General features: G+C 40.0%; 91 protein-coding genes, 1 other RNA gene and 1 riboswitch. Of the genes, 44 read left to right on the top strand and 48 right to left on the bottom strand.

Annotation, left to right across the window (positions count from 1 at the left end; translation table 11 throughout):
- The 10 genes from AAGC65_RS00580 to AAGC65_RS00535 all read left to right on the top strand — a co-directional run.
- A partial coding sequence (locus AAGC65_RS00580) for a polysaccharide biosynthesis tyrosine autokinase (protein WP_343110451.1) occupies positions 1-1,844 on the top strand: 1,844 nt, incomplete at its 5' end.
- Positions 1,837-3,183: a flippase gene (locus AAGC65_RS00575; RefSeq protein WP_343110450.1), complete on the top strand. Its 1,347-nt coding sequence runs from the start codon at positions 1,837-1,839 to the stop codon at positions 3,181-3,183. The genes AAGC65_RS00580 and AAGC65_RS00575, both read left to right, overlap by 8 nt.
- On the top strand, positions 3,180-3,371 hold the full coding sequence (locus tag AAGC65_RS00570; RefSeq protein WP_343110449.1) for a hypothetical protein: 192 nt from the start codon (positions 3,180-3,182) through the stop codon (positions 3,369-3,371). Before AAGC65_RS00575 ends, AAGC65_RS00570 begins: the two co-directional genes overlap by 4 nt.
- 10 nt (positions 3,372-3,381) lie before the next feature.
- Entirely contained in the window at positions 3,382-4,290 is a 909-nt protein-coding gene (locus AAGC65_RS00565; protein WP_343110448.1) for a nucleotide-diphospho-sugar transferase, read from the top strand.
- A 10-nt stretch (positions 4,291-4,300) separates the two neighbouring features.
- Positions 4,301-5,728, top strand: coding sequence for a hypothetical protein (locus AAGC65_RS00560; RefSeq protein WP_343110447.1), 1,428 nt, complete (start codon positions 4,301-4,303; stop codon positions 5,726-5,728).
- Positions 5,712-6,581: an FkbM family methyltransferase gene (locus AAGC65_RS00555; RefSeq protein ID WP_343110446.1), complete on the top strand. Its 870-nt coding sequence runs from the start codon at positions 5,712-5,714 to the stop codon at positions 6,579-6,581. Before AAGC65_RS00560 ends, AAGC65_RS00555 begins: the two co-directional genes overlap by 17 nt.
- 12 nt (positions 6,582-6,593) lie before the next feature.
- Positions 6,594-7,694, top strand: coding sequence for a glycosyltransferase family 1 protein (locus tag AAGC65_RS00550; protein ID WP_343110445.1), 1,101 nt, complete (start codon positions 6,594-6,596; stop codon positions 7,692-7,694).
- Positions 7,691-8,431, top strand: a complete 741-nt coding sequence (locus AAGC65_RS00545; RefSeq protein WP_343110444.1) for an FkbM family methyltransferase — start codon at positions 7,691-7,693, stop codon at positions 8,429-8,431. Before AAGC65_RS00550 ends, AAGC65_RS00545 begins: the two co-directional genes overlap by 4 nt.
- Positions 8,428-9,624 (top strand): glycosyltransferase family 4 protein, encoded by a 1,197-nt coding sequence (locus tag AAGC65_RS00540; RefSeq protein ID WP_343110443.1) that lies wholly within the window; start codon positions 8,428-8,430, stop codon positions 9,622-9,624. Before AAGC65_RS00545 ends, AAGC65_RS00540 begins: the two co-directional genes overlap by 4 nt.
- A gap of 44 nt (positions 9,625-9,668) precedes the next feature.
- Positions 9,669-11,072, top strand: coding sequence for an undecaprenyl-phosphate glucose phosphotransferase (locus tag AAGC65_RS00535; protein ID WP_343110442.1), 1,404 nt, complete (start codon positions 9,669-9,671; stop codon positions 11,070-11,072).
- On the opposite strand, the gene AAGC65_RS00530 is transcribed toward AAGC65_RS00535, so the two are convergent.
- From AAGC65_RS00530 to AAGC65_RS00510, 5 genes are all read right to left on the bottom strand, one after another.
- On the bottom strand, positions 11,069-11,878 hold the full coding sequence (locus AAGC65_RS00530) for an FkbM family methyltransferase (RefSeq protein ID WP_343110441.1): 810 nt from the start codon (positions 11,876-11,878) through the stop codon (positions 11,069-11,071). The genes AAGC65_RS00535 and AAGC65_RS00530 overlap by 4 nt on opposite strands.
- 159 nt (positions 11,879-12,037) lie before the next feature.
- Positions 12,038-13,054 (bottom strand): hypothetical protein, encoded by a 1,017-nt coding sequence (locus AAGC65_RS00525; RefSeq protein ID WP_343110440.1) that lies wholly within the window; start codon positions 13,052-13,054, stop codon positions 12,038-12,040.
- Between the two features lie 107 nt (positions 13,055-13,161).
- Positions 13,162-14,106, bottom strand: coding sequence for a glycoside hydrolase family 43 protein (locus tag AAGC65_RS00520; RefSeq protein ID WP_343110439.1), 945 nt, complete (start codon positions 14,104-14,106; stop codon positions 13,162-13,164).
- A gap of 36 nt (positions 14,107-14,142) precedes the next feature.
- Positions 14,143-14,394 carry a hypothetical protein gene (locus AAGC65_RS00515; RefSeq protein ID WP_343110438.1) on the bottom strand — a complete coding sequence of 84 codons (252 nt, stop codon included), beginning with the start codon at positions 14,392-14,394 and terminating at the stop codon, positions 14,143-14,145.
- Between the two features lie 79 nt (positions 14,395-14,473).
- Complete coding sequence (locus AAGC65_RS00510; RefSeq protein ID WP_343110437.1) at positions 14,474-16,894, bottom strand: mechanosensitive ion channel domain-containing protein; 2,421 nt, start codon at positions 16,892-16,894, stop codon at positions 14,474-14,476.
- 278 nt (positions 16,895-17,172) lie between these two features.
- Between AAGC65_RS00510 and AAGC65_RS00505 the strand changes: the two genes are divergently transcribed.
- The gene (locus AAGC65_RS00505) at positions 17,173-18,231 is read left to right on the top strand and encodes an alpha/beta hydrolase-fold protein (RefSeq protein ID WP_343110436.1); all 1,059 of its coding nucleotides are present in this window, start codon (positions 17,173-17,175) and stop codon (positions 18,229-18,231) included.
- 24 nt (positions 18,232-18,255) lie between these two features.
- Here AAGC65_RS00505 and AAGC65_RS00500 read toward each other — a convergent pair whose 3' ends face one another.
- From AAGC65_RS00500 to cobU, 7 genes are all read right to left on the bottom strand, one after another.
- Positions 18,256-19,161: a ribose-phosphate diphosphokinase gene (locus AAGC65_RS00500; protein ID WP_343110435.1), complete on the bottom strand. Its 906-nt coding sequence runs from the start codon at positions 19,159-19,161 to the stop codon at positions 18,256-18,258.
- 60 nt (positions 19,162-19,221) lie between these two features.
- Positions 19,222-20,643, bottom strand: a complete 1,422-nt coding sequence (locus AAGC65_RS00495) for a nicotinate phosphoribosyltransferase (RefSeq protein WP_343110434.1) — start codon at positions 20,641-20,643, stop codon at positions 19,222-19,224.
- 153 nt (positions 20,644-20,796) lie between these two features.
- Complete coding sequence (locus AAGC65_RS00490) at positions 20,797-21,639, bottom strand: hypothetical protein (protein ID WP_343110433.1); 843 nt, start codon at positions 21,637-21,639, stop codon at positions 20,797-20,799.
- A gap of 118 nt (positions 21,640-21,757) precedes the next feature.
- Positions 21,758-21,959: riboswitch (cobalamin riboswitch) on the bottom strand.
- An 81-nt stretch (positions 21,960-22,040) separates the two neighbouring features.
- Positions 22,041-22,574 (bottom strand): alpha-ribazole phosphatase family protein, encoded by a 534-nt coding sequence (cobC, locus tag AAGC65_RS00485; protein WP_343110432.1) that lies wholly within the window; start codon positions 22,572-22,574, stop codon positions 22,041-22,043.
- Positions 22,559-23,350, bottom strand: coding sequence for an adenosylcobinamide-GDP ribazoletransferase (locus AAGC65_RS00480; RefSeq protein WP_343110431.1), 792 nt, complete (start codon positions 23,348-23,350; stop codon positions 22,559-22,561). The genes cobC and AAGC65_RS00480 overlap by 16 nt, the downstream gene beginning before the upstream one ends.
- Positions 23,350-25,026 carry a nicotinate-nucleotide--dimethylbenzimidazole phosphoribosyltransferase gene (cobT, locus tag AAGC65_RS00475; protein ID WP_343110430.1) on the bottom strand — a complete coding sequence of 559 codons (1,677 nt, stop codon included), beginning with the start codon at positions 25,024-25,026 and terminating at the stop codon, positions 23,350-23,352. Before cobT ends, AAGC65_RS00480 begins: the two co-directional genes overlap by 1 nt.
- A gap of 4 nt (positions 25,027-25,030) precedes the next feature.
- A complete protein-coding gene (cobU, locus tag AAGC65_RS00470; protein WP_343110429.1) occupies positions 25,031-25,540 on the bottom strand; it encodes a bifunctional adenosylcobinamide kinase/adenosylcobinamide-phosphate guanylyltransferase in 510 nt (169 codons plus the stop codon).
- A gap of 280 nt (positions 25,541-25,820) precedes the next feature.
- Between cobU and AAGC65_RS00465 the strand changes: the two genes are divergently transcribed.
- The 8 genes from AAGC65_RS00465 to AAGC65_RS00430 are packed head-to-tail and all read left to right on the top strand — an operon-like array spanning position 25,821 to position 34,037.
- A complete protein-coding gene (locus AAGC65_RS00465) occupies positions 25,821-26,417 on the top strand; it encodes a cob(I)yrinic acid a,c-diamide adenosyltransferase (RefSeq protein ID WP_343110428.1) in 597 nt (198 codons plus the stop codon).
- Positions 26,410-27,105: a precorrin-2 C(20)-methyltransferase gene (gene cobI, locus AAGC65_RS00460; protein ID WP_343110427.1), complete on the top strand. Its 696-nt coding sequence runs from the start codon at positions 26,410-26,412 to the stop codon at positions 27,103-27,105. Before AAGC65_RS00465 ends, cobI begins: the two co-directional genes overlap by 8 nt.
- Positions 27,102-28,460 (top strand): precorrin-3B C(17)-methyltransferase, encoded by a 1,359-nt coding sequence (gene cobJ / locus AAGC65_RS00455; RefSeq protein ID WP_343110426.1) that lies wholly within the window; start codon positions 27,102-27,104, stop codon positions 28,458-28,460. The genes cobI and cobJ overlap by 4 nt, the downstream gene beginning before the upstream one ends.
- Before the next feature lie 8 nt (positions 28,461-28,468).
- Positions 28,469-29,653, top strand: a complete 1,185-nt coding sequence (gene cbiE, locus AAGC65_RS00450; RefSeq protein ID WP_343110425.1) for a precorrin-6y C5,15-methyltransferase (decarboxylating) subunit CbiE — start codon at positions 28,469-28,471, stop codon at positions 29,651-29,653.
- A 1-nt stretch (position 29,654) separates the two neighbouring features.
- Entirely contained in the window at positions 29,655-31,508 is a 1,854-nt protein-coding gene (gene cobM / locus AAGC65_RS00445) for a precorrin-4 C(11)-methyltransferase (protein WP_343110424.1), read from the top strand.
- Positions 31,505-32,236, top strand: a complete 732-nt coding sequence (locus tag AAGC65_RS00440; protein ID WP_343110423.1) for a precorrin-6A/cobalt-precorrin-6A reductase — start codon at positions 31,505-31,507, stop codon at positions 32,234-32,236. Before cobM ends, AAGC65_RS00440 begins: the two co-directional genes overlap by 4 nt.
- A complete protein-coding gene (locus AAGC65_RS00435; RefSeq protein WP_343110422.1) occupies positions 32,236-33,327 on the top strand; it encodes a cobalt-precorrin-5B (C(1))-methyltransferase in 1,092 nt (363 codons plus the stop codon). The genes AAGC65_RS00440 and AAGC65_RS00435 overlap by 1 nt, the downstream gene beginning before the upstream one ends.
- Entirely contained in the window at positions 33,327-34,037 is a 711-nt protein-coding gene (locus AAGC65_RS00430; protein WP_343110421.1) for a hypothetical protein, read from the top strand. Before AAGC65_RS00435 ends, AAGC65_RS00430 begins: the two co-directional genes overlap by 1 nt.
- On the opposite strand, the gene AAGC65_RS00425 is transcribed toward AAGC65_RS00430, so the two are convergent.
- The 10 genes from AAGC65_RS00425 to AAGC65_RS00380 all read right to left on the bottom strand — a co-directional run bounded on the left by AAGC65_RS00425 (position 34,034) and on the right by AAGC65_RS00380 (position 47,937).
- Complete coding sequence (locus AAGC65_RS00425; RefSeq protein ID WP_343110420.1) at positions 34,034-34,972, bottom strand: sirohydrochlorin chelatase; 939 nt, start codon at positions 34,970-34,972, stop codon at positions 34,034-34,036. The genes AAGC65_RS00430 and AAGC65_RS00425 overlap by 4 nt on opposite strands.
- Before the next feature lie 46 nt (positions 34,973-35,018).
- Positions 35,019-36,977 (bottom strand): magnesium chelatase subunit D family protein, encoded by a 1,959-nt coding sequence (locus AAGC65_RS00420; protein ID WP_343110419.1) that lies wholly within the window; start codon positions 36,975-36,977, stop codon positions 35,019-35,021.
- A 47-nt stretch (positions 36,978-37,024) separates the two neighbouring features.
- Positions 37,025-41,296 (bottom strand): cobaltochelatase subunit CobN, encoded by a 4,272-nt coding sequence (gene cobN / locus AAGC65_RS00415; protein WP_343110418.1) that lies wholly within the window; start codon positions 41,294-41,296, stop codon positions 37,025-37,027.
- Between the two features lie 106 nt (positions 41,297-41,402).
- Positions 41,403-42,722: a cobyrinate a,c-diamide synthase gene (locus tag AAGC65_RS00410; RefSeq protein ID WP_343110417.1), complete on the bottom strand. Its 1,320-nt coding sequence runs from the start codon at positions 42,720-42,722 to the stop codon at positions 41,403-41,405.
- Entirely contained in the window at positions 42,712-43,266 is a 555-nt protein-coding gene (locus AAGC65_RS00405; RefSeq protein WP_343110416.1) for an AAA family ATPase, read from the bottom strand. Before AAGC65_RS00405 ends, AAGC65_RS00410 begins: the two co-directional genes overlap by 11 nt.
- Entirely contained in the window at positions 43,259-44,203 is a 945-nt protein-coding gene (cbiB, locus tag AAGC65_RS00400; RefSeq protein ID WP_343110415.1) for an adenosylcobinamide-phosphate synthase CbiB, read from the bottom strand. Before cbiB ends, AAGC65_RS00405 begins: the two co-directional genes overlap by 8 nt.
- Positions 44,182-45,201 carry an aminotransferase class I/II-fold pyridoxal phosphate-dependent enzyme gene (locus AAGC65_RS00395; protein WP_343110414.1) on the bottom strand — a complete coding sequence of 340 codons (1,020 nt, stop codon included), beginning with the start codon at positions 45,199-45,201 and terminating at the stop codon, positions 44,182-44,184. The genes cbiB and AAGC65_RS00395 overlap by 22 nt, the downstream gene beginning before the upstream one ends.
- A 4-nt stretch (positions 45,202-45,205) precedes the next feature.
- The gene (locus AAGC65_RS00390) at positions 45,206-46,702 is read right to left on the bottom strand and encodes a cobyric acid synthase (RefSeq protein WP_343110413.1); all 1,497 of its coding nucleotides are present in this window, start codon (positions 46,700-46,702) and stop codon (positions 45,206-45,208) included.
- Positions 46,699-47,427: a uroporphyrinogen-III C-methyltransferase gene (gene cobA, locus AAGC65_RS00385; protein WP_343110412.1), complete on the bottom strand. Its 729-nt coding sequence runs from the start codon at positions 47,425-47,427 to the stop codon at positions 46,699-46,701. Before cobA ends, AAGC65_RS00390 begins: the two co-directional genes overlap by 4 nt.
- Before the next feature lie 246 nt (positions 47,428-47,673).
- Positions 47,674-47,937 carry a hypothetical protein gene (locus tag AAGC65_RS00380; RefSeq protein ID WP_343110411.1) on the bottom strand — a complete coding sequence of 88 codons (264 nt, stop codon included), beginning with the start codon at positions 47,935-47,937 and terminating at the stop codon, positions 47,674-47,676.
- A 248-nt stretch (positions 47,938-48,185) separates the two neighbouring features.
- Between AAGC65_RS00380 and AAGC65_RS00375 the strand changes: the two genes are divergently transcribed.
- The 10 genes from AAGC65_RS00375 (at position 48,186) to xth (ending at position 55,703) form a co-directional block, all read left to right on the top strand.
- Positions 48,186-48,671 carry a hypothetical protein gene (locus AAGC65_RS00375; protein ID WP_343110410.1) on the top strand — a complete coding sequence of 162 codons (486 nt, stop codon included), beginning with the start codon at positions 48,186-48,188 and terminating at the stop codon, positions 48,669-48,671.
- 15 nt (positions 48,672-48,686) lie between these two features.
- Entirely contained in the window at positions 48,687-49,352 is a 666-nt protein-coding gene (locus AAGC65_RS00370; protein ID WP_343110409.1) for a hypothetical protein, read from the top strand.
- Complete coding sequence (locus tag AAGC65_RS00365) at positions 49,333-50,130, top strand: ATP-binding protein (RefSeq protein ID WP_343110408.1); 798 nt, start codon at positions 49,333-49,335, stop codon at positions 50,128-50,130. Before AAGC65_RS00370 ends, AAGC65_RS00365 begins: the two co-directional genes overlap by 20 nt.
- Before the next feature lie 212 nt (positions 50,131-50,342).
- Positions 50,343-50,990, top strand: a complete 648-nt coding sequence (locus AAGC65_RS00360) for a response regulator transcription factor (RefSeq protein ID WP_343110407.1) — start codon at positions 50,343-50,345, stop codon at positions 50,988-50,990.
- Positions 50,991-51,166: 176 nt separating this feature from the next.
- Positions 51,167-51,346 carry a hypothetical protein gene (locus AAGC65_RS00355; protein WP_343110406.1) on the top strand — a complete coding sequence of 60 codons (180 nt, stop codon included), beginning with the start codon at positions 51,167-51,169 and terminating at the stop codon, positions 51,344-51,346.
- A 329-nt stretch (positions 51,347-51,675) separates the two neighbouring features.
- Positions 51,676-52,254 (top strand): Crp/Fnr family transcriptional regulator, encoded by a 579-nt coding sequence (locus AAGC65_RS00350; protein ID WP_343110405.1) that lies wholly within the window; start codon positions 51,676-51,678, stop codon positions 52,252-52,254.
- 94 nt (positions 52,255-52,348) lie between these two features.
- Positions 52,349-52,885, top strand: a complete 537-nt coding sequence (locus AAGC65_RS00345) for a YceI family protein (RefSeq protein ID WP_343110404.1) — start codon at positions 52,349-52,351, stop codon at positions 52,883-52,885.
- Positions 52,886-52,907: 22 nt separating this feature from the next.
- Entirely contained in the window at positions 52,908-53,654 is a 747-nt protein-coding gene (locus AAGC65_RS00340) for an SDR family oxidoreductase (RefSeq protein ID WP_343110403.1), read from the top strand.
- Between the two features lie 98 nt (positions 53,655-53,752).
- Positions 53,753-54,826, top strand: coding sequence for a nitronate monooxygenase (locus tag AAGC65_RS00335; protein WP_343110402.1), 1,074 nt, complete (start codon positions 53,753-53,755; stop codon positions 54,824-54,826).
- 103 nt (positions 54,827-54,929) lie between these two features.
- A complete protein-coding gene (gene xth / locus AAGC65_RS00330; RefSeq protein WP_343110401.1) occupies positions 54,930-55,703 on the top strand; it encodes an exodeoxyribonuclease III in 774 nt (257 codons plus the stop codon).
- 93 nt (positions 55,704-55,796) lie between these two features.
- Here xth and msrB read toward each other — a convergent pair whose 3' ends face one another.
- From msrB to AAGC65_RS00315, 3 genes are all read right to left on the bottom strand, one after another.
- Positions 55,797-56,315, bottom strand: coding sequence for a peptide-methionine (R)-S-oxide reductase MsrB (gene msrB / locus AAGC65_RS00325; protein WP_343110400.1), 519 nt, complete (start codon positions 56,313-56,315; stop codon positions 55,797-55,799).
- The gene (gene msrA / locus AAGC65_RS00320; RefSeq protein WP_343110399.1) at positions 56,312-56,947 is read right to left on the bottom strand and encodes a peptide-methionine (S)-S-oxide reductase MsrA; all 636 of its coding nucleotides are present in this window, start codon (positions 56,945-56,947) and stop codon (positions 56,312-56,314) included. The genes msrB and msrA overlap by 4 nt, the downstream gene beginning before the upstream one ends.
- Before the next feature lie 158 nt (positions 56,948-57,105).
- Positions 57,106-58,308 carry a proline dehydrogenase family protein gene (locus AAGC65_RS00315; RefSeq protein ID WP_343110398.1) on the bottom strand — a complete coding sequence of 401 codons (1,203 nt, stop codon included), beginning with the start codon at positions 58,306-58,308 and terminating at the stop codon, positions 57,106-57,108.
- 58 nt (positions 58,309-58,366) lie between these two features.
- On the opposite strand from AAGC65_RS00315, the gene AAGC65_RS00310 reads away from it, so the two are divergent.
- The 8 genes from AAGC65_RS00310 to AAGC65_RS00275 all read left to right on the top strand — a co-directional run bounded on the left by AAGC65_RS00310 (position 58,367) and on the right by AAGC65_RS00275 (position 66,694).
- Entirely contained in the window at positions 58,367-58,573 is a 207-nt protein-coding gene (locus AAGC65_RS00310; RefSeq protein WP_343110397.1) for an RNA-binding S4 domain-containing protein, read from the top strand.
- 4 nt (positions 58,574-58,577) lie between these two features.
- Entirely contained in the window at positions 58,578-59,636 is a 1,059-nt protein-coding gene (gene aroB / locus AAGC65_RS00305; protein WP_343110396.1) for a 3-dehydroquinate synthase, read from the top strand.
- Position 59,637: 1 nt separating this feature from the next.
- Positions 59,638-60,537, top strand: a complete 900-nt coding sequence (locus AAGC65_RS00300; protein ID WP_343110395.1) for a sterol desaturase family protein — start codon at positions 59,638-59,640, stop codon at positions 60,535-60,537.
- A gap of 235 nt (positions 60,538-60,772) precedes the next feature.
- Positions 60,773-61,675, top strand: coding sequence for a prephenate dehydratase (locus tag AAGC65_RS00295; protein WP_343110394.1), 903 nt, complete (start codon positions 60,773-60,775; stop codon positions 61,673-61,675).
- 84 nt (positions 61,676-61,759) lie between these two features.
- Positions 61,760-62,887, top strand: a complete 1,128-nt coding sequence (locus tag AAGC65_RS00290; protein WP_343110393.1) for a chorismate mutase — start codon at positions 61,760-61,762, stop codon at positions 62,885-62,887.
- Positions 62,888-62,894: 7 nt separating this feature from the next.
- Complete coding sequence (aroA, locus tag AAGC65_RS00285) at positions 62,895-64,202, top strand: 3-phosphoshikimate 1-carboxyvinyltransferase (protein WP_343110392.1); 1,308 nt, start codon at positions 62,895-62,897, stop codon at positions 64,200-64,202.
- Between the two features lie 60 nt (positions 64,203-64,262).
- Positions 64,263-65,357 carry a chorismate synthase gene (aroC, locus tag AAGC65_RS00280; protein ID WP_343110391.1) on the top strand — a complete coding sequence of 365 codons (1,095 nt, stop codon included), beginning with the start codon at positions 64,263-64,265 and terminating at the stop codon, positions 65,355-65,357.
- 95 nt (positions 65,358-65,452) lie between these two features.
- On the top strand, positions 65,453-66,694 hold the full coding sequence (locus AAGC65_RS00275; protein WP_343110390.1) for an MFS transporter: 1,242 nt from the start codon (positions 65,453-65,455) through the stop codon (positions 66,692-66,694).
- Here the strand turns inward: AAGC65_RS00275 and AAGC65_RS00270 are convergent.
- A complete protein-coding gene (locus tag AAGC65_RS00270) occupies positions 66,691-67,212 on the bottom strand; it encodes a DinB family protein (protein WP_343110389.1) in 522 nt (173 codons plus the stop codon). The genes AAGC65_RS00275 and AAGC65_RS00270 overlap by 4 nt on opposite strands.
- 249 nt (positions 67,213-67,461) lie before the next feature.
- Between AAGC65_RS00270 and AAGC65_RS00265 the strand changes: the two genes are divergently transcribed.
- Positions 67,462-69,003 carry a L,D-transpeptidase family protein gene (locus AAGC65_RS00265; protein WP_343110388.1) on the top strand — a complete coding sequence of 514 codons (1,542 nt, stop codon included), beginning with the start codon at positions 67,462-67,464 and terminating at the stop codon, positions 69,001-69,003.
- Positions 69,004-69,056: 53 nt separating this feature from the next.
- Here AAGC65_RS00265 and AAGC65_RS00260 read toward each other — a convergent pair whose 3' ends face one another.
- The 3 genes from AAGC65_RS00260 to AAGC65_RS00250 form a co-directional block, all read right to left on the bottom strand.
- A complete protein-coding gene (locus tag AAGC65_RS00260) occupies positions 69,057-69,842 on the bottom strand; it encodes a murein L,D-transpeptidase catalytic domain family protein (protein ID WP_343110387.1) in 786 nt (261 codons plus the stop codon).
- A gap of 212 nt (positions 69,843-70,054) precedes the next feature.
- Positions 70,055-70,636 (bottom strand): nitroreductase, encoded by a 582-nt coding sequence (locus tag AAGC65_RS00255; RefSeq protein ID WP_343110386.1) that lies wholly within the window; start codon positions 70,634-70,636, stop codon positions 70,055-70,057.
- Between the two features lie 79 nt (positions 70,637-70,715).
- A complete protein-coding gene (locus AAGC65_RS00250) occupies positions 70,716-73,148 on the bottom strand; it encodes a thiamine pyrophosphate-dependent enzyme (protein ID WP_343110385.1) in 2,433 nt (810 codons plus the stop codon).
- Positions 73,149-73,282: 134 nt separating this feature from the next.
- On the opposite strand from AAGC65_RS00250, the gene AAGC65_RS00245 reads away from it, so the two are divergent.
- The 3 genes from AAGC65_RS00245 (at position 73,283) to ssrA (ending at position 75,523) form a co-directional block, all read left to right on the top strand.
- Positions 73,283-73,681 (top strand): DUF1573 domain-containing protein, encoded by a 399-nt coding sequence (locus tag AAGC65_RS00245; protein ID WP_290322319.1) that lies wholly within the window; start codon positions 73,283-73,285, stop codon positions 73,679-73,681.
- Positions 73,682-73,823: 142 nt separating this feature from the next.
- The gene (locus tag AAGC65_RS00240; protein WP_343110384.1) at positions 73,824-75,050 is read left to right on the top strand and encodes a pyridoxal phosphate-dependent aminotransferase; all 1,227 of its coding nucleotides are present in this window, start codon (positions 73,824-73,826) and stop codon (positions 75,048-75,050) included.
- A 105-nt stretch (positions 75,051-75,155) separates the two neighbouring features.
- Positions 75,156-75,523, top strand: a transfer-messenger RNA (tmRNA) gene (ssrA, locus tag AAGC65_RS00235).
- A gap of 274 nt (positions 75,524-75,797) precedes the next feature.
- On the opposite strand, the gene AAGC65_RS00230 is transcribed toward ssrA, so the two are convergent.
- The 12 genes from AAGC65_RS00230 to AAGC65_RS00180 form a co-directional block, all read right to left on the bottom strand.
- Positions 75,798-77,162 (bottom strand): sigma-54 dependent transcriptional regulator, encoded by a 1,365-nt coding sequence (locus AAGC65_RS00230; RefSeq protein WP_343110383.1) that lies wholly within the window; start codon positions 77,160-77,162, stop codon positions 75,798-75,800.
- A 3-nt stretch (positions 77,163-77,165) separates the two neighbouring features.
- On the bottom strand, positions 77,166-78,836 hold the full coding sequence (locus AAGC65_RS00225) for an ATP-binding protein (RefSeq protein WP_343110382.1): 1,671 nt from the start codon (positions 78,834-78,836) through the stop codon (positions 77,166-77,168).
- 26 nt (positions 78,837-78,862) lie between these two features.
- A complete protein-coding gene (locus AAGC65_RS00220; RefSeq protein ID WP_343110381.1) occupies positions 78,863-79,990 on the bottom strand; it encodes a sensor protein KdpD in 1,128 nt (375 codons plus the stop codon).
- 78 nt (positions 79,991-80,068) lie between these two features.
- The gene (locus AAGC65_RS00215; protein WP_343110380.1) at positions 80,069-81,145 is read right to left on the bottom strand and encodes a porin; all 1,077 of its coding nucleotides are present in this window, start codon (positions 81,143-81,145) and stop codon (positions 80,069-80,071) included.
- A 9-nt stretch (positions 81,146-81,154) separates the two neighbouring features.
- The gene (locus AAGC65_RS00210; RefSeq protein WP_343110379.1) at positions 81,155-81,724 is read right to left on the bottom strand and encodes a K(+)-transporting ATPase subunit C; all 570 of its coding nucleotides are present in this window, start codon (positions 81,722-81,724) and stop codon (positions 81,155-81,157) included.
- A 112-nt stretch (positions 81,725-81,836) separates the two neighbouring features.
- Positions 81,837-83,864 (bottom strand): potassium-transporting ATPase subunit KdpB, encoded by a 2,028-nt coding sequence (kdpB, locus tag AAGC65_RS00205; protein ID WP_343110378.1) that lies wholly within the window; start codon positions 83,862-83,864, stop codon positions 81,837-81,839.
- 1 nt (position 83,865) lies between these two features.
- On the bottom strand, positions 83,866-85,581 hold the full coding sequence (kdpA, locus tag AAGC65_RS00200; RefSeq protein WP_343110377.1) for a potassium-transporting ATPase subunit KdpA: 1,716 nt from the start codon (positions 85,579-85,581) through the stop codon (positions 83,866-83,868).
- Between the two features lie 6 nt (positions 85,582-85,587).
- Positions 85,588-85,665 carry a K(+)-transporting ATPase subunit F gene (kdpF, locus tag AAGC65_RS26150; protein WP_407940649.1) on the bottom strand — a complete coding sequence of 26 codons (78 nt, stop codon included), beginning with the start codon at positions 85,663-85,665 and terminating at the stop codon, positions 85,588-85,590.
- A 686-nt stretch (positions 85,666-86,351) separates the two neighbouring features.
- A complete protein-coding gene (locus tag AAGC65_RS00195; protein ID WP_343110452.1) occupies positions 86,352-86,549 on the bottom strand; it encodes a LytTR family DNA-binding domain-containing protein in 198 nt (65 codons plus the stop codon).
- A 99-nt stretch (positions 86,550-86,648) separates the two neighbouring features.
- Positions 86,649-86,819, bottom strand: a complete 171-nt coding sequence (locus AAGC65_RS00190) for a hypothetical protein (protein WP_343110376.1) — start codon at positions 86,817-86,819, stop codon at positions 86,649-86,651.
- Positions 86,820-86,919: 100 nt separating this feature from the next.
- The gene (locus AAGC65_RS00185; protein ID WP_343110375.1) at positions 86,920-87,906 is read right to left on the bottom strand and encodes a glycerophosphodiester phosphodiesterase family protein; all 987 of its coding nucleotides are present in this window, start codon (positions 87,904-87,906) and stop codon (positions 86,920-86,922) included.
- Between the two features lie 291 nt (positions 87,907-88,197).
- Positions 88,198-89,328, bottom strand: coding sequence for a clostripain-related cysteine peptidase (locus tag AAGC65_RS00180; RefSeq protein WP_343110374.1), 1,131 nt, complete (start codon positions 89,326-89,328; stop codon positions 88,198-88,200).
- Positions 89,329-89,777: 449 nt separating this feature from the next.
- Here AAGC65_RS00180 and AAGC65_RS00175 point away from each other — a divergent pair, with 449 nt between their 5' ends.
- Positions 89,778-91,424: a fimbrillin family protein gene (locus AAGC65_RS00175; RefSeq protein ID WP_343110373.1), complete on the top strand. Its 1,647-nt coding sequence runs from the start codon at positions 89,778-89,780 to the stop codon at positions 91,422-91,424.
- A 20-nt stretch (positions 91,425-91,444) separates the two neighbouring features.
- On the top strand, positions 91,445-92,884 hold the full coding sequence (locus tag AAGC65_RS00170) for a fimbrillin family protein (RefSeq protein WP_343110372.1): 1,440 nt from the start codon (positions 91,445-91,447) through the stop codon (positions 92,882-92,884).
- 77 nt (positions 92,885-92,961) lie between these two features.
- Here AAGC65_RS00170 and AAGC65_RS00165 read toward each other — a convergent pair whose 3' ends face one another.
- The 4 genes from AAGC65_RS00165 to AAGC65_RS00150 all read right to left on the bottom strand — a co-directional run bounded on the left by AAGC65_RS00165 (position 92,962) and on the right by AAGC65_RS00150 (position 98,651).
- Positions 92,962-94,482, bottom strand: a complete 1,521-nt coding sequence (locus AAGC65_RS00165) for a glycosyl hydrolase family 28 protein (protein WP_343110371.1) — start codon at positions 94,480-94,482, stop codon at positions 92,962-92,964.
- 187 nt (positions 94,483-94,669) lie between these two features.
- A complete protein-coding gene (locus AAGC65_RS00160; protein ID WP_343110370.1) occupies positions 94,670-96,067 on the bottom strand; it encodes an FAD-binding oxidoreductase in 1,398 nt (465 codons plus the stop codon).
- Positions 96,068-96,261: 194 nt separating this feature from the next.
- Positions 96,262-97,350, bottom strand: a complete 1,089-nt coding sequence (locus AAGC65_RS00155; protein WP_343110369.1) for a nickel-binding protein — start codon at positions 97,348-97,350, stop codon at positions 96,262-96,264.
- 353 nt (positions 97,351-97,703) lie between these two features.
- Positions 97,704-98,651, bottom strand: a complete 948-nt coding sequence (locus AAGC65_RS00150) for a DMT family transporter (RefSeq protein ID WP_343110368.1) — start codon at positions 98,649-98,651, stop codon at positions 97,704-97,706.
- Between the two features lie 51 nt (positions 98,652-98,702).
- Between AAGC65_RS00150 and AAGC65_RS00145 the strand changes: the two genes are divergently transcribed.
- Complete coding sequence (locus AAGC65_RS00145; RefSeq protein WP_343110367.1) at positions 98,703-100,127, top strand: PLP-dependent aminotransferase family protein; 1,425 nt, start codon at positions 98,703-98,705, stop codon at positions 100,125-100,127.
- A gap of 101 nt (positions 100,128-100,228) precedes the next feature.
- Here AAGC65_RS00145 and AAGC65_RS00140 read toward each other — a convergent pair whose 3' ends face one another.
- From AAGC65_RS00140 to AAGC65_RS00130, 3 genes are all read right to left on the bottom strand, one after another.
- Positions 100,229-100,684: a cupin domain-containing protein gene (locus tag AAGC65_RS00140; RefSeq protein ID WP_343110366.1), complete on the bottom strand. Its 456-nt coding sequence runs from the start codon at positions 100,682-100,684 to the stop codon at positions 100,229-100,231.
- Positions 100,685-100,711: 27 nt separating this feature from the next.
- A complete protein-coding gene (locus tag AAGC65_RS00135) occupies positions 100,712-102,058 on the bottom strand; it encodes a Gfo/Idh/MocA family oxidoreductase (protein ID WP_343110365.1) in 1,347 nt (448 codons plus the stop codon).
- Positions 102,059-102,135: 77 nt separating this feature from the next.
- Positions 102,136-102,840 carry a DUF1080 domain-containing protein gene (locus tag AAGC65_RS00130; RefSeq protein ID WP_343110364.1) on the bottom strand — a complete coding sequence of 235 codons (705 nt, stop codon included), beginning with the start codon at positions 102,838-102,840 and terminating at the stop codon, positions 102,136-102,138.
- Between the last annotated feature and the right edge of the window lie 99 nt (positions 102,841-102,939).

Below are 102,939 nucleotides of genomic sequence, written 5' to 3'. Positions count from 1 at the left end.
AGCCTGGTGAGCCATTCACAGTGGCGAAAGATAAGTTTGTGATCAACTACTCGCCATTGGTTACCACCGATCCGGCAAGTACCTTCAGGATACAGGTAGACTCGGTTGCGGAGTGCGCTTACGACAAAATAGAAGAAATGGACGCCTCACTCGTAAACCGCGATGCCACTGTAATACTCGTCAGCTACAACGACCCTGTGCCTGAAAGAACCGCCAATTTCCTTAATGCATTGCTTGACGCCTATAACGAATATACCCTTGACGACAAGAACAGGACCGCCTTCAAAACAATTCATTTCCTGGGAGTGAGGATCGATTCGTTAAAAGAAGAACTCGGATTACTGGAAAAACAGGAAGAAAATTTCAAGATCCAAAGAGGAATCACAGATATTGATGCCAGTTCAAAACTGGCATTGGATCAGGTAAAGGAAGCAGATATCAAGCTCAGCGAAGCTAACCTGCAACTTTCGGTTTTTGACCAGGTGGAAAACTATATTAACAATCCCTCCAGCGATTACCCCTTTGCACCCGTGATCGGCAATATTGATCAGACACTGACCTCTATGATTAACCGATATGAGGAAGCACTCAAAGAAAAAAAACGATTGTCGCTCTCCCTCAAACCTACCAGTGAGATCCTGAAAAACGTGGAGTCGCAGATCACTGATGCCCGAAAAACCATCAGCGACTATATCGCAGGGTACAAACGGAACGCCGGTGTGGTACAAAAAGAATCACAGCGTAAAGTAAACCAAATACAAGGTAAAATAGCCAATATACCCACCTACGCAAAAGAATATATCAACATCAAAAGGCAACAGGGGGTGAAAGAAGACCTCTATCTATACCTATTAAAAAAGAAGGAAGAGGCATCAGTTGCTTATGCCAGCAATGTGGTAGACAATAAAGTGATAGCCCCTGCTTTTGTACCCGACAAACCTGTCTCTCCCAAACAATCCATTGTATTCATTGCCTTTATTGCTGTCGGCCTGGTACTCACCAGCGCTTATATCTATTTTAAATATTTTTTAAACTCCAGCATACTCAGTAAAAAAGAGATAGAACAGGTATTAGATCTCCCTGTGATAGCCGAAGTCTACCAGCAGGAAGAAGGAGCACACGATATGTCGCTCAAGAACAGATCAGTACTTATGGAACAGGTATTCAACCTACGTACAAACTTAAAATTTCTGCTTACAGAAGTTACTGGTACACCCATTATCATGTTCACTTCCAGTATTTCGGGCGAAGGAAAAACATTCTTGTCGGCCCATCTCGGTAATTCCTTAACGGTTAGTAATAAAAAAGTGGTACTACTTGAGCTCGACCTCAGGAAGCCAAAGCTTTCTAAGTTCTTCGGGCTTGATCATAACATTGGCGTCACTAATTATATCCTCGGCAATAAAACCATAGAAGAGATCATTAAAAAAGTACCAGGTACGGATGAGCTTTACCTCGTTTCCTCAGGGGCTATTCCTCCCAATCCTATAGAGCTGATTGAAGGAGAACGCATGGCTGAACTACTAAACCGGCTGAAAGGCATGTTCGACTACGTAATTATTGATATGACGCCTATCGGTATTGTATCCGATGCTAAAAGTATTTCAAATCACGTGGATTGCACCCTGTTCGTAGTAAGGTACAATTTCACGCTTAAATCTAAATTGATATCTGTGTCGGAAAGCATTAGAAAAGGGGTCTTTAGAAAAATGGGTGTCATCTTCAACGGCATAGAACAGAATACCTTTTACCCATATTACGATTATTATTCATACACAGAAGATAAGCAGCATAAGCATACATGGTTATCATTGGTTAAAAAAATAAAACAGCGTTTTGTATAAACTATTTGAAAATAGCGGTTGGCTCCTGATTGATAAGCTCAGTAAACTTTTCCCGGGCCTCATCATTTTGGCACTTATTGGTCGCCATCTGGGGCCCGAAGAATTCGGGATCTGGAACTATGCACTGGCACTCACCACTATTATAGGCAGTGTGGCCATACTTGGCATGGATAAGCTCGCCGTGAAAGAGATAATCAATAATGAGCAAAGACAGGGAATTACGGTGTCAACTATTATTGTAATGAGAATCAGTGCGGCCATAATCTGTATGACCATCAGTATAGGTATTGTGTTGTTTACCAGGAAACACCAGCAACTTTATTTATACTGTACCATTTTTTCTGCGCTGATTATTATCATGCAATCCTTTGATGTATTAGATTATTTCTACCAGGCAAAAAACAATGTAAAAAGAGTAATTATCCCTAAGGTAGCTGTATTCATTGCTTTCTGTATGGTAAAGCTTATCATCATATTTCTTGGGGGTTCTTTGATGGCATTTCTATGGGCATCGGCTGCGGAATTGTTGGTAACCTATATGGTAATCATAGTGATATTCGGCTATCATAATGCCGCGGATCTCACCCTGCGCATAGACTGGCTACTGGCCAAATCACTGTTGGCTCAGAGCTGGCCACTGATGCTCTCAAACTTGGTTGTAGTGCTGTTCATGAAGATAGATCTGATAATATTGGATGTGCTTTCAAACGCCGCCGAACTGGGTAAATACGTGGGCGCCGCCCGGATCTCCGAATTATGGTATGCTATTCCCATGGTAATATCTGTAGCCATACTGCCGGGCCTCATCCAAAAGAAAAAGATCAGCCACAATGCTTATTTGCTAACCCTTGAAAAATGGCTCCGGTTATCGTTTTGGTTAAGCGCAGGTATTGCTTTACTGGTTACATTGACTGCACACCTGATTATTCCGTTCCTATATGGCGAAGCCTATATGACTGCTTCCTGGATGCTTATGATTCATGTATGGGCGGGTATTCCTGTTTTCCTAAACATTGTTTTAGTGCAGTACCTCTTCGTGGAAGGAGAATACAAGATTTACCTGTATGGCAACCTGTGCGGCCTCATAGTTAATATAGGTATTAATCTCTTACTGATACCATCCTATGGCGGTATTGGTGCAGCCATTGCTACGGTAGTTGCTTACGCTTCTGTATATGGCATGTTACTCCTGCTCGACAAAAGCGGCCAGGGATATCTGCTCACAAGCAAGATATTTCACCCCGCATTGGTCATTTCAGATATAAAACAGGTGTATAACAATCTGAAGGTATTTACCGGCAAGTTATTCACTATTAACCAAAAACATTACATCAAATGAGCAGCATTAAAAGCATCATATTAAAATCAGTAACCACTTTATTTCCCCAATTTAATTACAATATGGGTGCTTACTGCCCCGAGGGTAAAGGTTTCATTTTAATACACCGTTTTAAAAATATTAATCAGGAAATAGGTTATTCAGCAACAAGCCAGCACACCTATTCAACATTCAATAATGGGTTTTAAATACTAAATAATGTTACACACGCCGATCTTATTACTGGTATTTAACCGCCCCGAACAGGCATTGCTGGTACTCAGGCAAATCAAGCTACAACAGCCTGAACGCCTGTTTATTGCTGCCGATGGCCCCCGCCACAACCGGGCTGGCGAAGCTGCGCTATGTGAGGCTACCAGAACGGCTCTGTTAAATGACATTGACTGGCCCTGTAAAGTAGAAACACTATTCAGGCCCCATAACCTGGGCTGCGGCAAAGCGGTAAGTGCTGCTATCGACTGGTTTTTCAGGCATGTAGAAGAAGGTATTATATTGGAAGATGACTGTGTGCCAGATCCTTCCTTCTTCTCTTTCTGTACAGTCATGCTGGCAAAATACCGGTTGAATCAGAACATTATGCATATTAACGGGAGTAATTACCAGTCGGGCATGCTGCGGGGAAATGCTTCCTACTATTTTTCCCACTACGCACATGTATGGGGATGGGCAACCTGGCGGCGCGCCTGGCAGTATTACGATTTTACACTTTACCGGTACCAGCACGTTTCCAGGCAGGGCCTTAACAACTTCCTGCAATTAGAACTGCAATCCATATATAAGGCCCAGACAGATACCTGGGATATCCAGTGGTTTATGAGCGTGTGGTTCAATAAAGGATGGGTTATCACACCCAATATCAGCCTTATTAAAAACATCGGTTATGGTAAACAAGCTACCCATACCCGTTCTGTTCCCCGGTGGTTTAACAAAATACAATACGGCAAAATAGAAGATATCAGGCACCCCGATGTGGATAATATTGATGAAGAAGCAGACAGATATACCATCAACACATTGTATAGCCCTGGCGGCTTGTCTACCGGGATCAAAAAAACAGTAAAAAATAATACGCTACTGTACAACCTGTACAAACGCATCTCCAGATAAGCAAATGAATATGGAAACCGGATACAGTATTCTTCAAAGCAGTAATTTATTCGTGGAATGTTTCAGGGAGAGCATGCCCCTGGTTATTGCCATGATACTGCTGTACCAGTACTATAACAAGCGGATCTCTATTATAGATACGCTGCTCTATGCCTTTGCATCCGAAGCCTATACTATGCTCGTCATCGGGCCTACTTTTAATGCTACGTTTTTTATTGGCATTTTCATCTTCCTTGAACAGGCACATCAATTATTTACCGGCAGGCAATATATCCGGAAAGAATATTTCTTTCTACTCATATTACCTCTGCTATCGAACATTGTGGTATTCCTGATCACACAATTTTACAAAGATCCTTTCAGTTATCCTGGTGGTAAGTTATTCCCCTTTTATACAAAGCCTATTTATTTTTACTTGAAAACTTACCTGCCTTTATTTGCTATTGGCGCTAAAATAGTGCAGGAAAGGGAACAACTTTCATTTGAAAAATTCTCCCGCAGCATAAAAAAAATCGCAATTATATCCTGCATTATAGCCATTATCCAAATTGCCGTACAGCTCATTTTCCATAATGTGGAGCTTAGTGAGTTTCTGGGCCTACAAAGCCGTTACCTGCAACAGGAGATCAATGGCCCGCTGGGGCTGCGGGTGCAGGCATTGTTTTCGGAGCCTAAAATATTCAGCGCCTTTCTTTCCTTAGCTATTCCCTTGTTTATTAAAGACCGGAACTACATGGCGGCTACAGTAATGTCTGTTGTGGGCATCCTCACATCATCGCAAACCTTCTGGATCAATATCCTGGCCGCTGGGCTTTTGTTTCTGTGCCTTCCTAAACTGTTGCCAGTAAGATTGAAAATAATCAGTACCCTGGGCATGATCGTTGGTGTTTTCCTCGCTATCTCGGCATCTAAGGAATACTTCCTGAAACAGTATATGGCTAACCGCAACCAGCCCATATACCGGCTGCTGCTGGAAAGATCACTTTACCGGTATGATAACGAAGTATGGCGTAAGAGTAATGTTATTCTAGGAATCCCGCTACAGCGGGATATGGAACTACCAATAGTAGATTTTCTACGGAATGAGCCTTATCTTGTTATATCAGGATATGGGGCTGGAAACAGCACTTTTATTCCTCCAAGCTATTTTTTTGGGCAGGCCAACTATCAAAACAAATTAGCGGGTATTGGCGGTCAAAACCTCAATATGCGCTGGTTCTTTATCCTGGCAGAATTTGGCGCTGTTTCCCTGGTTTTCTTTTTTTTGATACTTACCAGAACTGGGCAAGGAGCTTCTCCATTCCAGCGCAGTTATCTGGCGTATGTTGCTGTTTGCTTCTTTTTTAGTCAGATTGATCTTTTCCTGATCATAGTGGCATTACTCTGCGCATATAATAATGAATCTGTAAACGAAAATGGACATGAACAAAATACGTAGTATTCTCTGGGGCATTCAATTCCGGATGTCTCTATTGTATCACTACCTTTTCAATAAAAAGGTAAGGAAAAGAACGTCATGGAACGAAATGATGTACCACCTTTTTTCACCACGCATGTATGACGTAGCCAATGAAAAAGCCACCCTTGTAAATAAAGACGAAAAATACAGCTATTACCAGATAAAAGGTCATGAAGATATATTCATTTATCCGCTGTCTGCACCGTTTTACAGCTTTGCGATGATCATGACTGAATCAAGACCTGAACACTGGCATTATTACGAGATTCCTCAAACAGATATCTCCCCCGGTGATGTAGTGGTTGACTGCGGCAGTGCTGAAGGCTTTTTTGCTTTCAGGCACCAGTATACGGCTAGCCGCATTTTTGTATTAGAGCCTTTGCCACTGTTCATAGATTCACTACAGGAACTTTTCCAAAACAAAAACAAAGTGGTGATCCTACCTGTCGCGGCAGGCGATAGTTGTCATAAGGCATATATCAATATTACATCCGATAATACCGTGCTTAACGGTACAATCGGAGAACATAACCACAATGGAGAAGCTATTGAAGTGGATGTGGTAACTATAGACAGTCTTTTCGCTGAAAAAGGAATCAAGATAGATTATTTAAAAGCTGATATAGAAGGATTTGAAGAAAACATGATTAGGGGAGCACTTAAAACCATTAAGGATAGCAAACCCAAAATAGCTATCACTACCTATCACCCCGGACAGGATTATGAAAAACTAATAGCCTTGATAAAGAGCGTGGTGCCAGAATATAACCACCTCATAAAGGGAATCCATTATATATCCGGCAACCCGGTAATGTTACATATGTGGATCTAAAACGATATAACTATGCAAGTATATTTAGACAATATTGTATTCTCCATTCAAAAAGCCGGCGGCGTATCGGCTTACTGGTACGAGTTGTTGTCAGGTATGTGCAATCGCGGCATATCAGTAGGCTTTTTAAATGCACAACCCGAATCAGAGAATATCTTTGAAAAGAAGATAGACTACAACCGTTTTGATTGTATACAGGAGAGCTGGATCCCTCATAAATATCTCCGGTATTTACCTCTGCGTTATCCGCTCCCTAAGGCTTCTGTTTTTCACGGAGGGTATCTGCGCGTGTCAACTCAAAAAGATATCCTGAACATCCTTACAGTGCACGACTTTGCACATGAACGGAAGCTGGCCTCAAAATTCCCCCGGGGATTGGCAAACACATTGCAAAAAGCATATGGTATTAAACGAGCCGATGGCATTATATGCATATCAGACAGTACCAGAAAAGAGTTGCTTCACTTTTTCCCTGATATTAACCCTGCCAAAGTTAGGGTGATTCATCATGGTATAGGAAACTTTTATCCAATCAGTAAACAACAAGAGGTCAGCTGTTCGCTGGACATTGACCTCCAGAAAAAATTCATCCTGTATGTAGGCGCACGCAGAAACTATAAGAATTTTTTTATGGCCGTAAAAACGATGGAATTGCTTCCTCCTGCTTACCACCTGGTTGTGGTAGGAGGCGAGCTCTGGACCAAAGAAGAAATGAATACGATGGAAGAAACAATACCCGGACGCTATCATGTTTTCCCAACAATAAGCGAAGCCGATCTGAATATATTATATAATTATGCTTTTTGTCTCCTTTATACTTCAGCGTATGAAGGCTTCGGACTCCCACCGGGAGAAGCCATGAAAGCCGGTTGTCCGGTTGTAACCACCGGTACGACATCTATGCCAGAAGTAGTGGGCAAAGCCGGTCTGGTGACCGAAAGACCTGACCCTTTGTTATTTGCAGAAAAGATCAACTTGCTGGAAAATGAAACATTTAAACAAAAGTTAATTGATCATGGCCTTCAACAGGCAAAAAAGTTTACATGGGACAAAAGTGTGCGCGAAACAATTAGTTTTTATCAAGATTGCTGGAATCTCAAATTCACAATATGAGTATTATTTTTAAAATAGCAGATGCAGTAAAAGTATTTCGGGCCTCGGGCAGAGGCTTAAAGCCCTTGCTGGAAAAGGGTGCTTCCGTAGCTTCCAGCCGGATATTGTACAACTGCAAACATTACATTCCGGCATTGGGTACTATTATAGATGCAGGTGCCAATCGTGGTCAGTTTGCAGTGGCTGCCACTTATTTTTATCCGGGTGTGCATATTCATTCATTTGAACCCCTTCCTGAAGTATTTCCCATTTTACAACGTAATACAAGCAAATTAAATAGCATTAGCACTTACAATATTGCTTTGGGAAACGTTAATGGAATGCTCGAATTTTACAGTAACGCTTACTCCCATGCCAGCTCTGCTTTGCCCATATCTGAGTTACAAAAAAGCATGCTCCCGAAGACAAGTACCTCCCAACGGATAGAAATACCGGTAAAACGACTGGACGACCTGTGCGATAACTTGCTTCTTATGCCGCCAATATTATTAAAAATGGATGTACAAGGATTTGAAAAGGAAGTACTGAAAGGCGCGGTTAAAACTTTGCAAAAAATTGATTATCTGCTATTTGAAACCTCTTTTGTTCAGATGTATGATGGCGAACCATTGTTTGATGAAATGCATCATTTTGTAAAAGAACTGGGATTTGAATTGATTGGCCCTGTAGGTTTCCTGCAATCAGAAAAATTGCAAATTCTGCAAATGGACCTTCTATATAGGAGAAGAAAAGAATGAAAATTGTAGTTAATGATCACTCCGGCCACGCTTTTACTTTACAGCTAAGCAAACAATTTGTACAAAGTGGGCATGAAGTATTGTACGCTTATTCGGTTTCCTTCCAGTCACCCAAGGGGAACTTTCAAGACCTTTCTGTTTCGGATACCAGTTTAACCGTGCTGCCTATTACCGTCAAAGGTAAATTCGAAAAATATTCCATTTTAAAAAGAAGGAAACAGGAAATTGAGTACGCAACGCAGCTCATCGCCAAACTGGAAACATTCCAACCCGATATAGTTTTAAGTAGTACAACACCGTTGTTTGTACAGCAACATTTACAAAAATACTGCATCAGAAAAGGAATCAAATTTGTATTCTGGTGCCAGGATATTTATACAATCGCCATCAGGCAGATCGCGCGCCAAAGGCTCGGGCTTATCGGCTTTCCACTTTGGTGTTACTTCAAAAAACTGGAATCAGACCTGCTTAGAAAAAGCTCACATATTATTAGTATAACGCCGGGTTTTAATGACCTGTTTAAAAAATGGAAAGTGCCCCTGGGACAAGTAACCTGCATCCCAAACTGGGCGCCACTCCCGGAAATAACCCCTGTAAGCAAAAATAATGATTGGGCTAAACGGTATCAAGTAGCTGATAAAACCTGTATTGTTTATTCTGGCACACTTGGGTTAAAGCACAACCCATCCATTCTCTCTGCTGCTGCCCAATATTTTCGCGAACATCAGGAAGTGATTTTTATTGTTATCTCCGAAGGTTTAGGGGCAGACTTTCTGCAAAAAGAAAAAGAGAAACACCAACTCGTCAATCTCATGCTACTTCCCTTTCAGGAATTTGGAGATATGAGTCAGGTACTTGGCACAGCAGATATACTGCTGGCCATACTTGAGAATGATGCAAGCGCCTATTCAGTACCTTCAAAGGTACTTGCTTACCTGTGTGCTGAAAAACCCATAGTGCTTGCAATGCCACCTGATAACCTTAGCGCTTCTATCGTGAAGGATAACAATGCGGGTTATTGCATTGCACCTGATAATCCGAAAGACTTTTTCCGGCAAATTGAGAACCTGATAACCGACCCAGTCAAGCGAACAGAAATGGGTCATAATGGCCGCGTTTATGCTGAAAAAAATTTCGACATAGTTCATATAGAAAAAAAATTCATGCAAGTATTTAATACGATCATGAACTGATACCAAAGCTATTTTATTCATAATCCTCTTTAACCAATCACAAGATGAAACCACGTAACCATATTAATTTCTTAATAAGACTCTTGATTGATTATTTGGTATTGATATTGGCTTTTCTCCGTACACGTCAATATATTGCTGGTTTAGGAGATGTATTCCTTTCACTCTTTAACCTGTCCCTGCTTGGCATAAGCATTGCCGCGTGGACTGTTATCGGGATGTCTGTTCAGTTGTACGAAGAATTTAGAACAAGATCATTTTCTTACGAGTTCATAGCCATTCTGAAAACCACACTACTTCACACCTGTTTCCTGACCTTTCTGTTTTTCTATTGCTTTAAGTACTATCCATATGCCAGAACATTTACGTTATTATATGCTTCCTTAACATTTACATGTATAACGGTAGCCAAGTTTTTTGTAAAACAATCACTGCTTCGGTTAAGATCAAACGGTTATAATATAAAAAACATACTAATAGTAGGTACAGGCGATACTGGCATGAAATTCTATAACACTATTTTATCCAATGACCACTTTGGATATCGATGTGTAGGATTTGTGGACGAACAAACCAATCCATATCTCAACGGACAATACCTGGGAAAAATATCAGATCTGTCCAGGGTTCTCGAAAATCATGAAATAGATGATGTTATTGTAGCATTGTCAGAAACGCAGCACAGAGAAATGGAAAAAATCATTATCTCGAGTGAAAAAGAAGCCAAACGAGTAAGGATCATAGCAGATTACCACCGCTTTTGTACCTCTACGGCCAGTATGAATTTATTTGGCTCATTTCCACTTTTAACAATCCGTACCTCTCCGCTGGATGATCCGGCTAAACAACGTTTTAAACGCATCTTCGAACTTTGTGTTACCAGCGTACTTTTCATTACTGTATTCTGGTGGTTATTTCCCATAATTGCCCTGCTGGTCAAACTATCTTCACCAGGACCTATCTTTTTCATACAGGAACGACAAGGTTTAAATAACAAAAAAATAAACTGCTACAAATTCCGCTCTATGACAAGTAATAGCAATACCGTAGATGCAGAAGGGCGCTATGTTCAGGCTACGCTGAACGATTCCCGGGTTACCCCGATAGGACGGTTTCTCCGTAAAACTAATCTCGACGAGCTGCCCCAATTTTTCAATGTTTTAAGAGGAGATATGGCGTTAGTAGGCCCACGCCCCCATCCTATTCCTTTACACCAGGAATCAAAAAACACGATACAAAATTATATGCTGAGGCATGTAGTAAAACCCGGAATCACAGGTTGGGCGCAGGTGAATGGCTACAGGGGTGAAACCAAAGTATCCGGCCAAATGCAGAAACGTGTTGACTTTGATTTGTGGTACATTGAAAACTATAGTTTCTGGCTTGATTGCCAGATCATTTTTCAGACACTGATGAATATGATCAAGGGTGATAAAAACGCTTATTAGCTATTGGATTGCTTCATTGCAACAATATTCTGAAAAGCAAATATTTCATAGTTTGTACTATTATAAGGCCCCAGTGCTTTTAGGCCATCAGGTAACATCCGATAAAAATTGTAACCGGGTAGTATATCAACAATATCCTTTAAAAACGTTCTGGAGATGATATTCATTTCATTGAACTCCATCTGTATTACTTCCGCTATGCCGGCTGCGATGGTTTTACTCGCTCCTTTCAACACGCTCAGTTCATGACCTTCCGTATCGATCTTTAACAAAGCGATTTTTGAAATGTTATGATCTGCTACAAAATCATCGATAGTGGTAAGCGCAATAGCTACTTCTTCGGCTTTTCCTTCATGAAGATGTTCTATTACCCCTTTGTACATACTGGCATGCTCTGATCCACCATCACCCTGATAATCATAAATGGCAGCCATACTACTCTCTTCCCCTGCTCCCTCTGGCACTGCTGTAAAATGGTATGCCACTGCTGCTTCGTGCAGTTTTTGGAATGCAGCCGGGTGCGGTTCAAAAGCAAAAATTGGCAGGGCAATCGCATTCTTTCTTAGCATCACTGAATAGTTCCCTATATTTGCGCCAACGTCCATGATCACTCCTGAATCAAGCTTTCTGCTGGCTTTCAAAAATTTAATAAATGCTTTTTCTCCGGATACAGTGTCGTTCTCATAATTTCTAACACCTAATCCAACCATACTTAACTTATAAAAACAAAGATTCAAGGGATAAAAAATACGCCGGGCAAATAAAAGCACATACACTCTTTTAACAGACTTTTCAAGGGTATTCATATTTAAAGGTTTAGTTATTATCAGACTATAACTGCTCTACCATATTTTACTAATATACTGATATTTTAATAGTAAGAAGCTAATTATTTGTCCTTTTCAATACAGTATAATAATTTAACCTTATAAATAGCTCTTTCAAAGTATAATCATAAAACTTGCTTAATGGTGCAGCAATATCACATGTTCTACACGCGATTTTTCATCACCTGAGCCGGACAATTGCATAATCTTTCCATTTTTCCAGATAACCGCATTGTCGGCATTATCATTACCGCCCGCATAAATGTCATTACCGTCTATAACAATGCTTGATGCAACAGAAAACATACCATTGTCGTGAAAAATGATTTGTCCGTTTTTCCATATCGTTGCACCATTGTTACTGCCAGCCACATACACATCATTTCCCGAAACGGCTATAGCCTTCACCACCGCTTGTCCGTTGGCTTCAAGTTGTATCTTAATACCATTTTTCCAGTAAACGCCATTAAAAGTATTGTTGGTTATTGCCCCACCACACATATATACATCATTACCACTAATAGCTATCGCTGTTGCTTCAGAAGAAGAAATTGTATCTTGTACTTTCACCAAAACCCCGTCCTTTATATAACCCGCTACCTGCGTATTTGCAGTTGTCTTGACATCAACCAACAAATATGAATTATTGCTATTAAAAATAATATCTACATAATTTTGAACAGTTGGGATTGTGGGTAACACAACGGGAATATCGTTCTTCCATACTACCGGATATCTGTCATTATTTATGTCATCAGCTATAGTTCCGTAGCCCAGCATATAAATGTCATCCCCTTTAAATGAAATACTGATTATAGTACTTGCTATAAACCCCTTTGAAACATCTTTTAGTATGCCATTTTTCCAATAGGCAGCATGTGCCATACCGTTAGTACCCTTGAATGAGCCTACTGTATAAATGTCTGTACCCTTCAGTGCCATGTTGCGCGTTAAATCATCTACGGTGTTTGGTGCCTGCAAAGTCATCAATTGCCCATTTTTCCAGTAAACAGGTTTTATAGCATCTGGTGGGTTACCAATACTTCCTAAGGCATAAATGTCAAATGTTGGTTGAGACGGTGTTTCATCTTTCTTTTTACAGGCTGATAAAAAGACAGCAGATAGCATAAAACATAGCGCAATATTTTTGATCATTTGCATAAATAATAGATATAGAGGTACACATTGTGAAAAGACACAAAAACGCGTTACTCTAAAACTATTTTACACTACCTGCGCTAATTTCTTGATAAAACACAAATTCATGGCAAATTAATCGCTTCCAGATAACGAAATGTATTGGCCCGAACGGAAATAACCGCAGGGGACTGTTTAGATATAGACAGACCGATTACAGCAGTTTTACGTTTCCCTACCACACTGTTGGAGCTATGGGTATGGAATACATAGTATAATGCCCCGTCTCCTTGTAAAAACAAATCACCGTGCCCGCTTCCATTTTGCCCAGTATTATTTCTGCTGAGTATTGGGTTACCCGCATATTTAGTCCAGGGCCCTGCGGGGCTTGATGAAATCGCATAACCAACCGCATAATCAGGGTTTCTGAAATCATTAGCCGAATAAAATAAATAATATAGATTCCCTATTATGGTTACTGTAGGCCCTTCTGATACAGACCATTGGGAGTTCGCTGTATTTTCCCATCCTTGTTCAGCATGGATGCACTCGTTCAGAGTTGCCTCGTCAATATCACTCAAGTTGTCATTCAGCCTTACCACATATATACGATTACCCCGGTCAAGGCGTACATGATAAAGGTATAATTTGCCATCAGCGTCTTTGAAAATAAAGGGATCAATCTGTTTACCCTGCTCAGAGATCGGATGATGAACGCTTTGAGTAAAAGGTCCAAGGGGGCTGTCGCTACTGGCTATCGCGATGTGCTCATCGGCGGTATAAGCCATGTAGTACTTTTGGCCATACTTAAATACTTGCGGAGCCCAAAAACCTTTACTTCCATAGCTATCCCCTTTTAACAAAGCATGCCTTTGTTGCCGTTTCCAGGTTTTCAAATCTTTTGAGGTATAAACTTCAAAACCATCAGGACTACCTGTGCCATACAGATAATAGGTATGATTCTCAAAGAATATTGTTGGATCGGCCAGTTGTAAAGTATCTCTTTGGGTTTGTGCAAAAAGAGTGCTCATCGTCCCCAGGAAAGCTAAAATGATCAACAGTTTTTTCATTGCGATGTTTTGCAGGTAAGTTTTGACCGGTAGGATTTATTTTTGGTTCATAAACCCTATAGATCGGCTCTCCTGCTGTTTTACCGCCAAGCCTTGAACAAAGAGTTGTCCCTCCTCTATTTTAAACTGCAAACTGTGTTCATCAGGTTTAAAACCATCAACTTTTAAAATATCCTTTATTTTTTCAATGAGCTCCTTACGATCAAATACCGGGCTAACCTTTATTTGATCATTAACAGGTTCAAGCACTATACCTTCTGCTTTATAAGAGAATAATTTAGATTCCATATGATAAATATAATGATTAAACCTTTTTTAAAAACTTAGATATGTTCAATATCCAATTGAGTCGATAATGCTATATCATTTATGGTTCAAGCTGTATCCCCTCGGCACTCAGGTTTTTATGTAATAATAACAATATCTCGCTTTTAGCTTCCTCTGATTTGGATACATCTGTGCTCCAGAAGAAAGCCTTCATATCAAAGCCATCGTCCTTAACCCTGGTGAACAAGAGCTGTGGTTCACGGCCCTGATAAACATATTTTGAAATAACAATTGTATTTTTAATCATCGAAGACACAACTTCCATATCGTTATTACCGCTTACAGACAAATTCATTTCAACGCGACGCTGACTATTGGTAAGCGTCCAATTCACAATTTTTTGAGAAAGGACATCCCCGTTAGGTATAATTACCTCCGCCCCTTCCTGAGTAAGTAAGGTACTTGACCGTAAGCCTATTTCTCTTACCCGCCCTGTTTGATCCCCTATCTGCACAACATCACCAATTTGCAGAGGCCTGTCAAATATCAGCACAATGCCTGATACAAAGTTATTTACGATATTCTGTAAGCCCAAACCAATACCAACACCCAAAGCACCTATAACAATTGTTATTTTATCAACCGGTACACCTGATGCTGCTACGGCCAATAAGTAACCTAAACAAAGCAGAACCAGTTTAGTCACTAAGAGTCTGGATCGCTGCCCCTTATCGCTGATCTCTTCTTCAACATCACTATCTCCAAAGAAATAGCCTACATAACGCTGTAATAAATGCGCTACCCAAATAATGAAGAAGAAAAGCACAACACCCCCCAAGGTAAAAGAAGCATTGCCAATATTACGAGGCGTTTTCAGAAAATCGCTAAGAATATTCAGCAATGAATTATAAACGTTAAGATTGGTGGTGAAAACAATAAGCCACAAAACAATCACCAGGAAAAGAATTAAGCGACGGAAACTTTTCAGTACATGCTGATACTCAAAATTACTTACGAACCCTCTTTTAACCCTAATAGCTACCATTTGCAGTACAATTGTTTCAATACATATCTGGCTGAATACTGCCAGGCCAATGGCTTGCATAAATGAAAATATCGCTGCATTACCCAATATCTGCCCTAATGAAAAACGACCAAATATGTTAAACAACACTGCCAGTACATTCATCACGTTATGCAGGATAATTACGAAATGCAAAAAACCTTTTAAATGTAGATTGTGCCGCATTTTTGACAGGAAAAGCAGGCCAAAAACAAAAGACAGGATATTAAGCAATATCAGGAATAACCGCTGCCCGAATCCTGGAGCAGTAAGGTGGTGCATAAAGGAAAAACACAAATAAAGTACCACCATAACTATCCAATATACAAACAGTTCCCTCGGCCACTTTTTCCAGCAGATGATAGTAAGAATGATCATTAGCACAAATTGTACCGATTCGATGTAAGTAGATGGTGCGTACAAGTCAAACAAAGGCGCCATAGAAAACATGACCACAAATGCCGAAATGATATAACCCGATGGCAGATAAGTAAAACCAAGCCCGTTGATCTTGTCAATTGCTTTCCTCTGTTTTAAAATACGGATGTTTCGGTAAGTCCATATTAAAAACAGCACACCTATCAGCAACAGAAAAAGGCGCTTATTACCACTATCTTTAAAATAATAACGCAGGGCTTTCTGCTCGCCCTGATAAACTTTTCGGAACGATGAGCGGTTGTTAGCCTCATTCTGTATAGTCGTATCTTTCTCCCAAAGATAATTGTATTCCTTACCAAAAATGCGGATGGCCGATGTAGTGAGTAACGCGTTCACCTTATCTAAAAGTTGTACTGTGGTAATGGTACTGGATGAGGTATGTGTTTGCAGACGGTTGATGATGGCAGCGCTCTTTCTTAATTTTCCGGTACTGGCACGCCAGGTTTCGCGCATGTCTTTAAGCTGAACAGTGAATTGCTTACGCAATACAGAATCGCGCAGCAGTTGTCTCAATACAGTGTCTTTCATCAGCTTTCGCATGCTGCCTTTCAGCCCTGTTAATGTTTTATCTGTACTATCCAGAAGCTTACGGTGATCTTGCAGGTCGCCTTGTATATTTTGCAGAAGGGTTCTGAAAACCTGCAAATTGCGAAGGTTTAACGCACCACTATTATGAAGAATATTATCTTTTAATACAATCAATACAGAATCAGCATCCTGCAACTTGGTTCTTACATTATGAATATCAAGTCCCAGTTCGCTTTTGTTATCAATATTATTCAGTACCATGTAGGTATTTTCAATCTCTAATTGATAATCGCTGCTGGTGAGCTTAGCCGAATCAGCAAACAGGGATGCCATAGTACCTTTTCTCTTCTGCTTTAAGGAATCTTGTTGATGTTTAGAGGTTTCAGCAACTACTGTTTTAGTTTTTGGATCGGAAGCCTTTTGGGCAAATGTGGCCAGGCTTGATAATAAAAATAAATAAATTAAACCCTGGTGTAGCCAGCTGTTTTTCATAAAGGTTAGTTTTTGCGCTACAAATATGGTGATATTACCAAAAACCTGTACAGGTAAATATAACAGGTAACAGCTATTTTGCTATCGTTTGCTTTTTTGTTGTTGGCAAAATAAGTATATAATCTCCGGTCACAAACAAATTACCCTCACGAATTTTGATGCCGCAATGATAAGCTTTAAATTTAAAACCAAACCTAAGAGTCATTTCCATTACATTAAAATAAATGAAGCTAAGTAAAAAAGTACATCACAACTTTGTGTTCGGTATCTTGTGCTACATGCTATGTGGCATAAATCCCGCCGTTGCCCAAATACCAACAAGAGATCCGCATACACCTGGCTATGTAAAAGCCACTGAATTACCAGATGGTGCCAATCCTTCGCCGGATTCCAATGGAAATTTTATTATTGGCCCAACACACCATGATGCTCCGGAATCCGTGGTTCAGGCCGACATACCGCAAGGGAAAATATATCACTTCACTATGAACTCCAAAGACAGCAAAATTTATCCTGGTATTGCCAGAGAACCAAATACATTTGGTTCTCCAGATCCTGCAAACCCTGCTAAATTAATTGTCACAACAAGTCATCCGGCTCCTTACAACCGTCAGGTTGCGGTATATGTTCCAGAACAGTATGTTCCGGGTACTGCCGCACCTTTCATAATTGGTGCCGATGGGCCTGACAATTTGCTCTTCGTGGTTTTGGACAACCTGATTGCTAAAGGAAAAGTGCCTCCGATGATAGCCATCTCTATCGGTAACGGCAGTGGTGATGCGCAGGGCAGCCAGCGCGGCCTGGAATATGATACTATGAGCGGTCTATACGCAGAATTTGTTGAAAAAGAAGTTCTGCCGCTGGTAGAAAGTAAGTACCAGGTGAAACTGACTAAAAATCCAGACGGTCGCGCTACTATGGGTGGCAGCTCTGGCGGGTCATGTGCCCTGGTTATGGCTTGGTATCATCCCGAATTATATCACCGTGTACTCACCTATTCCGGCACTTATATTAACCAGCAATGGCCCTACAACCCTGAATCACCTCAGGGTGCCTGGGGATTTCATGGACACCTGATCCCGGAGAGTCCACTAAAGCCGTTGCGAATATGGATGGAGGTGGGTGACCAGGATTTATTTAATCCCAATATTATGCGTGATGGTATGCATGATTGGGTACTTGCAAATGAAAACATGGCAAAAGCGCTCTCCGTTAAAGGCTATCCATACCAATTTGTTTTTGCGCGCAACGCGCGTCACGTGGATGGTAACGTCAGAAAACAAACATTACCAGAAGCATTGGAGTGGCTTTGGAAAGATTATCACCTTGAGCATTAAATAATCGGATAGTGCCATATAAATTTATAACACCTCACAAATTAAAGCCGCTAAACTTCTAACCTCCACAAAATCGTTATTGATATATTGTGTATTTACATGTGAATCGGTGCAGATTAGTTTTTTAATAAGACCCGAATCTTTTAGTTTGTTGATGCCATCGTTTACAAATAAACCGTGTGTGGTGATCACATAGATATCACGCGCACCTGCATTTTTGTACGTTTTGGCCGCATTAATAATGCTACCGCCCGAACGGATCATGTCATCATAAATAATAACGGTTTTACCCTCTACATCAGCGTTAATTGCGCTTACCTCAGTATGGTCGCCCTTTAAACGGCGTTTTAAGATGAATGCTGCATTTACGCCTAAATCATTTGCCAATGATTCTACCCATTTGGCTCTGCCGGCATCGGTACTGGCCATTACAAAATTATCGCCGCCGTATTCAAATGCTGCTCTCATTACAATATCCTTGCAGTACACATGAACCGGGTACAAATCATGTTCAAAATAATACTGTATGCCTTCGGAATGCAGATCGAACAGTAACACTTTATTCCCGCGGTTTGATTTTGGAATAGCCGATAACAAGCGGGCCCGGGTTTTTGCGGTAACAATTTCGCCACTCAGTACGGCACGTTCCATAGTTGAATAGCCAAAATATGGAATAACCAACGTTAATGAATTAACACCATAACTTACTAATGATGATGCCAGATCATATAACTCCAGTGTAGCTCCGTCACTTACCGTACCACCTATTAATATTACGTCTCTGTTTTCTATAGGTGATATAATACGCTGGTAACGTTCGCCATCAGTAAAATGGCTTACTTCCAACTCACCTTTTTCAAAATCTCCGCAAGCCAGCACTTTTTCGGCCAGGTATTCATAGTCTTTTATAGCGAATAATACTTTTTTCATTATGTTTATTACTAACGAGTTTCGATATCTACGAAACAATTATGCAAACTATCCTCCAATTCAGGCTTTGAAATTAGCATTTGCTCTCACCTCTTCAAAGCTTATTGTTTTAACCAATTTACCATTCTCAAATACCGTGTGCAATTCATCAGTTAATTCCGGATGTTCATGCTGATTTACAGTTTTAAAAACTTCATTTATTTTAACCAGCTTTAAACGGCCAGCCTTACTCTTTTTAAAGCTTGAAGTAATATTACCTTCAGCGTCCATTTCAGTAGGGCTTTTTGCTACATCTACTTCCTGACCGTTAATAACGGCGCTGCTACACTTTAAAGCGAACTGTTGTGTGTCACGATCAATTTTTTGCAGTAAGGCTCCCCCCATCCCAAAAGCCAGGTTTTCGGCGCTGATACTATTTGTTTTTAAAGCATTATATATCTTAATGATCTCATCATAGTTTACACCGTCTCCCTGTATAACCCTTATTTGTGGTGGCAATACTTTGTAACCCTTACTGTTGATAGTAAAACTGAATGATTCAAACAAAATTTCAAATATTTTAAGCAGCGTCATGATTGGATCGCCGCTATCCGGCCTTATAACCAGTGTACCATCCCGATTCAGAATTTCATCGCGTAACTCTTCGCCCCAGTATTCTTTACAGGCTTTAAAAATGTTAAAACTATCAGATACGCAAGCAATAGTACCTCTTGGAAAACTGCGCAGTACATGTTTAAAAATTTCCAATTCACCTTCCCGGCCCAGTAAGGTGCATATACTGTGTTCTGTTGCTGGGATACTCAAACCGTAAACTTTAACAGCATTGTAATATTGAATAGCCATACCACTACCTGCCAGATTATCACTGCCTCTAAAGCTAATTAAATGAGCCGCACCGCCAATTTGGGCACTTTCCACACTGCTTACTCCCCGAAATCCGAAGTCATTCAGAACAAAATCAATCCCCGCCTCAGCTCCTGGAGTTGCAGTTTCGTCATAAAATCTGCTAATCACCTTCCTAATCTGGTTACTTAGAGTGGCTACCGTACTTGGATACCAAACTTGCATCAGGAGCGTTTCTAAAAAGTTGGTGAGCCAGTAACACTCAGGGTCGGTGTTTTCGATGGTCATTAACACGTTTCCGATAGGCACAGCGGTGCCTTCGGCAACAGCTTTTATTTTTACAGGTAAATATCCGTTGTATTTATCCAGTATATATTGAAACTTAGATTTATCAAATACATCATCCCGGCCAAATACTTGCTGTAGAAACCCTTCTGCCTCATCCAGGTCTTGTTGGGTAAACGTAGGCCCCTCAAGATACTCCTTCAAAAAATATTGCAGCCCAAAGAAAATGGTTTCATCGAATACACCTCCCCGGCTTTCCAAATAACTATAAATTTGAGTGGTACCGGGATAGTAAAATTTATGGTGAGCGTATTTGTAGGCATCAGCCAATAAAATCAAATTTTCGCGTTTCATTTATCAATTTTTAAGCTATTCATATTCATTACTTTGAACAATTAGAGATGCTCAAAACAATGTTTTCGTCGGCTGTATAAAACCGGCTTTAAATATCAAAAAAATACAACATAAAACTGCCTATGCTTTTAATTAGCTGCGATCTTAATCAAGTTATGATCTTATTTCCGATTCGACATTTATATTTTCCTCAATAACTACTTCTTTACTTTTCCGTTTATAACGGATATACAGATCCAGATAAAGTGAGATAATTATGGTGATAAAACCTAACCCGACGATATTATCCTGTAGTGGGCTAAGCTCTAATCGTGGATTAAAATAACTGGCTACCTTATAAATTGGTAAAACAAAGCACATGATGGTAATAAGTACATTTAGTTTAAACCGATGTGTTTGGATCTTCTTCTGGTCAAAAGTTTTTAAAAGCTTATTTAATAAAAAGGAATCGCAGGTACCTGTCATGATCAATCCAATAGCAAAAACCAACCCACCCAATACCGCATACATGACCTGGCTTGAAGCAGAAACCGCATATCCGAAAGCCGCTATTTGAGAAGAGGTATCAAAAATAAACCCGAAGATGATACCCGTTAATATAACTGTAAACGGATTAAGATGCGTATTGAAGTATTTAGGCAACAACCTTTTGCGGAAGCTTGGCGTAACCTGTTTTTTCTGTGTTAGGGAAATAACGTTTGAAATCCCAATCATCAGTAACATACTTAAAGGTAGCCATTCAACAATAATATCAAGCCAGCCGGGCATTTTGAAACTATTTTTTAAAATACTTAAGGACAGGGCTATAACAATAACCATTGCGCCATGCCCAAGCGCAAACAATGAGCCTACCCACCGCGACCAAACACTTTTCTTTTCATGTAGCCTGTAAGTGTACCCATCAATTATGGTGATGTGGTCAGGATCAAGTCCATGCCTTAGTCCGAGTACCAATAAGATGATAAAACCAGATAAATTTTGTTGTAACAAAGCCATTTGCAATAATTATTTAATCTATTTAATTAATAATAAAGCCAAATGAAACAGAAGTGTACATCAAGATGAAGCAGTTGCTTATACAACCACTGCGTCCTTAAGCCTTTCTCCCGAAAGCAATTTGGATATGTTTTTTGGCAGGTCTTCTGACTTGTTCTGCTTTAACGCCTTCCCATCCGTGTAATACAGACAGTGGCCAAGAGTTATTAAAGCATTTTCATGAACTTACAGCAGCGGGAACTGTTCCGGATTTACACAGGATTCCCTTTTAATTTCATCTGCACCGATGTGCAGCAAAAACCAAATAACGAAGCAAAGCTAAATAAATTAATTCACGGAGAGATTAAAAATGGCATTACAAATCACGAGATTAAAAATTTAATTCTGCCTTAACAGTTACATTAAATTCCGGATGAAATATTTAAGTTAATAACCTCACCATATTGAACATTAATATCAAAAAGTGATTGAAGTGGTGTAGAATTAACAGCAGATAATATAAGCCGGATTACTCCTGCGTGCGTTATAATTGCAATTCGCTGATGAGGGTATTGTAATAACTCCTTCCAAAAACCCATAACTCTTTCATTCATCTGATTTAGGGACTCTCCTCCAGGCGGTGAAGTATTAACAAAATCGCTCATCCACTTTTCACTTTCCAAGCGGTCAATCGTATCCCAGGTTTTACCTTCCCATGAGCCAAAATCAAGTTCCATCAAACGCCCATCCTCCAGATATGAATCTGTTATTTCGCGTGCAAGTAAACTGCATCGGGATGATGGACTGGAAATAAAAATATCAATGTGATCTGGTAGTTTGTCAATAACCAGTCTTTTGTCTGTGTCAAAGCTTTCTGCCAGTCCAACATCGGTTCGCCCATAAATAAATCCTTTAAAAACATCCGGTGCAGTATGCCTGATCAAAAAAACTTCCATACGGCTATGATTGATAGGTAGGATATAATTTCGGCCACCTGTTGTACGGCACCAAGACAATCACCGGTATAACCACCTATTTTAAGTTTAAAGTATTCTCCCATAATCACTTTTTGTATATAAAGCGGAATGACTATTAACATCAACAAGGGTTTATGACCTATGATAACTAATGCTGTTAAAGGAATAATGGCAAATAATAAAGCAATCCAAAAGTTGTAAATATCAGTAGCTTCGGTAACAGGTTTCGCCTTGCTGCCTTCTTCTTTACCGGCATATGAATATGAATAAATTAAGCTGATAGCTGTTAGCCGACTAACAGTATGAGGTACAATAAAAATTAGTAATAAAGACCAAATATCACCTGTAAAAACATTTGATAACTGTTGAAGGGATAAGAACTTAAGGGCTATCATTACAATAATACCTATAGTACCATAAGTACCAAGGCGGCTATCTTTCATAATCTCCAAAATGCGATCTTTTGTCCAGCCACCGCCAAAACCATCACACACATCTGCAAAGCCATCTTCGTGAAGCGCACCTGTGAGTAAAATGGCTGCTGTTATAGATAAAACAAGAGCTATTGCAGCCCCCCATATATAATTTGTAAGGTAAAACACACCAAAAGAAAAAGCGCCGACAAGCCAACCAATTAATGTAATATAACGGCTGGATGCATGTAAGAAACCAGGATTATAGGATAACAAAGCAGGAACGGGTATGCGGGTATAATAAGAAACAGCGGTAAAAAATATTTGCAGTTCCTTTTTCATTATATCTTGTTACTTACTTCAGCACTTTCAAAACTGGCCATATCATTCAAAAAATTAACGGCGCTCTTAATCAGTGGAAAAGCTACAGCACAACCACTCCCCTCACCTAACCGCATTTGCAAATGTAACAAGGCTTCGGTATTGAGCCATTGCAATAAAAGCTTATGTCCTTTTTCGCCAGATTCGTGGCAAAACACTGCGTTTTGCTTCACTGAAGGATTAATTAAAAAAGCACAAAGAAAAGCCACAGTAACAATAAAACCATCAACAAGAATGAGCATGTTTTTATTCTTAGCTTCCAGTATAGCCCCGGTAATCTGCATGATCTCAAACCCACCAAAATGAGCCATATAGCTTAGCTGATCGACTTGTCCGTTATAATTAGATACTGCCTGCTGTAAAACTTCGATTTTATGTTTTAACTTTTCGTTTTCAACACCAGTGCCTTTACCAATGCAATCAATTAATGGGATATTGCACAGCACACTCATCAATACAGAAGCACTTGATGTGTTACCAATACCCATTTCGCCAAAGCCGATGGTGTTGCAACCTGTTTGATGAATCAGGCTTACCACCTCCGCCCCTTTTTCAAAACATAGTTGCAGCTCATCCCTACGCATCGCAGAATCATTAATAAATGATGCCGTGCCCTTCGCTATTTTATGGTTGATGATGTTTTGATTAGATGGAAAATCATAATTAACACCGGCATCAATTATTTTTAATTCGATGTTATGCTGCTTACAAAACACATTGATTGCTGCACCGCCATCTAAAAAATTATTGACCATTTGGCGCGTAACCTCTGTAGGGTAATTACTAACCCCATGCTGCGCAATGCCATGATCAGCGGCAAAAACCACGATATGAGGCTTAACAATTTCTGGTGTAAGAGTTTCAAATATCTCGCCTACTTTTCTGGCCAAACTTTCCAATAACCCTAACGAGCCTACAGGCTTTGTTTTTTCATCAATACGTTTTTGCAGTATAGTAGAGAGATTGTACGTTGTGAACTTTGAGTCAACAACATCATTCTTAATAGGTGTATGTGAATTTATAGACGATATTTGACTAACATGAGGTTTGGCCGACTTGTTTTTCCAGCCTAACTGTTGCAACATGGGTTGTTGATCATAGTCGGTGGCTGGTTTGCCAACGCAAAAATATCCCAATGGTTCAATCTCTTCAGGCAGGTTCAATAGTTTTTTAAACCTATGATAATTTAAGATAGATACCCAGCCCATCGAATAACCTTGCTCGGTTAACGAAAGCCAGATGTTTTGTACGGCGCACACCGCGCTGAATTTGATGGTATCATTACTGGCAATAGTGCCTATGGTAAAGTTATTAAGAACAGACCGGTCATAGCAAACCAGTAAACCAACAGGTGCATCCACAATACCTTCAAGCTTTAATGTGGCATATAAACTTTTTTGCGGTTGTGATTCAATCAGTTCGAAGGCTTTGTTATTGTATTCCTCAAAAATATCTTTTATAGCTCTTTTTACACTTTCATCGCGGATGATATAATATCGTGTAGCATCTGTTAAACCAACGGAAGGAGCCATATGCCCGGCGGCAAGGGCTTTTTCAATAACCTCATCCGAAACAGCATCGGGTTTAAAGTGCCTCGTATCCCTCCTTGATCTTAATAACTCTTCTAAATTCAACATCACATTATTGCTTTTTAAGATACAACGGAAGCCCAGACACCATAAAGATGGCTTCATCGGCCTTACCTGCAACATATTGGTTAGCCATACCCTGTAAATCTGTGAACCTTCGCCCTAATGCTGTTTCGGCATGTAAACCCATTCCCAATTCGTTTGATACTATAATAAATGTTCCCGAAAGAGCAGATAAATTATCTATTTCGTTTTTAAATATATTGAGCGCTTTGTTAATGTCCGATTCATCGTCCATGAAAATATTGGTGAGCCAAAGCGTAACACAATCAATTACCACAGCTTGATTTTGAATAGGCAGCAGGTGTAGGTTCTGATAGGTTTCGTAAGTTGTCCATTGCTCACCTCTATCATCTCTGTGGCGCTTTATTCTTTTTGCAAAGTCTTCATCCCATATTTTAGCGGTAGCAATATAAACCGGTGCATTGCTATTCTTTAAAGCCATATCCTGAGCAAACCTGCTTTTTCCGCTCCGTACACCGCCGCTTATGTAAATGATCATGTAATTATAAAGGATAAATGTAGTACAGTTTTTGTCTGCACCTGAGTGCCAAAGATAAAAATTCTTTAATTGATATTGAGTTTAGACACTAAGGTGCTCAGCATAAATTTATACTCTAAGGAGTGTCAAGTTAACTACTTTTAGATACCGGAAACCATCAAAATCATATACCGCTTACAGGTCATTTATAATTGATAATTGTTTTGCCATATTTGTACCCGCCTGCACTTTGCGCAAAAAACGCAGTATCAGGTTTATAAATTTACCTTAACATACTTGAATGAAGATATATACGCGTAAAGGAGATAAAGGTACTACCGGTGTTTTTGGTGGAAAAAGAGAGTACAAGGACTCTGCAAGGATTGAATGTAATGGTGTTTTGGACGAAGCAAATTCAACTATTGGCTTATTAAGAACAAAGTTAGGCACGGATCATCCCTGGCAACCTAACTTACACCGTATCCAAAAAGACCTGATGGATATGATGTCGCACCTGGCACGCCCATCTGATTCAACCAAAGTGAACCCAAATCCCAAACCGGTCGATGGCGCTGAATTTTGCGAACAATGGCTTGACGAATTGGAAGCTGGAATCAGCTCGCCTTCGGATTATTTTCTACTTCCCGGAGGTAACGAAATATCAGCCTTGTGCCATGTATGCCGTACGCAAATACGCCGTGGTGAAAGAAGATTGGTTACCCTTATGAAAGAGGATCCAGCTTGTGTAGAGGATTACATTATGGCATACGTTAACCGTATGTCTGATCTGTTTTTCACGATGGCCCGGGCCGAGATGGACAAGGCCGGCGTTGCTGAAGAAAAATGGCAAATGTTTTTGTATAAAAGGAAAAAACAACCGGTAGAAAAAAGTGAATAAAATTTATGGTGTTTCATTAGGCCCTGGCGATCCGGACTTGATTACCGTAAAGGGCCTTAAAGTTTTACAGGATTCTGATTTTGTTTTTTATCCGGGCTCTCTTTTCTCTGATGGAACAAAGGACAGCTATGTACGTCCGATGTTGGATTATTACATAGCTGATAAAAGCAAACTACAGGGCTTTTTCCTAAAAATGGGTTTAGACCGATCGACAGCTGAGGAAACGTATAATGAAACTACTGATTTACTGATTAATGCCTGGCAACAAGGTAAAAAAATAAGTATAGCCTGCGAAGGCGATCTGAGTTTCTATGCCTCATTTTCATACTTGTTACAACGTTTGCAACAGCATAGTATCCCGGTGGAGCTGATACCTGGTGTAAATTCTTTTTCATTGGGTGCCGCAAAACATCAGGTACCCTTATGCCTGCAAAATGAAAAATTAGTCTTTTTACCCTTAGAGCAAAGTATTGAAAAAATAGAGCAAATGCTTCAAGATTTCGACACAATGATTTTGATGAAAATCAGAACAGGGCTACCTATTTTATTGCCACATTTGCGTACAAAAAACTGGAAGTTTTATTATTGTGAGCGTTTGGGCACTGCCAACGAATATATAACAACTGATATTGAAGAACTATATCAGCGGGATATCCCATATTTCTCTTTATTAATTATTAAAAAATGATCAAAGTTGTTGGTATTGGCCCAGGAAGCAAAGATTATATTCTGCCCATTGCTCAAAAGGCCATACAGGAAGCTGATGTTATTATAGGATATCATTATTATTTCCAGTTCATTACAGAGTTTATCCGGGAAGATGCACTTTGTATTGGCAAGGAGTTAAGCGAGGAAGAAAAACGTGCAGAAATAGCTATTGAAAAAGCTATAGAAGGAAACAAAGTAGTAGTCATTGGTTCTGGTGATGCCGGCATTTATTCAATGGCATCCATAGTATACCAAAAGGTTGCTCAATCCGGCGAAGACATTGAACTGGAAACCATTCCAGGAATTTCTGCTTTTGTGGCAGCTGGCAGTAAACTGGGCGCAGTATTAGGTCATGATTTTTGCTGCATTTCTCTGTCAGACCTCATGACACCCTGGAAAACTATCCAAAAAAGAATAGAAGCTGCCGCCTTTGGCGATTTTGTAACCTCCATTTACAATCCTAAAAGCGTAAAAAGATACTGGCAGCTCGCCAAGCTTAAATCTATATTTTTAACGCATCGCCATCCGGAGACACCGGTAGCCATATGTTACCAGTTGGGCCGCTTGGATGAAGAAATAACACTAACTACTTTAGCTGCTTTAAATATCGACGATGTGGATATGTTTAGCCTGGTAGTGATTGGCAATAGCCAAACCTTTAAATTTAAAAACCATCTGATAACGCCAAGAGGATATTTAGACAGAAAGCCCCTCACCGGCCCGGAGATACAACAGGCAAGTTTTAAGGAGATCATTGATCAGTTGAATGTATCGCAATATCAGAGAGACTTTCTTTGGACTGCAATTCGCTGTATCCATACCTCTGGTGATGTGGATTATATAAATTACTTAAGCACTTCGCAAAATGCTATCTCAATTTGGCACAACTATTTGATTAATGGTGGTACCATTGTTACTGATGTAACTATGGTACAGGCCGGTATTACAAAAGCATTTGTAAGCCAATACGGCAGCCAGGTAATTTGCTTGCTAAATACAGATGAAACCCTTGAGCTCTCTAAAAAAGAAAACCTAACACGCTCTCAGGCCGGGATCAGGCTTGCTGCCCAACAATATCCTCATGCTTTATTTGTAATAGGTAACGCCCCTACCGCTTTAATTGAAATAGCAGATCAGGTAAAACAGGGAACTATAAATCCGGCGGGCATTATTGGTGCACCGGTTGGCTTTATTAATGTAATAGAATCAAAAGAGCGATTAAAAACGCTACCGATACCCTACGCACTTATTGAAGAAAAACGCGGCGGAAGCAATTTCGCGGCAGCTATAGTGAATGCGGCATTTTCATTGGATGAAAGTGAAAATTATTTTTAATATACAGGATGATTTTTCAAGTCATAGGTATTGGCAATAAAAAATATGAGCCTGCCGAACAGCTTTTGGGTCTTATTCAAAAGCACCATATTTTTAGCGGAGGTCAACGCCATTACGAATTAGTAAAGCACCTATTGCCTGCTGGTCATGAATGGATCTTCATTAAATCGCGTATCGATAATTTATTTGAAGATTATCGGAATACCAATGAAGGTATAGTAGTATTTGCCAGTGGCGATCCCCTCTTTTATGGCATTGCCAATACCTTGCATACAAAATATCCAGATACTCAGGTTCAGGTATATCCTTATTTTAATGCTATTCAGTTATTAGCTCAACGGATAAATATCAACAGCAATCAGCTGCAAACCGTTAGTGTTCACGGGCGAACATGGGATGCGCTTGATGAAATTATAATTAAACAAGCGCCATTGATAGGTGTGCTAACCGATGCAGAAAAATCCCCCGCAGCCATTGCTGACAGATTGCTGCATTACGGGTATGATAATTACACCATTTATATTGGCGAAAACCTGGAAGCTGATGATGAACAAGTAAGTCAAATGGAATTGACGGAAGCCTGTGAACATGTTTATCATCCTTTAAACTGTGTTATAGTACAAAAAAAAGCACACCGTGATATTTCTTTCGGGGTGCCTGATGATTCGTTTGAAGGCTTGGAAGGTCGGCCAAATATGATCACCAAAATGCCTGTACGATTGTGTTCATTACATGCGTTAGCGCTCGAATCAAAAACGACTTTGTGGGATATTGGGTTTTGTACAGGATCATTAAGTATTGAGGCAAAACTTCGTTTCCCTCATCTGGATATTTACGCGTTTGAAAAAAGGCCTGAGTGCATGCAAATTATAGCAAATAACCAGAGAAAATTCGGTGCATTAGGAATTAAGACTTACCAAGGCGATATTTTTGAATTGGATTTCACTCAGTATAATAAGCCAGATGCCATTTTTATAGGCGGACATGGTGGCCGCTTAAATGAATTGATCCGTAAAATTGACCAACATATAAATCCGGGCGCTGTTGTAGTGATGAATGCTGTTCAGCATGATTCAGTAAATGAATTTATAAGCACCATCCAAACACTTAACTGGACAATACACGAGCCTTTGAAATTAAAAGTAAATTCGCACAACGAGATCACCATACTTAAAGCGATAAAAGGAAATTGATATGTTAAAAGAAAATAAAGTATGTATTGTGTCTTTTACTGATAGCGGATTAGCTATAGGAAAAATAATACAACAGGAGTTTTACCTCAGCAAATTATATACAACAAGGGTAACAAAATTCTCAAAAGATACTATCAAACTTGACAGTGTCGACCAGTTACTTCAGGATAAATTTCATCGCTTTGATGTTTGGATCTTTGTTGGAGCATTGGGTATTTGTGTACGAAGCATAGCGCCACATATTAAAGATAAAACTACAGATCCGGCTGTCATCAATATTGATGAACAGGGTAAATTTGTTCAGTCGGTATTAAGCGGACATGCAGGCGGCGCCAATGAGATCACCAAAAAGATTAGTCATATATTCCAGGCTCAAGCCGTGATCAGTACATCAAGCGATCTACAGGATATATGGGCGCTCGATTTACTCGCAACTAAATTCAATTGGACAGCACAATCAAATGTACAGTTGAACAAAGCCATATCGCTGTTTGTAAATAATAAGCCGACCGCATTAATCCTAAAAGTTAAAGATGCCGGCACTGCCTACCTTGAAAAATCAAAACCTGCTTTCACTGATATTTATTATGACATCAATGATGCAGATCAACAGAAATATGAGCTATTGATTTACGTAGGATATGAAATTATTGAAAGCGATATTCCTTTAATTTGCTTTTACCCTAAATGCCTAACGCTGGGGAGCGGTTGCCGAAAAGATATTGAACCTGAATTATTTGAGGAAATACTTCTTGAAAAACTGGCTAAGGATGGCATTGCCTATCAAAGTATAGCTACCCTTGCTTCGGTAGATATTAAAGCAGAAGAAGCCGCTTACATTGCTATCTCCCAAAAGCATCAATGGAATTTCATTACCTACCCAGTTGATGACTTGAATAAAGTAGAGGTTGCCAACCCATCTGATGTGGTACTGGATAAAATAGGCGTACTAGGGGTGTCTGAAAGCTCGGCTGCTTTGGCTGCAAATAATTCGGGCTGGCTCATAGAAAAAACAAAAGCAGAAGTTTCATCCGGCAAAAAATTCACTTATGCGTTAAGTCTCATCAGCTCATTTGAGCGAAAGGGTCAAATAGCTATCGTAGGTGCAGGTCCGGGAGCGCCGGAATACATTACATTAAAGGGAAAAGAGTTACTGGAAACCGCGGATTGCATTTTATATGCAGGCAGCCTGGTACCTGAAGAATTAACACATTTCGCGCGTCCTGATACACTGGTCAGAAATTCAGCCTCGATGACACTGGAAGATCAGATGTCATTGATTGATGACATGTACAAACAGGGCAAACTTATTGTAAGGCTGCATTCCGGCGATCCATCTATATACGGAGCGATACAGGAGCAAATGACCATTTTTGACGAAAAAAACTATGATTACTTCATTGTTCCGGGAATTTCATCGTTCCAGGCAGCTGCCGCCTACTTGAAATCTGAGTTTACCATTCCTGAAGTTTCACAAACCATCATTTTAACCCGTGGCGAAGGAAACACACCAATGCCTGCTCATGAAAAGTTAGAAGATATGGCCAAACTGAGGGCAACTATGTGCATTTTTTTAAGTGCCGCCATTGTAAAAAAGGTAGAAAGTCAATTGCTACAGCATTATCCGCCGGAGACACCGCTTGCTGTTTTGTATCGGGTGAGTTGGAAAGATGAACAAGTATGGACAGGTAAATTAAATGAGTTGAGTCAGATCATCAAGGATAACAAACTAAGCCGTACTGTACTGATCATTGTAGGCGAAGCTGTTGGCGCCCGTAAAAACCGTTCCTGGTTATACGGTGATAATTGGTATCACATTTTCAGGAAAAAGGAAACAGAAAAATCACTCAAATGATTCTTTTATTAGGCGGCACAACCGAGGCTAAACAAGTAGCAAACGCGCTGGATGAAGCAGGGGTCAATTACATTTATTCATCCCGTACCGAAATAACATTTGAAGGAAAGGGGCTATACCGTTATGGAAGTTTGGATAAGGAAGGATTAAAAGCATTCTGCATTAATCACCAAATATCTTCAATTATAGACGCTTGCCACCCTTTTGCCACAGAATTGCATGCCACAGTAGCTTCCCTTTGGGGTCAGTTACCATTGATCAGATACGAGAGAGCGTTTTCAGAAGAAGTTGTTGATCCTTTAGTAAAATATGTAAATGACTACGACCATACTTTAACGCTAATAAAAGCAAATGATTACCGATCTATGCTCGCCCTAACCGGCGTTCAATCTATTCCGAAACTCAATAGCTACTGGCAAACACATACGTGTTGGTTCCGGATATTGAACAGGGATTATTCTATTGATTTTGCGGCTCAATATAGCTTTCCTGAGCAAAACTTAATATTCGGCTTACCACAAGATAAGGAAGAAGAGGTACAACTTTTCAATAGGCTTAAACCAGAGGTTATTTTGACTAAAGAAAGCGGCTTAAATGGCAAACTTGATGCAAAAATACAGGCTGCTATTACTTGCAATATTCCGATATTGATCATTAAAAAGCCAGAACTTCCAGCTTCATTTAAAACAATTCATAACTTAAAGGAATTGTTAAGCATGATTGAATAATGGATGAGCTTCTGCCAATTCCGGATGGCCCTTTAAAAACGGGATTTACTACAGGTGCTTGCGCCACTGCCTGTAGCAAAGCTGCCTTGCAGGCTCTCATTTTGCAACGCAAGGTAACGCGTATTACTATTACTTTACCTATTGGCTCACAGCACGAATTCGAGATGATCTCCTGTGTTTTAAACCAGGATACGGTTGAATGTACTACTCAAAAAGACGCGGGTGATGATCCGGATGTAACTCATGGAGCTATTATTGGTGCTGTGGTTAAGTTGAATGAATCTGGCGATATCAGGTTTCTTAAAGGTAAAGGCGTAGGTATAGTTACACTACCCGGCCTCGAAATAGGTGTTGGAGAGCCTGCTATTAACCCTGTACCCCGGCAAATGATCACCAATGCCTGCAAAAAGCTTTTGGCCGATCATGGCTTAGAACACAAAGGTGTCGATGTCATGATCTTTGTACAAGACGGTGAAATTATAGCTAAACGGACTTTAAATGAACGCCTTGGAATTATAGGCGGGATATCCATTCTGGGCACTACCGGTATTGTTACCCCATTTTCTGCATCCTCCTATATTGCCAGTATTGTACAAGGTATTGATGTTGCAATAGCCAATGATGTCAGCGAATTGGTTATCAATTCTGGTGCAAGGAGTGAGAAATATTTAACATCCTTGTTTCCAAAACTTCCGGCATTTGCATTTATACACTATGGCAACTGGATTGGTGAAACCCTTGAAAAAATAGCAAAGAGCAATATCAAAAAAGTCAACATGGGTATTATGCTCGGTAAATCGGTTAAACTGGCTGAGGGCATTTTAGATACGCATAGTGGCAAAAGTACCTGGAATAAAGAGTTTGTTTATCAGTTAGCTATTAATGCCGGATATACGGGCGATTCTTTGAACCAGATTTTATCTCTGAATATGGCAGGACGCTTAACTGAATTGTTTACCTTTGCCGCTGACGAACCGTTTTACAATGCTTTAATAAAAGCCTGCCATGAAAACTGTTCTAAACTCATTCCTAACGTTGAGTTAGTGTTATTCCTGATCAATAAAGACGGAACATATATAAAATACGCTTAATGAATATTTTGAGCATAAGCCGCCCGCTGGTTGCTGGCATTCTACATTCTTTTGAGCCCGATCACATGACAGCAGTTTCTGTTTTAGCGTCTGAACAGGCTGTTAAAAGAAAACGATTGTCCTGGTCTGTGGTATTTAGAGCTTCGCAGTGGGCACTGGGCCACTCTGTTACTTTATTGATCTTTGGAGTAATTGCTTTGATATTTAAAGAATCATTGCAGTTGTACGTTAAAAATATTTCGGCTTGGGCCGAGATGGCTGTAGGACCTATTATGATCATATTAGGCTTGCAGGCTATCAGGAGTAACTACAAGATCAACGCGATGATCAGCGATAATAAAAAAATAGAAGCACACAATCATTTACTATCTGATGGGATGCACCTGCACGGGAAAACCGGCGAAGAGATCGCTTTAAACCCACTAACACGCTCCTTTTGGGTCGGAATGCTGCATGGCCTGGCCGGCACTGGCGGCGCGCTCACGACAGCTTTGGTTATCAGTGCTACCACAATTGGTGGCTCTATAATGGTTTTGGTAATAGAATCTGTAGGGATTGTATTGGCTATGGGTGTTTACAGTTACGTACTTATTTCAACTATGAGCCGATTTTTAGAAAAGAACTTAGTGATCTTTAAATGGATGAACGGTATTGCCGGTTTAGCATCAATAGCTATCGGATGCCTTTGGATATACCGAATATTCTTTTAAATCCCTAATAGCTTTTTAAAGCTACGGCCTAAGGAGTTCTTTTTCTCGCCAACTTTTTCGTCTTCTTCAAAAAGCACACCCTTTACATTAAGGTGATGGCCAATCTGGTCTTTGCCTACCTCTTGCTCAAACCCAATGATTTGAGTGCGATATTTACAAAGCTGGCAATTCATATTACCTTCGCCGTTAATAACCTGATCTAAGCGATCATCAAAAGCTTTTAATATCAGTTCATCGGTTCCAAAGGGAGCTGTAAAAATAAATTCCTGTGATGAACTATTGTTTTTTTCCTCTACAATAGCGTAAATCCTATCCAGTAAAACACCTGTAAAAAAGAAAAACGGAATAACAATTATTCTTTTAAAACCCAGTTTTTCTACCAGGTTTAGTGATTGCTCAACAGATGGATAAGCTGTACCGCTGTAGGCAGTTGTTGCAAAGCCAAATCCCATTCCTTCCCATAACATGCTCATCAATTTATTCACATCGCTATTGGCATCCGGATCGGTGGTTCCCCTGCCTACTACTACCAGGCAAGTTTCTTTCCTGTCCACATCACTTAAAATAAGCTCCGTTTCTTCAATCCGCTTTTTAGCCAGGTCCAATACATTCGCATTCACCCCGATCGGGCTACCCATTTTTATTTTCAGATCAGGGTAGTATGACTGGATGGTATTCAATTCGTAAGGAATATCATTTTTGGCATGTGCTCCGGCAAACAGAATAACGGGCAAGGCGTAAATGGTACGAATGCCCTTGCTATATAACCGTTCAATGGCTGCTTCAAATAGCGGATGATTGAATTCCAAAAAACCGTAATCAACTTCAAATGTATTCGAGTAACGACCCTTCAAAATCTCCACGAGTTTTTTAAACTCCTCAACTCCGGCTGTTTTTCTGCTGCCATGCCCGCAAAGTAATATCCCTTCTTTCATTTCAAATCTTCTTCTGTATTTTATATAGCGTAACCCTTGGAAAATATTATAGCAATCGATTTACTATTGGGGTAAGTTGCTCTTTAGATATATCATTTAATGATAAGTATTGCCCACCAAGTGCGTTGGCCAGATCTTCCGCTCTACCCAAATTCAAATAATTCGTGTCAGTATTTAATATTACCGACTGGATATTTAACTTATTGATCTGATTGGCCAGTGTAAGCGTTTGTTCCCAGGGATCGCCTCCACCGGGTAAGGCAACATTAGCCTTTCCATCTGTTAAAATAATCAAAACAGGGTTATAGCCATGCGTTTGCTCAAATCTATTTAGTAGCTGAACAGCCGTTTGCAGGGCATGTGGTAAGGGGGTCCTGCCGCCGGTAGGTAAAGCTTTCAGGGCTTGTTCTGCCAATTCAACGCTTTGAGTAGGGTTAAGCAATACCTGGGCTTCAATGCCACGAAATGCAATTACACCAACCGTGTCGCGCTTTTGGTAAGCATCTGTTAACAGACTGATCACCGTTCCCTTCACAGCTTCCATTCGTTTATTGGCAGCCATAGAACCCGACGCATCCACCACGAATAAAATCAGGTTACTGGTTTTACCATTGCGCTTTTTCCTATGCAGATCATCAACGGCAATATCTAATTCATCTGGATTACGCATTAAGGCATGAAGTATTGTAGCATCTACAGCAATATCCGTTGCGTTTTTGACCCGTTCGGAGCTAACCGATATTCCACGGGCAGCACCGACAATTGCTCCTCTTTTTCCTGTTTGATTAGCTTGCTTTGATTGCAAACTCCCAATCTTGATCTGCGGTAGAGTTAATGGAAGTATTGCTTCGAAGACTTGTTCTGCTTCTGTTTCATCCTGACCTTTCTTTCCGGATGAATTTGGCTCTCCACTTCGGAAATCAATATTTTCATACGAACTATCATTATTACTTTGAGCTGGGCTTTGCTTGTTAGTTTTAACTAATGTTTCGTTTTGGGTTGAAGAATTCTCTTGTTTATTCTCCTCCGTTTTATCCTGTTTATTTTGGGCATTAGAAAACGGCTGTTTTTTGCTTCTATGAGCCAGCGCCAGTTCTGCAGCTTGCTCTATATCTTCGGCCAAAACTTCAGTACGCTGATTCAATGCCGCAATGGCAATCGCTGTTTTATATATGACAATATCTGCCCGTAGACTTTTTACATTCAGTTCGGTGGTTAACTCACTAATCTGCGTGAGGAACTCATCGCTTAATTTAACAGAGGGTAAAAGCTTTTTTGCTTCTATTAGCTGATATTGCAAACGCTTTTGGGTTGCTTCCCATTGACTAATAAAAGAAGCAGGGTCATATTCAAAAGCAATCCGCCGGCGCACTACTTCAGTCCTTTCGATAACATCTGAAGGAGCTTCTACTTCAACCATTAATCCGAATCGGTCTAAAAACTGAGGCCGCAAATTTCCTTCTTCAGGATTCATAGTACCTATCAAAGTAAACCGCGCAGGATGACTGAGTGATAAGCCCTCCCGCTCAATAATGTTTTCGCCGGTAACCGATACATCCAATAATACATCAACTAAATGATCGGGCAGCAAATTAACCTCGTCTACATAAAGAATACCCTGATGCGCTGCGGCAAGTAGCCCCGGCTGAAGCTTTTTTCTTTTTTCGATCAATACCTGCTCCAGATCAAGATTTCCCAAAATCCGCTCTTCTGTGGCCCCTAAGGGTAAATTAATAAAGGGTACCTGTGCCTGAATCAATTGCTTATCGGCTTGTTTACATACCTCACAAAAATCAAGAGGATCTGTTGTTGAACACCCAAATAAGCAATCACTTATTTTAGTTATCGGAGGAGCAACCTCTGACAGAGCCCGTGCCGCGGTGCTTTTGGCAGTCCCTTTATCTCCCTGGATCAATAAGCCGCCAATACCCGGATTAATGGCGCATAACAGCAATGCTCTTTTAAGTTTCTCCTGCCCTACTATTGCTGTAAATGGATAATTCATAGATATATTCTTTATTTATAAAAGTAGCATATTCCTGCTTAGACACATTAAACTTCGTTACGTTCTTCTAATAATGTTTCGCTTTGCAGATAAAGAGACTGTAGTTCTTGTAATGTTTCTGCAGATGCCGACCACATATCGCGCTTTACAGCCTCCAATAATCTTTCTGTTATGGCCTGTAATGCCCAGGGATTGTTTTGAGCAAAAAACTGCTGCATATTATTATCAAAAGCATAAGTTTCTGCTATTTGCTGGTACATCCAATCATCAACTACTTTTGCTGTGGCGTCATAACCAAAAATATAATCTACCGTAGCTGTTAATTCCAAACCACCTTTATAGCCATGCTTCTTGATACTTTCCAGCCATTTAGGATTTACAACCCTTGAACGGAAAACACGTAAAACCTCTTCCTTTAAATCTCGTACAGCAGCCCGGTCAGGGTTTTGCGTATCACCAAAATAGCCCTTGGGTTGCTTACCCGTTAAACTGCGGATAGTCGCTATCATACCGCCATGAAACTGCAGGTAATCATCGCTGTCAAAAATATCATGCTCCCGGTTATCCTGGTTATGCAAAGCCACCTCTACAACAGCAAGCCTTTGTTTAAATTCATCACGGGCATCTACCCCACTTACATTTTTGCCGTATGCATAACCACCCCAATTAATGTAAACCGAGGAAAAATCGGCATCTGTTTCCCAGTTCTGTTCTTGAATAAGCGGTAAGATACCGGCACCATAACTACCTGGTGGCGATCCAAAAATACGGTAAGCTGCTTTTTCTTCTACAGCTTCTATAGACAAATCCTGATTTTTAAGCTCTGCTATATCTTTCAAGTAATGCTTGCGGATAAAATTTTGCTCATCTGGTTCATCGGCTGCTATTACCATTTGAACAGCTTCGTCAATTAAGTCGATCAAATGCGGAAAAGCGTCACGGAAAAAACCACTAATACGCGTAGTAACATCAATTCGTGGCCGATTAAGTTCAGTTAAAGGAATAAGCTCTAAACCTACCACCCGACGGCTTTCAGCCTGCCATACAGGCCTTACACCCAATAGCGCCAAAATTTCGGCTACATCATCGCCCTGGGTACGCATAGCGCTGGTACCCCAAATGCTGATAGCCACATTTTCCGGATAAAAACCTGTTTCTTTGAAATGACGTTGCAAAACTTCACGGGCCAGTTGCTGCCCAACCTCCCATGCCGCCTGCGATGGTAATGCCCTGGGATCAACACTGTAAAAATTACGCCCGGTAGGCAATATGTGAGCCATACCACGTGTAGGTGCTCCGCTTGGGCCTGCGGGTATATATCCACCTGATAAGCCATGCAGCAAATTACTTATTTCATCATATATTTGGGCCAAATTAGGCATCAATGAAGTACATATAAATTCAAGCACTTCCAGTATTCCGCTAGTTTTTTCTTTATGAATATTTAGTCCGAATGCTTCATCAAGTACTTGTTCAATAGTTTTTTTATTAAAGCTATTTTTCTGAAGTAATTGAATTAAATGGTTTCCTAATTCATCAATAACCTGTAAAGCATCGGCAGCTGTAACCACAGATCTGCCGGCCAAATTTATAAATTGGGGTGATATGGTTGATAGACGCTGCCCTTTTTTATCTAAAAGTTCATTGATATCAAAGCCAAAAAAGTTGGCCAATGCTGCTGGTAAGCCACCAACACCAATATTTGAAAGACGTGTGAGTGACTGCAGCATATCTGTTAAAGCCTCGGCTTCCGGCATCTGACCCAACGTATGCAGGCCATTACGGATCTGGGCTGCGCCTAATTCGCACAAATACCCGTCAATATCTTCAATTAAATGTGCTATGTCTTTCCCATCCATTTCACTGATACTGACTGGTACGCCTTCTGGCGTCATTTCATCATCCCACTCATGCACATGGTCACCATGATCGCGTTTAAGCATCACCGAAAGATCCTTATCAAGGTTTGTTTGCTTGATCAAATCCCATATTTGCCGCTGTAGCAACGGTAATTTCGATGGATCTAAGGTTTCTACCTGGTAATATTCATCAACCAATTGGGTAAGCATGGCTAATTCGCCATAGCTATCAGCTGATGTCATTGCCGGGGTAAGGTGATCGATCACTACCGCGTGCGCACGACGTTTTGCTTGTGAGCCCTCACCCGGATCATTTATGATGAACGGATAAAAAAGAGGCATATCGGTAAGAAATGCATCAGGGAAACAATTTTCGGAAAGACCTATACCTTTTCCCGGCAACCATTCTAACGTCCCGTGCTTACCTACGTGTACAACGGCATCAGCTCCCCAATCATTACGCAGCCATTGATAAAAAGCACAATAATGATGTGTAGGTGGTAAATCAGGCTGATGATATATAGCATCGGCATCCAATCCGTATCCGCGTGGTGGCTGTAAAGCCACTAACACATTACCAAATTCAAGGCCGGCAAAAGAAATATGATCATCGTGAACATAGGTTTCACCCGGGGCTGCACCCCATTGCTTTTCCATTGATTTTTGCAATGCAAAAGGCAATTCATTGAACCAGGAACTATATTGATTGGCAGAAACCCTGCCTACTGCATTTGCTAACTGTTCTGACGTAAGATAGGTTTCGTCGTAAGAACAACGATTGATCAGATCATGGATCAGTTGAGTACCGGATTCGGGAAGATCATTTATTTGGTAACCTTCTGCCAACATAGCCTGTAAAATAGCCATCAGTGATGCCGGTGCATCCAAACCTACAGCATTACCTATTTGCGATGCCTTACTGCTTGAGTTGGTGAAAATAAAGGCAACCTTTTTTGACTGATTTGGAATGTGCCTTAAACGTGCAAAACGAGCTGCGATTCCGGCTACCCTTTCTATGCGATCGGCCATTGGTTCATAACCTTTAACCTCACGCCCCTTCTCTTTAAATGATACGGGCACAGTAATTATGCGGCCATCAAACTCGGGAATGGCCACGTTCATGGCCGTATCTAAAGGATTAAGTCCACGGTTTGACGATTCCCATGAACTACGGCTCATGCCACTGGTTATAGCCTGTATAATAGGCACATCCAATTTACTGAGTATATTTTCATCATTATTCAAGGCGCCATCCTGCATGGCAAAAGACACGGTGTTAACCAATACATCGATCATCGTATGGTCAGCGTTTCTGAAGAACTGAAATGCGGCTGGCCAGCCTGAAACCGGATCGGTAGCTTTTAACGAGGCTGTAAAAACAGGAAGAACATTTAGTCCCCTATCTTCAAGAGCTCTGATCAAGGCGTCTATAAAGCCAGTGTTGCCACTGATATAATGCGCCCTGTAAAACGTGATCCCAATAGTTGCCAGGTCATTATCCTTATACCTTTCCCAATCATCCATCGTTGCGTTTTCGGGAAGATCCGGATGATAGATACCATGCTCTGGCAAAATAATAGGAGCATTATAACCAAACCCCGTCATAAGCAAACGATCTGAAAGATAATAAAGCAATGAAGCTAAATTAGCAGGCCCGCCTGCCTGCAGATAGTTCAGGGTTTCATGCAGGATATCGGGCGAAACAGTTGATACAGCCGCATATTCCGGGTTAAAATCACCAGTTCCGCTTATAACAATTAATTGTTGATCTTGCTTTTGTACCCTCTGAACCAACTCGCTAAACCCGGGTATACTGCTTGGACGGCCTAATATGCGGAGAACAATGATCTTTGCACCAGCTATCTCCCTATCAAGCAACTGGGCCATGTGCGATTCGCTTTTTACCGCCTGTAAGTTTACGCCTAATGTTTTTGGGAAATCATCAGGAAGTAGCTGTAAAGCATGATGTAGGGTTAGCAGGTCTGTATCTGCATGGGTTAAAAAAAACATGCCATCCTGTGGCACGAACGAATCTGCAAGCAAAGGCACTTTTGTACCTTTCCAGGTATAAAACTGAAAAACATATTCATTCAACTCTGCTGGTGGTAACAGGAAACCGTCGGCAGCTATCATGCTTTCTATATAATCAAATATGGAAAGTACCTGCCAATCATTATTTATAGAGTGAAACCAAACAGAATGCCCATCGAAAAGCAATGTAACTACGTTGGCAAGTGTACACGGGCCTAAACAACCGCCCTTGGTCATATGTACTACGTTTCTTATTTTGCGGCGTAACCATTCGCTTTTGTAAAGATCAACAGGAACTGCATCAAATCCGCGATCTGTTCTGCCGCAGCAACAGGCATTATAGCAATAAGACAAATGTCCTCTTCTTTGAACCAGGTTAATGGCCTTTCCGTCTGCCCTTGTAACACGTTGCCTTTTAATTTCAGCCATTATTAAATTGATTGGTTATTGAGAGAATTGGCTCTTGCCAAAAATATTAAGAATTCTATCAATAAATCATGAATAGAATGATGTTGATGTCAATTATAAGTAACACTTAAAGTTCACCTTGTAACAACCTACTTATAAATACTTTACAATTTCCCCAATACAAGTGATTATAAGAAGCTATGGTATTATTCTCCTGATAGATATTTGATGTTATCTCAATTTCCTTTGAATTAAAAACACTACAATCTAACCTTTTCACCTCCTTTAATTCTGTACAATTTGAATAATGAAATTCATGCCCTTTGATATTCAGATCATTAATGAACAATGAACGATACCCCAAATGAAGTTTAGGCACTTCCATTGATGTAGCTAAAGGAAAAAATCCGGCCATCTCAAACTGCTTACCTTCCTTATCAATAATATATTCACCTAAATACATCATTCCACCACACTCAGCATAGGTTTTTCCATTATTTAAGCAATATTCACGAACGGAATTAAGCATACTCTTATTTTGGCTCAATTGCTCCACAAAAAGTTCCGGGTAGCCACCTGCCAAATACAACAAATCACATTCAGGCAGTTTACTATCAGTCAGTGGACTAAAATAAACGACTTCTCCAAATTGTTTTAATACCTCCAGGTTTTCATGATAAGTAAAGCGGAAGGCTTCATCATGTGCTACAGCTATTGTATAATTTCCTTTATCTTTCGGTTGCTCCTCTTCTATTATTTCAACTGCACTAAGGGTAGTTATTTCCAATAATCTATTAACATCAACGGTTTCATTCACCGCCATTGCTATTCTATCGCACAAAGCATCAAAGTTTATATCGGACGCTATGCTAAGCCCAAGGTGCCTTGAAGGGATTTTTATATCAGGTTGAGTTGATAAATAACCAAGAGCTTCAACTTGCACATCTTTACAGACATCTTTAAGGATATGATAATGCGAAATTGTATTTACATTATTAAAAATTACGCCAGCAATATTTAACTCTGGCCTAAAACTTTTAAAACCATGAATAAGCGCGGCGGCAGAATATGCCATTGCCTTAGCATTGATCACCAATATTATCGGTATATTCAGTAATGCGGCTATTTCGGCACTGCTTCCCTTCATCTTATCCGCACCATCAAACAAACCCATTACTCCTTCAACAATAGCTACATCATTTTGCTGCAAACATTTATTATATAAGCTTTTAACATGATCATTGCTGGCCATATAGATATCCAGATTTATGCTATCCGCACCACTCGCCTTTTGATGTAAAATTGGATCAATATAGTCAGGACCGCATTTAAAAGGCTGCACTTTTAATCCACGGTTAGCCATAACTCTTAACAGGCCAAGTGTAATAGTAGTTTTTCCTGAATCGCTTGATGGAGCGGCTATTAAAAACTGTGGTTTATCTGGCATCTTTATCTCCTAATACTGAATTAATATAATTTATAATGAAATCAGCCCGTTCATTTACAGTTAGTTTAGGCACTTCAATTAAATTATAATTTAATGATTTATAAACTTCAGCAATGGCCATATACAATTGCTCTGATTCGGGATATGTTTGCCATCTTTCGCTGTCATTAATATAAATTTCCTGCCAGGGCTCAAGTATAAATACGGTTTGATGATATAAATGCTGTTGGCATGCTTCATAGTAATATTCGGGCACTGGTAAACCGGCTACTTTTAAATAAGCGATGATATCTGGTATCCCTCTGTCATAAAACGTTAATCCAAGGCCGCTGGTTGCTTCATATGATAAGATCATTTTCTGTAAGGCTTTATCGGCAAAGCAACGCATATCGATCCAGGGTAAACAATTGGATCCTTGTTGAACCTCCTGAATGATCAACTGACGCGAAGCTTCTTCCGAACAGGTATAATTCAAAGCTCTTAATGCTTCCAGTAAATTCGTTTTACCAGATCCAGGGCCGCCGGTTATGATAAATCTACTCATAATATACCGCCATAATAAACGCTATAATCAAAACAACCATCAAGAAACATACTTTATGATTGATATAAATAACTCTCTTGATTTCCTGGTGTTCAATTATTCTGTCATTTTCACCAATGTAAGGCTTCTCCAATAAAACGCCATGATAAGTGTTGGGCCCGCCAAAGCGGGTATTCAATATGCCAGCCAGGGCAGCTTCAGGATACCCCGAATTGGGGCTTTTGTGTTTATTGCCATAGCGAAAAACAAATTGCAGAGCTGTTTTGCTGAAAGATACACCTACCATAAATAATGCAGTAAGCCTTGATGGGATGAAATTGGCAACATCATCCAACCGGGCCGCGAACTTTCCAAATTGCTCATACCGTTCACTGTGGTACCCGATCATGGAATCAAGCGTATTAATTAATTTGTAGGTCATGATACCGGGTATACCAGCTAAGGCGTAATAAAATAATGGGGCTATAACGCCGTCGCTCAGGTTTTCTGACATAGTTTCGAGTACGGCAATCCGAATTTGCTGCGTGCTAAGATTTGATGTATCCCTTCCAACAATACGCGATAATTGTTTCCGACCGGCTTCAATTCCTTCGTTATTAAGCACATCGAAAACTTTTCGCCCCTCGTTGATCAGTCCTTTGTTGGCAAGTCCATAATACATGAAAACACTACTGTAGATGATATAAATAAGCCAGTTGTAATACATTAAATATGCAGAGATCAGATAAAAAAAGATGAAGCAAAAACCGCAAAGCATGATCACCAATACCATGCCCTTTAAAAACCTGGATTGATTTTTATTTAATAAGCGTTCCCAAAAAGCAATCGTATTACCAAAAAACTTTACTGGATGCGGGAATTGTTCCGGGTCACCCAACAGAAGGTCAAGCAAATAGCCAACTATTAATGGTATAATTAAGAGGTATGGTTTCGCCATTCTTTTAATGCATTAACCAATAATTGATTACTATGAGCACTTAATGTAGCAAGCCTGAAATGACTTTTTCTGAGTCCACGAAAATTACTGGCATCCCTAATTAGTATGTTGTGTTCTTTTAGCAGATATTGTTTCAGCTCAGAAGCTTCGCCATTTACTAATTCAGCTAAAAAAAAATGTGTATGGCTATTGTGTATCCTGACAGGAGCTTCCTTTAGAGAAGTCACAAAACGTTCTCTTTCATCTAACAGCTCTTTTAAGGGGATTTGAACACGTTCATAATTATCAAAAATAAATTTACCGGTTTCAATAGCCACACTATTAACCGACCACGGAAATTTGAATTTCTTTACCTTCTGAATAAGTGCTTCGGAAGCCACAATATATCCCAGCCTAAGACCCGGAATGGCATAAGATTTAGTAAGTGAACGAAGGATTATAAGATTCAGATGTTGCCTTACCAGTGTTATAGCTGAACTTATTGATAAGGTAAACTCAATAAAAGCCTCATCTACAACAAATATAACTTTAGGATTATTTTTGAGCAATGCCTCAATATACAAGCAAACCTCACCTGTAGGATTATTGGGATTACAAATAAACACTAAATCAGATTCTATCTTAGTCAAGGGATCCAATGCATCCCAATTCATAAAACTTACCTGATGATCATACATCTTTGCCGCATCTTCATATTCAGCAAATGAGGGGATCACAATGGTTGTTTTCCGCTTTCTGAAAGCCTGGCCTATTAAATAAATGCTTTCTGTACTTCCGCTATTAACCAATATATTACCTGGCAGTAAATGATGATGTTGAGCAATTTTATGTATTAAACTTTCGGCCAGTACTTCCGGATATTTGTTTATGTTACTCCAGTTACTAAAAATATGTTCTTTTAATTCCTCAGGTTCTCCATTATACCAAACGTTCGTGCTGAAATCTGCAACAATATCGGCTTTAAACTGGTAGCCATCATCACCATGCCCGTAAAGCATACAACTAATATTTTAAAGATTGATATACATAATCCAAATCAATATGCTCTCTTAGTAATGCGGCAAGCTTGTCATATTGCTCATTTTTATATTGCGCATAATTGATCATTTCCTGATGAGAGGTTGTGTATGGTTCCAATAAATGGTTAATTACAACCGGATTATCTAAAATACCATGCATATAAGTCCCCCAACATTTATCACTAAGCTTATACCCATCCGTTTGCCCATCTGGTAAAAAGTTTAGCGGTTTTGTTTCGGCGGCGTACGTTTCGCCCATGTGTATTTCATATCCTATACAAGTGCCTTCCAAATGCTGATATTTGAAAAAACTTTGCCTGGTTGTTTTCTCGGCCTGCAAAATTGTAGTTACCGGAAGTAACCCAAGCCCGGCAGTTTCGGCTATATTGCTTTCCACATGATGCGGGTCGGCAATTGATTCACCTAACATTTGATAGCCTCCACAAATACCTATTATAGTTTTACCCATGCTGTAAGCCTCGCGAATAGCATCCGCTATTCCATTATTTTTTAAAGCGATGGTATCTTCAATTGTATTTTTAGTGCCGGGAAGGATTAAAATATCTGCTTTACAAATTTCATTAGGGTTGTTAGAGTAAAATAAATTTATCCGTGTGTCACTTTCCAACCGGTTAAAGTCAGTAAAATTTGATAACCTGTTTAAAAGAATAACAACAACATTTACCTTGCCATCAACAGCTTTTGTCATTTTTTGTGTAAGTGCAACCGAATCCTCCTCCTCAATTACAATATCTTTAAAATAAGGTAAAATTCCAATCACAGGAACACCGCAAAGTTCTTCAATCTTTCTTTTACCTTCATCAAATAAACTTATATCCCCTCTGAATTTATTAATGATAATTCCTTTAATAAATTTCCTCTCATCCTCATCCAATAAAGCCATAGTTCCATACAGGCTCGCGAATATGCCGCCTCGTTCAATATCAGTCACCAGATATGTAGCTGCTCCGGCTTCCTTGGCCATGCGCATATTGGTTATGTCGCGGCTTTTCAGATTAAGTTCCGAAATACTACCAGCACCTTCCATAGCAATCGGATTATATCTTTCAGATAAACGATGGAATGCGCGTTTAACCTCTGAAAACAACTGCTCCCGACCGGCTGGTTTAAAATAATCTTTAGCAGACATGTTTCCTACAGGCTTCCCTAATAAAATAACCTGCGAGCTTTTATCGGTAGTGGGCTTAAGAAGCACCGGGTTCATATCTGTATGGCAATTAACACCGGCTGCCTCAGCCTGTACGGCCTGAGCCCTGCCAATTTCAAGGCCCTCCGGAGTAACATAGCTGTTTAAAGACATATTTTGTGCCTTAAACGGCGCAGGCGTATAACCATCTTGCTTAAAGATCCTGCAAAATCCGGCAGTGATTACGCTTTTTCCGACATCTGAAGCTGTACCAACAAACATGATGGGTTTAAGCCTTTCGATATTTTTTACGCTTTCCACCACTTTGATCATAATCCCAAACCTACTACAGCTCCAATAATAATTATAGCGGGATGAGTGATCTGAGCGGCGGCGGCTACTCCTGGTAGATCCTGGATTTGAGCCCTGACTATTTTCCGATTTGGTAGTGATGCATGTTGTATGATTGCTGCCAAAGTAGATCCTTTACCAGCTTCTATGTAAGTTGCTGCTATATCATTCAGTTTTTTCATGCCCATATAAATAACTACAGTGGCATTGCTTTGCATAGCTAAACGTAAATCTGCTGATAGTGTACCATCTTTTTTAGTACCTGTAACAACCCAAATACTTTCACTAATATTCCGATGAGTTAATGGTATATCTTCAAAACCGGCAGCTTGCATACTGCTGATTCCGGGAATAAAGTGTGTTTTGATCCCGTGCTGTCTGGCAAATAATATCTCTTCAAACCCCCTTCCGAATATAAACGGATCGCCTCCTTTTAACCTTACTACTTTCCCTTTAGTAAATGCATAGTGCTTTATTAACTCATGTATCTCATCCTGGGTTGTATGTTTACCATAAGGTTGTTTTCCTACATATATTTTTTCACAATCATCACGAGTGATAGTCAAGAGCTCTTTATTTGCCAAATTATCATAAAGAACAACATCAGCTTGCTGCAAAACTTTATGGCCTTTAACTGTTATTAATTCTACATCGCCAGGACCGGCACCAACAATAAATAGTTCGGGAGTTTTATTACTGTCAATCATCAATAGATATTCTGCAACATTAAGTAAAAAGGCTAAGTTAAACCTAATTTATATAATCATAAACAGAAGATCGCTTAAATATGCAGTCTATGGAAAATTTAGCAATGAGATACTTTTATCGTTTGATAAAAAAATTGTTGTGATAACTATGAAAGACAATCATAAATAATTGTCTCTCATTACTCTAATGTTTTACGTAAAGTTCTCAGGGGAATTATTTACCCAATTAAAGCATCATTTGATTATTTAAAACCCCATTGTAAGGGCGGCAATATCTACGAAACCGTAAAAAAACCAGCAGGCCGAGACTGAAACTCCTTTTTTAATTAATGATTTATAATGGGCTAATTCCTCTGGGGTTAAATAGTTTTCAATGTTCCTAAGATCTTCATTAACCTGAAACATATACTTTACTATTTTCCCGCTTTTATAGGGAATAATTCTGCATTTAATTCCCTGATGATTTTTAGCCCTGAGAAATCTAACTAACCAATTTTCTAATTCGTTCATAGCTTGGAGGATATGGAGTAATAAAAAATATGTAATAATGCAATCAAATAAAAAGCATATAATTTCATGCCAGAATTAAGCCCATGCTTTTTATAAGCAAAACACGCATCAATAATTTCTAAAGCAAGCATTTAGCATACAAACAGGCTTGTTCAGAAAGTATAAGTACGGGATAAAAAATATACGTACTTATACGCATAATACTTTTGCATATACACTATATATTTGCTTTATAAGCAACCATCACTATGAAAGATATCCAAACACTAAAATTCTATTGGTTAAAGTATGAAATAAGTGCTATTCAGGCTTTAATTTACAATTCGCCGGGCATAGACAATTTTGTATTTTCATTTTATTTATCTAATACAACAGACGAGAATAAAGGCATGCAACTGGTATCATATGCGTTCATGACACCGGCAAATCAGTATAGTACCAATTATGATATTTTAACTCCCTATAAAAACAATGCACTGGAATTGAGCGGACCGTTTATCATGAGCAATAATATTATTTCTGCTGCTGATATGTTACTGCTGATTAATACACCTGACGCTGTTGGCGATAAACCCGACTACCTAACATTTATACCCAACATCAGCGATGGACAGCATATTTACTATGATATCAAAAGATATAAAAGAATTGACGTTGGTGATGTGGAAATTAAGAGTCAAGGAGCTTCACCGGTAAATACTAACCCATCACCTCCAGCCACCGTTATTAAATAAGTTCAATATTTCCGAATGTTTAGAATATTTCAGATCGTTATTGACTGGTCGGAAGTTTGGGCACTACTCATACCTATACCTATCCTTATTCACAAGAAGCAGCCGGCTATGATAAAGTCGGTTGTTTTTTATGTTTGGATAGCTTTTTTTATTAACCTGGCTATTGATTTAACCTGGAAATTAAGAAATTACTTACCTACCGCGTTCAACTCGAACAATTATCTGTATAACCTGCATTCGGTAATACGCTTTTTCCTATTTAGTATTTTTTTTATAAAACTTCGTCAACCTTTTTTATCAACTATTAAAAAGGCGATCCCTTTTTGCTTTGCCGCTTTTATTATTATCAATTTTTGTTTTTTTGAAAACTTCTTTGATTACTGGAAATTGAGTAGCCGCTTATTGGCTGTTGAAGCTATTTTACTATTATTTTATACATTACAGTATTATCTATTCAAAATTAATGACCATGCCGAGGTAGATATTTTCAATTCAGATTTTTGGATTGTTACCGGCCTTGGAATATTTGTTACATTCAACTTTTTCATTTTCTTGTTATACAATGAATTAACTATACACCTGCAAAATTTCGCGGTCACTTTATGGAATGTCCATAATATATCATTCATTGTATTTAATCTGTTTATAGCCAAAGGTTTTTATGAGTCAAGAGAGCAATGATATACGACTTTTACTGGTTGTAGGTATTGCAGCAATGCTTATGCTTTTCATAAGCCTACTGCTTATATTTATATTTACACAGCGAAAAAAACTCCAATATCAAAACCAGGTTCAGGCCTTACAGGATATTCAAAAAAATCAGTTAATTGAGGCAGCTATAAGAAGTGAAGAAATTGAGCGTCATCGTATTGCAGAAGAACTGCATGACGAAATAGGTGCAATTTTGGGAGCTGCAAGCCTACATTTTTACAATGTTAAAATTGAGGATTGTGACGAATCAAGCCAAACAATCTATCAAAAAGGCCGTGTATTACTGGATGATGGAATAAGTAAAATAAGGGGTATTTCGCATAACCTACATTCCAGTATATTACAAGAGTTTGGTTTAAATGAGGCTGTAGGGCACTTTTGTGGCAAGCTTGCTCATGAAAGCCTTATTGAAATTAATGTAAATCTTGATAACAGGTACCCTACCCGGGCTGCTCAAAATGATATAAGTATATATCGCATTGTACAGGAATTTATCAATAATATAATTAAACATGCCCGGCCAAATAAGATTATGATATCGTCAATCTATCAAAATAACTATTTGGATTTAACCATTAATCATAATGGCAATGGTCTTACCCAGGCTCAATTTGAAGAACTTCGATTTAAAAGAGATGGTTTGGGTTTAAAGAATATTCAGAATAGAATAATACTATTAAAAGCCGAGCTCAAACTCGCTCAACAAACTGATGATTTTTCAATAAATATATCAGTGCCAATATTTTAAATATCATTTTCAATTTTCAAGCAATATAAACTATTAATTAACAAAATCCATTAAAACAACACATTAATACATTGTTAATCACCTAATTAAACCGCTATATTAGCCTATTTTTTTATTAAAATTCGTTGTTTTATTCAATTCTTATTTTTTGTTGCCTGTTATTTATTTTTAACTAAAGTTTAATTATTTTTAGGGCTTCAACCTAAATAATAATGCAAAAAATAAAGGTAGCCATAGCCGATGATTACTCTATATTTAGAGATGGTTTAAAGGTAGGCCTTAATAGGGATAAAAACCTTGAAGTAGTACTTGAAGCCGAGAATGGTGAGGATCTACTTGAACAAATTGAAACTATACATCCGGATGTTATTTTAATGGATCTAAAAATGCCCATTCTGGATGGCATGGAAGCCACAAAATTAATAAAAAAAAGGTTTGAAGACATTAAAATACTGATTGTTACCATGTATGATGAAACCAAATTCATTATACACCTGATGGAGATAGGAGCAAATGGTTATTTATTAAAAAATGCCGATCCGGGAGACATCAGGAAGGCCATATATTCGGTTTATGAGTGCGGATACTATTTTAATGATATTGTAAATAAAGCCCTTTTAAAGAAACTCATTCTTAAAAACAATATTAAGCCTTCATTCAATCAAAATATAGAATTTTCTGAACGTGAGCTTGACGTGCTAAAAATGATCTGTAATGAAAGAACGGCCTCAGAAATTGCCGAGGCACTTTTCTTAAGCCCTCGATCCGTTGAAGGCATTAGGCAACGTATTATTGAAAAAGTTGGTGTTCGTAATACTGCTGGTCTCGTAATGTTTGCCGTTAAAAATGGAGTGATTTAAAATGCAAGTCTCTCTCTATATAGTTTATTATTGTTTCTGATAGCTCAAGCCTGATTTCAGCGGAATAATTTAGCTACCGGTCACCCACTGCAAAAGAGGCTATCTCACAAATCGTAGCACTTTTTCTTACTGCATGCTATCGTATAAACTTAAATACTAAAAGCAAAATAATCAGCATGATACCTATTAAGGCTATCAGAAAAATATATTCTGCGATTGCCTCCAATCTGAACATTTTCTTCTTATCATTCGTCCTGATGGCAATAAAAGAAAAAAAACAGGAAAGTATGAGCATCATGGCTATTCCCGAAGTAAATTCATCTATCAGGCTTGAGTCAGATTTGTTTGTTAAATGAAATGATGTTATAACAACAAGGCAAAAGCCCAATAAGCTTGTAGATGGACCTATAATATGTTGAGACGTGTTGTTGGCCATAAAGCAAAATATAAGCTAAAGTAAGTAACTCCTTGATTAAATACATCAGTAAGTATATTACATGATCATGATTTTAAAATGAATACAATAACATTTCATTTCTTACTTCATTTTTTTGATCTTAATATACTTTTAATTTAATTGTTATTCCAGTTTGAAAGGGTGACAAAAAATAAAGAAGCTTTAATAAACACTCATCTTAGTTGAGGGGTGTTTATTAAATTTGTTTCTTTTATTTGTTACTTAAGCATGGAAGCGAAAGAAATACTGAAACAGCATATTAGCAAAATGGCATCTTTAACTGATGAACAATTTGATTATCTGTTTTCATATTTCAAACCCCGGATTTATAAAAAAGGCCAGATTGTTATTACTGAGGGAGACAAAGTAGATCATGAATACTTTGTGCTTTCAGGTTGCCTTAAAGCTTTCTTTATCAATGATGAGATCAAAATGTATATCCTGCAGTTTGCTATGCCAACCTGGTGGACATCTGACTATGGCGCTCTGTATAATCAAACCAGGGCTACTATCAATATAGACTGTATCACCGACGCCGAGGTACTTTGCATTTCCAATGAAGACCGGGAAAAAATTTGTAGTGAATTACATCAGGTCGAACATTTTTTCCGCTGGCGCACAAACCGGGGATATTTAGCTTCGCAAAAAAGGCTGCTATCATTTATGAACAATGATACCAAGGCTCGTTATGAGGAGTTATTGAAACTATACCCACAGCTCTATAACCTCGTTCCAAAACACCTGATTGCCGCTTATCTTGGTGTATCAAGAGAAACCCTAAGCAGGCTATATAACGCCCATAAATAGTCAGCATACGAATGTGATGTACATCACGTAGCTACCTGAGTTTTCCTGCCGTCCTTTGTACTATCAAATCATTAACGATTGATAATATAAAGAAATGGAAACTAAAAAATTTGAAATTTTAACTGCTAAAAGCAATATTGACTGGACTGGTAGAAAAGTAACTGGTGCACATAATGGCACTATAGACATTAAAGCAGGTAGCCTGATATTAACCGACGGCCAACTCGATGGCGGAAGCTTTGTAATTGATACCACTTCAATAAAAATACTGGATATTACTGATCCGGATACTAATGCACAGTTTGCCGGCCACCTTTTTTCTGAAGACTTCTTCGCGACAGAAAGCCACCCTGAAGCCGTATTTACAATCATCAGTGCCGATGAAATCAGCAACGGAAAATATCTTATTGCCGGTAATTTAACCATTAAAGGTATTACACATCCTGTAAGCTTTGCTGCCGATGTAGTTACAGGTGATAATACCATCACTGCAACCGGTAAAATCACTATCGACCGTACAAGGTACGATATGAAGTTCTGTTCAGGTAACTTCTTTACTAATTTGGGTGACACGCTTATTTACAACGAATTTGATCTGGATGTAAATATCACAGCATCAGCTTCTAATTAATTTAAACTTTTAGAACAAGATCATGAAAGCACAAACCATTATAGTAACCGGCGCATCAACAGGTATTGGCAAGGCCATCGCCGGTTTATTTTTACAACACGGACATAATGTAGTTATCAACTCAGCTAACGAAGATAATTTAAAAGCAACATTTAACGAGCTGGAAAATCACGACCGCTTGGCTATGATTGCTGGTGATATCAGCAAAGCTACCGTAGGTCAGCAATTAGTTGATTTAGCTGTAGCACGCTTCGGCGCTGTTGATGTATTGGTAAACAATGCCGGCATATTTGCACCCAAACCTTTTTTGGAAGTTGATGAAGCCCATCTTGACAGCTTTTTAAATATCAATTTAAAAGGCACTTATTTCACCAGTCAGGCGGCTATTAAACAAATGCTTAAACAAGGTGAGGGATCTATTATTAACATAGGTACAGTATTGGTTGACCACGCCATTGGTGGTTTCCCAGCTACCGCGCCTATTTCAAGCAAAGGTGGTATTCATGCATTAACCAAGCAATTAGCTACCGAATTTGGTAAAAATAACATTCGGGTAAATGCAATAGCGCCAGGTATTATCAGAACCCCGCTTCAGGCTAAAACCGGCGTAGATAATGCAGACAGCCTTGCAGGTCTTCACTTGCTAAACCGCGTTGGCGAAACTCAGGATGTTGCTGAGTTAGCTCTGTATTTAGCCAGTAGTAACTTTGTTACAGGTGAAATTATCAATTTAGATGGCGGCCATGTTGCCGGTCACCATATTGAGTAATTCAATAAATATCAATAGGTATGCATCGGAAAGTGTTATTCCTTTGCATACCTTTATTATTAGAAAACCATGAATAATTAATTTAAGTGTTCAATGCCATGTGGAATCAAACTAAAATAACTGAGCTTTTCGGCATCAAATATCCAATATTATTGGGACCTATGGGTGGCGGGTTTTCAACACCACAACTATTGGCTGCGGTATCCAATGCAGGCGGCTTAGGAAGCCTTGGAGCATATACGCTGAGCCCTGAACAATTATTAGAAACTGCCAATGTTATAAAAACCTTAACAGATAAACCTTATAATATTAATCTATGGGTCTCTGATGTCGACAACCGCCTGGCTAATTTTCCTGCCGACAGCCATGAAAAAGTAAAGGCACTTTTTAAACCCTTTTTTGATGAACTAAGCATCCCTTTTCCTGATCTGGATGCGAATATCCCATCTAAATTTCTGAAACAGGTTGAAGCTTTATTTGAGATAAGGCCTGCCGTGTTCAGTTTTATATTTGGTATCCCGCCTGTTGAAATACTTAACGAAGCCCGCAGACTCGGAATTAAAACAGTAGGTGCAGCAACTACTTTAGATGAAGCATTAGCTTTAGAAGAAGCAAAAGTCGACGCTATTGTAGCCGCTGGATTTGAGGCAGGCGGACATCGTCCGTCATTTTTGAGACCTGCTCATGATTCCTTAACCGGTACATTTACGCTCATACAACAACTAAAAGCCAAAATAAAAACTCCCGTTATCGCCGCAGGTGGTATTGCCGATGGTAAAGGCATAGCTGCTGCATTAACGTTAGGCGCCGATGCTGTGCAATTGGGAACTGCTTTTTTAATTACTGATGAATCAAGTGCGACATCACTACACAAAGCAACGCTTTTGTCAGATCAAGCTAAATATACAGTACTTTCCAAATCATTAACAGGAAGAATGGGCAGATTGATCCGTAACCGAATATCCGATGAAATTAAATATGAAAGCGAAGTGCTTCCATTTCCATTACAAACGCATTTAATAAGACCGTTAAGGGAAGCAGCTATAGCTCAGGGGAAAACCGATATGATCAACTTTTGGTCAGGCCAAAATGGGGTTAGATTAAAACATACCAAAGCGGCAGAATTAATGCAAGCGTTAATAACAGAAACGGGGCAGATACTTAAATCCTGAATGATTTAACTCTAATAAAATCTATATTTGGTGATCATATTATTTAAATGCGTTTGAATGATATGATCACCAAACTTTGTTTTACCCTTACTGTTTATTTTGAATGAAAATAGCAACCTATAATGTTAATGGGATAAACGGGCGGCTCCCGGTATTACTCAGATGGCTTGATGAAACAAAGCCGGATGTAGCTTGCCTGCAGGAATTGAAAGCTCCCGACGAAAAATTCCCCGAACAGGCCATACTTGATGCCGGTTATCATGCTATATGGCATGGTCAGAAAAGCTGGAATGGCGTAGCTATTTTATCACGAAACAGCGAAATTAAAGAACTGCGCCGTGGGTTGCCAGGAGATCCTGATGATAGCCATAGCCGATATATTGAAGCGCTTGTGAACGGCATTGTTATAGGTTGTCTTTACCTCCCAAATGGAAATCCCGCCCCGGGACCGAAGTTTGACTATAAATTGAAATGGTTTGAACGCTTCTCTACTCATGCGGCCGGGCTGCTCCAGCACGATTTGCCGGTAGTATTATGCGGCGATTATAATGTTATGCCAACAGAACTGGATGTTTATAAACCTGAACGTTGGCTTGATGACGCCCTGTTCAGGCCAGAAACCAGGTTAGCCTTTAAAAATCTTATTGATCAGGGCTGGACAGACGCTATCCGAAAACTTTACCCGAATGATGTTATCTATACCTTCTGGGATTATTTCAGAAAAGCTTATGATCGTAACGCGGGTTTGCGGATTGATCATTTTTTATTGAGTCCCAATCTGCAAAATCAACTGGTTAGTGCCGGAGTTGACCGGCATGTGCGAGGCTGGGAAAAATCCAGTGATCATGGCCCGGTCTGGATAGATGTGCAGGTATAAAAACAGCTAGTATTTTTGTAAATAACAAACAAGGTCGCCTGTATTGCCGGCGACCTTGTTTGTTATAAGTTTTTACCATTAGTGTGCAATAAATTATTTAAATGCATCAGGTTCAAAGTCAAGCGACACAGAGTTCATACAAAACCGTTTGTATGTTGGTGGCGGCCCATCATCAAATATATGTCCTAAGTGCGAACCGCAACGGGCACAGATAACCTCTGTTCGGTGCATATCATAAGAATTATCTGTTTTATAAATCACACTATTTTTACGGATAGGTTCAAAAAAGCTTGGCCATCCGCAATCGCTTGCAAATTTAGCAGTTGATTTAAATAGCACATTTCCGCAAACTGCACAGTAATAGGTTCCTTTAGCATTACTATCCCAATATTTGCCGGTAAATGGCCGCTCGGTCGATTGTTCCCGTGCTACAGCATACAAATCTGGAGATAGTATTTTTTTCCATTCTGCATTACTTACTTTCAGTGGCTTAGTATCTGTATTGGAATAATAAGGATTATTCTCGTGTCCGCTTTTTGTTTTAAGATGCTGCGCGTTTACACATAAAGCCGAACCTAAAAACAGGATGCATAAAATTAATATCGATCTCATTTCTTCAGTTTGTCTTTAAATACCTTTTTAAATTTTTCCAATTCGGGCTGTATCACATATTTGCAATATGGCTGATCGCCGTTTAAGCTGTAATAATTCTGATGATAATCCTCCGCTTTATAAAATGCGGCATAAGGAACTACCTGTGTTACAATTTTACTTTTGTAAGCCTTTTCGGTATTAAGCCTGTCAATGTAGTAGTTGGCTTTTTGTTGTTGAGCGCTATTATGATAAAAAATAGCCGAACGATACTGTGTACCAACGTCATTACCCTGCCTGTTTAATTGAGTAGGGTCATGCGCTACAAAAAAAGCTTCCAGCAATTCATCATAAGAGATTACGGTAGGGTCATAAATAATATTACAAGCCTCTGCATGTCCTGTTTTACCGGTACAAACCTGCTCATAAGTTGGGTTAGCCACATGGCCGCCACTAAATCCGGAGATCACTTTTTTAACACCCTTAAGCTGTTGAAATTTGGCTTCGGTGCACCAAAAACAACCTGTGGCAAAAGTCGCTGTATCAACAGTTTTAGCTTTTGGCTTTGGTGCTGAAAAATCATTACCGTGGTTGGCAAATACGGAATGTGATGTAAAAATCAAGAAGGTTAAAAAACAAATTATCCTGGTCATATTTTATTAAATCTTAGTTTCATGAACTAACGTAAAAAAAAAGTACTTGTATTTATTTTTACGGCTCAAAAGCTTAAAAAGCGGGCTTTATGGAACAATGTGATTTATCAATGACAAAGCCAAGACGTTTGTGTCATATTCAGCAACTAAAAAGATAATTATTTACCTCTTCTTTTACGCTCCTTCACAATTAAACTAAGCTCGCGGCTCATTTGTCCGGCTATAGCTGTGTTTTCCTGAGCGCGCCTGAATAAATAAGGCAAAACAGCCTTAATAGGTCCGTAAGGAACATATTTAACCACGTTATACTGTGCATTGGCCAGGTTAAAGCTCAAATTATCGCTCATACCCAATAATTGCGAAAAATAAACATGCGGATGTTTATGATCTATCCCTTTGCTATCCAAAAGCTCAGCAAGCAACCTACAGCTTTCCTCATTATGCGTACCTGCAATAAAGGCTATCTTATCAATATGACTGGTGCAATAATCAAGTGCAGAGTCGTAATCAAGATCGGCAGATTTTTTATCAGGCTGTATAGGAGATGAATAGCCCATTTCCTCGGCACGCTTACGTTCCTTTTCCATATATGCTCCGCGTACAATTTTGGCTCCTAAAATAAAGCCTTCGCTATTGGCAATTTCATGATCATTTAATAACGATGCCAGTTTATCATGCCTGTACATTTGGTAAGTATTATATACAATAGCCCTTTTAGTATTAAAACGGGTCATCATGGTTAAGGCCAGCAGGTCAATGGTATCCTGTATCCAGCTTTCTTCCGCATCAATCATTACGGGCACATTGTTGGCATGCGCCTTATCACAAATGGCTAATACCCGGTTTTGCACCCTTTGCCATTCCAGCTCTTCTTGGTCAGTAAGCGCTTGGCGGGCATCGAGCTTTTCTAATAAACCAAAACGGCCAACTCCCGTTACTTTGAAAACCGTAATTGGTACGGCTTTATCAGTGGCAGCACGTAAAATGGTGCGGATAATCTCATCACGGGTGCTGTCAAAAACAGCTTCGTCGTCTTCACCTTCTATGGAATAATCCAATATGGTACCTACCCCACCACTTTGAAGGTTTTTTATGGTATTATTACATTCGTTGATGGTTTCTCCACCGCAAAAGTGTTTAAATATGGTAGCCTTGATCAGGCTTTTTATTGGCAAACCTATCTTAATAGCAAAGTTGGTTACCGGCGGACCGATCTTCACTAAAAAATTAACATTAATTATTCTGAATAGCCAATAAGCCCTGTTAAGATCAGTGTTCGATGAATGACGAAAAGCGATTTCTGTATTTTCGAAAGAGAGCTTTTCGTGTTTGTAGTTATTGTTTGTTTCGTTAGAAAGCATCCGCAAAATTATAAAATGATATATCATTATTCCATGAATAGTTTATTTTTGCCTCTCCATGACAGAATTTAAATTAGAAGGCGATTATATACCGATGATACAATTGCTAAAAGCTGCCAACCTGGTATCAACAGGTGGCGAGGCACAAATAGTTGTAAGTGAGGGAGAAGTAATGTATAACGGCGAGGTTGATTATCGTAAACGGCTGAAAGTTAAACGCGGCGATGTGGTTGAATTCAGAGGCACTAAAATCATGGTTGTTTAAAATTATGAATACTATCCAAAGCGATACCTACCCTATTTACTTTAATAATAGCATTGATGAGCTGGTTAACTTTATTAAAAAAGGAAACTACTCCCGTTTTTTTATTTTAACCGATGAGCATACCGGCGTACACTGCCTTCCGCTTGTAAAAAGCAAAATAGATGGCTTGGGAGATTATGATCTTATTGAAGTAAACGCAGGAGAAGAAAGCAAGGATATTGATTTTTGCATAGGCGTATGGAAAATGCTGATCGACTTTGGCGCCGATCGTAAAAGTTTACTCATCAACCTTGGCGGTGGTGTTATAACGGATTTAGGCGGTTTTGCTGCATCTACCTTTAAAAGAGGGATAGATTTTGTCCACGTGCCTACTACCCTTTTATCTCAGGTTGATGCGTCTGTAGGTGGTAAAACAGGTATTGATATTGATAGTATTAAAAACATAGTAGGTACATTTACTCAGCCTAAAGCCGTATTTATTGAATACGATTTTCTAAAAACGCTACCTGCACGACAAATACTATCTGGCGTTGCCGAAATGCTGAAACATGGTTTGATCACCGATGCGGCTTACTGGAATGAGCTTAAGGCAAGTAACCTAAAAGATCCATCGGTTGAACTCATATACCGGTCAGTAGAGATTAAAAACATGATCACTATTGAAGATCCGACTGAAAAAGGCATCAGAAAGGCATTAAACTTTGGGCATACCATTGGCCACGCCGTTGAAACCAATTCTTTAATAAATGATGAAGATCCGCTATCGCACGGCGAGGCAATAGCCATCGGTATGATCTGCGAATCATATTTGGCTTACAAAAAAACAGGCTTAAGTGCTGAGGACTTAAAGGAAATAACTCAAGTATTCAGTGATCTGTATCCAAGGTATACGATATCTGAATCAAACTTTGATACCTTGTTTGCCATTATGCAAAAAGATAAGAAGAATCAGGACAATAAAATAAATTGCACATTACTGACACGCATAGGACAATGCAATATTGATAATATCTGTACAGAATCCGAACTTCGTGAAAGTTTACTGTACTACATTAATTTGTAAAATGTCTGATTTAGATCCGCGGAATAAGGCCGCGCTGGTGTTAATGGGTTTACTGGTAGTATTAACCCTTGTAGAAATGGGTTTAAGCTACTGGGAAAATCGTAAATACTACCAAACACGCGATACGCTTAATAATATATACCTTACGTCGCTTGCAGTAATAACCAATTTAATGGTTAAAGTAAGCACGTTTGTAGTACTTAGCTTCACTTATCAATACAGACTATTTCAAATACATAATATATATCTGTACTGGTTTGTGCTGGTTATTGTTCAGGATTTTTTGTACTGGGTGCTTCATTACACAGGGCACTATTGCCGCTTTTTTTGGGCAATGCATGTAACACACCATTCGTCAGAGCTATTTAACTTTACCACTGGGTTTCGGTCAACTGTATTTGAACCGTTTTACCGGGTAGTGTTTTATATGCCGCTGGCTTTAATGGGTTTTACCGCGTTAGATATTTTGTATGCTTATTTAATTACACAGCTTTACGGCAACCTGGTGCATACACAATATAAAATACCTTTGCCTAAATGGTATGGATGGCTATTTGTAACACCGTCACATCATAGGGTTCACCATGCTTCAAACATTCCCTACCTGGATAAAAATATGGGTATGGTACTTATTATTTGGGATAGGATGTTTGGCACCTTTAGAGATGAAGATCTGGACGAGCCTGTTAAATACGGTTTAACAACTCAGCCTGAAGATATGGGGCCGGTAAATATCCTGTTTCATGAGTGGAAAGCACTGATACATGATGTTAAACATGCACCAGGTATCAAAAATAAGGTTAAATATATGTTTAACCCGCCGGGTTGGAGCCATGATGGCAGTTCACAAACAGCCCGGGTTTTGCAGCGGGAATACGAAAAACAGCCATTTAGCAAATAAAATTTGGTTGGGTAAGCTTATTTTACAAAAAATAAAATTTTCTATTGACAAAATCATTTTTTACCGTACATTTACAACATAATAAAAAATAAATGAAATTCACAAGCGCATATTACTTCGGTTACTACTTTTACTTTAACAGTGAGAGCCGGGACTAATATGTACTTAAAACACACATAAAGAACTTAAAAAGTCCCGGCACAAAATGCCGGGACTTTTTGCTTTAACAGGGGTTATGAAAATAGAAAAACCAAGAGTTGCAATACAGGGTATCCGTGCTTCTTTTCACGAAGAAGCTGCTTTAAGGTATTTTGGAGAAAACACCCAAACCATTGAGTGTAACTCTTTCAAGCAAACATTTGAGGCGCTCAAAAACAAAGAGGCTGATTATGTGGTGATGGCCATTGAAAATAGTATCGCCGGAAGTATATTACCTAACTATACCTTATTGCTTGATTATGGTTTTCCGGTTGTAGGCGAAATTTACTTACCTATTCAATTACATTTAATGGCATTACCAGGTGTAAAATTTGAAGATATTAAGTATGTAACCTCACACCCTATCGCTTTAAGGCAGTGTGTTGACTTTTTTGACGAGTATCCCAACCTAAAAATTGTTGAAAGTGTGGATACCGCAGCTTGTGCAAAACGTATACGCGATGAACAATTAACAGATACCGTTGCCATAGCCAATGCGTTGGCCGCAAAGCTTTATGGGCTTGATGTACTGGAACGCAGGATAGAATCAAACAAAAAGAATTTTACCCGTTTCCTGATTATCACTCATCATGATAATGTTGAAAAAAAGAATGCTAATAAAGCCTCCTTGTGCTTTCAGGTAAGCAACAAAGTGGGATCATTGGCCAAGGTGCTGAACATTTTTGCCGAAGAAGGCATCAATATGAGCAAGATACAATCGATGCCTATTCTGGGTAAGCGCAATGAATATAATTTTTATGTAGATGTTGAATGGGAAGAGCAAAAGCAGTACGATACATCCATAAGGCAAATACTAAAATACACTCATAATTTTAATATACTCGGAGAATATGAAAGGCACGATGATGAATCAACAACATCAAAGCCTCTGAAAAATGAAAGAGTTAGAAAATACATCAACATCCGAAGAAACATATAGCATTGATTTTAAACTACTTAAATTAAACAATTAACAAAAATATAACAATCATACCGGCCTAAATCCGGATTAACAATTAAAACAATGAAACTGAATTTAAACATACAGCCGCTCCACACCTGGATCAAGACTGGAAAAGAACCTTTGGTAATTGCAGGCCCTTGCAGTGCCGAAACTGAAGATCAATTAGTAGCTACAGCACACCTGTTAGCGCAAACCGGCCGTATATCTGCCCTACGTGCAGGTATCTGGAAACCACGTACCCGTCCGGGTGAGTTTGAAGGCATTGGCAGCATTGGTTTGGAATGGCTTAAACGTGCCAAAGAAGAAACCGGTTTGCCAACCGCTGTAGAAGTAGCAACTGCTAAACACGTAGAAGAAGCTTTAAAAGCTGGTGTTGATATATTATGGATAGGTGCCCGTTCCACGGCTAACCCTTTTACTGTACAGGAAATTGCTGATGCGTTAAAAGGTGTTGATGTTCCGGTAATGATCAAAAACCCGGTAAATCCCGACCTTTCTTTATGGGTTGGTGCTTTAGAGCGTGTTAACAACGCTGGTATCACCAAACTGGCTGCCATACACCGTGGCTTTTCATCTTACGAAAAATCTGCTTTCCGTAATGAGCCAATGTGGGATATCGCTATCAATTTAAAAACACTTGCTCCGGAATTGCCGATCATTAACGATCCAAGCCACATTACCGGTAACCGTGATCTGATTGCTTACATCTCTCAAAAAGCTTTAGACCTTGACATGCAAGGATTAATGATTGAGTCGCACATTGACCCAAGCGTAGCCTGGACAGATGCAAAACAACAAGTTACCCCTGCTGCCTTAGCCGATATCATTGATCACTTAGCTTTAAGAAAACCAGAAACCCGCAATGCTGAGATCAATGATAAGCTTGCCGAGCTACGTAACCAAATTGATAAAATAGATGATCTGGTTATCCAAAAAATTGCAGAACGCATGCAAATAGCGGAGAAAATTGGTACTTACAAAAAAGACAACAACATTACTATTTTACAAGTTGGCCGTTGGGACGAGATTTTGCAAAAACGCACTAACTATGCAAAAGCATTAAAATTAGGCCCTGAGTTCACTGAGAAATTGCTTGAATTGTTACACAGCGAATCTATCCGCAGACAAACAGAGATCATGAATAGCAGTGAAGCCGGACAAGCAGCTGAAAAACTAACACACGTATAATTATATAGTGATGCAAAACATCATCCTGAAAAAAGGTAATAAGCAAGTAAAAGGCACGGTAAATCTTACCGGCTCAAAAAGTGAATGCAACCGCGCATTGGTTATTGAAGCCTTAAGCGGTGGCAAAGTGAAAGTTGAAAACATTTCTGATGCCGCGGATGCCGTGTTATTGGCTGGTATTCTGAGAAGGAATCAAGAATCAAGAACCAAGAATCAAGAGGTTCTTGCGGGTGGTGAACCACTCACCACTCACTACTCACCACTCACCACTGTAGATATAGGCCCGGCAGGTACAGCGATGCGCTTTTTAACAGCTTATTTTGCCATACAGGATAATGAAGTAATACTAACCGGCAGCCAGAGGATGAAAGAAAGGCCAATAGGCATATTGGTTGATGCACTGAGAGAGTTGGGTGCCCATATTGACTATGAAGAAAAGGAGGGATTCCCTCCTATTAAACTAAAAGGCAGTTTCGAGCAGCAAACTAGTAAGATCAGTATTAAAGGTAACATTAGCAGTCAGTATATTACCGCTTTGTTACTCATCGCTGCCCGACTGCCTTTTGGTTTGGAATTACATATTGAGGGTGAATTAACTTCACGCCCCTATGTTGAAATGACACTTGCAATGCTGAAGGCTGCAAATATACAGCACAGCTGGCAAGACAACGTCATTGCAATATCAAATCAGGAGTTTGCAACAACACAGTTACACGTTGAACCAGATTGGAGTGCGGCATCATACTGGTATTCTATAGCTGCTTTGTCTGACGAGGCTGAAATATTTTTAACCGGCTTAACCCAGTACAGTCTTCAGGGCGATAGTGTGATCACCGAGATCATGGCAAACTTTGGTATAACCTCCCAATTTAAGAATGGAGGTGTGCAGCTAATAAAAGAAGCTAAACCGATTACCAGAAAAGTATTTGATTTAAAAGAATGTCCGGATCTGGCACAAACCATTGTAGTGATGTGTGCGGCTTTAAATCACGAAGCTACCTTCACTGGCTTGGAAACTTTAAAGATCAAGGAAACAGATCGTATTTTAGCATTGCAAACCGAATTAGCTAAAATGGGCGTGAAATTGATTGAAACAGATGAGGTATATCAATTGGATTGCAGCGAAAAATTTATTCCTGAGCGCATGTTCATTAATACCTATCATGATCACCGTATGGCTATGGCATTTGCACCACTCGCTTTAATTATTCCTGAACTGGAGTTTGAAAACGGTCCGGTAGTTGACAAATCATACCCGGCATTTTGGACGGATCTGGAGAAGATTGGCTTTGAAGTAAAGGAAATAGAGGCGTAAAGCACATAAAAACGAAATCACCGCGCAATTACGCTTTTTTAATAAATTATATCTAAAACAATGGCAGGCAATTCATTCGGACAAATATTCAGAATAACCACCTTTGGCGAATCGCATGGTGAAGCTATAGGTGTAATTATTGACGGTTGCCCGGCGCAATTAAATGTTGATCTGGATTATATACAGGGCGAACTGGATAAACGTAAACCAGGTCAGTCGAAAATAACCACACAACGTAAAGAAAGCGACACAGTAAAAATATTATCAGGCGTATTTGAAGGTAAAACTACAGGTACCCCTATCGCTATGCTGATTCCTAATGAAGACCAGCGTTCAAAGGATTACAGCCATAATGTAGATGTATTCCGTCCCTCACATGCCGATTATACATATCAGGCCAAATATGGCATTCGTGATCACCGTGGCGGCGGCCGCTCTTCAGCCCGTGAAACTGCGGCTCGTGTTGCTGCCGGAGCATTAGCCAAACTTCTGCTTAAGTCACAGGGAATCGAAATCGCAGCACATGTAAGCAGCGTAGGAACTATTAACGCGCCAAATGTAAATATTGAAAACGTTCAGGATTTTATTGATGAGCGCGAAAAAAATATCGTACGCTGCGCCGACCCGGCTACTGCCGAAGAGATGATAACTTTCATTGATAGTGTTCGTAAAGACGGAGATACTGTTGGTGGCAAAATTAGTTGCTACATCAAAAATTGCCCGGTAGGTTTGGGTGATCCTGTATTTGATAAATTACATGCCGATCTGGGTAAAGCTATGCTGAGCATTAACGCGGTACATGGCTTTGAATTTGGATCAGGCTTTGCAGGCAGCGAAATGCGGGGATCTGAGCATAATGACATCTTTGTAAAATCACACTTAGGCGAAATAAGCACCGTTACCAATTTTTCGGGTGGCATCCAGGGCGGTATTAGCAATGGTATGCCTATTGAATTTAAAGTAGCGTTTAAACCGGTTGCTACCATCATGAAAAACCAGGTAACTATTGATAGCCAGGGTAATGAGGCCGAAATATCAGGCAAAGGCCGTCATGATCCTTGTGTAGTACCACGTGCGGTACCTATCGTTGAATCAATGGCTGCTTTGGTTTTAGCAGATCATTGGTTGAGAAACAGGAACTCGATTTTAAGCTAGTCCTGAGTAAATGAAAATTAACAAAAGCCCAAAGCAACAAAAAGCTTTGGGCTTTTCGCTTTAAGCATTCGGCATATAAGTATCTTTGTAAAGCCATGTTAACCTCTATCATCCAATTATATAAAAAAGCCTATAGCGGACTTTCGCAAAACAGCTGGTATCTGAGCCTGGTCATGTTCATCAACAGGAGCGGCACTATGGTTGTGCCCTTCATGAGCATTTATACTATTCAGCAGTTGCATTTTACCATTATGCAATCGGGATGGGTGATGGCGTTCTTCGGTATAGGAGCTATATCAGGTGGCTTTATTGGAGGTAAACTGACCGATAAAATCGGCTTTTATGATATCCAGGTTGGTGCACTGCTCATCGGTGGGATATTATTCCTTGTATTGGGTTACCAGCATACTTTTCTAAGTGTAAGTATCGGTACATTCATATTGAGTATCTGTAACGAATCTTTCCGGCCAGCCAACTCAACTGCTATAGCTCATTATAGTAATGATGAAAATAAAACACGCTCCTACTCTTTAAACCGATTGGCAACAAACCTTGGTTGGGCGTTTGGCGGAGGCTTAGGAGGCCTACTGGCATCTATCAATTACCACCTGCTTTTTTGGGTTGATGGGTGTACCAATATTTTTGCGGCCCTTTTATTATTGAGGCTGATGCCACGTTCAAAAATTATTAAAGCAGTCAGAAACACCGGTGAAAATATTATCAAATCTGCATCTGCATATAAAGATGGCCCCTATTTAATATTCATCTTCTTGAGTACACTGTTTGGCACCTGTTTTTTCCAGTTCTTTATAATGCAGCCTGTTTTTTACAAGGTACAATGGCATTTTAATGAACGCTTTATTGGTTTTCTATTAGCCCTGAACGGTATATTGATCGTATTGATCGAGATGATCCTGATTCATCATTTAGAGGGCCGGAGAAATCCGCTTACATATATCAGCATTGGCATTATTGTGGCAGCAAGCAGTTTCGCGTTTTTAAATATATTACCGCATACCGCATGGGCAGCCATAATCGTCGTGGCTTTGATTACACTTGGCGAAATATTAAGCATGCCGTTTATGAACTCCTACTGGATAGTGCGGACAAACAATAATAATCGTGGTGAGTATGCGGCATTATACAGCATGTCATGGTCGGCTGCGCAAATAATAGCTCCTGCGGCAGGTGGTCAGATCATAGCGTACGGCGGCTTTAATATGCTTTGGTGGGTATTAACTTCAGTTTGTTTATTTTCTTCGGCAGGATACCTGATCCTGAAAAAGTTTACACGAACAAACAGACAGATTAATATAATTACGGAGAAAGCAATTTAACTTGCATTTTGCGCTTTCAAAACCTTAACTGTAACCAGAAGCTGCCCCAGATGACGCATGGTATGTTCGGCTGAGTGAACATACAGTCCTAATACTGTTGATGGTAGTTTAGCTCTGCCAACTTCACGCGGGTTTGTCAGTATTTTTTCATCAATTTCAGTTAATTGCTGTAGTGCACTATCAATTTGTAAGTTAAACCGTTGCACAAGATCAACAAGACCTATACTTTCTGATGGTGTCCCCTCTTTGCTTAAATACTCCAGTTGGTAATCAGTAAGCCCTTCTTCATTTGCATAAGTGAAAAGTCGGTTAAGCACACCTACCATATGCTGTAAATGAAAACCTGGAGACGCCATGCCGGCAACTTTATTCCATAACAAAGCTTCAGGAAAATCATTCATCAGTTCATTCAACTCCTCCCGTGCTTGCAAAAGCGCATGAGCTACAGGTTGTAGTAATGCTGGTATATTACTTAGAGGTCCGCGAAGCCAAACTTCAGGCTTATTGCTTATTGCCATTTTTCTGTTATCAATTAAAACCTGAGCATCGTTTATTTATAAACACCAAACTGAATAGCGAATATATTTACCCATATTGGAGGTAACATTTATTCAACTCCCTATTCTGATCAGTATTTTAACCCCGGCGGTAACAATTTAAATTGGCCCCAGGGTGAAAAATTGTCCGTTTTCAAAATTAATTAAAATCATTTTGCTTTGTGGTATGCTGATTGCTAAGCAAAAGCTATATTTAACTATACAATTGACATGATCTCTACCTCAACAAAAAAGACCTCAATTATTACCCTGTGTGGCTTTTTTGTCTTGCTCCTTGTTTTCCAAAGCTGTAAAAAAAAGCACTCTGAAATAGCCGACCAGCTTTTTAAAACAACGCAGAATAAAATTTATCAGGATATTGATCCTGATACCCTTGCTTTTACACTTAAAAAAGAAATATCATCACAAAAATCAAAAATTGCCAACGAAGCCGTAATTGAGGCTTATCTCCGTTCAAATAATTACCAGCCTATGTTGGTCATGAACCATTTATTTAATGGAGACATTGACGCTTTGCCAGAATATTATGATAAAATAAACGAGCATGGACTCGACAAAAAACCATACCATTCGGAAGCTATAAAAGCCCTGGCTGCAAAACTTCAGGATAAAAATGGAATAAAAACTGTTGAGGAAGCCTATCAGACATTGGCCCAACTGGAAATATTGACAGCAAGTTCTTTAATAAAATATTCTAACGCGCTGCAATATGGTGTTATTAATCCCCGCAAAATATATTCCCGCTATTTTTCAGCTACTAAAAGGCCTGATAGCATAAGCATGAACAATACGCTCCAGGCAAAAAGTTTCAAAGCTTTTCTGGATAGTATTCAACCGGCCGATCCACAGTACAAGGCATTACAAAAAGCATTTTTAAACAATACCGTTTTGGATGGCTTATCAAAGGAAGAAAGCAGGCGTTATTTTTTAGTGAACCTTGAACGCCTACGTTGGAAGAATAAGCCCAAGGAAACTAAATATGTTATTGTAAATATCCCTGATTTTAAATTGGATGTGATTGACAGCGGAAAATCTGTTTTGAACATGAAGGTTTGCGTTGGTGAAGGACGTAATAAAGATTATCATGCCAGTTTGATATCTTATGCAGACAGCGATAGGTATGATAAGCCCTTCCCTCGTGAAACTCCGCTGTTAAGCAGCTCAATTCATAGCGTGGAGGTAAATCCTATGTGGAATATTCCGAGGAGTATAGCTACTAAAGAGATCATTATTGAAGCTGCAGATGACCCTTATTATTTATCAAATAAAAATATTGATGTATATAAGGACGGGAAAAAAATTGAAGATCCTGAATTGATTGATTGGTCAAAGGTAACCAAAGACAACCTGGATTATGATTTTAAACAGCGCCCTGGTGAAGATAATTCATTAGGCAAGATCAAATTCCTGTTTAAAAACAAAAGCAGCGTTTATCTACATGATACACCCGCTAAAGAAGCCTTCAGGCACTCTATGCGCGCCGTAAGTCATGGCTGTGTACGTTTGGGCGACCCTGAAGGACTTGCCAAGAATCTTTTTGGTGAAGGAGAGAATTTTGACACCATATCGAAAGATATGCATGAAGATAACCCGGAACCCACGAATATAGCCTTACCTAAAAAAACGCCTATATATATTACCTATGTAACCTGCTGGGCCGACGATAACGGCACACTGCAATACCGGAAAGATGTATACGGCTTAGATATTGTGCTTTATGCTCATTTAAAACTGTTAATGAGCAATATATAAAACAAATGCCCGGCCAAAGAGCCGAGCATTTGTTTTATACGCTTAAGATAATATTAAAGTCTGGCCAGATCAAAAGCAGCAGTATCGGCAGCAATAAAATTTAGCGGCCCGGTTTCATCCAGATAGTTTGAACTGTAACGCTCGTCATTGCCATTGATAAAAAGAACTGTTTTATCCTTAATGGTATTGATTACCTGATTTACCACTTTGGGAGATACTGCCGGGCAACCAAAACTGCGCCCGACATAACCTTTACGATCAATAGCAGCCTGGCTTACATAGTTGGCCGCATGAATTACAATATCACGCATCCGGGCATTTCCGTTAAAACCGGGGTCCATACCGTCTAATCGTAATGAGCGACCATGTTTACCCATGTAAACATTATCAGTAAGATAAAAACCTAAACTACTTTGATGTGAATCGTTACGATCTGAGAAACTACTGGCCATTTCTTCACCACTTCCCTGCCCATGCGCAACCCATGTATTAAGCAATAATTGCTTGGTTATCAGATCAACTATCCACATGCGTTTTTCGCGACTTGATTTGGTAAAATCAACAACAGTCAGCACCTCGCTATTTACAGGTAACTTGTGAGCCAGCCTTAAATTAGTATAGCCGGTAACGGCCTTTTCAAATACATCAAAAGCTAAACCCGACTGTTGCAAACCAGCCGTTTGATATAAATTATTTACATACTGGTTAAATAATTCTTTTGCATTAAGAGTTGAATTGACTTTACCATCTGATTCGTTTCCACCTACGGATCTCCAACTAACAACCGTCCCCGACAACAATACTACCGCCAATGTAACGCACCAAAAATGTTTCCTCATACTTTGTGTTTGAGTTTAAATTAATCAATTAGTTAAATTAGTAACAGGTTTACAATGATTGATCAGATTAGGAGCCGATCAATCACTAATATATCATTTTTTGTTCAATCAAAAATATTTTCTACGTATAACTATATTAAAATGAAAATATTTTTAAATAGAAGCAATCAAAGCATTGTTTTACGATAAAAAACGGGAAAAAGTTGGGTTTATTATTTAACCCATACTATCTTTTCTTCAAGGGGAGTATTTCTTCTGCCTTCCGGATACTGATCCGCATAGCCTAAATAGAGTACACCAAGCACATTATCCGCTTCTCGTAACTGTAAAAATTCTTTCATACCAGGCTTCAAAATAGCCCCTCCGGTACTCCAGAACGATGCCATATTTAAAGCGGTAGCACCAAGCAAAATATTTTGAATAGCACTTGAAACTGCAGCTACTTCTTCAAATGGAGGAATTTTAGGCAGATCACCTCGTTTCATTGTTGCCACAATTACATGAGATACTTTATCACCCTGATGCTGCAGATTGTAATAGGTGTTTTCGTTAAAGTTTTCTGCACCAACTCCACGCTTATATATTTCAGCATGCTCTCTGCAAAATTCTGCAGGATTTTCATATACTGTGAAGCGCCAGGGTTCAGTATATCCGTGGGTTGGAGCCCAATCAGCAAGTTCAAGCAATGCGGCAACGTGCCCGTTCGGTATTTTATGACCGTTCATCATTACAGGTTTAACTGAGCGACGAGTTTTGATAATATTTGATATAGTGGTAAATGCGATAGAATCCATGTTGATATATTCAGATAGATAAAAACTTAAATGAGCCCGAGAGAAAAAAATTGCCGGTGAGATTTAAAATATCCTGCGCTTAAAAAATCGCAGGATATTTTGAAGGATTGGCTTCATTCATAATAGCATAAACTGCTTCAATAATGTCATCGACAGAGGGCTTGCTAAAATAATCACCATCAGAGCCATAAGGTGGACGGTGTTCTTTCGCGGTTAGCGTTCTGGGCTGTGCATCAAGTGAATAATAGCCGTTTTCGGTCTCTATAATTTTTTGGGTAATGTAAGCTGATGCTGCTCCGGGAACATCCTCATCAATAACCAGTAATTTGCTTGTTTTCTTTAATGAATCACCACAAACATTGTCTAAATCAAAAGGATATAATGTTTGAGGATCAATAACTTCGATATGGATGCCCATCGTTTCCAACTCTTCAGCAGCTTCTAATACCAGGCGCAAGGTTGATCCATACGAAACAACGGTGACGTCCGCGCCAGCTTTCAATATCTCGGCCTTGCCAAGCGGAACTGTAAATTCGCCAACATTTGCTGGCAATTTTTCTTTTAGGCGATAACCGTTCAAGCTTTCAATAACAATGGCAGGTTCGTCGCCTCTAAGCAAGGTATTATACATACCGGCAGCTTGCGTCATATTACGAGGTACACAGATATGAAAGCCACGCATAGAATTTACAATTAAGCCCATTGGTGAGCCAGAATGCCATATACCTTCAAGCCTATGGCCTCTGGTACGGATAATCAAAGGAGCCTTTTGACCGCCGCGTGTACGATAACTTAAACTCGCTATATCATCGCACAAAACAGTCATTGCATATATCAAATAATCAAGATATTGTATCTCAGCTATTGGCCGTAAGCCACGCATAGCCAATCCCATACCCTGCCCAACTATGGTAGTTTCACGAATACCGGTATCAGTGATACGTAAATCGCCATATTTACCTTGCAAACCGGCAAATCCCTGGTTAACATCACCTATGGCACCAACATCCTCACCAAAAGCTACAATACTTTTATCACGGTCAAAATTGGCATCAAAACAAGCATTTAGCACTTCACGGCCATCCAAAACACGTGCATCATCATTATATATAACAGGCACAACTGGCACATTTAATGGCGATTGCGGTGTTTCTGAAAATAACTTTGAATTAAAACGTTCGTTATTTTTAACCATTTCGGCGTTGAACCAATTGAGCAATGACTGTCTTTCCTGAACGTTTTCATTTACAGTAAGCCTTAAAGTTTTGCGGATAGCAGAAATCACATCTTTACGGCCGGCATCATAACTTGAACGTAAAGCAGATGAAATATTTAAAATTTCATCTTTCGCAGTAACCTGGTAAGCCACATTATCAATTAATTGGGCAGCCTCCAACAATTCAGTTTTTATGATATCAAGCAATTCAGCAGCTGCCTCACGCTGGCATTCACGAACATATTTTTTAGCTTCGTTTTCCAGTTCATTTAGTTCTTCTTCTGTTGAAATGGCTGATGCTATCATCCATTCGCGCATTTTGAGTAAGCAATCGTGCTCATCTTCCCAGGCAAGACGTTCCTTGGTTTTATAGCGCTCGTGCGATCCTGAAGTAGAGTGCCCTTGTGGCTGAGTCATTTCAACAACGTGGATCAACACCGGAACATGCTGCTCACGGCATATGGCAATGGCACGTTCGTAAGTTTCGCAAAGTGCAATATAATCCCAGCCCCTTACCTTAAATATTTCGTATCCATTGGTATCTTTTTCGCGCTGAAAGCCTTTCAATATTTCTGAAATATCCTCTTTGGTAGTTTGTAATTTGGCCGGTACCGAAATAGCATACGCATCGTCCCAAACAGAAATAGCCATAGGTACTTGCAGCACTCCTGCGGCATTAAAGGTTTCAAAAAACAAACCTTCAGAAGTTGAGCCGTTACCTATAGAACCAAAGGCAACCTCATTGCCGCTTACAGAAAATTGATTTAGGTATTCAAGCTCTTTGTTTTGGCGATATAATTTTGATGCATAAGCCAAGCCAAGCAAACGAGGCATATGACCACCGGTAGTTGAAATATCCGACGAGCAATTCATTGTTTCGGCCTGGTTAACCCAACTGCCATCTGCATTTACAAACCTGGTAGCATAATGGCAATTCATTTGCCTGCCTGCAGATGCAGGATCTTTTTCTATATCAGGGTTAGCGTATAATTGAGCAAAAAACTCTTTCAAATTACTCATACCCGTAGCAAACATAAAAGTTTGATCACGATAGTATCCTGCGCGCCAGTCTCCGGCACGAAATGCCTTAGCCATTGCTAACTGGGCAACTTCCTTACCATCTCCAAATATTCCAAACTTTGCTTTGCCTGTTAAAACCTCCCTCCTGCCTATAATACTGGCCTGCCTGCTCTCATAACCAATACGATAATCATTAATCACAATTTTTTTGAAATCATCAAAACTCAGCTCAGCGGTATTAAATTTACTGGTTGCACGTATGGTAGTTTCGGGCATATATAATTTCGTTTAGACGGTAAAATTATAAAATTCTATTCTGTAATTAGAATACAAACAATAAAACATAGAGTTTTGCGAATAGTTTTTAAATTACATTAAACCTTATATATTTGTATTAATCAAATAAACATATGAAAAAAATATTAATGATTTGCGCAGTAATATTAGGTTTTGCCTTTACTGCCTCAGCACAGGATAGCCAAAAAGCCGAGTTTAAATTCAACGAAGAAAAACACGACTTTGGTAAAATACCTCAAGGCACTCCTGTAACCACTGTATTTGAATTTACTAACGTTGGCAAAGAGCCTCTTATTTTAACCGAGGTTAGACCAACCTGTGGCTGTACAATTGCTGATTATACTAAAACTCCTGTAAAAGGTGGTGAAAAAGGCACTATTAAAATCACTTACAATGCTGCTGCTGCTGCACCATTTAACAAAACCATAGTTGTTAAATCAAATGCGGTAACCCCAGAAAAGTATTTAAACATTATTGGCGAAGTGGTAGCTAAACCAGCATCAAGCAAATAATTAACCTAAGTTTGATTTGAACCTAATGCCTTGCAAGGCAAGGAAACTAAAAGTATTTAAAAGCTCCATCAATGATGGGGCTTTTTTGATTTACAAGATTATATAAAATGGGCATTACTTTCTTTTTTTATTAATTTTGCACATGCCAAAGATATCTCAAAAAGGGCAGCGAATGCCCGCATCTCCTATTCGTAAATTAACTCCATATGCTGATAAAGCTAAATTGGAGGGCAAAAAGGTTTATCATTTAAATATAGGTCAGCCTGATATTGAAACACCGGAAGGCATGTTAAATGCCATAAAAAATATTGATTTTAAAATTTGGGCCTATACTCCATCTGAAGGCACACTTGAGTATCGCAAAAAGCTTACAGAATATTATAATAAATGGGGTTACAATATTACTCCCGACAATATTATTGTAACCGCGGGCGGATCTGAAGCCATATCAATTGCTATGATGGCTTGCCTTGATCAGGGTGATGAGGTGATCATCCCTGAGCCTTTTTATGCTAATTATAACGGATTTGCCAGCCAGAGCGACATTGTAGTTAAACCAATACTTTCTTTTATTGATAATGGCTTTGCTTTACCTCCTATCAGTGAATTTGAAAAATTGATAACTGATAAAACAAAGGCGATTATTATTTGCAATCCTAACAATCCAACCGGATATTTATATTCTAAAGAAGAGCTTGATGAGTTAAAAACATTGGCTTTGAAATATGATTTATATTTATTTTCAGATGAAGCATATCGGGAGTTCTGTTACGATGGACGTGAGTTTATATCTCCGATGCACCTCGAAGGCTTAGATGAGAACGTAATTGTAGTGGACACTGTAAGTAAGCGTTATAGTGCCTGTGGGGCAAGATTAGGATGTCTGATCACTAAGAACAAAGAAGTTTTAAGTGCCGGTTTAAAATTTGCACAAGCCCGCTTAAGCGCCGGTATGGTTGAACAAATTGCCGGTACTGCTGCTGTTGACACTCCCGATAGTTATTTTAAAGCTGTAAACAAGGAATATACCAGTCGCCGAGACACTTTGGTTAGCGCACTAAACCGTATTGATGGTGTTTACTGCCCTAATCCTGGCGGAGCTTTTTATGTTGTTGCAAAGTTACCAATTGATAATGCGGATACTTTTTGCCAATGGATGCTGGAAACATTTAGCTACGAGAATCAAACAGTTATGATGGCACCTGCTACGGGGTTTTACAGTACCCCCGGAGCTGGCAACAATGAGGTACGTATGGCCTATGTTCTGAAAATCGAAGATCTGCAAAATGCTATGATCTGTTTGGAAAAAGCATTAAAGGTTTACCCTGGCAGGACTATTGATCAAAATCAGCTTTCGGAAAGCAAGTAGTTATTTTAGCCTAAGTTTTAATTATGCCAACCCATTAACAACAACTTTTTCCGTATATTTGCATACTTTTCAACCAACTGTTGTTGTGAACTGCAAATTTAAAATGGGGTCGACCGGAATTGACAGGATGGAGATAAGTAAGTAAGCATGCAGCGCGTTGGGTGAATTAGCGCTTAAATCTGAACGCTCAAACTTACAAATGGCGAAAATAACTACGCCTTAGCTGCTTAATTTAGAATTAAATAGCTTTTGTCCCGCCGGTTTTCCGTTCTGTTGAATCGGCAATCGGGGCATCGAAAAACGGAACTGGCCTGCTTAAGGTGTGCATAGCGGGTGAGATAAAGCACCTAAGGAAGACGGTACAGGTAAGCGACTGACCTTCCCCTTCCCTACAATTAAACAGAAGCTAAGCATGTAGAAAGCTTACCTTATACCATGTTTGGACGAGGGTTCGAATCCCTCCGGCTCCACGAAAACGGTATCAAACATCACTAAAACCCTTCAAACGCTACGTTTGAGGGTTTTTTTGTTGCATTTTGGTGTCATTTGTTCGCCGTTGAACGGCAATCTGGTGAGCAGAATCAAAAATCTTGATATTGACAGTGAGCCTATTATGTGATTTTTCACGTTCCCTCCGCACTCATCGATATTACTTTCAAAATTTCATTTTGAGAAATTAGCCCTAACAATAGTAGTTTCTAAACTTTTACTGGAAACCAACAGCGGTCTTTTGACGAGGTTTTTATATTAATCAAGCCTATATTCATCAATTTTCCGGTAAAGTGTTGCCTGACTGATGTTCAGCAGCCTGGCTGCCTGGGTTTTATTTTGTTTAGTATAATGTAGTACGCGCTGTATATGCAAACGCTCTATACTTGCCAGATCAAAAGCCGAAATTGCGCCGTCATGCGCAGCACCGTGGTATTGCATTTCTACAGGAAGGTTATCGACATTTAACTCACTGCTCTGGCATACGATCAGCGAACGCTCCATAACGTTTCGAAGTTCGCGAATGTTACCTCGCCATTCGTTGCTCCTTAATTTTTCGATATACGCAGGTGTCATACCTTTTACATGCTGATAGGCGTCGCGGGTTAATTTTTTCAGAAAAAAGTCGGCCAGTTGAGGAATATCTTCTTGCCTGTCTCTCAAAGGTGGCAAATTGATAGTGACCAGGTTCAGCCGATAATAAAGGTCTTCCCTGAATTTTCCCTGGCTAATTTCCTGCTTAATATTTCTGTTAGTTGCTGCAATAACGCGAATGTTTACTCTAATCTGCCGGGTATCCCCCACTTTAATAAATTCGCTGGTTTCGAGCACGCGCAGCAACTTGGCTTGCAGATCCATAGTCATTTCGCCTATCTCATCCAGAAAAAGGGTACCGTTGTCAGCTTCTTCTATCAGTCCTTTCTTATCTTTAGCAGCCCCTGTAAATGCCCCGGCCTTGTGACCGAAAAGTTCACTTTCCAAAAGTTCCTTACTAAAAGCGCTGCAGTTTAAACCCAAAAAGGTTTGTGTTTTCCGTTTACTAGCAGAATGTATTGCCTGTGCAAAAATTTCTTTACCTGTACCTGTTTCGCCTAATAGCAATATAGGAGCATCTGTTGCCGCAGCCTGCCGGGCAAGTGTTTTTGCCTGCGAAATGGCAAGGGAATTGCCTATGATGGAATCAAAACCGGCATAGCGTTCAATAGCTTCTTTCTCCAATTGTGCTACACGCTTCTCCAGCTTTACTTTTTCCAGTGCACGGTAAAGTAATGGTAATATGCGTTGGTTATCATTTGCCTTGGTCAGATAATCAAACGCGCCGTTTTTAATGGACTGCACACTATCAGGAATATTACCATAAGCGGTTAGCATGATAACCTCTGCGTAAGGATTTTTGACTTTGATACCAGGGATAAATTCTACACCGTTACCATCGGGCAGTTTCACATCGCATAACACTACGTCAATGTTTTCTCTTTCGAGCACCTTTGTAGCAGTTTTTAAGTTCTCCGCCTCCAATACAGAAAATCCTTCAAGTGACAATACCCTCTTAAGTAGTTGTCGCACATCAGTTTCATCTTCAATAATAAGTATTTGCGCAATAATATGATTAGTGGTGGTCATGTTTTAAGTATTGATTAAGATATTGAAACCAAAAGCACTGCCTTCCCCAAAGTTACTGTTTACCCAAATTTTGCCGCCTTGCGCTTCAATAAATTCTTTTGAAATAGAAAGCCCCAGGCCTGTACCCGATTTTTCGTTACTGCCCGGCACCTGGAAATATTTATCGAATACACGCGATACATATTGTTCTTCAATGCCCCGGCCCTGGTCTATAACACTAAATTGTACAATATCTTTTTCTTTGACAGCCTTAATTATTATAGTGCTCCCCTCTGAAGAAAATTTGATGGCGTTATTCAAAAAGTTAATAAGTACCCAAACTGTTTTTTCATCGTCCAGGTTAACGGGTGGCAGGTTTTTGGCTACGGCCTCCTGTATAACGATGTTCTTTTGAGCGGCCTGTTGTTTAACCGCCTGTACCGCTTTTATCACAAGGATTTCCGGCAATACAGGTTCTTTTTTCAGCTGGATTTGCCCGGTTTCAATCTGCGATAAATTCAATAACTCACCGGTGATCTTTAGCAGGCGTTCCGTATTTTTGGTAATGGTTCCCAGTATTTCTGCCTGGTCTTTGTTTAATTCACCAACGCGTTTGTCTTCCAGCAACTGTGTGCTCATGGTAATAGCAAACAGCGGTATCTTCAACTCATGGGATATGGTGGCTATGAAATTAGTTTTGGCAGCATCCAGCTCCTTGTAGGGCGTAATATTACGGAGGATAACAACGCGTCCCCAGGTAATGCCATCCGTTTGGATAGAGATTGACTCCTGCACAAAAAAGCTTTCCTTATTATCCAGGTATATCTTGAGCTGTTTGCTTGATTCGTTTTGCAGTACTGTCCGCAACAAATCGTTTTGAATGGCTATATCGGCCGCATACTTACCGGTAATATCCTTTTCCTTTAAGCCAAATAAGCCTTCGGCAGCCGAGTTCAGAAACAGGATCTCGTTGCGGTTGTTAAAACCGATGATGCCATCATTCATCTTATTGATAATGGCCTCTATGCGGCCTTTTTCCGCTTTGATCTCGGCCAGGTTACTATGCTCATACTCATCCAGCTTTCCGGCCATTGTATTAAAAGTATCTGCCAGCCTGCCAAATTCATCCTGCTGTTTCAGGTGAACCCTTGCGCTGTAATTTTTATTAGCGATTTCCAGAATACCCGCATTCAGCTCCTTTACCGGTCTTGAAATAATTCCCGGAAAGTTGATGACAAATGAAAACGCGGCCAGGCTAAGTACAGTAAAAATGATGGTGAGCCAGGCGGTAGCCTGCCTGGCAGTGGCTACCGCTTTTGCATTTTTATGGATAATGGCAATTTCATTGACATCATCAATTTTAAAAATGGCTTTATGCATTCCACCAAACTGTGTAAAGGCCGCCGGGTCCCTCTTCAACAGTTCAAACAATGCACGTACCTGAGCTGTAGCCTGAAATTCGCCTGGTTCAGTAATATTGTTTTCCTCTAACCGGAGGTTCTTTTCAAATACAGCTATCTGATCCGGATCCTGCTGTATTTGATCAAGGGCTTTTAACATCTGGCCGCAGTATTCTACGCTAATCTGATTATCTTTCAGGATTTTGCCGGTGTCATTACTTAGCCGGTTTACAAAATAAATACCCAGACCGCCAAAGCTGATAATAACAATAAACAGAAACGTTAACCCAAGCATAAGCTTGGTTTTTATGGTCGTGATCTTCATGAAAGTATAACTAAGTCGATATCCATTTTGCCGAGGGTTACCAATAACTGGTTAAAGGTAGCTGTCTTGAGGATGATACTCAATAACGAAATGTGAGGTTTCCCCATGCAAAGGGTTGTGATCTGTTTATCAGCTGCTGCCTTAACAATACCACTGGCTACAACCTTACTGGTTACACGTACCACTTCTGCGCCCATTTGCGCTGCCAGTTTAAAGTTATTGATCAGGTGCCGCTGATCGGCCAGGCCTATCCTATCTACAGACTCTTTGGGAGTTTGAATATAAAGCACAAACCATTTGGCATTATAATAAGTGGCCAGCCGTGCCGTTTTGCGGATAATTAGCTTAGCCGTATCATTATTTGTACTGATACAGTACATTAATCGCTCGCGTCGGGCTTGCATTAATCCGGGCACTTCCGTTTGTATTTTTCGTTCAACCTGTGAGGCAACCTCCTTCAACGCCAGTTCCCGAAGCTGCAGAATCTTTTCGCTTTGAAAAAAGTTCCGGAGGGCATGATCGATCTTATCATTGGTATAGATTTTCCCTTCCTTTAAACGCACGATCAACTCATCAGATGTCAAATCGATATTCACCACCTCGTCCGCCTGGGCCAATACACTATCGGGCACACGTTCGGATACCTCAACGCCGGTTATCTCTTTAACATCCTGGTTAAGGCTTTCCATATGTTGAATGTTAACAGCGGTGATCACGTTTATGCCGGCATCGAGCAGTTCCACCACATCCTGCCAGCGTTTTTCATTTTTGCTGCCTTCGATATTGGAATGCGCCAGTTCGTCAACAATCACGATTTCCGGGCGTAAGGTCAATGCAGCCTGCAGGTCCATCTCCTCCAGCTGTTTACCTCGATAAAACACCTGCCGGCGCGGTATAACCGGCAATCCTGCTATCAGGTCTTGTGTTTCCTTGCGGTTATGGGTTTCAATGTATCCTATCTTAACATCAATACCGCTTCGTAGCAACGCATGCGCCTCCTGCAGCATTCTGTAGGTTTTCCCTACACCCGCGCTCATGCCGATGTAAACTTTGAATTTTCCACGTCTTGACCGTTGTATCAAATCGAGGAAATGCTGAACGTTGTTATCCTGATTATTTTCCATTATTTATAAAAAAAGGAAATTGTACCTCTGAAAGCAGAGGTACAATCCGGGCTAAAAAAAATATAAGAGGCCGAACGGTTAAAAATTAAATGCTAATGCCGTTGTGACAAAAAGATTGTTATTCGTGCTTTCACCGCTGCGCTTAACAAAAATATCATCGTGACTATTAAGGTCGCGCAGTTCTACACGCCAAAGCAGGTTATCGAAAATATGATAATCAACATTGACAGAATATCCCCAGCTTCGTAAGCCATTCCTACCCGTGCTTACAATAACGGCATTCGGATCATGGTAATATTCACCACGAGCGGCAACAGCCAAAGTTTTAGAAACTGCATACCTGACAATCAGGTTAGGCGTATACCAGATATACATACCGGACGAACCCTTTTCTTTTTGTTCAGCGCCAATATCAAATCCAGCAATGGCCGACCATTTATCACTAAACTGAAACGTGCCATACAGATCATGAAAATAACGCATCCGGCGCAGACTATCAGGTTTATCATTACCGATAAAGGAACTGCTGTTGAGTGTTACATGATCAGACGGTTTAAATGTAACCTGCGTGCCGAATGCGGGTGTAGTATTACCATCCGGCCGCTGAATATGCTGCCAGCCATTTAATACCATAGCGCTCAGGTACCATTTGCCGCTTGGTGAAGTGTAACCTAATTTAGCATCGCTTTCAAAATAAGGAGAGTTTTCGGCGGCAATGCTGCGGCTCAGCGTTAAATTATCTTTACCAATGGCGCTCTCCCAACCGATATGTGATGGCATAATACCGGCATCAAGCCAAAGGTTACTTTTTGCTGATAGCCTGAAGCCAACATTAGCCTGGTATACATTTTTCATCACTCCGCTTTCGGCAGCATAGTTAGCGTTCATATAAGTGCCAACTGCCAGGGCCACGTTTGCACGCACCTTTTCGGTATTATACGATGCCTGGATCAGCCCGAGATTAAGATTAACCTCGTTGGCTCTGTTAAAATTGTAAAGAAAAGCCGGAACCGTATTATTTACCGGGCGGTTAAAATCGTAGTTATAATATGTTTCCAAATAGCCGCTTACGGTAAGCGGCGGTGTTTTGGTATCCTGAGCCATTGCCGGCAGGGCGGCGATCATCAATAATCCTGCGAGTACTTTTTTCATCATTCGCTATACTTATTTATTCTTCATCTCATCCAGTGCTACATTGAGCTGCAGCACATTCACTTTTGCGGGGCCGAACAAGCCCAATAACGGAGCCTGCACATGCTGATCAACGAGTTTCAGAACGACATTTACATTCACGTCACGTACGCGGGCTATGCGGGCGGCCTGGATCCTGGCACCACCCGGTGAAAGGTTAGGATCAAGTCCACTACCTGATGCAGTAACCAGCTCAGCAGGGATCTGTGCGCGGTTTACACCGGGATTATGTTTCAGAAAAGTGTCGATACGTACTTCTACCTGTTTTAGGTAATCCGGGTTAGACGGGCCTTTATTTGAACCGCCCGAACCGGCGGCATTATAGTCTACAGCCGAAGGTCGCGACCAGAAATATTCGTCTTTGGTAAATTTTTGGCCAATGTTGGCATAGCCAACTACGCGGCCTTTATAAGTGATAGTCTCGCCATCACCTTTGCCTGGTGTAAACTTACCGATACCGGCTATAACTAAGGGATATATGCCGGCTAATAATACGATGAGTATCAGGGTAAGTTTAGCGGATGGCAACAAATATGTTTTCATTTTGTCAATTATTTTTAGAGATGAGTTTGGAAACGTGAGGCTTGTTACGGATGGTAATTAAAGCTTATCCGTCGCCCTAAATCCATACCCCACGTTCCTGGCTCATTTTGTTTTATATAAATAATGCTACAACTACGTCAATCAATTTTATACCGATGAATGGTATAATGATACCGCCTAAACCGTAAATAAGAAGGTTTCTTCTCAGCAATGCGCTTGCGCCAATGGGCTTATATTCCACCCCACGCAAAGCCAACGGTATCAATAATGGTATAATGATGGCATTAAAGATCACTGCTGACAGGATCGCCGACTGCGGGCTGTGCAGATCCATAATATTTAAAGCTTTTAGTGCCGGGATAGATACCATGAACAGCGCCGGAACTATAGCAAAATATTTGGCTACATCATTGGCTATGGAGAACGTAGTAAGCGTACCTCGCGTCATGAGCAACTGCTTGCCAATTTCCACGATTTCGATGAGTTTGGTTGGGTCGTTATCCAGATCAACCATGTTACCGGCTTCCTTGGCAGCTTGTGTTCCGCTATTCATGGCTACACCAACATCCGCCTGGGCAAGCGCCGGAGCATCATTGGTACCATCGCCCATCATGGCCACTAACTTGCCGCCCTGTTGTTCCATTTTGATATAGTTCATCTTGTCTTCGGGCTTGGCTTCGGCAATAAAATCATCCACACCGGCTTTGGTAGCAATAAATTTGGCAGTAAGCGGGTTATCACCTGTTACCATTACTGTTTTTACACCCATTTTACGTAAGCGCTCAAAACGTTCGGTAATACCGGGCTTGATAATATCCTGCAGCTCAATAACACCTAAAATTTGCTCATTTTGGGATACTACCAGCGGTGTGCCGCCATTTGAGGCTATCTGCTTTACACGATCCTCTACCTCGGGTACTACAACGTTACCCGCTTTCAGTGCTATATTCCGGATAGAATCAAAGGCGCCTTTACGGATGCGTTGTCCATCCACGGTGTCTAAACCACTGGAACGTGTTTCGGCTGTAAATTTGATAAACACAGAGTTTTTAGGCGCAGTAATTACCGGGGCTGTTGTACCCTGACCGGCCAGTTCAACAATAGATTTTCCTTCTGGAGTTTCATCTGCCAAAGAACTCAATACACAAGCTTTTACAAAATCAGCCTCAGCTACGCCGGTAATGGGCCAAAAATTGGTAGCCTTACGGTTACCGATAGTAATGGTTCCGGTTTTATCTAACAGCAGGGTGTCAAGGTCTCCGGCTGTTTCTACAGCTTTGCCAGATTTAGTGATCACGTTTGCGCGCAACGCCCTGTCCATACCGGCTATACCAATGGCTGATAGTAGTCCTCCTATGGTTGTAGGTATCAGGCAAACAAACAGGGAAATGAATGCAGCTATCGTGATTGGCGTATTGGCATAATCACCAAAAGGCTTTAAAGTAACGCATACAATTACGAAAATGAGCGTAAAACTGGCCAACAGAATGGTTAAGGCAATCTCGTTAGGCGTTTTCTGCCGGGAAGCACCCTCCACCAGGGCAATCATTTTATCCAGAAAGCTTTCGCCAGGCTGAGTGGTAACCTGTACAATAATACGGTCTGACAATACCTTGGTACCGCCTGTTACGGATGACTTATCACCGCCCGACTCGCGGATCACGGGTGCCGATTCGCCGGTAATGGCTGATTCATCAATGGTTGCAATCCCTTCAATGATCTCACCGTCCGACGGAATATTGTCGCCTGTTTCACAAATGAATACATCACCTTTTTTCAATTGCGATGACATGATGCGCTGCTCCTTGCCATTTATCAGCAGGCGGGCTGGTGTTTCTTCGCGCGTTTTGCGCAGGCTTTCGGCCTGGGCTTTGCCACGTGCCTCGGCAATGGCCTCGGCAAAATTGGCAAACAACACGGTTAAGAAAAGGATAATGAATACGGTAAAATTATAACCGAAACTGCCCTGGTCACGATGAGTAGCAGAGTAAACGCTTACTACCAGCATAATAGCGGTACCTATCTCCACGGTAAACATCACCGGGTTACGGAAAAGGATACGCGGATTTAGTTTTACGAACGACTGGCCAAGCGCGTATTTCACCTGGTCGGCCTGAAATAATGTATTTTGAGTTTTCATTTTATTTTAAGGAGAAATGTTCTGCTATCGGCCCTAATGCCAGTGATGGGAAAAAAGACAGCGCGGCAACAATCACGATAACGGCAAACACCATTACGCCAAAAGTTGCAGTATCGCTTTTAAGTGTACCGGCCGACTCGGGAATATATTTTTTGTTGGCCAATAAGCCAGCAATGGCCACAGGACCGATAATTGGGAGGAACCTTCCCAAGATCAATACAAAGCCTGCGCTTACGTTCCAGAAAATGTTGTTATCTCCCAAACCCTCAAATCCTGAACCATTATTGGCGGCACATGATGTATACTGGTAAAGCATTTCTGAAAAGCCGTGGTATCCCGGATTATTAAGCCAGGTTGAGGGTTTTACCGCCCAATCGGCATTAGGCATATGCACCAGCACATACGATGATAACGCAGTGCCCACCAGGATTATAAAAGGGTGCAGCAAGGCAATAATGGAGGCGATCTTCATTTCGCGCGCCTCAATCTTTCGCCCCAAAAATTCGGGTGTCCGGCCCACCATCAACCCGGAAATAAATACCGCGATAACGATAAAAATGTAAAAGTTGAGTATCCCCACGCCGCAACCACCGTAAAAGCAGTTGATCATCATACCCATCATCATCATAAAACCGGATACGGGCATAGCACTATCATGCATGGAGTTGATGGAACCTGTAGATATAATGGTGGTCATGATGCTCCAATAACCTGTAGCAGCGGGCCCAAACCGTACTTCCTTTCCTTCCATAGCGCCAGTAGCCTGGCTCACGCCCATTTTGGCAATAGCCGGGTTGCCTCCCATCTCGGCCTGCATGGTTGGAATTAACAACAGCAGCATACCAATAGTCATGACGCCGAATATGACGTATGCGAACTTTCTTTTGTTGAGATAAAAGCCGAGTGCAAATATCAACGCGACAGGAATGATGACCTGAGCAGCAATTTCCACCACGTTAGTTAAATAATTGGGGTTTTCCAACGGGTGGGCCGAATTTGCACCAAACCATCCGCCGCCGTTGGTTCCCAAATGTTTGATAGCGATCATGGCAGCCGCAGGCCCACGTGAAACGTGAACTGTATCGCCCTGAAGGCTAATAAAGGTATCTTTTCCTTTATAGCTTGTCGGTGTTCCATTAAAGGCCAGGATAACAGCCATGATTACCGAAAGCGGCAGCAAAATACGGGTGATGGATTTAACCAGAAAATCCCAGAAGTTGCCCAGTTTATCGGTCACTTTATCGCGGAAAGCTTTAAACAAGATGAACAGCGCGGCAATACCGGTAGCAGCTGATACAAACTGCAGGAACATCACCACAAAATGCTGGGTAAAATAGGTTGCTCCGGTTTCGCCTGAGTAATCCTGCAGATTACAATTTACCAGGAAGCTAATAGCCGAGTTAAAAGCAAGATCAGGTGTCTGGTTTGGGTTGCCATCGGGGTTAAGTGGCAAGTGGCCCTGAAACAGGAAACCGAAGAATGCATAAATTAACCATAGCGCATTGATGGTAAGTAACGCGAATAAATGTTGTTTCCAGTTCATCTCTCTTTTGGGATCGATGCGGCAGAATCGGAAGATCAGGCGTTCTATAGGAGCCATAAAGTCCGACCAGGTTTTATCGCCCCTGAACATGCGGGCAATATAGATACCAAGCGGAATGGCAATAACAAGTGTAAGGAGGTAACTGAATATTACCCCTAAAATTTCGGTGTTCATAGCGGATTAAAATTTTTCGGGTTTAAGCAGTACATAAACCATGTAGATGAACACGGCTATCGAAATGATAAATAATGCGAGCATAATTTTTAGATGTTTTCGAAATAATTAACAGATTTGAAAAAGAGCCATAAACATACAAGCCCGGCCGCAATCAGGATCAGAGTGAGCATAATAATAGATTTAATGGAAAAGGACTTTGACCTTGAGATAAGTTAGATAAACCAGCGCTGCAGCTACAAGCCAGGCGAAGATGATAACACAAATATCTTTGACGGTATACCTGTGCTTATCTCTGGGAATAGCGTGCGATTGTGTAATAAATAGTTTTGACATGATTTTTATCTTTTTGACATGGGCATGCCAAAAGGGAAGCCAAAACAGGACAAAAGCATTTATTATCTATTCAAAATACTAACAATCAATATATTGCATTGTGTCAAATAGTAAAAAAACACAAACCAAACATGGTTAAAACCCACTAAAAATGAGAGAGTCTCTCATTTTTAGTGGGTTTATAGTTACAATAAGGCTAATCTTACTGTGTTCGAACCAAAAAGCGCCTCAATTTGCTTTAAATGCAGGTTCAAAACTTAGCTAAAATTAAAAACTACTTGGGCTCAAACCAGAGACCAAAAGATCATGACCTTATATAATAACACATTCTGTTACAGGCACAATCGCTGTCCGCTGTGAACAGTTTTTGCTAAATAAGTGATGATTCTTCTTTCTTCTAATTCAATAATATTTGGTTATTTATTGTTGTGCCTTTATTTAGGTGCTGACTTTAGCAGTTTTTCAATTTCGGTTACATATGATGGGCCAATAGGGATCTCTGTGTCATTCAGCCATACACTTCTTTTATCTACCTTAGTTATTTTTCCTTTCGATACGATGTACGAACGGTGCACCCGAACGAAGCCATTAGCTGGCAACAAAGCTTCTGCCTCGGAGGTAGTATCATATATGGCATTTTTGTGCTAATAACATCATGCTTAAATCCATCACTGTGGACATGGAATCTAAGAACCCTTTGGGAAATACTAACCGCTCTGTTTATCTTGATTTCAACTGTTTTGTATTTGGTAATAAGAGAGTAACATACTGCCCATCAGGTTTAGTCCTGCATAACTGATCATATCCATCACATAGTTATTCACGCCTTCATCCTGGAACTTGAACAGCCAGTCCCGGTTACCATCGGCTCCACAAAAAAGGAGATGAACAAATTTGTTCATCTCCTTTTTTGTTAAAATACACCTTATATTATCGCTCAGCTCCCGTGAAAAGTTAATATTACTTAGATTAACAGGATCAGATTAGAGGTTAAGTTTTATGTTACTTTCCCTGATAATTTCCATAAAGTTTCACAAGACGGTCCGGATAATTGGAAATAATGCCGTCTACACCGAGGTCTCCCAGTGCTTTCATGTCCTTAACTTCATCCACAGTCCACGGAAGTACTTCCATTTTCAGGGCATGAGCCTTCTCTACCATTTCCTTATCTACAGAAGTAAAATAAGGGCTGTAAACATCTGGTGTAAAACCTAATTTCTTCAAATCAGCATCAATGCCTCCCTGACCGTAAGCAGCAATGGCAGCTTTGATTCTCTTTTCATCCTCTGCGGTCAAGCCTACTTTTTTGAGTTCAACAGAAGGATCCATTTTTCCGAATACCAGCAAAGACAATTTGACTTTAGGATCGGTTTTATGTAATATTTGTAATGTTCTTACATCAAAAGACTGAATGGTAAGGCGTTTCCCTAACTTTTTTGAGCGTAAAACCGCCATCATTTTATCAACAAACTCTTGCGGAGCAGGGTTGTAAACACCATCTCCGGTGGGCGAACATTTGGTTTCAATGTTATAGTATACCGGCTTCAGTTTGTTCTTTTTAACATAAGTCTCTACACTGTCAATAAGCGCGGTAAGTAGTGGTTTATAAGTCTTGAGTCTTGCCTGTTCCGGAAAATGGGGATGTGGTTTAGTACCGGCATCAAAGCGGGCAATGCTATCGTAGGTCATGCTATAAAGCGGCATCTTCATTTGCTCCTCTCTCGTAATCTCCGAGCCGTCCGGCTTCAACATAATGTCTGCCGACATATAGGGATCATGAGATACCACTACTTTACCGTCTTTGGAGATCACCACATCAAGCTCCAGCGTTTTAGCTCCTACTTTTACACCATTGATCATCGAAGCAATAGTGTTTTCGGGCATTAAGCCCATACCGCCGCGATGTCCCTGAACATCAAGTTTTTGTTGACCTAAAGCTATGCCGACAGAGAATACTGCGGCCGTCATGATAATCATCGTCTTTTTCATTATTTTACTTTGTTAGTTGTTTTTTGACAGACCAATCAAACAGGCGAAACTTACTCGTTATCATCTTTTACCAGTTTAGGTAACGCCGGATCATAGTGATTTTTCACGATGCGAAACTATCATCCATAATGCTTTACTCCGGTTAAGACAATATTAAATTTATAATGAAACTGAACTTAAAACAGGCACTGTGCAGTACTAAATCAGGTTAACTCGAAACAGAATTCAAAACAAGCTATTTTAACCATCTTCCCCTACAATGAATGGTGATTTCAACAGCGTCTTTTCAACTTATTTATCAAACAAAATGGAAAGCCCGGCACTTGTATACCATTGCAGTTTTTTATAATAGGTCAGGTTCTTATCATCCTGGTAAGGGATATAACTCGTTAGTCCGGAAAATGTCCGGATCGGTACACCTAAAAAGCTGGGTGTCGCGGCTTTATATAAAATGACTTTGCCTAACTGCTGATCAATCGCAGTAAGGTCCGTAGCGCTGAAATTATGGTTCAGAAAATCACCAAAATCATAATTGGGGACAGGAAAATTAGCAGTATAGTCCAACCGCTGAACACCAACACTAATAAATTGGTCGCCATATTTTTTTTGACTGAGGATTAAAGCCTTCATTTGTGAGGCCAGCCCGGCAAGTTCCCCAGTTTTAACCAGCACAACACTCGCTGAACGAAGGTCATCAGTAAAGCTGTTATAATGATCATAATATGCCTGGGCTATGGCAGTTAGCTGATCTGAAGGTTGAAAAAGCAAGGGAACAATATTTTGATAAGGAAAACTTTCTGACAAGGTCTCTGTCGGAGAAGCGATGATATATTTGGCCTTGTCTTTGAATTCATATAACACCTCTACCCCTCCCATAGAGCATGCATCAAAAATCAGGAACTCCAGATTATTAGGTAAAGCATTCTTCAAATCGATGATATCCATTTCTTTACCGGAATCCTCCCCGAATGAAAAGGTTTTGAGCTGACCGGAAGGTGGTGCCCAGGAAGTGGCATGCGACCAGAGGATCAGTCCATAACTTTGTGCAGAAAACTCCGTTTGCGCATATTGAACTACATTATGAAGAAAATTTGCGTCAGAGGGGTTGCTGCTGTTAAATACTTTAACTGTATCACTAACAATCCTGTTCTCATCCGCATCAGGTTTGATTTTAAGAAGATAAGAATTAGTACTATTGGTTTTGATATAAACCAGTAATGTGCCATTCAATGCTGCTGCACCTTTTTCCATCATATTGATACTGTTCAGCGCATCGTACCTCAAATCGTTGTTGGCTTCCATGTATACCAACACCATCTTTGCAACGGGCTTTTTTATTGCTCTCTCCTTTTTGCAGGAACATAGAACCGACAGAAAAAACAGAACGAAGAGAAGAGAAAAATTACGTTTAATAGGTCTCATAGATGGTAACCACTATTTCCTGATTAAGAATCATGAAGCACCATTTACCCTAAGTTATTATTACTGCCCGGCAAGATGGAAATCTCATTTTGTAAAATTAAGCGCTGCTGACAAAGTATTTTTATTATCAAATTGTTAACTATTATCATTTCAATACTTACTTGTTTAAAACCACTTAAAATTACATTCCTTACGTCTATTCCCAATTTTAACCTGGAAAAACTAAAATAGCGTCTTAAAAAACCAATGATCAACTTAACAAAACCTTGTCACCGGCTTAACTTCAAAACCACATTCCGGGGCTTTCTTTGTAAACCTGAGCTTTTAACTTTTGGTACAACTGATAGCTTTATCTAAAATCTCATCAGACCACAGCCCTCCCCCTACGTGCTTGTCCGGTCTCTGTTGCTTTAGATCAATAATCTGCCAATCAATTTTAAATAATAAATATGCGTATTAAATCTTTACTAATTTCTGCTTTTGCACTGCTTTTGATCTTCATCAGTGCGTGTAAGAAAGACAACAAAAGAGATGAACCCGGAGCACCCCATGCTGAAGTTCAATTCTCATCTGTCATTAGCGGTCAAATCAAAACCAAAGCGGTAAACGATACCTGGGAGGCCAATGATGCTATTGGTGTATTCATGAAGACCGGTACAGGCCTAAGCAATGTTTTAGCCGCCAATAAATCTTATACAACCGCTGGGGATGGAACATTCACGGCCACATCGGCAGACCAGACCATTTTTTATCCTGAAGATGGAAGCAGCGTTGATTTCATTGCCTATTACCCTTACAAGCAAAGCTTAACCAATAATAGCTATCCGGTAAACGTAACTGATCAGAGTTTACAGGCAGCTACAGACCTGATGTACGCTAATAATGCTATGGGGCTTAGTAAAAACAGCAGCAATGCACAATTGGTTTTTGTACACCAATTATCTAAAATTCAAATTACTGTAAAAAACGGTGTTGGCATCCCCGACCTGAATGGCCTGAGAACAACCATCTCGGGTTTAAAAACTACAGCCAACTTTGATTTGGCTACCGGAGTGCTCAGCGGACAGGGCCAGACAGCTGATATCCAGGCTAAAACCAATGCACAAAATAGTATAACTACATCAGAAGCTATTGTTTTACCTACCACAGACGAAACCAACATAAAGGTGATTTTTGTATTGGGTACCAAAACCTATACCTGGGCCTTACCTGCCGGTACCAAGTTTGAACAGGGTAAGAAATATAGCTACGAGGTTGAGTTAGAAGGACCTGGTGGTAATAGTGGTATCGCAACATCATTGAATGCAACCATCGCTAACTGGACTGATACACCTTCAGGAAGTTATTCTTTGGATCAGGAATCAACAGGCACAAACCCTCCGCAAACATCTGCCTATATGGAAACCCCGTTGATCACTACCGATAACAATATGACCTACATTTTCCATAATTCACCTAACAATGCCAGCGTAAGAGATTATGCTATGCTTTATGACAAACGTTATAAAATGGCTTATTGGGTGGCTTATCCCCTGCATGCGTCATACATCGGCAGCTCAGGCAGAACCGACGCGTGGGCATTTGATCCATCGCTTCCTCAGAATCAGCAAGTAGACTTAACCAGTTCTTTCGGTAACGGATATGACCGGGGGCATCAGATTCCAAGCGGAGACCGCACAGCCTCAGTGGCTCTGAACCAAACAACTTTTTATTTTACCAACATGACAGCCCAAATATCCTCGATGAATCAAGGTATTTGGGAAAATCTGGAGTCGCAGGTACGTTCATGGATGAGCAAAGGAGATACTTTATATGTGGTTACCGGTGCATCTATCAAAACAACTACCGATGCTACCATCAATTATGCTAAAGGCGCGGCCATACCGAAATATTACTATAAAGCTTTAGCTCTTAAAAAAGGCGATACTTATTACACTATCGGTTTTAAGATTGATAACGCGATTATTCCGTCAGTAATTACTTACAATAATTTCCGGATCAACGTAAGTGATTTGGAAAAAGAAACCGGCTTTACTTTCTTCCCGAAACTTCCTGAAGCCACAAAAACAACTATCGATAATACAATCTGGAATTAAACTTATACATCAAACCAAACATGAAAAAACAAAACATCCTGTTGGCAACTGCCCTATCGCTAATTGTGTTAGGTAGTTCCTGCAAAAAGGACAACAACCACAATCACGATAGCGGTAATCCAGGCGGATCTAAAGCCGTACAGTTTACCGCCGCCATTAATGGTCAAATAAAAACAAAAGCTTCAAATGACCAATGGGATGCCGGTGATACCATCGGGGTATTTATGAAGACAGGCACCGGCCTCAGCAACGTACTGGCTGCAAATAAGTCTTATTTAACTACCGGTGACGGTGCGTTCACTGCGTCAGCTACAGATCAGACCATCTTTTATCCGGATAACGGAACCGTTGACTTTATCGCTTATTACCCTTTTAAAAAGGCACTTACAAATAACACCTATGCGGTTGATGTTACACAACAAGCCAATCAAAGCGCGATAGACCTGCTTTATTCTAATAATGCCACCGGCTTGAGTAAAACCAGTAGCATCGCTAATCTTGTTTTTGTTCATCAATTATCGAAAATTGAGTTTACAGTTACAAAAGGCGCTGGCGTAACCGATCTGAATGGCCTTGCAGTAAGCCTCGGCGGGCAAACTGCCAAAGCTAACGTGGATCTGGCAAGTGGCACATTAACAAATACAACCTCAACTGCTGATATCAATGCAAAGACTACTGCTCAAGCTGGTGGCACCGCACTGGCCGAGGCTATCTTAATACCAACGGCAGATGCCAGCGGTAAGGTGGTTACTTTCAGCCTTCCGGCCGGTAAGTTCAACCTGACTTTGCCTTCAGGCACCAAGTATGAACAGGGTAAAAAATACACTTATTCTATTGAGTTAAAGAATGGAACGGCAGGTACGCCTGTTGCTGTAGCCATATCAGCTACTATAACCAATTGGACCGACGTGCCATCTGGTTCTTACACCGTGGGACAAGACTCGTTATCAAATCCGCCTACAGGAACAGAGGATGTACTCTATACCGAAACATTTGGTACCGGCTCAGCAAGTACTAAACCTAAAGTTGCAGCTTATACCGGCTGGGCAAATCCAAGCTGGACTTTTAGCGACAGCTTTGGTACTGCAGACTTGCGCACTATCAGTGCATACCCTGACAATGTGCATTTATGGCTCCCTGCCACCAAGGATGCTTCACTAAAAATAGAGGGCATTCAGGTAACCGGCTACACTTCTCTGAAACTTAAATATGACCTGGCACCGAATGCTGCATCGGCATCATCAACCAGCGACGTAAATGTAATTAGCGTTAAGGTGAACGGCACAAGTATCACTGTACCAAGCCGGCCGCTAAGCAATGCGGACAATAACAAATTTGTAACAGTTGAATTAAGCAATATTCCGGTTTCAGCTACCAATACCATAGAATTTATGGGATCGACAGCTACCAATACCTTAGGTATGCGCCTGGACAATGTGGTAATTATTGGCGTAAAATAATTGATCAAAATTTAAGCTATATAAAAAAAGAGGTTGTGAATTTCACAACCTCTTTTTTTATTACTAATTCAAATAAATTATTTGCTTTTAATAGCAAGCCTCGTATCACCCGGTACCTGTATTTTTTGCAGAGACTTCTTAGTCACCTTACTAAATAAAAGCACCGGAAAACTTTCCTTTTTATCAACTTTAAAATTGTTTAATTGCAATCCGTCAACATCATCAAAAATACAAGCTGTGCGGAAATCCGGGGCCTGATAGCTGATATGGATATTTTCCATCTTGATGTCTTTGGCATGTCGCACATAAAAACCCCATGCGGGTAGCTCGCCAAACATTGAAAATTCCGGATAATCAGCAATTTTTTCGGGAATACTGCTTAATGAATCTAATGGAAAATATGCCTTCTTTTTGTTGGCACCACCGCCATAAGTAATATTAATATGATTTAGCGTAACTCCTTGTACCGGGTAACCCGGTATTCCGCAGATAGATGCAGGAAAAATATTATGAGCAAACAAACTTGGCGGTCCTTCCATCGAATAACCAGCGTCAGGCTTTTTTATTGGTATCTGTACATTTACATTCTCAATGTATACATTGGCTAACTTCCCTACAGAAACGTTTTTTTGTCGTTTACCCAAACGGATAAACAGGGCATTACCTGTATTTTTAGCGTTTACATTACGGATGTCGATACCTTCAATGTCGGCCCCGTCAACACTTTCAATGGCTATTGCAGAGCGATAGGTATCATAAACCTCAATATCGCGTACCTGTATGTTTTTAAATCCACCATGCGAAGCGGTACCCAGTTTAAACGCACTTGCACTGGAGCGTATCTTACAATTTGCTACATAAATTTTTTCACAAGCACCTTTCGGATCAGATGATTTAAGGCATATTCCATCATCAGCTACATTAAAAAAGCTATTTGTTAGCCTCACGTTTTTGCAATCTACCAGGTCTATACCATCATTATTCAAAAAGGTATTGCTGATCACCTTTATACTGTCTATGGTCATGTCGGTACAATTCGTATAATTCTGTATCCAGTCAAGACCATCCCTTATCGTGATTGATTTAATGGTGATATCCTTACAATCAGTAAAATGAATAAGCACTGGCCGGTTATCCTCCTCAGGGCGCATTTGATGCCAGTCGTTGTAGGTTTGCCATTCTTTGTCTTTGATGATCCCACTCTTGATCACTGCATAAAGGTCTTTTAATAAAAGAGCAGCCTGTCCGTTTATAGTTCCGTAACCCGTTAAACTAATATGGCTTGCTTTATTAGCTACTATCAGGGCCGAAGCTTTTCCCAGTCCATAATCTACTCGTTTAGTAGTTGCCAACAGAACTGCATTTTTTTCAAAATGCAGTTCTGTGTTTGATTTGAGATAAATAACACCAGTAACAAATTTACCCGCAGGAATAATCACTTTACCACCGTTTACAGCGGCAGCATCAATGGCCTTTTGGATTGCTTTTGTGTTTACGGTTTTACCATCAGCTTTGGCACCATAATCAATGATGTTGAAGTTTTTACTTTTGGCAGGTAATGCGAGGCCAATTAAAACTAATAATGTTAAAAATTTCATATTTCACAAATTGACGTTGCCTGAATAATCAAATGTGAGGATCACTTTTATACACACTGTTGAGTATAAAACCATCTAAACAATCAATTGAAATAAGCTAACGATTTTGGGACACAAATTAACTAATAACATTAAATTCCAAGCCAATTTTTGCAGATCGCTTGCAGGTAAATTAAGTATGGAGCCATTAATTACTTTGCGCAGGCAAAATATTTTGATTTACCCTGAAAAAGTTAGTTGGATCGTACTTTAGTTTAATTTTTGTTAAACGTTCATAATTACCCCTGTAACTTTCTTTTACGCGGTCTTGTCCCTCATTCATAATAAAATTGAGATAAGCGCCACCGGCAGAAAATGGATGCAATGCTTGCCAATATTTTTTACACCAATCAGTTATTTTTTCGGCATTTGCAGGGTCAGGATCAACGCCTATGATCACTCCGGCGTATTTTGCATCTCTGAATGCCCATGCTGTAGCATCACTTCCAACACGCGCGGCAGCGCCGCTTAGCGGATACATGTGCATTTGAGAAAGCGGCGTTGGTATGGTCGATCCAAATTCTAAGTGCTTAGCTCTTGCCTCTGCACTGATATCATTATAGAAATCAGCCCGCCAATACCATTGCAAACCCGGAGGCAACATCCCATCAAACATTTGTTGAATGGCCGGGTATGGCATTTCGCCCAAATGTTGAAATATTGGGTTCATGGCAAGCACGGGTTTAAATGCTTCCTCTGCCTTTTCCAAATCACCCGAATAGCACCATACAATCCCGCAAAACTGTTTATGATGAAGTTCTTCCGGAAAAGGCGGGCCCGGGATAGTAAGTGTAGCTACAAACCCATTAAACTCATCAGGCGCATTATGAATAAAATTATGATACCATTCCATGATCTCTTCTGTTTTTTCAATTGGCCAGAGTGTAGGGCCTCCAAAAACATTTTTAACTTTATGGGCCTGAAATTTAAATGAAGTAACTATTCCGAAATTACCGCCACCACCCCGGATAGCCCAAAACAGATCCGGGTTTTTATTGGCATTTACAGTAACTACTTCTCCGTTTGCTAAAACCATTTCAGCTTCCAGCAAATTATCAATTGTAAGCCCATGTTTTCTTGCAAGGTATCCAATTCCCCCGCCAAGGGTTAGGCCGCCTACACCGGTGGTAGATATGATGCCGGCAGGCACAGCAAGACCAAACTGGTGGGTAACCGCATCAACTTCGGCCCAAACGTTTCCTCCTCCCACACGAACGGTCTTTTCATCTGCATTAACCTCTACAAATTTTATTCCTGAAAGGTCAATAACTAAACCATTATCACACAAGCCCAAGCCTCCGCCATTGTGTCCTCCGCCCCTAACGGCAAGTAAAAGATCATTTTTCCGGGCAAAATTGACAGCCTTTACAACATCGCTTACATCCCTACATTTGACAATCATTCCGGGATGTTTATTGATCATGGCATTGTACACTTTACGAACCTCGTCATAATTAGGGTTCTGAGGAAGAATAATTTCACCTTTAAATTCTCGGGTGAATTTTTCAATAACAGCCGGACTCAAGTCCTTCACAAAAACTGACATACTATTGCATTTAAAGATTAAAAGAATTTGGTTATCCCTAACAAAAGTTCTTATCGGTATAGGCTTTAACCAGTTATTCCTCTAAGTAATTTTATCAGGTTTATTTTCTTTCAAAACTACATGCAAACAAAATCTACAACTATTACTTTTAGTTCAAAAACCAGTAATTTTGATTCAACTAATTCTCCTGATCATCAATTTAAATAACTGGAAGGCTGACAGTTGTATCTTTTCTGAAAACATTTGGAGAAATATGAGGGACTGGTAAACCCTGTTTCAAAAGCAATTTCTGAAACATTCCAGATGCCCTTGTTTAATAATATTAAAGCCTCATCTAACCGATATTCTTTAATGAAGCTGTTTGGCGATTTGCCGGTGAGTGAGACCAACTTACGATATAACTGTGATTTGCTAAACCCTACAGGCTTACTAAAATCATCTACTTTGAAATTAGTATTATTCCATGTAGTTTCAAGATAATCCATTAACCGGGTTAAAAATTGCTCATCGGGCTTTGTCAAGCAATTCATAACGTCTTGATTTAATGTGCTCACATTTTCACTATTATACAGCTCTGTTACGTCAGATGACGCTATGACCTGCCCTTGAATAACCCTACACATTCGTTCGGCTAATTTGATAGCTTCTTCAAAAATTAAATTCTTTTCCGCAACAGGTACCCCAGCGCTTAATCCTATTTTCAGCTTAAAACTGTCGCGCATTTTTTCCGAAAAACTATTGTATAGTAACTGGCTTTCGGTTGCAGCCCGCACTGCGTTAGTAACTGATTTAAAGGAAACCAGAAAATATTTTTCATTCTCTTTAACAACACTTCCTTCATATAATTTTAACACCTCCAAAATTTCATTGTGGTAATGATACAGTGATTCTTTAAACTGAGCTGATTTTGAAGCTACTACGAATCCATCAAAAGTTATGATCATGATGATTCTGAAAGCAGGATCATCTATAATATTTAATGTTGTATTTTGGGTATTTACCGGATCTTCAATCCGGCCTAAAAATGATTCTACTACATTTGGGTCAACTTCTATAATCCTATGAGGCACATCACCATGCGCTTGCTCATGCATCTTTTTGATGGCGTTCGTATCCGGTGCTTCTATTAAACAAAAAGCTGTTTTTCTTTGGTCATCAAACCAATAAGTTAACCCCCTGCAGTCAAATTGATTCTGGATCTTCAGGTCTTCCTGATGTATTTGTGCTACAATTTCTGCTGTTACCGCTTCGGAAACATCATGTCGGTCCATAAAAATTGGCATAGCAAGATGGTTAAGTACTTGGTTTAAACAGATTAGGAATAATACATATCAAAAATATGTTTTTTTGTTAGTTTGTTCAATACCCAACGCCTACCACTATACTTTATAAATCAAATACTTAACTATAATTCTGGTTTTTTAACCTTGTTTAGCTTAGTGTTTTATTTATTGATCGGATAAGTGAAAAAAAACGAGTAAAATTTTGAGTAAAACTGTAAAGAAAAGCGATTAGCAAACTGCTGTAACTAAGTTGTTATGAGCGCAAATTAAAATATCGATCGATTTTTTATATAAGCTAATCAAGCCTCACTATTGACAACGTGGCTTTATTTTTAGTTTAAGGCACATATTTACTACCGCTGTACTGCAAGTTTTCTGGAACCTGCAACACACAGAATTACACAAACAGTAATACCTACCATTCCCATACTTACCTGCTCATGTAATAAGCCTGCTGCAAGGGCCAAACCAAAAAACGGCTGTAATAACTGTAATTGTCCTACAGCTGCAATACCTCCCTGGGCTAAACCACGATACCAGAATACAAAACCAATTAGCATACTGAATACAGAAACATAAGCCAGACCAATCCATGCGCCGGAACCAATATTGGCAAACGACGCTGGGCGCAAAAATATCATCAAAGGAATTGTTAAAGGCATAGATAACACCAATGCCCAGGAAATCACCTGCCAGCCTCCAAGCTCCTTTGAAAGTTTTGCACCTTCGGCGTAACCAAGCCCACATACGATAATGGCAAGCAGCATTAACAAATCGCCAACAGGAGATGCAGAAACATTCTGACTAATGGCATAACCAACTACGAGCAAGCTTCCTAAAATCGCAAACAACCAAAACATTGGATGAGGTCGCTCCCCTCCACGTATCATTCCAAATACTGCTGTAGCAAGCGGCAGCATCCCCATAAACACCAGCGAATGTGCAGAAGTGATATATTGTAATGCCAGTGCACTTAACAGCGGAAATCCTATTACTGCCCCCATCGCTACAATAACTAATGAACCAAGTTGCGCTTTTTGAGGACGCTTTTCTTTGAAGAGCAAAAGCGCGCAAAGTGCAAGCAAACCTGCACCACCTGCGCGGGTAACCGTTACAAAAAGTGGCGACATGTCCATAACAGCAGCCTTTGTTGCCGGCATAGAGCCGCTAAAAAATAACACCGCGATAAAACCATTGATCCAGCCGTTTAAATTTTGTTCCGACTTATTAGAAATTGATTTGTTATTCATCATATCACAATTTTTAAAATCTAAAATCAAATGTAGACCGAACATTCTCATAAATACAGTATCAGTTTTTGATATTTAAATAGACACAGTTATATTTGTAATATGGGGAAAGATTTTCTGTATAATGAAATAACCAACGGTATTGCCAATCAAATCAGAAATGGTGTTTTGAAGCCAGGAGACCGTTTGCCTTCTGTAAGAACACTTTGTCAGGAGCATAGTGTTGGCATGAATACCGCCAAAAGGGTATTCATTGAACTGGAGGCGCAATCGCTCATTGATTCAAAGCCGCAATCAGGATATTTTGTCAGAAAACAAACCTATCGTGAATTACCGTTGCCGGATGTTAGCCGACCTTCGGCTGTTGCTAATGAGCATGAACCTAATGAACTACTGAGTAAGGTTTATGCCAATATGGGTCGAAATGATCTTACACTTTTATCTATAGCCGCCCCATCAGGAGCTTTATTGCCGGTGGCTAAATTGAAAAAAGAAATTATTCATGCTAACCGAACATTAAAAGACGCGGGTACATCCTATGAATTAGTACAGGGAAATATCAATTTAAGACGAATGATTGCCGTTCGTTCCCTAAGTTGGGGTGGCAACCTGCACGAAGACGATCTTATTACAACCGGCGGAGGTATGGAGGCACTTTCTTTCTGTTTAATGGCCTTGAGCAAACCAGGTGATACCATCGCTATCGAAAGCCCATGTTATCCCGGGATCTTGCAATTAGCTGTAAGTCTCGGATTAAAAGTGTTGGAATTGCCCACACATCCGGTTACGGGTATTGAAATAGAAGATCTGAAAAAGGCTATACCCAAAATTGATATTTGCCTGTTGATCCCTAATTTTAACACCCCACTGGGCAGTTGCATGCCCGAGGAAAATAAAAAATCTGTTGTAGCCTTGTTGGCTAAAAACAATATTCCTCTTATAGAAGACGACGTATATGGCGATATTTATTTTGGCTCACAGCGGCCAAAATGTTGTAAAGCATTTGATACTGACGGGAATGTGGTATGGTGTAGTTCAGTTTCAAAAACGTTGGCGCCCGGTTACCGGGTAGGTTGGATAGCTCCAGGCAAATACAAGGAAAAAATAATGAAACAGAAATTGGTTCATGTAATTTCTTCAACTTCTATTGTACAGGAAGCCGTTGCTAATTTTTTAAAAACAGGTAAATATGAAACCCATCTGCGACAATTCAGACGCATTTTAGAGAGCAATTGTCAAAACTATATTCGTGCTGTGGCTGAATATTTTCCAGAAGGAACGAAGATCACCCGTCCACAGGGAGGGCTTACCCTTTGGATAGAAGTTGATAAAAACATTAATACGGTAAAACTCTATGATCTGGCTATAAAGCAAGGCATTAGTATTGCACCGGGAAGGATGTTTACCTTGCAGGATCAATTTGAAAACTGCCTGCGGCTATGTATTGGATTGCCCTGGACAGAAGAATTAAATCTAAAACTGAAACAGATTGGAAAACTTGCCGGAACAAACTATGTCAGAAAGTAAAGCTAAAACTCTCTAATGAACCTGATGACTTTCATAAAAAAACCCGGCACCTTACGGTACCAGGTTTTTCAATAATCATTTAGCGCCTATCTTTTTGAAGATTAATTCGCTTTACCTGTTTTAGCGGTCTTCCATTGCAGCGCATAGTAAGTAGTGCGTGTACTACCTGTATTTTTAATGGCATGCAAAGTGTTCGCAGCCTCGTAAACAATTGATCCGGGACCAACCTGTTTCCATTCACCGGCAACCATTGCGCTCACATTTCCCTCTTTAATGATGATCATTTCTTCATTAGGATGATGATGAGGGGCATGCGAAGAATCGCCCGGGTTCAAGGTAGTAATATGAAGCTCCAGCTGATCAAGGGTTTCTGTTGGGGCATTAAATACATCTCTCCGCTCGCCTTTGGCTGTTGGGATTACTTTAATATCCTTCCAGTCGTAAGCCGCTGCCTTCAATGTTGGTTGATCGTTAATTTTATGAGCCAAAATGGCTACAGGGATACACATCACCAGCGCGGTTATGACCACAAGGCTTAGATCTCTTTTGGTTATCATAATTCTCAGATTAATTTATAATTGACACTATACCTTAGGTTCCCAACCTGGCTCATACGTCCTGCTCCAAAGTTTTTGTGCTTCCGGATCATTCAAAATATGACCATTCTTAGGATCAAGATGAAGATCACGACCTACACGCCAGGAAATGTTGCCCAATTGCATGGCTACCACACTTCGGTAACCTAACTCTACATCGCAGTTTGGCCTACGGTTGTTACGGATGGAATCCAAAAAATTAGCCACGTGCATGCTATCCATCCCCAAGCTTGGGCTGGCTGTGTTACGGCCATCAACTTCACTTTGCGGAGCGGCAGATTTTACTTGTTTAACCAGTTTACAGCTCAAATCATAAATAGTATAATACTCACCATCTGTGTCCAGACTGCCATTTTCGCCGTAAAATATAACACCACGATCTGCTCCTTCAATCTTCCGGCCGTTGGAACTCCTGTTTTCCCACATTAGGGATACCCTGCCCGGATAATCCATAGCTACAATTTGTGTATCCGGTGTTTGCCAATCATCTTTAAATTGATATCTACCACCTATTGAGCTCACACGGGTTGGGAAGTCAACACCTAATCCCCAACGGGCCACATCAACTTCATGGGTTCCGTTATTTAAAGCCTCACCGGTTCCCCAATTCCAGAACCAGTGCCAGTTATAATGGATCAGGCCATCCTGGTATGGTGTACGTGGTGCAGGCCCTTGCCACAAATCATAATCCAACCAATCAGGCACAGTCCCCGGTTTTAGGTAATTTGCCTTGCGATTATTGGTATACCATGCTTTAGCTAAATAAAGACGACCTATAACTCCACCGTGCAATTCTTCAATACACTGTATCATTGCCGGCGACGAGCGACGTTGCGCCCCCATCTGTACGATACGATCATATTTACGCGCCGCGGCCACAGCCAACTCACCTTCATGAGGATTATGGCTTACCGGTTTTTCTACATATACATGCTTACCTGCCTGACATCCCATAATGGTTAATGGCGCATGCCAATGATCTGGTGTGGCAATATAAATGGCATCAATATTTTTATCCTGTAATACTTTGCGGCAATCCTTCTCACCCTTAGGAGCAGTGGCTTGACCAGCCGCGACTACCTTTTGCTGAATTTTAGGTATGGTTCTTGAATCTACATCACATACCGTATTTATTTCCAGATTTTTTTGGCGGGCAAAGGTACCTGACATACTGCTGCCACGACCATTTAAGCCAATAATGGCCACATGTATCCTATCGTTAGCACCGATGATCCTTTTATAGCTTTTGGCTGAAAAGCTAAATACTTTATCACCAATTGCAAGACCAGCTGTGGTTACAGCCATTTTTTTAATAAATTCACGTCTTTTTTCCATTGTTTATAATTGAAGAATAAATTAATCAATGATGCGGTTTGACACAGCATCATTGACACAACTATGAGTTTTTTAAATTACAATACCCTGATCTTTACATTTCTGTAGTGAATCACATCTCCATGCTCCTGCAAAAGGATGGATGATTGTGTCGCTTCGGCAAAACCTTTTTGGTCTTTGAACTTACTTTCGGCTATATGTTTCTTAAAGTCATCGCTCCCGCGCTCATACGCTAAAACCTTTTTGCCGTTAAGCCAATGTTCAACATGTTTGCCTTTTGAAATGATACGGACATTGTTCCATTCACCCAATGGTTTAGCTTTTTTGGCTGTAGTATCCGGCGGCATAATATCATATAAGGCAGCCAAACGACGATTGCCATTTATACCCAGCTTTGCATCGGGATGGCGGGCATCGTCGATAATCTGATACTCGCAACCCAAAGAAGTGTTTTTAATCAGGCAATATTTGATACCGCTATTGGTTCCTTCCTCCAGTTTAAAATCGAGGGAAAACTCAAAATCCGAAAATTCTTTTGTGGTTACAATATCGCCACCATGCCCATCTTGTGGGTTGGTGCTTAAAACGCCATCTTCTATCTTCCAACCTTTTCCGTTAAACGGAGTACCATTTGCTTTTTGCCAGCCGTCAAACGTTTTTCCGTCAAACAATAATACCCAGCCATTTTTAATTTCCTTTTTAGTTAATGATGGCAGCTGTGCTTTTACTGAAATAATACAGCAAAAGAAACCCGCCGTTAAAAGCAATAGGTGTTTTTTCATATTCATGGTTTTCTGTTTAGTTTTTAATTAAAATTGTGTGTATCCTTTGTTTTGAATGATCTTACCCGGATTGGATTGCATTACAGTTGTCGGGATTGG

This window comes from Mucilaginibacter sp., assembly GCF_039207105.1.
Taxonomy (GTDB): domain Bacteria; phylum Bacteroidota; class Bacteroidia; order Sphingobacteriales; family Sphingobacteriaceae; genus Mucilaginibacter.
This window is presented reverse-complemented; position numbering and strand designations above follow the sequence as displayed.

What these genes read in the sequence shown, in the direction of transcription:
- AAGC65_RS00245 (WP_290322319.1), top strand. Translation starts at nt 73,283, where the DNA reads ATGAAAAAAATATTAATGATTTGCGCAGTAATATTAGGTTTTGCCTTT.
- AAGC65_RS00240 (WP_343110384.1), top strand. Translation starts at nt 73,824, where the DNA reads ATGCCAAAGATATCTCAAAAAGGGCAGCGAATGCCCGCATCTCCTATT.
- AAGC65_RS00515 (WP_343110438.1), bottom strand. Translation starts at nt 14,394, where the DNA reads ATGGAATCTAAATTATTCTCTTATAAAGCAGAAGGTATAGTGCTTGAA.
- kdpF (WP_407940649.1), bottom strand. Translation starts at nt 85,665, where the DNA reads ATGCTCGCATTATTTATCATTTCGATAGCCGTGTTCATCTACATGGTT.
- AAGC65_RS00340 (WP_343110403.1), top strand. Translation starts at nt 52,908, where the DNA reads ATGAAAGCACAAACCATTATAGTAACCGGCGCATCAACAGGTATTGGC.
- AAGC65_RS00265 (WP_343110388.1), top strand. Translation starts at nt 67,462, where the DNA reads ATGATCTCTACCTCAACAAAAAAGACCTCAATTATTACCCTGTGTGGC.
- AAGC65_RS00495 (WP_343110434.1), bottom strand. Translation starts at nt 20,643, where the DNA reads ATGAAACGCGAAAATTTGATTTTATTGGCTGATGCCTACAAATACGCT.
- AAGC65_RS00520 (WP_343110439.1), bottom strand. Translation starts at nt 14,106, where the DNA reads ATGAAAAAACTGTTGATCATTTTAGCTTTCCTGGGGACGATGAGCACT.
- AAGC65_RS00545 (WP_343110444.1), top strand. Translation starts at nt 7,691, where the DNA reads ATGAGTATTATTTTTAAAATAGCAGATGCAGTAAAAGTATTTCGGGCC.
- kdpB (WP_343110378.1), bottom strand. Translation starts at nt 83,864, where the DNA reads ATGAAAACTCAAAATACATTATTTCAGGCCGACCAGGTGAAATACGCG.
- cobT (WP_343110430.1), bottom strand. Translation starts at nt 25,026, where the DNA reads ATGTTGAATTTAGAAGAGTTATTAAGATCAAGGAGGGATACGAGGCAC.
- AAGC65_RS00565 (WP_343110448.1), top strand. Translation starts at nt 3,382, where the DNA reads ATGTTACACACGCCGATCTTATTACTGGTATTTAACCGCCCCGAACAG.
- aroC (WP_343110391.1), top strand. Translation starts at nt 64,263, where the DNA reads ATGGCAGGCAATTCATTCGGACAAATATTCAGAATAACCACCTTTGGC.
- AAGC65_RS00335 (WP_343110402.1), top strand. Translation starts at nt 53,753, where the DNA reads ATGTGGAATCAAACTAAAATAACTGAGCTTTTCGGCATCAAATATCCA.
- AAGC65_RS00390 (WP_343110413.1), bottom strand. Translation starts at nt 46,702, where the DNA reads ATGATCAAAGTGGTGGAAAGCGTAAAAAATATCGAAAGGCTTAAACCC.
- cobJ (WP_343110426.1), top strand. Translation starts at nt 27,102, where the DNA reads ATGATCAAAGTTGTTGGTATTGGCCCAGGAAGCAAAGATTATATTCTG.
- cobC (WP_343110432.1), bottom strand. Translation starts at nt 22,574, where the DNA reads ATGGAAGTTTTTTTGATCAGGCATACTGCACCGGATGTTTTTAAAGGA.
- AAGC65_RS00170 (WP_343110372.1), top strand. Translation starts at nt 91,445, where the DNA reads ATGAAAAAACAAAACATCCTGTTGGCAACTGCCCTATCGCTAATTGTG.
- AAGC65_RS00405 (WP_343110416.1), bottom strand. Translation starts at nt 43,266, where the DNA reads ATGAGTAGATTTATCATAACCGGCGGCCCTGGATCTGGTAAAACGAAT.
- AAGC65_RS00135 (WP_343110365.1), bottom strand. Translation starts at nt 102,058, where the DNA reads ATGGAAAAAAGACGTGAATTTATTAAAAAAATGGCTGTAACCACAGCT.
- AAGC65_RS00255 (WP_343110386.1), bottom strand. Translation starts at nt 70,636, where the DNA reads ATGGATTCTATCGCATTTACCACTATATCAAATATTATCAAAACTCGT.
- AAGC65_RS00530 (WP_343110441.1), bottom strand. Translation starts at nt 11,878, where the DNA reads ATGAATACCCTTGAAAAGTCTGTTAAAAGAGTGTATGTGCTTTTATTT.
- AAGC65_RS00375 (WP_343110410.1), top strand. Translation starts at nt 48,186, where the DNA reads ATGAAAGATATCCAAACACTAAAATTCTATTGGTTAAAGTATGAAATA.
- AAGC65_RS00345 (WP_343110404.1), top strand. Translation starts at nt 52,349, where the DNA reads ATGGAAACTAAAAAATTTGAAATTTTAACTGCTAAAAGCAATATTGAC.
- AAGC65_RS00190 (WP_343110376.1), bottom strand. Translation starts at nt 86,819, where the DNA reads ATGAACAAATTTGTTCATCTCCTTTTTTGTGGAGCCGATGGTAACCGG.
- AAGC65_RS00260 (WP_343110387.1), bottom strand. Translation starts at nt 69,842, where the DNA reads ATGAGGAAACATTTTTGGTGCGTTACATTGGCGGTAGTATTGTTGTCG.
- xth (WP_343110401.1), top strand. Translation starts at nt 54,930, where the DNA reads ATGAAAATAGCAACCTATAATGTTAATGGGATAAACGGGCGGCTCCCG.
- AAGC65_RS00465 (WP_343110428.1), top strand. Translation starts at nt 25,821, where the DNA reads ATGAAGATATATACGCGTAAAGGAGATAAAGGTACTACCGGTGTTTTT.
- AAGC65_RS00210 (WP_343110379.1), bottom strand. Translation starts at nt 81,724, where the DNA reads ATGAAAACATATTTGTTGCCATCCGCTAAACTTACCCTGATACTCATC.
- AAGC65_RS00430 (WP_343110421.1), top strand. Translation starts at nt 33,327, where the DNA reads ATGAATATTTTGAGCATAAGCCGCCCGCTGGTTGCTGGCATTCTACAT.
- cbiE (WP_343110425.1), top strand. Translation starts at nt 28,469, where the DNA reads ATGATTTTTCAAGTCATAGGTATTGGCAATAAAAAATATGAGCCTGCC.
- AAGC65_RS00270 (WP_343110389.1), bottom strand. Translation starts at nt 67,212, where the DNA reads ATGGCAATAAGCAATAAGCCTGAAGTTTGGCTTCGCGGACCTCTAAGT.
- AAGC65_RS00175 (WP_343110373.1), top strand. Translation starts at nt 89,778, where the DNA reads ATGCGTATTAAATCTTTACTAATTTCTGCTTTTGCACTGCTTTTGATC.
- AAGC65_RS00560 (WP_343110447.1), top strand. Translation starts at nt 4,301, where the DNA reads ATGGAAACCGGATACAGTATTCTTCAAAGCAGTAATTTATTCGTGGAA.
- AAGC65_RS00395 (WP_343110414.1), bottom strand. Translation starts at nt 45,201, where the DNA reads ATGCTTTACGGGCATGGTGATGATGGCTACCAGTTTAAAGCCGATATT.
- AAGC65_RS00535 (WP_343110442.1), top strand. Translation starts at nt 9,669, where the DNA reads ATGAAACCACGTAACCATATTAATTTCTTAATAAGACTCTTGATTGAT.
- AAGC65_RS00315 (WP_343110398.1), bottom strand. Translation starts at nt 58,308, where the DNA reads ATGCTTTCTAACGAAACAAACAATAACTACAAACACGAAAAGCTCTCT.
- AAGC65_RS00440 (WP_343110423.1), top strand. Translation starts at nt 31,505, where the DNA reads ATGATTCTTTTATTAGGCGGCACAACCGAGGCTAAACAAGTAGCAAAC.
- AAGC65_RS00570 (WP_343110449.1), top strand. Translation starts at nt 3,180, where the DNA reads ATGAGCAGCATTAAAAGCATCATATTAAAATCAGTAACCACTTTATTT.
- cobA (WP_343110412.1), bottom strand. Translation starts at nt 47,427, where the DNA reads ATGATTGACAGTAATAAAACTCCCGAACTATTTATTGTTGGTGCCGGT.
- AAGC65_RS00155 (WP_343110369.1), bottom strand. Translation starts at nt 97,350, where the DNA reads ATGCCAATTTTTATGGACCGACATGATGTTTCCGAAGCGGTAACAGCA.
- AAGC65_RS00370 (WP_343110409.1), top strand. Translation starts at nt 48,687, where the DNA reads ATGTTTAGAATATTTCAGATCGTTATTGACTGGTCGGAAGTTTGGGCA.
- AAGC65_RS00350 (WP_343110405.1), top strand. Translation starts at nt 51,676, where the DNA reads ATGGAAGCGAAAGAAATACTGAAACAGCATATTAGCAAAATGGCATCT.
- AAGC65_RS00310 (WP_343110397.1), top strand. Translation starts at nt 58,367, where the DNA reads ATGACAGAATTTAAATTAGAAGGCGATTATATACCGATGATACAATTG.
- AAGC65_RS00140 (WP_343110366.1), bottom strand. Translation starts at nt 100,684, where the DNA reads ATGATAACCAAAAGAGATCTAAGCCTTGTGGTCATAACCGCGCTGGTG.
- AAGC65_RS00500 (WP_343110435.1), bottom strand. Translation starts at nt 19,161, where the DNA reads ATGAAAAAAGTATTATTCGCTATAAAAGACTATGAATACCTGGCCGAA.
- AAGC65_RS00220 (WP_343110381.1), bottom strand. Translation starts at nt 79,990, where the DNA reads ATGGAAAATAATCAGGATAACAACGTTCAGCATTTCCTCGATTTGATA.
- AAGC65_RS00540 (WP_343110443.1), top strand. Translation starts at nt 8,428, where the DNA reads ATGAAAATTGTAGTTAATGATCACTCCGGCCACGCTTTTACTTTACAG.
- AAGC65_RS00300 (WP_343110395.1), top strand. Translation starts at nt 59,638, where the DNA reads ATGTCTGATTTAGATCCGCGGAATAAGGCCGCGCTGGTGTTAATGGGT.
- AAGC65_RS00365 (WP_343110408.1), top strand. Translation starts at nt 49,333, where the DNA reads ATGAGTCAAGAGAGCAATGATATACGACTTTTACTGGTTGTAGGTATT.
- AAGC65_RS00355 (WP_343110406.1), top strand. Translation starts at nt 51,167, where the DNA reads ATGATACCTATTAAGGCTATCAGAAAAATATATTCTGCGATTGCCTCC.
- msrB (WP_343110400.1), bottom strand. Translation starts at nt 56,315, where the DNA reads ATGAGATCGATATTAATTTTATGCATCCTGTTTTTAGGTTCGGCTTTA.
- AAGC65_RS00290 (WP_343110393.1), top strand. Translation starts at nt 61,760, where the DNA reads ATGAAACTGAATTTAAACATACAGCCGCTCCACACCTGGATCAAGACT.
- AAGC65_RS00380 (WP_343110411.1), bottom strand. Translation starts at nt 47,937, where the DNA reads ATGAACGAATTAGAAAATTGGTTAGTTAGATTTCTCAGGGCTAAAAAT.
- AAGC65_RS00490 (WP_343110433.1), bottom strand. Translation starts at nt 21,639, where the DNA reads ATGGCTTTGTTACAACAAAATTTATCTGGTTTTATCATCTTATTGGTA.
- msrA (WP_343110399.1), bottom strand. Translation starts at nt 56,947, where the DNA reads ATGACCAGGATAATTTGTTTTTTAACCTTCTTGATTTTTACATCACAT.
- AAGC65_RS00145 (WP_343110367.1), top strand. Translation starts at nt 98,703, where the DNA reads ATGGGGAAAGATTTTCTGTATAATGAAATAACCAACGGTATTGCCAAT.
- AAGC65_RS00360 (WP_343110407.1), top strand. Translation starts at nt 50,343, where the DNA reads ATGCAAAAAATAAAGGTAGCCATAGCCGATGATTACTCTATATTTAGA.
- AAGC65_RS00150 (WP_343110368.1), bottom strand. Translation starts at nt 98,651, where the DNA reads ATGAGAATGTTCGGTCTACATTTGATTTTAGATTTTAAAAATTGTGAT.
- kdpA (WP_343110377.1), bottom strand. Translation starts at nt 85,581, where the DNA reads ATGAACACCGAAATTTTAGGGGTAATATTCAGTTACCTCCTTACACTT.
- aroB (WP_343110396.1), top strand. Translation starts at nt 58,578, where the DNA reads ATGAATACTATCCAAAGCGATACCTACCCTATTTACTTTAATAATAGC.
- AAGC65_RS00420 (WP_343110419.1), bottom strand. Translation starts at nt 36,977, where the DNA reads ATGAATTATCCATTTACAGCAATAGTAGGGCAGGAGAAACTTAAAAGA.
- AAGC65_RS00180 (WP_343110374.1), bottom strand. Translation starts at nt 89,328, where the DNA reads ATGAGACCTATTAAACGTAATTTTTCTCTTCTCTTCGTTCTGTTTTTT.
- AAGC65_RS00160 (WP_343110370.1), bottom strand. Translation starts at nt 96,067, where the DNA reads ATGTCAGTTTTTGTGAAGGACTTGAGTCCGGCTGTTATTGAAAAATTC.
- AAGC65_RS00185 (WP_343110375.1), bottom strand. Translation starts at nt 87,906, where the DNA reads ATGAAAAAGACGATGATTATCATGACGGCCGCAGTATTCTCTGTCGGC.
- AAGC65_RS00505 (WP_343110436.1), top strand. Translation starts at nt 17,173, where the DNA reads ATGCTATGTGGCATAAATCCCGCCGTTGCCCAAATACCAACAAGAGAT.
- AAGC65_RS00435 (WP_343110422.1), top strand. Translation starts at nt 32,236, where the DNA reads ATGGATGAGCTTCTGCCAATTCCGGATGGCCCTTTAAAAACGGGATTT.
- cobN (WP_343110418.1), bottom strand. Translation starts at nt 41,296, where the DNA reads ATGGCTGAAATTAAAAGGCAACGTGTTACAAGGGCAGACGGAAAGGCC.
- AAGC65_RS00480 (WP_343110431.1), bottom strand. Translation starts at nt 23,350, where the DNA reads ATGAAAAAGGAACTGCAAATATTTTTTACCGCTGTTTCTTATTATACC.
- AAGC65_RS00275 (WP_343110390.1), top strand. Translation starts at nt 65,453, where the DNA reads ATGTTAACCTCTATCATCCAATTATATAAAAAAGCCTATAGCGGACTT.
- cbiB (WP_343110415.1), bottom strand. Translation starts at nt 44,203, where the DNA reads ATGGCGAAACCATACCTCTTAATTATACCATTAATAGTTGGCTATTTG.
- AAGC65_RS00230 (WP_343110383.1), bottom strand. Translation starts at nt 77,162, where the DNA reads ATGACCACCACTAATCATATTATTGCGCAAATACTTATTATTGAAGAT.
- AAGC65_RS00215 (WP_343110380.1), bottom strand. Translation starts at nt 81,145, where the DNA reads ATGATGAAAAAAGTACTCGCAGGATTATTGATGATCGCCGCCCTGCCG.
- AAGC65_RS00130 (WP_343110364.1), bottom strand. Translation starts at nt 102,840, where the DNA reads ATGAAAAAACACCTATTGCTTTTAACGGCGGGTTTCTTTTGCTGTATT.
- AAGC65_RS00225 (WP_343110382.1), bottom strand. Translation starts at nt 78,836, where the DNA reads ATGCTTGGGTTAACGTTTCTGTTTATTGTTATTATCAGCTTTGGCGGT.
- AAGC65_RS00250 (WP_343110385.1), bottom strand. Translation starts at nt 73,148, where the DNA reads ATGCCCGAAACTACCATACGTGCAACCAGTAAATTTAATACCGCTGAG.
- AAGC65_RS00550 (WP_343110445.1), top strand. Translation starts at nt 6,594, where the DNA reads ATGCAAGTATATTTAGACAATATTGTATTCTCCATTCAAAAAGCCGGC.
- AAGC65_RS00425 (WP_343110420.1), bottom strand. Translation starts at nt 34,972, where the DNA reads ATGAAAGAAGGGATATTACTTTGCGGGCATGGCAGCAGAAAAACAGCC.
- AAGC65_RS00295 (WP_343110394.1), top strand. Translation starts at nt 60,773, where the DNA reads ATGAAAATAGAAAAACCAAGAGTTGCAATACAGGGTATCCGTGCTTCT.
- cobU (WP_343110429.1), bottom strand. Translation starts at nt 25,540, where the DNA reads ATGATCATTTACATAAGCGGCGGTGTACGGAGCGGAAAAAGCAGGTTT.
- cobM (WP_343110424.1), top strand. Translation starts at nt 29,655, where the DNA reads ATGTTAAAAGAAAATAAAGTATGTATTGTGTCTTTTACTGATAGCGGA.
- AAGC65_RS00525 (WP_343110440.1), bottom strand. Translation starts at nt 13,054, where the DNA reads ATGATCAAAAATATTGCGCTATGTTTTATGCTATCTGCTGTCTTTTTA.
- AAGC65_RS00555 (WP_343110446.1), top strand. Translation starts at nt 5,712, where the DNA reads ATGAACAAAATACGTAGTATTCTCTGGGGCATTCAATTCCGGATGTCT.
- AAGC65_RS00410 (WP_343110417.1), bottom strand. Translation starts at nt 42,722, where the DNA reads ATGCCAGATAAACCACAGTTTTTAATAGCCGCTCCATCAAGCGATTCA.
- AAGC65_RS00510 (WP_343110437.1), bottom strand. Translation starts at nt 16,894, where the DNA reads ATGAAAAACAGCTGGCTACACCAGGGTTTAATTTATTTATTTTTATTA.
- AAGC65_RS00165 (WP_343110371.1), bottom strand. Translation starts at nt 94,482, where the DNA reads ATGAAATTTTTAACATTATTAGTTTTAATTGGCCTCGCATTACCTGCC.